Here is a 98,991-nt window from a genome sequence, read left to right as displayed (position 1 = left end):
GCCAGCTCGGTCATGAAGGACTGGCAGAAGCGCATGACCTCCATGTCGGACTTGCCCTTCGGGTCGAAGTCGCAGCCGCCCTTGCCGCCGCCCATGGGCAGCGTGGTCAGGCTGTTCTTGAAGATCTGCTCGAAGCCGAGGAACTTGATGATGCCAAGGTTCACCGACGGGTGCAGGCGGAGTCCCCCTTTGTAGGGGCCGATGGCGCTGTTGAACTGCACGCGGAAGCCGCGGTTGACCTGCACCTTGCCGTTATCGTCCACCCAGGGCACGCGGAACATGACCACGCGCTCGGGCTCCACGATGCGCTCGAGGAGGGAGGCCTGCTCGTATTCCGGATGGGCCTCGATGACCGGCTCCAGGGACTGGAGCACCTCGGTGACGGCCTGGATGAACTCGGGCTGCTCGGCGTTCTTCGCCTTCACCTGCTCGATGACGTTCTCGACGTAACTCAATGCGGACCTCCTTGACGTATCGGGGCGCCGCGGTGCGCGCACGCCCGCTGGCTTCTGGCCGCATTATAGGATGCGCCTTCTGCGAGACGATGAGTTTTTAACTGACAGGAAACAAAGGGGACCGCCGGACGCGGATGGCGGCGGTAAACGGAATCAGAGGGAGGCGTAGACCTTGGAGGAGGGCACGTTCAGGGCCGTCAGCAGCACGACCCCCACCGAGCCCCGCTCGGGGGCGTAGACGATGTGGGCTCCCTCGGCCCCCTCCCCGAGCCCCGGCTCAGCCTGATCGTCGTCGGTGACGATGACCGCCTGGAACCCCTCGATAGTGGCCAGGCACGACAGGCGCGGCACAAGGCAGACGAGGGACTGGGCCCCGGCGTCCGTCAACGTGCGGCGCACCTTCTCCAGCTGCTTCTTGGAGGCGTAGTAGTCGATGGCCACAACGCCGATCTTGCGGTCGCCGGCCATGAGGATGGTGGGCTTCTCGTAGCGGCGCAGATCGGCGGCGTCCAGGGTGATGACGCCGGCCCCCTTCTCCTCGTAGAGCGAGCGCACGTCCGAGGCGTACACGGGCCGCTCGCGCATGGACAGCGGCAGTCGCGAGAGCTCGGAGAGCACCATGGCCCCCAGGCTCGTGGGCTCCTCGGCCCCGATAGCCTCGGGATCCACGGCCGGACGCAGGGCGTCGAGGCTGTCGAAGGTGCCGTCGTAGACGATGGCCGTGTAGCCCTTCATCTGCCCGAAGGCGTCGTCCACCACCGAGGCGGCCACGTTCCAGGAGCGGCCTGTCTCGAAATAGCGCAAGAGCACGCTGCCGCCGAGAACGACGAGCAGCGCGAAAACCAAGAGGGCCACTTTTTCCCGCGTGCGTTTCTTCATAGCCCTTAATTATAGCGAACCCCCGCCGGAGCGAACCCGACGGGGGCCGATGTCCACGAGATGGGCGGGGCAACGTTAAGCCACGGGCGGCCTCTTCGCCTCTTCCAGCATGCGCTTGACAAAGCGGCCCGTATAGGAGCCCTCCACCTCGGCCACCTGCTCGGGAGTGCCGCTCGCGATGATGGTACCGCCCTTGTCGCCGCCCTCGGGACCTAGGTCCACGATGTGGTCGGCGCACTTGATGACGTCCAGGTTATGCTCGATGACGAGCACGGTGTTGCCGGCGTCCACCAGACGCTGGAGCACTTCCAGCAGCTGGCGCACATCCTCGAAGTGCAGGCCCGTGGTGGGCTCGTCCAGGATGTAGAAGGTCTTGCCGCTCTGGCGCTTCTGCAGCTCGCTCGCGAGCTTCACGCGCTGGGCCTCACCGCCCGAGAGCGTGGTGGCCGGCTGGCCGAGGCGGATGTAGCCGAGACCCACGTCGAAGAGCGTCTGCAGCTTGCGGCGGATGCCCGGGATGTTCTCGAAGAAGACGAGCGCGTCCTCCACGGTCATGTCGAGCACTTCCGAGATGTTCTTGCCGCGGTAGGTCACCTGCAGCGTCTCGCGGTTGTAGCGTTCGCCGTTGCACACCTCGCAGGGCACGTACACGTCGGGCAAAAAGTGCATCTCGATCTTGATCTGGCCGTCGCCCTTGCAGGCCTCGCAGCGGCCGCCGCTCACGTTGAACGAGAAGCGCCCCGGGGCGTAGCCGCGGGCCTTGGCCTCCTGCGTGCTGGCGAACAGGGCGCGGATGTCGTCCCACAGGCCGATGTAGGTGGCCGGGTTCGAGCGCGGCGTGCGGCCGATGGGGCTCTGGTCGATGTTGATGACCTTGTCGAGCTTCTCGAGGCCCGTGATCTTGCGGTAGGGCCCGGTGCGGCGATGGGCGTGGTTCAGGCGATTCGCCAGGGCCGGGGCCAGGGTGTCGGTGATCAGGGAGCTCTTGCCGGAGCCGGACACGCCGGTGATGACCGTCAGCGTGCCGATGGGCACCTCCAGCGTGACGTTGTTCAGGTTGTTCTCCGTGGCGCCGGTCATCTTCACCGACCCGCGCTTGGGGCGGCGCCGCTCGGCGGGCACCTCGATGCGACGGCGGCCGGCCAGGTAGTCGGCGGTGATGGAGCCTTCCGTGGCCATAACCTCGGCCGGGGTACCCGCGGCGATGACCACGCCGCCGTGCTCGCCGGCGCCCGGCCCCATGTCCACCACGAAGTCGGCCGCGCGGATAGTGTCCTCGTCGTGCTCCACGACGACCACGGTGTTCCCCAGGTCGCGCAGGCGCTCCAAGGTGGCGATGAGCCGCTCGTTGTCGCGCTGGTGCAGGCCGATGGAGGGCTCGTCCAGGATGTAGAGCACGCCCATGAGCCCGGCGCCGATCTGGGTGGCCAGGCGGATGCGCTGGGCCTCGCCGCCCGAGAGCGTGGCCGTGGCCCGCTCCAGGGTGAGGTAGTCCAGGCCCACGTCCACGAGGAAGCGCAGGCGCTCGCGGATCTCCTTCACGATGGGGACGGCGATGACCGCTGCCTGGCCGGTGAAGTGCAGCCCCTCGAAGAAGGCCAGCGACTCGGCCGCCGACATCTCGGTGACGTCGTGGATGGACCGGTCGTTCACCGTGACGGCCAGAATCTCCGGCTTCAGGCGCTGGCCGCCGCAGGTCTCGCAGGGCACGGTGGCGAAGTAGGCGGCCAGCTTCTCGCGCTGGGCGTCGGACTGAGCCTCGGCGTAGCGGCGCTTCACGGCCCCGATGACGCCCTCCCACTCGATGAACCAGTAGGTGTCACGGCCGTCCACCGTGCGGTAGTCCACGCGCACCTTCTCGTCACCCAGGCCGTGCAGGATGGCCTTCTGGGCCTTCTTGGGCATGTCCTCCCAGGGGGTGTCGGCATCGGTGCCCACGTGCTCGGCCACGGCGCGCAGCACCTGGGGATAATAGTTGCCGCTCTTGAAGGGGGCGATGACCCCCTCGTTCAGGGTAAGGGAGGGGTCGGGCACCACGAGCGAGGCGTCCACCTCGTCGCGGCTGCCGATGCCGAGGCAGTCGGGGCAGGCGCCGTAGGGGGCGTTGAAGGAGAAGTCGCGGGGCTGGAGCTCGTCCATGGAGTGGCCGTGCTCGGGGCAGGCCAGGGCGAGCGAGAACAGGTGCTCCCCTTCTCCGAGGCCGCCCGTGGCCCCGGAGGAGGTGACGCCGGCCTCGCCGAGCGGGTTGCCATCGGGCCCGAGCACCTGCACGAGCACGCGCCCGCTCGCCAGCTTGCAGGCCAGCTCCACGGCCTCGGCGATGCGGCTCGTGGCCGACTCCTTCAGCGTGACGCGATCCACCACGACATCGATGAAGTGCTTGATCTTCTTGTTCAGCGTGATGGGCTCGCCGGTCATCTTCACGATCTCCCCGTCGATGCGCACGCGGGAGAAGCCCTCCTTCTGCAGGTCGGCGAAGAGCTTGGTGAACTCGCCCTTGCGGCCGGTCACCACCGGCGCCATGAGGATGGCCTTGGTGGCCTCGCCCTGGGCATCGTCTCCCAGACGGAGAATGTCGTCGGTCACCTGGTCGGTGGTCTGCTTCTTGATCTCGCGACCGCACTCGGGGCAGTGGGGCACGCCTACCCGCGCGAACAGCAGGCGCAGGTAGTCGTAGATCTCGGTGGTGGTGCCCACGGTGGATCGGGGGTTCTTCGAAGTGGTCTTCTGGTCGATGGACACGGCCGGCGACAGGCCGTCGATGGAGTCCACGTCGGGCTTGGACATCTGGCCCAGGAACATGCGGGCGTAGCTGGAGAGGCTCTCCACGTAGCGGCGCTGGCCCTCGGCGTACATGGTGTCGAAGGCGAGGCTCGACTTGCCCGAGCCGGACAGGCCCGTGATGACCACGAGCTCGTCGCGGGGTATGGTGAGATCGACGTCCTTCAGATTGTGCTCGCGGGCGCCCTTGATCACGATTTCATTTGCCATAGATCGCTTCGTTTCCTTCGCGACGTAGCGCAGCGGGCGCCCTGAGGGGAGGCCCGCTGCGCAGCTTCTAGTTTTCGCTGGTTATTTTAGTGGGCACCGGGCCGTCGCGCCAGCCTTAAAGGGAACTTTTGTTCGCCTCCATGGAATCTTCGCAGGCTCGCACCACGGGCCGTGGCACCGCACTGGGCGGCACGGCCGACACCCTCAGCGGAGGCCGGTGCGGCCGACCGCCCGGCTCGAACGCCCCTAGGCAAGGGCCGGCGCGGCGTCCTCGGCGACTACCTCGGACGGCACCTCATCCAAGGCGGCCAGCTCGGCATTGCGCCTCTTGTGGAAGCGGCGCAGGGTCAGGCGCTTCGACTTCTTCCGCACCCGGGCCGTGCGCACCGTGGCCACGACGAAGGCGCAGGAGGCTGTGAGCACGAGGGTCATCACAGCGAACACGACCACGTAGGAGGTGGCGCCGAGCAGGGCCCCGCACAGAAGCCCGGTCACCGCCGAGCCCGCGTAGGCCACGAGGTTCACCGAGGAGAGAATGGCCGACACCTGGAGCACGTTCACCTCCAGCAGCAGCATGCGCAGGGCCGTGGCCAGAGCCGCCCCCATGGCCAGGCTGAACAGCCCGCAGGCCGCCATGAAGGCCCCTTCGGCGCCCGTGGCCACGAACAGGGCCAGGGCCGCGACCGAGGCCGTGGTCACTCCCATAGAGGCCACGAGTGCCTGCTTGGGCCGAAAGCGCTGCACGAGGGGACCGCCGAGCACCGAGGGGGCCATGGCGAGGGCCAGGATGACCGAGCCGGGCAGGGGCGAGGTGGCGCCGAAGCAGCCGTAGGCGATGGGCGCCGAGAACGACTGGAAGAAGCAGCCCACCATCCACGTGGACAGGTACACCACGGCCACGGCAGCGAACAGGTGCCGGCAATCGTGGGGAATGAAGATGCGCGGTCGGATGGAGGCCCGCAGCGAGACGGTGCGGTCGAGGGGCTCGTGGACGAAGTTCACGAGGAACAGGCACAGAACCAGGATCGCGATCATGACCCCGTAGATGACCGTCAGGTCGGGCACGAGGTCGTACAGGACGCCCACGCCGATGGAGCCGACCATGATGCCGAACATGGCGCCGCAGCTGGCCACCGTTGATCCCCAGATCAGGTGCTTCTCCCCCACGCAATCAATGACGAGGGAGGATACGGCGCTCATGCCGAGGCCGGCGGCCAGCCCCTGCACGAAACGGGCGGCGAGCACGTCGGCGCCGCTGCCTGCCCGCAGGAACATGATGCAGCCGAAGACGGCCAGCATGACGGTGAGGCTGGCCACGGGCACGCGGCCGAGGGAATCGGACACGCGACCGGCCAAAAACAGCGTCAGGCTCACGCCCGTGAGATAGGTGAACATGGTGTTGGAGATGTCGGCCGTCGTGAGCCCGATGGTGACCTGGTAGTCGGCATACAGCGGAATGGGCACCGCCGTCGATGCGAAAATAGCCAGAAAGGCGAAGGTCGCCAGGATAAAACCGCGCAGGGACTGAGCGTCCGTCAAATGCGCCTTGTGCATTGCCATCCTCCATGGGTCCAACGTGCCAGCCTTAGAACCTTTCGGGAGGTCACCCCCGAGAAGGTGCGAGCAGTATGAACCCCCGGAGCGCGGAATTCAAGGGGAAACGCGAAGTTCGCCGCTCAGCGATGAAACGGCCCCATTGGGCGCGAAAACGGCAATCCACCGCAACCGCCTGCCGACGGCGGACGGCGCAGGGCCGGGCAAACACCGATTTATGTTTCTTCTGGCATACGTCAAAAGGGGCATAACCATAAGATGATCCCATGAACAGAGCAGCGACACGGGAACGTATCATGGAATTGGGCGCCGAGATCCGTCGGCAGCGCAAGGACCAAGGTTTGTCCCAAGACAAGCTCGCCAAGATGATCAGCACCGATCAGGCCCATATCCATCGCATCGAGAAGGGCCAGCACAATCCCAGCATCGCCATGTACATAGCCATCGCCGACGCCCTCGATATGGAACTGCGCGACCTCATCACGTTCTAACCGAGATGCTGGACTGAGGCATTCCCCCACTCCCATCCCACATCGGCAATCCCCCGCGCGGGTCGTTTCGCCATAGCCGCCGCATCCCCCACTCGCTTTTCGCACCGGCGATCCTGCGAATCATTCTGCCTTGATCGTTATGGGCAGCGGGGCCATAGGTCTCCCTAGCGGGGTCCTGGAATCAGAAGCCGCGCTACAGGATGGCGTGGCCGGCGGTCTGCATGAGATAGGGAATGTAGGCGAGCACGACGAGGGCCGCCCAAAACAGCATCTTCGCCTTCTTGCGACTCATGGCTCCTCCCTTCAGCGGCGGCCCGGCTCAAGGCCGGGCCCTTGGCAACCTTTGGGAGCATCTTCCCACGGATGCGACACCGGGCGCCTTGCACGGGACAACCGTAGGAAGCGAGCAACCGCATCGAAACATCCGCGCCACGGGGCCGTTTTCGCGCCGTAACGGAAGGGCATATCCCGCGAGCAGGACGCGAGAGGGCCGCGAGAAGACCGTCTCGGTGGAAGATGCCGCCACAGCGGCATCGGCGCAACGGCGCGCACGAATGCGCCAGCCCCTCCCCCACAACTGAGCGCTGAGCGGCCGACCTCAGGTGGGACGCTGATGGAAGCGCGAACTCAGGCGAGGCGCCAACGGGCGGCGGGACTCACGCCCGGGGATGGGCGAGGCCGTGAACGCGCTTGAGGCGGTCGGGGCTCACGTGGGTGTAGATCTGGGTGGTGGACAGGCTCGCGTGGCCGAGCATGTCCTGGACGCTGCGCAGGTCGGCATCACCATCGAGCAGCTCGGTGGCGAAGGAGTGGCGCATGGCATGGGGCGACAGGCTCTCGTCGAGGCCAGCGGCCCGCAGGGCCCGCTTGAACATCTTGCGGATGCTGTCGGCGCTCAAGGGACGGCCGCGGTTCGACACGAAGAAGAACTCGCTGGCCTGCCCCTGGAGCAGGGCCGGCCGCGCCTCGCTCAGATAGCGCTCCATGGCCCGCGCTCCCTTCCGGGACAGGGGCACGATGCGCTCCTTGGACCGCTTGCCGAACACCTTTACCTCGCCGGCCGGGAAATCGACCCAGGCCGCGCGCAACCCCGCCGCCTCGGACACGCGGGCACCGCAGGAGAAGAGGAACTCGAGCAGGGCCGCGTCCCGCATCTCGGCAGGCGTCTGCTCCCGGGGGGCGCCGTCGGCATCCATCTCGCCGTAGACCGCTAGCAGGGCCGCCATATCGTCCCGGGCGATGGTCTTGGGCAGCCGCCGCGCAGCCTTGGGGGCCTGGACGACTCCGGCCGGGTCGTTGGCGGTGACGCCGGCGCGATTCGCCCAGCGGAAGAACGAGCGCAGCGAGGACAGATGGCGCTTGATGGTCGTGCGGGCGTAGCGGGCCTGGTCGAGCTCGGCCAAATAGCGGCGCAGCTGGCGGTAGGACACCTCCCAGGGGGCAACGCCGCTGCGGTGGGCCCACGCCAGGTAGGCCCGCAGATCGTCGCGGTAGGCCCGCACCGTGTGGGCCGAGGCCCCCTGCTCCACGGCCAGGGCGGTGCAGAACCGCTCCACGTCACCGGCACCGGGCAGTTCGGGCTGCTCCTCGGCCGTCATGGCGCCATCAGGCCCGCGGCCTCGAGGGCGGCGCGGTAGCCGTCGAGGGCCGCCGAGGCCCGGCGAGCGTAGGCGCCGTAGCGCTCCCGCTTGTTGCGCACCGGCGGGTCGAGGGGCCGCAGGATGCCGAAGTTCACGTGCATGGGCTGGTAGTCCGCCGTGGCCGGGTCCGTGGCGTAGGCCAGAAGCGCCCCCCATACCGTGTCGGGCGGCAGCGGCGGCAGAGCGCGCCCGCGCAGGCCGGCCGTCACGGCCAGGGCAACATGGAGCCCCGAGCGGATGGCCTCGCAGTACCCCTCGGTGCCGGCCAGCTGACCGGCCACGTAGATCGGCGCGCCCAGGGCCCGGGCCTCATCGGAGACGAGGCGGCCGTGACCGTCCAGCAGGCGCGGCGCGTCGAGGAACGTGTTGCGGTGCATCACGCCGTAGCGGGCGAACTCGGCCTGCTCCAGGCCAGGGATGAGGCGGAATACGCGGCGCTGCTCCGGGAAGGTGAGGTTGGTCTGGAAGCCCACCAGGTTGTAGCTCTGGCCGCAGGCGTCCTCGGCCCGCAGCTGGAGGGCGGCCCAAGGGCGGCGTCCCGTGCGCGGATCGGTGAGGCCGACCGGCTTGAGGGCCCCGAAGCGCGGTGCGTCGCGGCCGGCCCGGGCGATCTCCTCGATGGGCTGGCAGGCCTGGAACAGCTCCCGGCTCTCGAAGTCCTTGGCGATGACCCGCTCGGCGCCGAGCAGCTCGTCGACGAAGCGCTCGTACTCCTCCCGGGAGAACGGGGCGTTCAGGTAGTCGCCGCCGGCGCTGGCATCCTCGTAGCGGCTCTGGCGGAACACGCGCTCCCGATCGATGGAGTCCGCCATCACCACCGGGGCCGCGGCGTCGTAGAAGGCCAGGGCGCCGCGGCCGGTCAGAGCCATGAGCGCCGAGGAGAGCCCGTCGGAGGTGAGCGGGCCGCTCGCCAGGACGACCGCGTCGGCCCCGCGGGCGAGCGCGGCGATGTCCGTCGCCTCCCGCCGCACCACCTCGATGAGGGGATGGGCCTCCACGCGCTCGGTCACCGCCCGGCTGAACAGCGTCCGATCCACGGCCAGGGCACCGCCGGCCGCCACGGCCGTGGCCCGGGCCTCCTCCATGAGCGGCGAGCCGAGGGCCGCCAGTTCCTCTTTCAGCAGTCCCGCCGCACTGTCGGGCTTGGTGCTCTTGAGGGAGTTCGAGCAGACGAGCTCGGCCAGGCCCCCCGTATGGTGCACGGGGGTCCGGCGCTCGGGGCGCATCTCCCACAGGCTCACCGCGATGCCGCGATCCGCCAGGTCGAGAGCCGCCTCGCTGCCGGCCAGACCGCCGCCTACTATGTTCACATGGTACGTCATGGCTCAACAGGATACCAAATAACGGCACGGCCACCCCCGTCAATCCGGCGGCGCTCCCCCAGGACGTCGCGATCGCGCGGCTCATGGGCGGCCTCCTTCCGGCGCGGGCACCCGCGGCCCGTAGCGGCCGTCCGGGTACTGGGCGATAAGGCCGTCCCGCTGGGCCGTGGCGAGCCAGACCATGAGCCACGGAAGCTCCCCTCCCGCCGGACCGTGGGCCCGAGCAAGAGATCGCAGCTCCTCCATACCGAGGGGCTCGGCGGCCAGAGCGGCGAGCAGGGCCTCCTCGCCGCTCTGGCCCGGAGGCGCCCCATCGGAACCCTCCTTCTTTTCTCCTTCCGCCTCTGGCTCCCTCAGGCACCCGTAGGTGAGGAACAGGGCGTCGGCGAAGCTGTCGTCGTCGATGATGGGCAGGGCGCCCTGGTAGAGCAGGCGGTTGGCACCGCGGGAATTCTCAGAGGTGATGGCCCCCGGCACCACCCACACCTCCCGTCCGGCGGCCAGGGCCTCGTCGGCCGTGGAGAAGGTGCCCGAGGGCAGCCCGGCCTCCACGATGAGCGTAGCGCGCGCGAGCCCCGCAATGAGCCGGTTGCGCTCGCGGAAGGTGTAGGGCTGGGGCGGGAAGTCCCAGGGGCGCTCGGACACCACGGCCCCGCCGCCGTCGACGATGCGCTGGAACAGGCCGGCGTTCTCGGCGGGATAGAGCTGGTCGCAGCCGCCCCCGAGGAAGGCCACGGTGGGGCAAGCGGCGGCCAGGGCCGCCTCGTGGGCCACCGCATCGCAGCCCCGGGCGCCCCCGGAGACGATGGGAATGCCCCGGGCGGCAGCGGCCGAGGCGAAGCGCCGAGCCGCCGTACGGCCGTAGGGCGTCGCCCGGCGCGCCCCCACCACGGCGAGCCCCGGGCGCAGAGCCGCAGGATCGCCCACCCCGTAGAGACGCTCGGGGGGCCGGGGACAAGCCTTGAGCAGGGGCGGGAACGCCCCGTCGTCCCTGGCGAGCTCGAAGCGCTCGCCGGAGAGCCTCATGGATAACACGGGCATGTCAGCAACCTCCTATTCCGTCGCGGACGCGGTAGCTCACCGCCTCGGCCAGGTGCTCGCACCCCACCGTCTCCGCCTCGTCCATATCTGCGATGGTGCGCGCCACCGACAGGGTGCGCACGATGGCCCGGCCGCTCATGGAGTGCAGCTCCGCCACGGACACGAGAAACGACCGCGCCCCGTCGTCCAGGGCGCATCCCTCGACGCTGAGCGGCGCCCGACGGCCCGTCGCCCCGCCCGCGCGCCGTGCCGCGAAGGCGCGGCCACGGAGCACCCCCTCCCGCAGGGTGGCCGAATCGAGGCCGCCCTGGGGCGAGAGCACGACGCTCGGCGGCGTGCGCCGCACATCGAGGTGAATGTCGATGCGATCCATGAGCGGACCGCCGATGCGATTCTGGTAGGCCCGTATCTGGGGCACGGTGCAGGTGCACTCGTGACGGTCGTCGCCGAAGTAGCCGCAGGGGCAGGGGTTCGCCGCGCCCACGAGCATGAAGCGGGCCGGGAAGACCACGTTGCCGTCGGCCCGGGTGATGGTGACCGCCCCGCTCTCCAACGGCTGGCGGATGCCCTGGAGCACCGATGACCGGAACTCTGGCAGCTCGTCGAGGAAGAGGACACCATGATGGGCCAGGGAGATCTCCCCGGGGCGGATGGGGCTGCCCCCGCCCACGAGCCCCGCGAGGGAGGCGCTATGATGCGGGCTGCGGAAGGGGCGCTCGCCGGCGATGACGGCGGCGATGGGCTCGCCGGCCACCGAGTGCACCACCGCCGCCTCGAGGGCCTCATCGGGATCGAGGGGCGGCAGGATAGAGGGCATCCGGGAGGCGAGCATGGTCTTGCCGGCGCCGGGCGGCCCCATCATGAGCAGGCCGTGACCGCCGGCGGCTGCGATCTGGAAGGCGCGCTTCGCCCCCTCATGGCCCGACACCTCGCGATAGTCCGCCGCCCCCGACGATTCCGAAGCGCCCCGGCCGCGACGGTGGAGACACAGGCACCGGGCCGCCCCGCCCTCCCCCGCCGCCGCATCGAGACGGTCGATGGCGAGGATGCGCACGCCCTCCAGGGGCACCGGGTCGCTGTCCCGGGCGCAGACGAAATCGAGCTCGCGGGAACGGGCGCAGATGCCGCAGGCCAGGGTTCCGGCCACAGGGCGCACGGTGCCGTCCAACGACAGCTCCCCCACGTAGAGGGTGTCCCGGGCCCAAGCCGGATCGATCTGGCCGGTGGCCACGAGGATGCCCAGGGCGATGGGCAGATCGAAGCCCGAGCCGGTCTTGCGCAGATGGCTCGGCGCCAGGTTCACGACGATCTTCTCCCCCGGCATCTTGAAGCCGGCGGCGCGGATGGCCGCCCGCACCCGTTCCCGGGCCTCCTGGATGGCCGCGTCCGGCATACCGACGATGGCCATGCCCGGCAGGCCCCCGGAGACCACCACCTCCACGGTGACGGGCACCACATCGACTCCGCGCACGGTGGCGCTCATGACCGCGCATTGTCCGAAGGCCATGACTCAGCCCGCCGAGTAGGCGCCGACGTGGTGGCTCACGAAGGCGCGGTCCTCGGGCAGCACGGTGATGGCCACCACGTCGAAGCGCACCACGGCCTCGTCGAAGAAATGGTCGGTCACATAGGCGAGGGCGATTTTCTCGTAGCGCTCGCGCTTGGCCCGGCCCACGGCCTCGGAGGGCAGCCCGTGGGAATCATCGCGGCGCGTCTTCACCTCGATGAAGACGAGGGTCGCCTCGTCGGCGGCGATGATGTCCGCCTCGCCGGCGAAGCAGGTCCAGTTGCGCTCGAGGATATGGTAGCCCCGGGCCTCGAGGAAGCGGACGGCCGCATCCTCCCCCCGAGCCCCGAGGGCCCGGTTGCGCCGCCCGCGCGGCTCCCGGGCCGCGGCGGCCGCCGATCCGCTCGCAGTCGTCTTCCCCTTGGACGACGACCGCCGGGCGGCGGACCCCGCAGCCCCCGGCGATGCCTTCCGCGGGGAGGATTTGCGTCTCCGCGGCTTATTCTCGCCCTCGGCCGGGGCGGCGTGCTTCCCTGCGTCGGCGTGCTTGGCCTGGCGGCGCTTCTTCACGGGCGCCGCAGCGCGGCCGGCGGCCGCTTCCTCTATCGTGACCATGAGGTGTGCTCCTTTCTCGGTAGGAGCACCCTACTCTCCCAAAGTCGCACTTATGTCGCGGGAAAACCGCCGATGACTCCCGCCGCGCACCGCCCCGGCACCGTCGCCGAACCGCCCGCAGGCCGCCGCCGCGTCCCCGAAGGGCCGCTCCCACGCCGCCCGCGAGCCGCCACGACCCCGCCCCGAACACACCTGCGAGCCATCCGCCGGACCGCGCTCTCGCCCCTCGGGGCCGCTAGAAGAGGCTCTCCTGGGTGAAGGAGGTACAGAAGCTGCGCCGGTGGATGGGGGTGAGCCCGCGCTCGCGAATGGCCGCCAAGTGCCCCTCGGACCCATAGCCCTTGTTCCCCGCGAAGCCGTAGCCCGGGTACTCGGCGTCGTAGGCCTCCATGAGGCCGTCGCGGGCCACCTTGGCCACGATGGAGGCCGCGGCGATGGAGGCGCACTTCCCGTCGCCCTTCACCACGTTCACCTCCCGCTCGTCCAAATGGAGCGGATTGCCGTCCAGAAGCACCACGTCCACGGCCACGCCGGCCGCCTCCACGGCGGCGATGGCGGCCCGAAACGCCCGGCGCAGGGAGGCGGTCATACCGTCGCGGTCGATATCGGCCGGCTCCACGTACTGCACCGTCCACGCCCGGGCCCGCTCGCGCACGGCGCCCGCGATGGCCTCGCGGTCCTCCGGCCGCACCTGCTTGGAGTCGTTGAGCCCGGCGATGACCTCCTCCCCCAGGACGACGCCGCCCACGGCCAAGGGACCGGCCAAAGGACCGCGCCCCACCTCATCGAGGCCGAGGACCACCCGCCCGCCCCGCTCGGCGGCCAGCTGCCGCTCGAAGGCGTACATACCCGCCAGCCGCTCCGCCTCGGCGGCCTCAGCCTCGAGGCGACGGCGCGCCACCTCCACGGCCTGGCGCACCCCTTTGCGGGTGTCGGCCACCAGCGAGCGCTCCAACACGGCGAAGGCAGCCGCGTCGGCGTGCTGGAGCTTGGCGCGTATCTCGGGGACGGTCAGGTCGATCACCGGGCTCTCCTCTCATCGTCGGCAGGGCTGCGACCCGCGCCGGCCGCGGGTCCGCCCAAGAAAAAGGGCCCCCGAAGGAGCCCTTGGCAGTACACGGAAGTTGCGCCCTAGCGGAACGACTTCTCCTTGATCTTGGCGGCCTTGCCCACCTTGTTGCGCAGGTAGTACAGCTTGGCGCGACGCACATCGCCGCGACGGGTCACCTCGATCTTCTCGATCTTCGGGGAATGCACCGGGAAGGTACGCTCGACGCCGATGGAGAAGCTGATCTTGCGCACGGTGAAGGTCTCGCGGACCGAAGCGCCCTGGCGGCGGATGACATCGCCCTGGAACACCTGGATGCGCTCGCGGTTGCCCTCCTTGATGCGATAGTGGACCTTGACGTTATCGCCCACGTTGAACTCGGGGAGGTCCTGCTTGATCTGCTGCTGCTCGATAGCGCGAATGATATCCATTGCCTTTTCCTACTCTATACTTCCAGTGGTCTTGCGATTTCATCTTGTTATGGACGCGATTTGACAGTATATCGCCACTAGTGCGCCCGCGCAAGGAAAATTTCCCCGCCATTCCGCGAAAATCCACGGGAACGGTCGAGGGGCGCCGGTCGGACGCGGCGGGCGCGGTCTTAGGCGTGACGGGGAGCCTCTTCCTCCACGATGACGAACTCCTCGTCGCCCTCGCTCTCCTGGGCCACGAGCATCTGCTCGAACATGGACGCGGTCTGGGAGAAGTCGCTCGGCAGCACCACGGTGGACTGGCGGCCGTTGCGGGCGAACTCGCTCATCATGTCGGTCCACTGGGTGAAGATGAACAGCTGGTTGGCCTCGGCCGCCGACACGCCGGAGCTCTTGATGACCGCGAGCGACTCGGAGATGCCGTCGGCGATGGCCTTGCGCTGGGCGGCGATGCCGCGGCCGGCCTGCTCCATGGCCTCGGCGCGGGCCCGGGCCTCGGTGACCACCTTGATGCGCTCGGCCTCGGCGAGGGACTGGGCCGCCTCCTTCTCCCGCTGGGCGGAGTTGATGCGGTTCATGGACTGCTCCACGTCGGCGGGCAGGTCGATGGCGGTGATGAGCGTGCTCACCACGTCGTAGCCGTAGGCGGCCATGAGCTCGGACACCGTCTGGTTCACGTCGGAGGCGATGGCGTCCTTGCGGTCGAACACCTCGTCCAAGGTGTACTGGGGCACGCTGGAGCGCAGGGCGTCGATGAGGTAGGAGCGCATCTGGGCCGTGGGGTTGGCCAGCATGTAGTAGCTGCGCCACACGCCGGAAGGCTGCCCCTGGACCGCCGGCTGGGCGCTCACGCGGTACTGGGCCGCGATGGCCATGGTGACAGTCACGTTGTCGCGGGTCTTCGCGTCGATGGTGAACTGCTCCTGGCGGGTGCGCATGTCCACCTTGGCGGCCACCACCTCGAAGACGGGGATCTTGATGTTCAGGCCCGCGCCCACGGTGCGGTTGAACTTGCCCAGCCGCTCGATGATGTAGACGTTCTGCTGCGGAACGATGAAGAAGATCTGCGGTGCGAGCAGGACGAGCAGGACGATAAGGATGCCAAGGAGGATCATGGGCGGCCTCTCTTTCTCTCAGTTGCGCGATGGGGATATTGGTGGCAGTATACCATTGGAACCCGAGAGAAAGAGGCCCCATGACCGATCCCGCCCGCGCCGCCCTCGTCCTCATCGACATGCAGAGGGGCTTCATCGATGCCGAATCGCCCCTGTGCATCGCCGGGGCCGCGACCACCGTGCCCGCCTGCGCCCGGGCCCTCGAGGCCGCCCGGGCCCACAGCATGCCCGTCTTCCATGTGCGGCGGGAGTATGCCGCCGACGGCAGCGACGTGGAAGCGGTGCGCTACCGCACCTGGGCCGAGGGCGGCCGTCCCCTCTCGACGGCGTGGCCCGACAGCCTCGCCTGCCCGCCGGAACTTGAGCCCGCCCCCGGCGAGCCCGTCGTCACGAAGCCGAGCTGGTCGGCTCTCTTCGGCACCGACCTGGCGACCGAGCTGCGCCGCCGCGGCATCGCCACCCTCGTCCTCGCGGGAACGACGACGCCCAACTGCGTGCGCTCCACGGCCTACGACGGGCTCGCCCTCGGCTTCAATGTGGCGGTCCTGGGCGATGCCACCTCCTCGCGCAGCCCCGAGGCGCAACGGGCCAACCTCGCCGACATGGCAACGGTGGGCATCCAGATCCTCTCGACCGAGGAGTTCGCCGGCGGCGGCCCGGAGTGCCTGGGCGACACCGAGGGGGCGGTGGCCCGAGCCGTGGGACCGAGCCGGACGACGAGCCCGGTACCCGGAAAGAACCCCGCCGGCGACGACCACGGCGCCCCCGCCGGCGCGACGACCCCCGCCTCACCCGACAGCGCCCGGCGCGACGACCGAGCGGGCGCGGAGCTGCCCGTAGCGGCAGACGCCCCGCGGCTCGCCTCCATCGAGACCGTCTCGACCGGCTGGATCAACAAGTACCACCTGCGCTACACGCTGCCCGACGGGCGCCCCTACGCCTACGAGGGCGTCTCCCGCAAAGGACCGGCGGCCTACGCCGCGGCGCTTTCGGCCCTCGGAGCCGGGGCGGCCCCGGTGCCCGACGCCGTGTGCATGGTGCCGATCCTGCCCGACGGCTCGGTGCTGCTCATCCGGGAATTCCGCTATCCGCTGAACTCCTGGTGCATCTCGCTGCCCGCCGGCCTCATCGACGACGGGGAGGATCTGGCCGCGGCCGTGGCCCGGGAGCTCGCCGAGGAGACCGGCTACCGGCTGCGCACCGACGTGGCCGAGCCCCTGCGACCCCTCCCCCAGCCCGGCTTCTCCTCCACGGGCATGGCCGAGGAGAACGTGCAGGTGGTCTTCGCCCAGGTGGAGGCCGCCGGCGAGGCGGCGCCCGAGGCCGGCGAGCTCATCGAGCCCTTCATTCTGGCCCCCGACGAGATCCGCCCCTTCCTGGACGGCAGCACCACCCCCATCGGCACCCGCTGCCAGCTCATCCTGGAAATGCTGGCCTCCTAGGAGGACCCGCACGGCCCGCAGCGGCCGGGCACCCCCCGCGCGCACGAACACGGCCGCCATTTCCCTTCTCGGGAAGCGCTCCCAGCCGTCGGGCGTGCGCGGGCCCTAGCCCCGCGCGAAGCAGTCGCGCTCGAGGAGGTCGAGGAAGTCGTCGGAGATGTAGATCGGCAGCTTCGCGCGGGTCTTGTCGCTCTTGAGCGGCCGGGCCGGGTCGTCGTACTCCACAAGGGCGTTGCAGCTCCAAACGACCCCGAGCAGGGCGTTCACCATCACGTAGGCGGGCAGGCGGCCGTCGAAGGAGCCCCGCGGGAAACGGCCATCCACGGCCTCCCAGTAGTCAGCGACGAAGCGGGCCCGCGTTTGCCCGTCGAAGATGACGTCGGTGTCCCAAATGGTGCTCGTCGGCGAGAGAAAGTAGGCCACATCTTGGGCCGGCTCTCCGATCACGGGCTTCTCCCAGTCCACCATGGTGCCGCGGCCGTCCGGGCCGATGAGGAAGTGGGAGGGCACGGCCTCGGTATTGAGGATGCGGCCGGCGTCCGCTCCGGGCTCCGGTGCCGCCGCCACGGCGGCGCGGGCCCGCTCGACCAGACGCCGCACCCGCGCGACCACAACCGGCGCGGCGCGGTCACTCGCCTCGTAGGCGGCGAAGAGCCCCTCGCAGGCGGCGAGCTGGGCCGCCAGCGGATCCCGGGGTCGCAGGAGCGGGCACGCGGGGGCAACGGGGGTGCTGTGCACGTCGGCGAGCACCCGGGCCGCCTCGCGCACCTGGGCCGGATCGGCGCAGTCGAGCCAGGCCCCCTCGACGAAGGATTCCACGAGCACCCCGTGGCCGGCCGCCGTCCCGGCGCTGTCGACGAACAGGGCCGTCGGCACCCGACCGCTCGGGGCCAGGGCGCGCAGGGCTCCGTACTCGTAGCCGATCTGGTCGGCGAGCCCCAGCTGGCTCGCGTAGTTCAGCCGCAGCACGAAGAGCCGCCCCGCCGCCGTGAGCCGGAAGTTCGCGTTGTGCTCCCCGGCGGCCAAAGGCTCCACGGTCAGCTCCGCGTCGGAAGCGAGCCCGAGAGCGCGGGCCAGGTCGGCGTTGCCCTCCACATAGGCGCGGGCCTCTTCCCCACTCGTCGGCTCCCCCATGGCGGCTCCTCTCCGATTCGTTAGTAGACTATATCTAATAGTTGTTGCATTATACTATACCGAGAAGAGAACCTGCGGAACGCCCGAAACGCGACAAGGCCCCTGGGGGGTGCTCCGGCCCCGCCATCCCGCCGTGCGTTCTCCCACAGAGAAAGGATTCCCCGTGAAGAAGGTCATCATCGATTTCGACAACACCCTGGGCGTGCGCGGCTGCGACGTGGACGACGGGCTCGCCCTCTTGTACCTGCTCGGAAACCCCGAGCGCTGCTCCGTCGAGGCCGCGTGCACCTCCTACGGCAACGCCGATCTGGCCACGGTGGACGGCAACACGCGGCGGCTCTTCGCCGAGCTGGGGCTCGACATCCCCGTTTTCCGGGGCGCTGCGGAGCCGGGGGATACCGTCACCGAGGCCGCCCGCTTCCTCGCCGAGGCCGCTGCCGCGGCCCCTGGAGAACTCTCCATCCTCGTCACCGGTTCCACGACGAATCTGCTCGGGGCGGCCCGGGCCGACAGCAACTTCTTCGACAACGTCGCCGAGATCGTTCTCATGGGCGGGGTGACCGAGAGCCTCGTCATCAACGGCCGTATCATGGACGAGCTGAACCTGTCCTGCGATCCAGAGGCCACCCTCGCCATCCTCGCCTCGGGAGCGCCCGTCGCGGTGACCACGGCCCAGGCCTGCCTGGCGGCCCACGTCACCCGCGCCGCCCTCGCCGGCGCCTTCGCGGCTGACAGCTGGCTTATGCGGGCCATCGACTACTGGTTCGCCGACATGGAGGGACGCTACGCCTGGGACGGCTTCGCCGTATGGGACCAGGTGGCGGCGGCGATGGTCATCAAGCCGGAACTCTTCGAGCAACAGGCCTTCCCCGTGACCCTGAACCGGCGCTTCCTGGCCGCGGGCTACCTGGAACGGGCGACGGCTGCCGCGCCCCAGGCGACCATCGCAACGCCGGTCATCGCCGACCCGGCCGCCTACCTCACCGATGCCGTGGCGGGCTGGTCCCGGGCCTGCGACCGACTGGGCCTGGCCCGCTAGCCCGGAGGGAGCGCCCATGGACCGCCGCTGCACCACCGACGCCAACGCCCCCGCGTCCCGACCGTCGCGCGCCGACCGGCACCCCGAAAGGCCCACAACCGGCATCGAGGCCCTCGCAGGCCCCACCCTCACCTTCCTCGGCACGGGGGCCGGCTGCGGCGTGCCCGCCTTCTTCTGCACCTGCCCCGCCTGCGAGGAGGCCCGGCGCGACCCCCGAGCACGCCGCGGCGACTGCGGCGTGGCCGTGCGCCATCGCGAGACCACCCTCATCGACACGCCGCCGGATCTGCGCCACCAACTGGAGCGCGAGGGCATCCGCGCCGTGGATCGTGTGCTGTGGACCCACGCCCACTTCGACCACCTGGGAGGCCTCGGCGAGCTGGAGTACGCGGTGCGCCTCGGCTCGGGGGCGCCCCTGCCCTGCTTCGCGAGCCCCGGCGCCCGAGAGGGCATCCTCGCCGAGTTCCACTATCTGGAGGACATCCTCGCCTTCCACGAGCTGCTTCCCCGCGCTCAGGTGGCCTTCGACGGAGTGACCTACACGGCTCTGCCCGTGGCCCATGCCCCGGGCACCTACGGCTACCTCATGGAGACGCCCCGCGGCCGCACCTTCTACGCCTCGGACACGGGCCCCTTGCCGCCCGAGACGGCGGAGCGGGTGCGCGGGTGCGATACCCTCATCCTGGACGCCACCTTCTGGGGCCGCAACGGGAGCCCGGCCCACCACCACAGCGTGCAGGAGGCCATTGCCGAGGGGCTCGCCCTGGAGGCGGGCACCGTCTACCTCACGCACCTGGCCATGCACTACGCCGCCCCCGTCACCCTAGCTGCCCTGGAGGATTACCTGGCCCCGTGGGAGGGGCGCATCCGCGTGGCCGCCGACGGCCTGACCATCCCGCTGTAGCCCGCGGCCACCGGAATGGGCACCTCCTTGCCAAGCCTCTCCAGCCGCGCGAAGGGGACGACCCGGAACGACGAGCCGTCCGACGCGCTCGATGCGGAAGCCCGCGGCACCGCCGCAATTTCTTGATATTTGATCTTGTCTAATAGTTGGTATTGACCTATACTATGGCTTGTCTGAAGCACGAAAGCCGGGAGCGTCACGCTCCCGGCTTTTTGTTGTTGAGAAGCCCCAGGGCGATCCGCGGTTGAGCGGCAAGGGCATGGCCCTTGCCCTACGGGGGCCTGCGACCAGAACAAAGCAAGTGCCCCGAGCGATCGGCGGCAAGAGCCCGGGCCGTGGCCCGAACGACCGGCGGCGTTAGGCGGGGAATACGAAGCAGCCGTCCGGGGCCACGGCCACGGGCACCGTCTCGCCGGGGGTGAGCGGCGCGGGCACCGGCACCGTGAGCGTCTGGCCCGCGCAGTCGAGCCGGGCGAGGTAGGTCGCCCCCGCGTACACGTTGCAGCGCACCATGGCCTTGCCCGCGGCCACGAGGGCATCCGCACCCAGCGGGGCGCCCTCGCCGGCAAGCGCGGGCGGTATCGCCCCCGGTCCGGCCTGACACTCCCCCGCCGCATCGACCGAACCGATCCCGACGGCCGCAGCCCCGCCCGCAACGGCCCGACGGGCGTCCTCGGCCGCCGCGCAGCGGCCGTGGCGCACTACGGCCCGCGCCGCGCCGTCGGGCACGCCCGGTGCCGGCAGGCGCACCTCGGCCAAGTGGAAGATTCCCTGCCGCACCTGCCCTTCGAGCACCGAGCAGTCGCCGAAGCAGGCCGCGATCTTCGCCGTGGCCGGACGGGCGAACAGCTCTTCGGGAGGAGCGGCCTGGGCCACGGCGCCCCCATCCAGGGCAACCACCCTATCGGACATCATGAGGGCCTCGCTCGCGTCGTGGGTGACCATGAGGGTCGTGCAGCCCTCCTCCCGCTGCAGCCGCAGCACGAGCGAGCGCATATCGTCGCGCAGGCTCTCGTCGAGGCCCGAGAAGGGCTCGTCCATGAGCAGGGCCGCGGGGCGCGCCGCCAGGGCCCGGGCCAGGGCCACGCGCTGGGCCTGGCCGCCGGAGAGCGTGCGGGGCTCGCGCGGCCCGAAACCGGGAAGCTGCACCCGCTCGAGCAGCTCGGCGGCCCGCGCCGTGCGCTCGCGGCGCCCCACACCGCGCATGCGCAGCGGATAGGCCACGTTCTCCGCGACGGTCATGTGGGGAAACAGCCGCACATCCTGGAACACGAAGCCCAGATCGCGCCTATGGGGAGGCAGGCCGTCCACGCAGCGGCCGTCGAAGAGCACCGCGCCGCTATCCTGCAACAGGATGCCGGCGATCACCTTGAGCACCGTGGACTTCCCCGCCCCCGATTCGCCGAGCAGCGAGACGAAGGCGCCGTCCGGCACCGAGAACGACACCTCCCGCAGCACCGCGCGCCGGTCGCGCTTGCGCTCGCCCAGGGCCAGGGTCAGATCGCGCACTTCCACCTTCACTGCACTCACCCCTCGAAGTAATCGATCTCTTGGGCCGTCCGCTTGCGCAGCAGCACCTCGAACAGGAAGAACACCAGAAGCGTGGCGCCCAGGAACACCACGCCGTAGGCGCTCGCGATGGTTCGGTCGCCGCTCGACAGGTACGGGAACATCACCAAGGCGAGCGTCTTCACCTTCCCCGCCCCGATGAGCAGGGTGATGAAGTACTGGGAAAACGACATGATGTAGGCCATGGAGGCCGCCGAGAGCATGGCCGGCAGCAGCAGGGGAACCGTCACGTGAATCCAGGTGCGCACGGCCCCCGCGCCGCACAGCCGCGCCTGCTCCTCAAGCCGAGTACCCACTGCGTCCAGGGCATCCATCATGATGAGGGCCGCATAGGGCAGCGCCACGATGGCATGGGCGAGCACGACCCCCGCGGCCGTTCCCGCGAGCCCCGCCCGGAGGAAGGCCACCTGCACCCCCATGGCGAACACCGTGGAGGGAATGAGGAAGGGCAGCAGCACCGCGAAGCGGACCGCCTCCCGGCCCCGGAACCGATAGCGGGAGAGCGCCCGGGCGGCCAAGGTGGCCACGACCGTGGTGAGAAGGGCGCAGGCCAGGGCCAGGGCGATGGAGCCGGCGAGCACCGAGCCGGTGTCCCGGCCCGGGCCGAACAGCTCCTCGATGCCCCGGGCCGACCAGCTCTCGGGCAGCAGGGCCGGCCAGGGCCACGAGGCCGTCACCGACCAGAGAACCACCACCGCCAGGGGGGCCAGCACGCACAGCCCCTGCAGGGCCACCAAGGCCCGGGCGGCCCAGCGCGCCCCGCCTCGGCGCCGCGCGCTCATCGGGCCCTCCCCTCCCGCTTGAGCACGGCGAAGTACCCGATGGCGGCCGCGCTCGTCACCACGGCCATCACGCCGTTCAGGGCCATGGCCACGCAGCGGTTCAGAATGTCGGGGTTCTGGAACTCCAGGTAGGCCAGCACGGGCAGGGCCTTGGGCAGGGTGGGCCCCAAGAGGAAGGGCACCTCGTAGGCGCCGAAGGCGAAGGCGAACACCACGAGGAACGCCTTCGCGAGGGCGCCCCGGCACAAGGGCAGCGTCACCGAGAGAAACGCCCGCACCGGGCTCGCCCCCGCCGTGGCGGCCGCCTCGCCGAAGCGGTCGGACACGTGGTCCATGAGCGTCACCGTGCAGAAGGCCACGAACGGTACCTCCTTCCACACGTACACGGCGATGATGCCCCAGCCGGAGGGGGCGCCGACGATGGAGGGGAAGTCGGCGGGGCCCTGCACCAGGCCCAGCCCCGAGAGGATTCGGGGCACCAGGCCCGATCCGGCGAACAGGGACACCATGAACAGCACCACGAGGATATGGGCGCACATGAGGGGAATCTGCACGTCGATGAGGGCGGCGAGGCGCGTCTGGCGCACGGCAACGAGGGCCGCGGCAAGTCCGATGCCGCCGAGCAGCGCCATAAGGGAGGAGACCAGGGCGAGGTAGAGGCTGAAACCCACGGACTCGACCAGATCGGGCCGGGTGAGCACCTGGGCCCAGTAGTCGAGGGTGAAGGTGGTCATCCCCAGAAACGGCATGATGCCGAAGCCCTGCAGCAGGCCGTTGACCACGCCGAACAGGAACACCGCCACCAGCACGAGAGCCGGGGCCAGCAGCAGATAGGGCGCGAGGGCGCGCCGCGCGCGCCGCAGTGCGAGAGCATCGTGCGCCATGGACCGCCTCCTCCTTCCTCTCCGAACCCGTGCGATTCCCGCAACGGAGCGCCCGCCCGGGACGCCCCGCCGCGGGAACCTTGCTAGGCCCCGGCCACCTCGGCGAGCCAGAGCTTCTCCAGCAGGGGGATGACCGGGCCGGCGGCCTCGGCGATGCGGTGGGACAGCAGCTCGTCCAGGGGAATCTGGGTGGATCCCAGGGGCACATCGGCGAAGGCCGCGCGATCCGCTTCGGGAAGCTTGTCCATGGCGAGCACCGAGATGTTCCCGAGCTCCTCGTAGATGGACAGCTGCATCGCCGGCGAGACCACCTCGTTGATGGCCACGAGGGCCGCGGCCTTGTGGGGCGCGTTGGCGGCGATGGCCATGAAGTTCGAGTTGCCCACGGTGCCCGTGTCGAAGATGAACGAGCGGGTGGTCTCGGGCAGCTGACCGGTGTTCACGAGGTCCTGCGGGGCGCCGTAGCCCATGTTCATCACCAGCTCGCCGTCGGCGTACATGGCGGCCATGGTGGCCGAGTCCGCGGGGAAGGTGGCCCCCTCTTTCCACAGGTAGGGGTTCAGGGACTTCAGGTAGTCCAGACCCGGCTGCACGATGGCCCGCACGCTCTCCTCAGTGGGGTCGTCCATGGCGTTCAGCTGCTCGAACGCCTCCTTGCCGATGACACCGGCGATGAGGCAGGAGATGAAGGCCGTGCCGGTGAAGTCGCCCGGCTCGGGATAGGTGACCTGGCCGGCATGGGCCTCGCAGAAGGCCTTGAACGCCTCCATGGTGGTCGGCGGATCGGTCACCTTCGCGCTGTCGTACCACATCTGCATCTGGGCCTTGCCGTAGGGGCACTCGTAGCCCTCGGTGGGGGCGCCGAAGTCGTAGAGCACCTCGGAGCTGTTCCCGTCGATGTAGTCATTGAAGTTCGGGAGGAACTCCGTGAAGGGGCCCCACAGGTAGCCGTTCTCCTTGCAGGAGTAGAAGTTCTCGCCGTTGATCCAGATGAAGTCGATGGTGCCGTCGGTCACGCCGGCCTGCATCTCGCCGGAGAGCTGGGTGAGGATGTCGTTGATGTCCATGCCCACCAGATCGAGGGTGATGTCGTACTTCTCCTTGAGGGCCGGGGCGAGCACCGTGTTGATCCAGGTGTTGCGGGCCTCGTCGCCGCCCCAGCCGTACCAGGAGACGGTCTGGCCCTGGGCCGCCTCGAGCACTGCGTCCCAGTCGGCGTAGTCCACCTCATCGGTGCCCGGCGCCGGGACCCCGTCGCCGCTCGGCGCGCCGCCGCCCGCGCAGCCGGCCAGCGATCCGCCGAGCATCATGAGGGCCGCCGCCGAGGCCGCCACCCCCACGAAGCGCCGCCGCGTCACCGGCACCGCCTGCACCCGGGCGAGCCCCTTCTCGCATTTGTTTTCCATGGTTCCTCCCGTTCCGCTTTCTTGTGTCTATCTCTACTATTTGATTTAGTCTAATAGTAGAGATAGACCTATTCTAGGGAAAAACTGGGGGCCGTCAAGGGGTCGGGCCGTTGCGAATCCGAGCGGTATCGGGAAGCGGGCGCTACAGGAGCTCTTGGATGAGCCAGGGGCCGTACTCGCCGGTCCACATGGCCTCCAGCTGGGCGAAGGTGGCCGGCCAGTCGAAGGAGGCCTCGAAGAGCAGCTCCAGGTACTGGCAAGAGGCGGGAAGGCCGTCGCCTCCCCCGGATGCCGGCGCGCCCTTGAGGGCGCGCGCCGTGGAGGCGAAGGTGTAGGCGCAGGTGGGACAGTTGGCCACCACGAGATCGGCCCCGGCCGCCCGGGGCTCGTCCCTGAGCATGCGCAGGGCCCGCCGCTCGCAGAGGGGCCCGTCCACGAGCGACACGGCTCCGGCAGCCCCGCAGCAGGCTGCCTCGGCGCCGTGGTGGGCGAGCTCCACCATGGGACAGTCGGCGAAGAGGCGCCGCAGCGGGCCGCCGAAGCGCCCGTCGCGGTCGTGGCAGGAGTCCATGAGCGCGAGCACGGGCGCACCCCTCCCCTCCCCCGCCGCTCCGTCCGACGGGAACGGGAGCGGACCGGCGGGGCTTGCCGCGGGCGCCTCTTCCGCGCCCTCCCCCGCCGCGCGGCCGAAGGCTGCGGCGATCTTCTCCGGGCGCGGACGCGCGCCGCCCTCGGCCAGAAGCCGCGGAAGCGCCACCAGCTCGAGCGCCTCGGCGCCGGGAACGGCCTCCCACTCGTCGCGGCAGCCGGGGCAGACGAGCACCACGCGACGGATGCCCGCCTCCACGGCCCGGGCCACGAGCCGGGCGCGGTGGGCGTCCGCCCGGTCGGCCAGGCCGCCGCTGCGCAGGGGGCTCCCGCAGCACTCGGCGCACAGGGCCGCGGCCATGCCCTGGTCTTGCAGCCACCGGAGCACCTCGCGGGTCAGCGCGGGGGCGTAGCTCGCCAGGGTGCACCCGGGGAAGAATAGGGTGTCGCAGCCCTGCTCCCGGGCGGTGTCCAATGACGGCAGGTCGTTGTACCAGATGCCGTGCACGGCCCGATAGGCCGAAAAGATGTGCCACTCCCGATCGACCTGGGTCATGGTGAAGCCGTCCATGGTGGTGACGCCAGCATCGTGGAGGAGCGCCCGCAGGGCCGCGAAGACGGGGCGAGCGTCCACGGCCGTCGGGCACGGGGCGGTGCACAGCGCGTCCATGCAGCAGCGGCGCACGGCGAAGACGAGCGCGGGGCGGCCCTCGGCGAGGGCGGCCACGGCCGCCCGGGCCGCCTCCTCGGTGGGGGCGGCGGCCGCGTCGGCGAACAGCCGGGCGATCTCGCCCACCGACCGCGCGCAGCCCGCCCCCTCGGCGCTCTCCAGCACCTCGCAGCGCGGGATGCACGCGCCGCACTGGATGCAGGCGCTTGCGGCCCCCTCCAGGGTCTCAACAGCGTTCTGCCAGGTCATGGTCGCGTCCTCTCTCAACCGACGGCCGGCCCGGGGCCGTCCGTCCCGTCGTGCACCTTCCCCAGGGGAACCGGGCCGCATTCCCCGCGCAGGTCGCAGCCGTCGCAGTCGGCGGCCACCGTAGGGGCGATGGCGTCCCAGGGAAGCTCCCCGAAGCCGAGCGCCCGGTAGAAGGGCACACTCGACCCGCGGGCCACGAGGCGCAGCTCGCCGGTGCGGGCCAGGGCCTCTTCCACCAGGGCCCGCCCCACCCCGAAACCGCGCCAAGGGGCGCAGGTCACCACAGGGCTCACGTGGGCCGGCCACCCCTCCTCCCGCACCACGCGGAGAAACCCCACGGGCACGTCGTCATCGTTGACGGCCACGGTGACCCCCTCCGCACCGGGCAGGGCGTCCATGCCCTCGGCGGCCGCGTAGCCGCTCAGGTAGGGCAGATCCTCCTTCCGCGCCGGGCGCAGGGAGAACAGCGATGCGGCCATGGCGGCCCTCCTCTCTCGTCGCAGGCCCACCGCCTAGAACGGCGGCAGGTACACCTTGTCCCGGGACTGCGGGATGGCCCGCTTCCCCAATTCGCGCAGGCCCCGCACCACGTCGTCCATGAGGGCGACGGGAATGCCCATCATCATGAGGCTGTCGTCCACGTCCGACGAGGCGCGGCAGCCGTAGCAGCCGAAGGAGATGTTGATCTCGCCGGAGGTGAGCGGGATGAGCGTGGTCTCGACGCACTGGGCATTGTACCCCGAGGCGTGGAAGTCGTGACGGTGGCCGGTGTAGTAGGACGTGGCCATGGACAGCCACATCATCTGCTCGGGCGTCCCGATGACGGCCACGACCTGGGCCTCGCAACGGGCGTCGTCCAAGGGGCAGGTGACCGTGGCCCGCACCGAGCGGGGCGGCAGGCTCGGCCGCTCGGCCACCATGCGCTGGGCCGCCTCCACGGAATCGAGCTTGTGGAACAGGATGTAGAGCTCGCCGGAGGCCAGCTTGGCCGGAATGGGCGAGAGGCCCAGGATGGAGGTGCCGTCGGGACAGGCGTGGCGGTTCACGGGCATCATGAGGGCGCGGCCGCGGCGGGCCGCCATGAGGGCCTGGCAGAAGCGCAGCCGTTCCTCGGGCTGGGGCACCGCGGGCAGGGGCTCGTCGGCCCCGATGAGGGAGACGGCCACGGGATGCCAGCGCAGTCCGAGCACCTCGGTGAGGGTGTCCGCCCAGGCCCGGTACTGCTCGCGCACCACCTCGTCCAAGGGCTCTGCGGGCTCTTCAGCGGCAACCTCGGCCGCTCCGGGCGCGGCCTCGATGCGGATGGCATGGGTCGGGCGCTGGCCCGAGCAGGTCTCGCAGCCCCAGCAGGCCTCCTCGGCCACGGCCACCGGGGCGCCGTCCTCCACGGCGATGACCTCCATGGGGCAGAAGGCGGCGCACAGCCCGCAGCCAGTGCACAGGGCCGCATCGAAGCGCACGCGGTGGCTCACGGCGCTCGTGTCGGCGAAACGGGCCGCCTCCATCACTTCCTGGGCCCCCTCAATGAGGGCGATCTTCTCGCTCATCTTATCTCAGCTCCTCCTTGCACCAGGGGGCGTACACGCGGCGCCCCGCGCCATCGGTCAGGTGGTACGAGCAGAACGGGATGGCCCGCCCGTCGGGCACCGTCACCATCATGGAGCACTCCCGCAGGCGCGCGAGGTCCATGGTGTTGGCGTCCATGTAGTTCATGACGATGACGGACAGCCCGTCGGCCACCGGCACGCCCCGGGCCGCCAGGATATCGGGAATGACCGAGCCCTGGGGGCTGTCCGGCGAGAAGCCGGCGCGGTACTCGTCCCAGGCCAGCACCCGCGAGGCCGGGTAGAAGCCGCTCTCGTGGTAGCGCTCGGCCGGCTCGCGGCGGTCGCGCACGAGGAACAGCCCCGTGTCGCACAGGGGGTTCGAGCAACCGAGCGGCCAGAAGTCCCGCGGCTCGATGAGACCGGCGGACTGCTCGGCCATCTTGAAGATGACGTCGCCGGCCGTGAGCGCGTTCGCGCGGTCGGCCTCGAAGCGGCCCGAGGTGAAGACCGGCTGTAGGGCGAGCCCCGCCACCACGTCGGCGTTCTCCAGGGCGAAGCGCAGCAGGTCGCCGAGCTGGCCGTCGTTGACGCCGGCGAGCACCGCCACCGAGAGCACCACCTGGATGCCCGCCGCCCGGCAGCGCTCGATGGCCCGTAGCTTCACGTCGAGGATGTCCCGGCCGCAGGTAGCCGCGTACACGTCCCCCGTCAGGCCGTCGAAGGACAGGTACACGCCCGTGAGCCCCGCCTCCACGAGCGATTCCACGTAGCCCGCACGGCCCGCGATGACGAGCCCGTTGGTGTTCACCTCGATGCCCCAGAAGCCGCGCTCGCGGCCGAGGCGGATGATCTCGGGCAGATCGGCGCGGCAGGTGGGCTCGCCGCCGGTGAGCTGCACGGCCCCGTCGGTGCCCACGGCCTCGGCGATGACCCCGTACATGGCGTCGATCTCCTCCAGGGTCGGATCCCCCGTGGGATCCTCGGCGCTCATGAAGCACACCGGGCAGTGCAGGTTGCAGGCGCGGGTGACCTCGATTTCCAGCAGGGTGCCCCGCCGCTCGTGGCGGGCGCAGGTGCCGCAGCCCGTCGGACAGGGGCCCGCGCAGGGCCGGGGCGCGGCCGGCGGCGTTTTGGGAAGGGCCCGCGACTGGAGCCAGCGGTAGTGGTCGGCGTCGGGCCAGATGCGCGTGCGCGTGGCCCCGTGCTCGGGACAGGTGCGCTCCATCCACACCGCGCCTTCCCCGTCGGCCGATACCGTCGCCGGCAGCGGCGCCAGGCACACCGGGCACAGCGCCTCGGTCTCCTCGATCAGTGTCATCTCCATTATCATCCTCTCTTCACCTCACTTTCCCTACAAAGTCAGCGAGGTTCCGACCGGCGCCTGGCATCGCCTTGAAGCGCGGCCGAGCAGCCTTCGACTGCAAGGGAAAGCACTGAATGGCAAGGGCAGGCGCCGGTCGGAACCGCAGCGTCGGCTAGTCCGTTTGTCCGTCAGGACGAACGGAATCAATGTACTGCCGGGGGTCGTGGTTCTCGTTGGGAGGCGTGGTCACGCGGAAGTTCATGAAGTCGATCCAGTCGAGCACCCGACGCGGCACGAACAGCCCCTGGTGCGGGGCCGCCTCCTCGATGGCCCGCAGGCACGAGATGGCATGGGCCAGATCGGTGCCCTCGTCGATGTCGGCCACGGGGGCCAGGTAGGCCGAAGGGGCACCGCTGGCCCGCAGCTTCTCCACATAGGCGTCCAGGGCCGCCTTGCCGCCGGTGTTGTAGTAGACCCCCTGGTTGTCCAGGGGCGTGGCGGCGCTCCAGCCCACGAGCGAGGTGCCGCACTCCTGGCAGGGCGCCTGCACAAAGCCCGGCGTGCCGAGGGCATTGAAGTAGTCGAGCCACTGGAACGCCTGGATAATGTGGTCCTTGGGCATGGTGGGGATATCGCCGCCCACCGAGACCACCGACTCGTAGCCCAAGGCGAACAGCTGGGAGAAGGCGTCGTCGAAGTGGTCGTCGAAGGTGGCGCCGGCGTCGGCGAGGTAGTGCACCTCCATGGGCCAGGGCCCGATGGCGTCGAAGGTCTCGCGCATTACCTCCACGTTCTCGGCCGGGGTGGTGGACACGTAGAAGTCGTAGGTGATGCGATCGGCCGCAGGGTCGGCCGCCGCGAGGGCATCGTTTTCCGCCTGTAGCTCCAGCAGGGCGTGCATGCACAGCTCGCTCACGTCGTACAGGCTGCGGCGGAAGAACTCGGCGGCCTGCTCGTCGGTGAGAATGCCGCCGCGGGAGCGCGTCAGGCGCGTCTTCACGAAACCGGGAATGGGGGGCTTGCTGAAAATGAGCACCGCGTGCTTTTTCGTCGCCATGGGAGTTCCTTTCTACGAGATGGCGTCATCGCCACATTCAACAGGGGAAGGAGCGGGGACCTCGCCATCGGCGCCCGAAGCGCGCCCCGCCGGCCAGGTGAGGGCCTCGTCGCTGCGGCGCAGGTCGCAGGGGATGGCGTTGTAGGACCAGCTGCCGATCAGGGGCTCGCCGATCTCGCAGCGGGTCAGGTTGTTGGCATTGGACTCGAAGGCCCCGCCGAGCCGCTCGTCGGCGCCCCACTCGGGATGCCACCAGCCGTAATCGACGCTCACCACATCGTCGCGCATGGGCGCCACGGCCAGCACGAAGCGGGCCGTCCCGGCATCGGTCGCAACCTCCACGCCGTCGCCGACGCACAGCCCCAGCCGCTCCGCGCAACGCGGGCTCACCGTGGCCTGCGGCGCGGGATGCGCCCGGCGCAGGCGCCCGTGCTCGAAGTACATGGAGGCGTTGTAGGGCTGGCGGCGCGCCCCGGTGATGAGGGTGAGGGACCGCGCCGGCGCCTTCGGGCCGCCGATGGCGGGACCGGGCAGGCGCGGGCCGCCGAAGCGCGGCAGCAGCTCGCTGGCCAGCTCGATCTTGCCCGTCGTCGTGGCGAAGCCGGCCGGGTTGCCGGCACCGTCGCGCCGCTCGTGCTTGCCGAACGCGGGCGCGGGCCAGTAGGTGCCCGCCTCGCAGAACGCCTCCCAGGTAAGGCCCGCGGGCGCCAGCTGGGCGGCGAAGGCCTCCTCCAGCGTCGCGTGCGGCCACGCCCCGTCCTGGCCGAGCCGCAGGCCCAGGGCGCGGAATACCTCGTAATCGGTGCGACGCTCGTAATAGGGCGCCACGGCCGCGGGCCCCCCGTAGGCGGCATTGGCCACGCCGCCGTGCACCTGGAGCACTGGGCGCTCCAGGGCGCCGGCCACAGGCAGCACGTAGTCGGCGAGCATGGCCGTCGGCGTGAGCCGGTACTCTAGCACCACGAGCATATCGAGCGCCTCGAGGGCCCGGCGCACGCGGGGGGCGTCCCCGTAGGTGATAAGCGGGTTGGTGGCCTGCACGATAAGGGCGCGCACCGGGTAGGGCCGGCCGTGCTCCATGGCGCGGAGCACCAGGTCGGGATGGGCCGATGCGAGATAGCGCAAGGGCGGCGTGCGGCCGAGCCGCTCGGTGAGGGCGCGCACTGCGTCGTAGCCGGCATAGCTCTGCAACGGCGTGCGATGCGCCCCCAGGGGCGCCCGACGGCAGGCGTCGGGCATCGCGTCGCTCATCTCCATGGCCATCTCGGTGACGAAGTCCGGGGCCTCGGCCAGGACGCAGGCACCGGGCCGATCGACGTTTCCGGTGATGGCCCGCAGACAGCACAGGGCCCGGTGGGTCGGGGCGACGGCCTCGCCCGTCTGATCGATGCCGCGGCCCGACACGAGCGCCGAGGGGCCGGCCGCGAACAGCCGCGCGGCGCGGCGGATGTCCTCGGCGTCCACACCGCACGTCACGGCCACGGCCGCCGGCGCGAAGGGGGCCGCCGCGGCGCGCAGCTCGGCGAAGCCGTGGCACCAGCGCTCTACGAAGGACTCGTCGATCAGGTTCTCGGCGATGATGACGTTCAGCAGCCCCAAGGCCAGCACCCCGTCGGTGCCGGGGCGCACGGGCAGCCACACATCGGCGATCTCGGCCGCCTCGGTGCGCCGCGGGTCCACCACCACGAGCGCCCCCTCGCCGGCGGCGTAGGCGCGGATATGCTGCCAGAAGGCCGAGTTGTCCGACTGGGCCGGGTTCGTCCCCCACAACACGAGGCAGCCGGTCAGCCCGATCACGATGTCGGGCTCCACGGTCCAGCCGAAGGTGACGAGGTCCATCCAGATGCGGGGATTCCAGCAGATCTGGCCGATGCCCATGTTGTTGGGGGATCCGAAGAGGTTCATGAAGCGATGCAGGGGCCAAAACGACGCATGGGGCCCTCCGATGGCGCTCGCAACCGTTTCCGGGCCGCTCTCGGCGGCCAGCTCGGCCAGGCGGGAGGCGATGTCGTCCAGCGCCTCGTCCCAGCCCACGCGCTCCCAGCGCCCGCTTCCCCGCTCTCCCACGCGGCGCAGGGGGTAGTTCACCCGGTCGGGGGCGTCCAAGGCGGCGATGTTCAGGGGCCAGCGGGGGCAGGAGGCCATGACCGCCGCCCCATAGGGGTAGCGGGCCGGGTCGGGGCGCACAGCCGTGACGCGACCATCGGCCACGGTGCACAGCAGAGCGCAGTCGTAGCCGCAGAACTGGCAGTTCGAGGGCACTTCCACCGTCGCCCCCATCAGAGTTGCTCCCCTCGGGGCCCAAGGGCGATGAAGGAGCGCCCCTCCCCCGCCGCCGGGCCGTCGCCGTCTTCCAGCAGGAAACGGACAGCCAGGGGCCGGGCGACGGCGCGCCAATCCAGGGGATATTCGCACAAGAGCTCCAGGTAGTGGACGACGGGCAGCCCGTCCTGGGCCAGAGCCAGGGAGGGGGCGCAGCTCATGCAGGCGCACAGCAAGCCGTCGGCACCGAAGGAGGCGGCCACCTCGGCCCGCCGGGCCCCTTGGGAGAGGGCGGCGTCGAAGCGGCCGGCGGCCCGGGCCGTCGAGCCGCAACAGCGGGAGGCCGGGGCGCGGTTCTCGTCGATGAGCATCGCCGGCGGCAGGAGGGCGCGCACGCCCCGGCCGAAGCCGTAGGCGCCCCGGTCGGGACACGAGTCGTGCACCCACAGGCGGCAGGGGCGCCCCTGCGCTACCCCCTTGGCCGCCAGCACCGCGGCGGCCGCGGCCGGGTCGATGGCGCAGCCGGCCTGTGCCAGGGCCGCGGGCAGCGGCACCACCTCGGCGACGGGGCCGTCCCCGCCGGCCAGGGCGGCAGTCAGGGCCGCGGCGCAGTTGGGGCAGGCCGCGACGATGCGCTCCACCCCGGCGGCGGCAACGGCCGCCCGCAGGCGCCCGTCGGCAGCGGCCCGACGGGCTGTGCCACCCTCCTCGAAGTCGAGTATCTTCCCGCAGCACAGCAGCGAGACGCCCTCGGCGATGCCGGTCTCGGCCAGGTAGTCGCCGAGCACCGCCGCCAGGGCCGGGGCGTAGGTGAGCAGCGAGCAGCCGGGGAAGAAGATCGCCCGGGGCTTTCCGGCGCCCGCTCCCCTTCCGCAGACCCGGGCCCCCGCGCCGTCTGCCCGCAGGGCGATCCGGTGCCCCGTCAGGGCATCGTCGAAGTACAGCTCGTCCACGGCAGACCTCCTCTCTTCTCACGGCTCAACCAGGGGACGCGCGAGAGATGACCCCTCGCGCGTCCCCGCGCCGACCGCGCCCTCCCCGCGCGGCCGGCACCCGCGGGCCCGAGGGCCCGACGGCTTCCTAGTACTTGTTCTCCCCCTGCTTCCACGCGGTCATGAAGCGGGTATCGCTGCTCTTCAGGCGCTCGTAGTAGCGCTCCTCCCCCGGAATGGGGGCGCGCTCGTCGGAGTACACGCACAGGTAGCGCAGCAGCAGACCGCCGCAGAGCACGAGGATGGGGGCGACCACCTCCGAGGCGGCGGTGCCGGCCCCGGCGAGGTAGAGCGCCAGGGGCAGCAGCAGGCCGCCGCCCACCATGCCGCCCCAGAACAGCGGCGCCGTGCGGCCGCGCACCCAGCGGGCAGCCACCTTCTGCGCCGTCACGTTGCCGGCGCCGTAGAAGCTCAGGACCATGACGAGCAGCACCACGATCTCGGCGATGACGAGCACGATGTCCACCTCGTGCACGATCTCGCGGATGAGCTCCTCCACGAGCAAGCCGAGCCCGGCGGCGTCCACCGCCCCGCCCAGGGACAGGGCGATGGCGGCGCAGGCCGTGGAGAGGGCCGACACGGTGAACAGCACCGGCAGCGCCGGGGTGGCCCAGAACGCATGGGCCTTCAGGGTGGACAGCATGACGCCGGTGTAGACCATGATGCCGAAGCCCGCCACGCCGGCCAGGCCGATCATGAGGGAGCGGACGGGAGCCAGCAGGCCGGCCAGGCCGGCCGCCCACTGCCAGCCCAGCAGGGGCAGGTAGCTCGCCCACCACACGAAGCCGCAGATCATGGCCACCGTTAGGAGCACCGCGCCCCACTTGATGATGGCGGTCTTAGTGGTGAACACGCGCCAGAACACCGGGGGCTGCCCCAATTCGAACACGAGGAAGAAGCAGCCGAGGGCCAGGGCGGCCAGGGCGAAGAAGACCGGTGCGAAGAACAGCGGGCCGGCGCCGGGGGCCACGATGAGGTCGAAGACCGAGGCGAGGAAGAAGATGCCGCCGCCCAGGCCGCCGAGGAACAGGTAGATGACAATGGGCGCTTCCCAGTAGTGATGCTTCATCGCGCACCGCCTCCCATCTCAGGAATGTAGTAGATCTGCGGGTCGGTGCCCAGCTCGGTGAACAGGCGCTCGGTGTGGGTGGTGTTGATGAGCTTCGACACCTCGCTGTTCGGGTCGTCGATGTCGCCGAAGACGCGGGCTCGCTGATGGCAGGTGGCCACGCAGTAGGGCTCGGCGGCGGGGTCGGCGGCGCGGCGGTCGCGGCAGAACGTGCACTTGCGGACGTACTGATCGAAGCGGGGCACCACGTGGGACACGTCCCTCATGCCGTAGGGGCAGGCGTTCACGCACACCTTGCAGCCCATGCACTTCGCGTAGTCCACCCACACGGTGCCGTCGTCGTCCTGCTGGCTCGCGCCGGTGGGGCAGCACGGTACGCACTCGGGGTTGGCGCAGTGCATGCACTGGGTGGGGGTCCAGGTGCGGTACACCTCGGGGAAGGTGCCCTTCGTGCCCTCGGAGACCACGGGGTTGTAGATGATGTCCAGGGGAAGGTCGTTCCAGGTGCGGCAGGCGACGGTGCACGACTGGCACCCGATGCAGCGGCTCTGGTCGACGACCATGACATAGCGGGTCATAGCGCTTAGGCTCCTTCCTCGTCGCTGGCGGCGCCGGCCTGGGCGGCCGCGGCCTCCTCGGCGACGATCGGGTTGTACTCCATGTCGTAGCGCGCGCCGGTGGCCTCGTCCACCAGGTTGCCCGTGGCCCCGTCGTAGAGCCAGCCGTAGTAGGCGTCGTGGTAGGCGCCGGTCTCGGGGTCCACGAGCCAGCCGGAGGCCGGGTCGTACACGTAGGGCCGATCGGCCAGCTGCGCGAAGCCGCCCTCGGCGTTCCACGTCAGCTGCTCGGGCACCTCGTAGGGGGCCGCGGGGCCGGGATAGCAGCGCACGCCGCCGCGGAAGACGACCTCCTCGCGGTCCATGGTGTAGCACGTGCCCGTCTCGTCATCCACGAGCAGCTCGCTGTCGGGGTCGTAGCGCCAGCCGGTATAGGCGTCGTGGTAGCCCTTGGTGCGCGGGTTCACGAGCCAGCCGGACTCGTCCAGGCGGAAATGGGTGCCCTCCTGGTACAGCTGGCCGTTCTGCCACACCCGGTAGAAGCCCTCGGGGGCCTCCTCGCAGGCCGGGGCCTCGAAGGGAGCGTGGGGCCGGGCCATCTTCTGGTCGCTCGGCATGACGGTGACGCCGGGCTCGGCGGCCGAGCCGGGGATGGACCACTGGGCGTCGGCGGCCTTGTACTCGTGGTCGAGCTCGGTGCAGCGGTACACCCGGCAGAGCAGGCCGCGGTTGGCCCAGCTGCCGCCCATGGGGTCGCAGTCCTCCACGTCCACCGAGGTGAGCACGTTGGTGTTCGACTCCAGGCAGCCGAAGGGGTTGGACAGGTCGGCCGAGCCGTCGCGCTCGGGGAACCACCAGCCGCGGGGCACGTACACCACGCGCGGGTGAATCTCGGGGCTCACGTTGGCCCGCATCTTGATGCGGCCGCGGCGCGTCTCGATCCAGCACCAGTCGCCCTCGGCGATCCCGAGCTTCTCCGCGAGCTCCGGATTCAGCGTGTAGTAGGGGTCGGGGTACAGGTAGCGGATGGCCGGCATCTGGAAGTGCTCGGAGTGGTGGTAGGGCATGAAGCCGCCGCCCGTGGTGAGCACGATGGGATACCGCTCGGCCACCTCGGGGTCGTCCACTTCGTTCTCGGAACAGCCCATGTAGGTGGGCATGCCGGGGTACCCCAGCTCGCGCAGGATGGTGGAGTCGCACTCCACCTTGCCCGAGGGGGTCCAGAAGCCACCGTTGGCCACGAACTTGTTCTGGTGCAGCGGCGGGTAGTACATGCGGAAGTTGTCCACGAAGTCCTCGTAGCAGCCGATGGGAAGGCCCAGGGGCTCAAGGATATGGTAGTAGGCCTCCTCCTCGGTCTCCCAGGGCCACATCTTCTCCGGCTGGCCGCAGGCCAGGCCCAGCTTGCGCCAGAACACCATGTCGGTGTGGCGGTCGTAGAGGGGCTGGATGGCCCGCTTGCCGCCGAGGAAGGAGTCGGTGGCGCCGTAGTGGGTCACGATGGTGGGGCGCTCCAGGGCGCCGGCGGCCGGGAACACGTAGTCGGACAGAAGCGCCGTCGGCGTCATCCAGTACTCTACGGTCACGAGGAACTCGCAGCGCTTCAGGGCCTCCAGGGTCATTTTCGCGTCGCCGTAGGAGTTCACCGGGTTGGTGGCGTTCACGATGAGGGCGCGCACCGGGTAGGGGTCGCCGGTGATGATGGCCTTGAACACGCTCGGGCCGTGGGCCTCGCAGAACCACTCGGCCGGCAGCGTCTTGCCCCAGGTGCGCCGCGCGTTGTCGGAGATGAGGGTGTAGCCGGGCCAGCTCGTCAGCTTGAACTTGTCGGAGCCGATCTGCTTGGCCTTCTGCTCCTCGGGCAGGCACTCGTTGGCCTCCATCTCCTCGTCGGTGAGGAAGTTCAGCGCCGGGCCCGGCATGCCGTCGCCGCCGGGCACGTCCAGGTTGCCGCAGACGGCGCGCATGAGGGCGAGGGTGAGGCTCGTGGTGGTGGAAGCCGTGCCGAGCTGGTCCCAGGTGCAGCCCCACTGGATGCAGCCGGGGGTGTTGGTGGCGTACATGCGGGCCGCCGTGCGAATCTGGTCGGGGGTCAGCCACGTCAGCGGCGCGGCCCATTCCGGCGTGTAGTCGCGCACGTGCTCGCGCAGGGCATCGAAGTCCTGGCACCAGTCGCGCACGAAGGCGAAGTCGTAGAGGCCCTCCCAGATGATGGTGCGCAGCATGGCCAGAGCCAGGGCGGAATCGGAGCCGGGGCGCAGGGGCAGCCACAGGTCGGCCTTGGAGGCGGTCTCGGAGAAGCGCGGGTCCACCACGATGATCTTCATGCCGGCCTTCTGCAGGTCGGTGTAGCCGCGCATGGCCCCCAGCGACGACGCGCCCGGGTTCATGCCCCACAGCATGACGACCTTGGCCTTGCCCAGGTCGGTCTCGAAGGGGGACCAGCCGGCCACGCAGGTCTCGGCCATGAAGGTGGGAATCCAGCACAACAGCGCGTTATGGAACCCGTTGGGGCTGCCGAACTGGTTCATGAAGCGGCGACGCGCCCAGTCGTCGGTGCGGGTGGTGCCGCCGGCCGTGGCCACGGCCTCAGCGCCGGACTCCGCCTTGATCTGGTTCAGGCGCTCGGCCACCTCGGCGATGGCCTGGTCGTAGGGAATCTTCTCCCATTTTCCCTCGCCCTTCTCCCCCACGCGCTTGAGGGCGTGGTTGATGCGGGCCGGGTGGTTCAGATGCAGAAGGGCGCTGTTGCCGCGGCAGCACAGGCCGCCCTGATTGGCGTAGTTCGGGTCGCCCTCGATCTTGATCACCTCCCCGTCCTTCACGTAGGCGAGGACGCCGCAGTTCGCATGGCAGAAATAGCACAGCGACTTGCGCATCTCGACGCCGGGGGCGTGGATGTCAATCTCGTTCCCCATCGATAACTCTCCTCTTCTCTCATCCGTCACGGGATGGGGCCGGCGCGACGGTCGGCCCGCGAACAGGCCTCGATCCGAGCGCTGACCGCGGCTGCCCGAAAGGGGGCGCCGTTGGAGTTTCGGACATCCGATGCCTAGAACTAATAGTAGGTGCTATCTATATTAGATGCAATCAACTATGTGCAGGTGCCTGTTGAAACTTTTTACTACGGCGGACAACGAATGCGCCAGGTTGGGCCGACCATGGCGAGTCCTATCGACAGGCCGTCACCACGATGGCGCGCCGGCGGCCAGAGCATCTCCTCCCGCCCCAGCCGCCATCGCGCGGAATCAGATCGACCGCCCGCGAGCCCCGCCCCCTTTCCTCCGGGGGCACCGATCGCCATCCCCAGTCAATACTGCACGGAGAAAATGTCTCCCCGACGAAATGATTGACTTGATCTATTATTGTATCTACTAGATTATTCCACTCCGTCGAAAGGCACCTCATGTGGCATGCGTGCAACCCGAAGTCCGATGACGATCTGAAGCAATGCGCCGAGTTGGGCAAGTCCCTCTCCCGCATGTCCCAGCCCACCATTCTGGCCGTGCTCGCCCGCTCCGAAGAGCCGCTGCACGGCTACGTCATCGTGCAGCGGGCGGCCGCCTCCCCTATGTTCGGCGGCAAGAAACCCGATCCGGCCGGCATCTACCGCACCCTGAAGAAGATGGAGGAGGCCGGCTTCGTCACCTCCGCCTGGGACACCCCCTCCTCGGGTGCGGCCAAGCGGCTGTTCTCCCTCACCGATGAGGGACGTTCGGCACTGCGCCGCTGGATCGACGCCCTGGCCTGCTACACGGCCACCATCCAGGAACTGCGCAAGGAGGCCGCCGGCGCCCTCGGCATTCCGGTGCCGGCCCAGCCCGTCTGCCTCGGCCACACGGAATAGCCCCGTGACGACCCGAGCGGAGCCCGTCGCCGATGCGGCCGCACCCCTGGAGGGCCCCGCCGTATCGAGCCCTCGCGGCGCCGAAGCGCCGTGCCCCGATGCTGCGGCAGCTCTGGACGACCTGCGCCCCGTTACCGGCCGCGCCATCGCCGCGGCCCTCGGCCCCCGGCCCATCGTTGTCGTGGGCACCCTGCGCGACGGACGGGCGAACTTCGCACCGGCGGCCTTCTGCACACCACTGTCCTACGACCCGCCCCTCGCGGCCCTGGGGCTGAAGCCGTCATCCTGGAGCTGCCGGACCATCGAGGAGACGGGCCGCTGCACTTTGTCCACCGTGGGCGCCGAGGCGGCCGAGGCCGTCCTCTGGTACGGCTCGCGCTCAGGCCGCGCCGTCGACAAGAGCACGGGATTCCCCTGCGCCTGGACCGACGCACAAGCTGCAACAGACGAGGCGGCTGCATCGGGCACAGCAGGCGCACCACGCACAGCGGGCACTTCCGGCACGCCGGCCGCGGCAAGCGCATCGGGCCCGTCGGCCGGGCCCCTCCCCTATCCCGTCGACGCCCTCACGGTGCTCGAAGCCGAGCTCGTCTCCGCCGCCGACGCCGGCGACCACCGCCTCCTCGTCCTGCGCATCACCGGCGCTGTCACGCGCCTTCCCGCAACGAACGAGGGTCGGCTCGCCACCGAGCCGACCCTCCTCTGCCTCGAGCACAGCGCCTTCGCCCAGGCCCGGCCCCTCGCTCCGCGCGAGCCAGGCCGCTAGACCCCGAAGGCCGTCCTCGGTGTTCCGCCGCACGAGCCGAAGCACCGGCTCCAGCAAGCCGCCCTCACCACGACGATGCCAAAAGCAGCGCCGCTCAGGCCTACTCCCTCTCGAACAGCGCCGTGGAGAAGTAGCGCTCGCCGGTATCGGGGGCCAGAGTCACCACGGTCTTGCCCGGGCCGAGCTTCTTCGCCAGGCGCAGGGCCGCGGCCACGTTGGTGCCCGAGGAGATGCCGGCCAGCAGCCCCTCCTCCCGGGCGAGGCGCCGGGCGGTGTCCAGGGCCTCCCCGTCGGTCACTACCACGATCTCGTCGATAAGCTCGGTATCCATGATGGCCGGCAGGATGCCGTCGCCGATGCCCATCTGCACGTGGGTGCCGATGGCACCGCCCGAGAGCAGCGCCGCGTGCTCGGGCTCGGCGGCCCAAATCTCCACGGCGGGAAAGGCCGCCCGAAGCTCGGCGCCGATGCCGGTGATGGTGCCCCCGGTGCCGAAGCCGGAGCAGAAGCCGTCGGCGCACAGGCCCGCAGCCGACAGATCGGCCAAAATCTCGGCCGCCGTGCCTTCCACATGGGCCGCCAGGTTGTCGCGGTTCACGAACTGCTGGGGCACGAAGACGCGCGGGTCGGCCGCGGCCATCTTCTGGGCCAGGGTGATGCACTCCTCGATGCAGGCCCCAATATCCCCCTCGTCGTGCACGGTGACCACCTCGGCCCCGTAGTGCTCCATGATGCGGCGGCGCTCCACCGAGCAGGAATCGGGCATGATAATGCGGGCGGCGTAGCCCTTCACAGCCGCCACGAGGGCCAGGCCCACGCCCTGGTTGCCGCTCGTGGGCTCCACGATGACGGAATCGGGCCCCAGCTCGCCGCGCTCCTCGGCCGCCTCGATCATCTTCAGGGCCGTGCGCGTCTTCACCGAGCCGCCCACGTTCACGCCCTCGAACTTCACGAGCACCTGGGCGTCCTCGGGGCCGGTCATGCGGGCCAGGCGCACGAGCGGGGTCTTCCCCATCGCCTGCAGCACGTTATCGTAGATCATGGGCCATCCTTTACCAGCGCGGTCATCCTTTGTCGCTGGCCATTCTACCCTATCTCGCCGGAGCGCACCTTGTCGCGCAGGACCCAGCTGACAGCCAGGTACAGCCCCATGGTGAGCGGCGCCACCACGAGGAAGGGCACCGTCACCGCGCCCGTGGCGTACAGCACGCTGCCCACCACGGTAACGAACGCGATGGTGCCCACGCCCCGCCAGTGGACGGCCTTCTCCGGGGCCTCCATGTCGATGCCCACCTGACCGATGCCCATCTTGCCGCGCACCAGATAGTAGTCGGTGATGAGCAGTACGCACCAGGACGAGGTGAGGATGGATCCGTAGCTCATGAAGGCGTTCACCTGGTCGAGGATATTGCCCAGGATGAAGGCGAGGCCGATGGCGTTGGCGCCCACCACGGCGGCGGCCCAGGGCAGCTTATGCCCGGTGAGCGAGTGCACGAGGTTCGACACGGCGTTGGCTCCCCCGATGGAGTTCGACGTCTCCACCTTCATCTGGGACAGGCAGATGATGGCCAGGCCCACCCCGCCGGCGGCCAGCACGAGCGACACGCCCGGATTGGTGACCGCCGCGTTGGCGGCCAAGGTGGGATCCATGCCCTGGGCGCTGAAGTAGGACACGGACTTGTCGAAGCCGTAGTACACCACGAGGGCGCCGCAGATATACGTAATGATGGCGAAGAGGCTGCCCGTGGCGGCAACGGGCGCAATGTCCCGCTCCTTGCGGGCGAACCGGGTGAAATCGGCCGCGAACAGGGCCATGAGCCCACTGGTCATGATGGCGTAGTTCACCGAGTAGGCGAAGCCCTCCACGGGCTGCACCCCGGGGATGAGGATGCCGTGAGTGGCCGCGTCGACAATCTGGCCGTCGGCGGCGATGAGGTAGATGACGTAGCCCATGACGCAGAACAGGGCCACAACGAACACGGCGTTCATGCGGGCGATGATCTTGGTGCCGAACAGGGCCACGACCACCCACACGCAGGAGATGCCGATGAACAGAGACCAGCGGGCGAAATCCCCCTCCCAGCCGAAGGCGAACAGGATGGCGTTGCCCAGCTGCACGGTGCCCACGGCCAGCACGCCCACGAGCACGAAGATCCAGATGAGGGAGCCGGCCGCCGATCCCTTCTTACCGAAGATGTAGAAGCGGGACACCACGTTGTTGGAGAGCCCCTCGCGATAGCAGATCTTGCCCACCAGGTACGTGAGGAAGAAGGACAGAACGAAGGTGATGGCCACGGTCACGCCACCCATCTGGCAACCGGCGTAGAAGGCCACGATGCCGCCGCCCATGAGCTTAGAGAGGCTCGACACCACCCCGGAGAGGATGGCCGCGATGTCAGGCCACGCCAGCCGCGCCGAGGCGGGCACGCGCTCGAACAGCGACACCTGCTCGGTGACCGACCCCTTCTTTCCGCTCCCGTCCGAGCCTTCGGTTCCTCCCTGCGCCCGAAGGCTCGGACGGAAGCCCTTCTCCCCCGCCGACGGCGCCCGGCCCCGCCCGGTCTTCGCCACGTCGGCCGTGGGCTTCCCCTTCGCCTGCTCCTCGTTGCCGTCCATAATCGCCTCATCCCCTTCAGATAGATTGCGGACTTCCCTTCCCGCAGGCGCCCGCCCCTCGCAAGACGGGCGCCTTCGGGAAGGGAGCTGGGCCCCAAGGACCCAGCTCCTCCGCGAAGCGAAAACCGCGCCTAGGCGCTCGGCGGCTTCGGGGCGCCGGGGGCCGCGGGCGGCTTGGGCGCACCGGGAGCCGCAGGCGGCTTCGGGGCGCCGGGGGCACCGGGGGCCTTGGGGGCCGCGGGCGCCGCCGGGGCGCCGGGGGCGGCCTTAGCGCCGCTCAGGTACGGCGTGAAGTCGCAGCCGCAGAACGGGCAGGCCTTCAGCTCGATACCGCCGACCGCTTCGATGGTCTTGCCGCACTCAGGGCACTGAGCGGGGCCGGCCGAGGCCACATCTGCTGGTCTGAAGCACATAGTGGTTCTCCTTCTTCTCGGGTGCGAAGCGCAAAGGGCGCAGCGCACCTGCCAATAGTACTGCTATCCGCGCGAGCCGCTCCCACGGCCGCGGGGTAACCGAATGGGTGGGGCCTGGAGGACGCCCCGGAGCACGGGCCGCCGGGCCGGACGCCTTGCGGCGCGGGCCCGGCGGGCGCAGCGGGCCTTGCGCCTAGTAGATGCCCACGTTCGCCATGATGATCATGACCACGAGGGCGCACATGCCGGCACCGATGGAGATGGCGGCGATGTGCTTGTAGGAGTTCTTGTGGTTCAGGCCCATGGCAGCGAGCATGCCGAACATGGCGCCGGAGTTGGGCAGCGCGCCGCCGATCGTGGCGGAGGTGGCGATGATCTTCGCCAGGGCCGCGGGATCCACGCCGGTGGCCAGGTAGGGCTCCAGGAAGTTCTGGGCGATGATGCCCACGGCACCGGAGCCGGAGCCCATGATGCCGCCGAGGGCCGCGGCCATGGTGGCGGCGGACACGTAGGTGCCGCCGGGCATGTTGAAGATGGCCTCGTAGATAACCGTGAAGCCCACCGAGGCGGCGGCCACCGTGCCCACGCCCACCGCAGCAGAGGTGAACACGGCCGGGCCCACGCCGGCCACGGCACCCTTGCCGAGCGCGTCGCGGATGGAGGGCACGTACTTGAAGAAGCAGGCGATAGAGGCGATGATGCCGGCCAGCATGCCGATGTACACGACGTTCTTCATGCCGGTGGCGGAGAGGCCGATGATGACGGCGATCAGAATGATGAGCGGCAGCAGGGCCAGACCCACGCTCGGGATGTTCTTATCCTCTTCCACGGCCACATCGTCGGCGTCGGCCACGAAGTGCTCGCCTTTGGCCTCAGCGCGCTTCAGGGCGAACTTGATGTAGACGCAGCTCACCGCAATGGCGATGATGGAGCCCACGATGCCCATGATGGGGGCGGCGGTGAGCGACACGCCGCAACCGTTGGCGGCGTTGATCCAGGCCACGGCCGGCACGCCGGGGATCATGGCCATGGTGAACGAGCAGGCGCCCAGGGTCCACGCGGCGCAGAACAGGTGCCACGGGATGTTGCACTCGCGGAACATCGGGCGGGCCAGCGGGATGAGGGCGAACATGGCCACGAACATCGAGATGCCGGCATAGGTGAGCAGAGCGCCCACAGCCGAAATGCCCAGCAGCACGAAGTACGGGCTCTTCGTTCCCACCTTGGCCATGATGGCCTGGGCGATGGCCTTGGCGGCGCCCGACTTGTCCATGAACTCGCCCATGATGGCGCCGCCCATGAAGATCATCAAGTTGCCGCGGATGAAGCCGGCCAAGCCGGTGGCGTAGGATGTTTCGGTGCCCACCATGGTATTCATGATGTCCATGCCGTTGGTGAGCGCGATGACGATGGCCGTGACGATGGACGTGATGAGCACGTTCCAGCCGCGCATGGCCGCGATGACGAAGAAGACGAGACCGGCGACGATGCCGATAACTCCGATCCACTCCATTTCTTTCCCCTTTCAAATTAACGAACGATTTCCCCTAAGTTCACTTGCAGGTCCTCCACACCCGGAAGTAAACGTAGACGACAGCAAAAGGGCGGCGGGGTGCAAGCACGGGCCGCCGCCCGAGTTGGCTTTGTCGCACGAACGACGTCGGTGTCTCCTACGCCATGTCGTTGCGCGTGGCGCGCATGAGCTCGATGACGGAGCCGTGCTTCATCTTCAGCTCGTCGCGGCCGATGGTGCCCTCGTCGAAGACCTTCAGATCCTCTTCGCTTTCGAACATGGTGCCCAAGTCGCCGCGCTGCTGGTTGAGCGCGATGGCCTCGTCCACATCGTAGGGAAGCAGCGGGGTCTTCTCGCGGGGGTTCCAGATGATGAAGGCCGGGTTGGTGGCATCCGGCGCGGGCATGCCCTCGCAGTAGCGCACATCGCCGTACTTCTCGATGAGCGCATCAAGCGGGCCGAAGTCGAAGGCGCGCAGAGGGCAGCTCATGGTGCAGGCCGGCTGCATGCCCTCGGACAGGCGGTCGACGCACATGGTGCACTTGCTCATCTTGGCCGTCGGCTCATCGGTCGCGAACTTCGGCGCGCCATAGGGGCACGCGTCGTAGCACTTACGGCAGCCGGTGCACTTGTCCTGGTCCACCAGAACGGCCCCGAACTCGTCCTCCTTGTACAGGGCGCCGCTCTCGCACACCGCCACGCAGGCGGGGTTCTCGCAATGGGCGCAGGAGAACGCCAGCGAGTGAAGACGGATGGCCGGGAACGTGCCCGACTCCCACTCGTAGACGGTCATCCACTTCTCGGCGCCGGGATCAATATCGTTCCAGTCCTTGCAGGCGATGCTGCAGGCCTGGCAGGCGTAGCAGCGGTTCATATCGAAAAAGAATCCGTACTGGGTCATAGTTCCTCCTCTCGGATGCAATCGGCTAGGCGTTCTCAACGGCGGTCACGGGATCGGCTCCGATGGCGGCAGCCTCTTCGGCCGCCTCGGCCCGGGCGCAAGCCGCCTCCAGGGCCACGGCCGCGGCGTCGCGGTCGCCCTGGGCACGGGCGAGGCGGTCGCGGCATGCCACGGCCACCGACGCACCGCGGGCGCCGCCGCGCTCGGCCTCGCCGCCGAAGCCCTCGGCGTCGCCGTCGGCGATCTTCTCAACCTCGACGAGACCGGCGATGATGAGCGCGCCCAGGATGTGGGGCAGGTGCCCGTCGTCGAGCAGGATGTTGGGGGTACCGCGCATATCCTGGCCGAACACGTTCATCTCGGACGTCTCGCCGTTGGTCTGGTACCAGCCGCCATGGTGCACGGCAGCGGTGCCCGGCATGCAGCGGTTGGTGACGTAGGCGGTCAGCACCGTCTCGCCCCGATCGCTGTACACGCGGCAGATGTCGCCGTCCTTGATGCCGCGGGCCTTGGCGTCCACGCCGGAGATCCACACGGCGTGGCGATAGACGTCCTCGCGCATGAAGGGGTTGTTGTCGTTGCTGGAATGCTGGCGGTACACCGACACCGGGGTCACGAGGGAGAGCGGGTACTTCTTCACCTTCGGGTTGTAGAAGCCGTCGTTGGAGGCAGTGGAGATGTCGCCTTCCACGTAGCTCGGGCTCCACACCGGCATCGGATCGATGCGACCGCGCCAACGGCTCTCGGTCATATCGTGGGTCTTCACGAAGTTCGAGGCGAACTCGATCTTCTTCGTGGGGGTGCCGAACGGGCTCTCGCCCTTGTCGAGCGCCGACTTGAACGGGTAGTAGGGCTCATCGATCTCGGTGCGGATGACCGGTTTGGCGTTGAACTCCTCCCAAGTGGGGCGATGGTCGTAGCCGAGGTAGGCCATGATGGTGGCGTTGTCGGCCCATTTCTCGAAAGCCTCCTTGTAGATGGCCTCCTGGGCGTCGACCCACTGCTCCACCGGCACGTCCTTCATGCGGGGGTTGTAGCCCTCCACCACCTCGTCGCCGAGGCGCTTGGCGATCTCGGTCCACACCCATTCCTTGGAGCGCACCTCGCCCGGGAAGTCCAGGCCGCGGCCGCAGAAGGTGAAGTAGTTGCGCATGCCATTGGGGCCGCTCACGAAGCGCTGGTGGCCGTACATGTACTCGTCCATGCCCTCGAACTGCCACACAGGGGCCGGCAGGATGATGTCGCACAGCTCGGCGGTGGGCTGGTTCATGTGCCACTGGAAGCCCCAGTTGAACTCCGTGCCCGCCATGCCGGCGAAGCGCTTGTTCACATTGGAGTGGTTGTTGCCGTAGTTGTTCTCGAAGATGATCATCTGGATATTCGGCAGCGGGCTCTCGTTGGTGGGGCTTCCGATGAGATGGCGGAACTCCTCCTCGCTGATCTTACCGCTCCAGTAGTCGTCCTGGCGGGCCAGGATCTCGGTGAGGCAGTTGTTGTTGAACAGCACCGGCACCTGGTAATCGCCCGGATTGCGGCCGAAATCGGCGCGCGGGGCGGGCACACGGCCGGGCGTGGGCAGGCAAGCGCCCGACTCGCAGCCGCCGTGGCAGGCGATGTTGCCGGTCATGGCCTGCAAGAGCATCGACGCCGACGCCGAATAGTCGCCCATGTGGCGCTTCGCGCAGGAGTAGAAGTACTGGAGGTGCACCGGCTTCTCGGTGCCGTACAGGCGGGCAAACTCGCGGATGGTGTCGGCGGGCACAGCGGTGATGGGGGCGGCCCACTCCGGCGTCTTCTTGATACCGTCTTCGCCCTCGCCCATCACGTAGGCGCGCCATTCCTCATAGCCTTCCGCGTCGACCCACTCGTCGATGAACTCGTGATCGACCAGATCCTCCTCGAAGAGCACCTGCGCCACGGCCAGCATCATGGCCAGGTCGGTGCCGGGGCGAATCGGAATCCACTGATCGGCCAGAAGCTCGGCCGACTGCGTGTAGCGCGGATCGATGACGATGGTCTTGCAGCCGTACTCGTGGGCCAGGTGCATGTAGTAGGACGTCGGGCCGAACCAGGCGACCACCGGATCCATGCCCCACATGATAAAGAGCTTGGAGTTGAACAGATCGGGCGCCTCGAAGCCGGGCATGGCGTTCTGCAGACCGCGCGTGACCTTCGTCAGGTCGACGCCGAGGTGCAGCATCTCGCCAGCGGCATGACCCGACGTGGAGTGCTCGCCCCAAGCGCCGAAGCCCGCCTCCCACCAGGGAGCCAGCGGGAAGCCGTTCTTCTCGAAGGAGGGGTACTGGGAGTGGAAGATGCCGTAGGGGCCGTACTTCTCCTTGATCTCCTTCATCTTCTCGGCAATGGTGTCGAGCGCCTCTTCCCAGCTGATCTGCACGAAGTAGCCGCGGCCGGGGCCCTTTTCGCCCACGCGCTTCATGGGATGCAGAAGGCGCGTGTCGGCATGGAGCTCCTTCTTCCAGGAATGGCCCATGGCACAGGGGCGCATCTGCACGTTGCCCTTCCAGGTGTTCTCCCAGCCGCAATCCTCGCGGCTGTCGTTGGGGTTGACAGAGTCGTCGGGCTCAACGGCGATGAGCTTCTCGTCCTTCACGTGGCACTTCAGCACGCAGGCCGAGTCCCAACAGCCGTTGGCCGGGCAGGACGTGTAGAAGATGCGCTCACCTTCGCGACGCTTGCGACTGGCCTCGATGATCCCTTGTTTGTCCATCGATTCCTCCTCTTCTTCCTCTCGGATTCCAGGGTCGCCCCGCCCCGCCGTCTCGCGCACACCCTGCGGATAGGGACTTCCCCCTTGTGGTTAGATCATAGGGAGTCGGCCCTTATCGCTACCGCGTCAGTCACCAATTCGCCGCTCCACTTCCTTACAGGAGCTGTAAAGCAAACCGTTCATGGAGCAATTCCTTACAGCAGCAGGTAAAAAGAACTTCACCGATTTGGGCGAATACCCTGGACTAACCCCTGGTGAGCATTGTTTAATCTAGGGCATATGCGTATTCGCCCGCGGTCCGCGAGCGATTCGGCACGCAGCGAACGGGTCCGCGCTGTCCCCGCTTTCGGTAGCTCTGTTCGCCCCGCGCGGCATCGCTCTGGCGGTTCCTTCCATCCAAGAGGGGAGCAGCATGCTATTCAATGACGTTGAGGTCCTGCTCGTTCTCTCCAAGGCCAAGAGCCTCTCCCAGGCGGCGAATCAGCTCTATATGTCCCGCCCGGGACTCTCCCAGAAGATCGCCACCATTGAGAAGCAGTTCGGCACTCAGCTCATCAACCGCACCTCCACGGGCATCTCCCTCACCCAGGCCGGCAAGGTCGTTGTGAAGTTCGCCCAGAACGTGGCCGATATGGAACGGGTGCTCGCCTCCCAGATCGCCGCCATCGACGAGCACTTCCCCGCCAACGTGACCGTGGGCATGAGCTTCGCCGACGGGGTGAGCTTGCTGCCGCAGCTCGTGGCCGCCTATCTGGAAGAGGCGCCCGGCGCCCGGGTGCACCTGGACGCCGGCTACGAGCCCGAGCTCGTGCAGAAGCTGAAGGACGGCGAGCTGGACTTCGCCATTCTGGAGAACCAGCCCATGGAGCCGGGCATCATCAGCGAGGTGCTCGGCTATAAGAAGCTCGTGTTCCTGGCTCCGGACAAGGCCCCCTACAACCAGTTTCTGACCCCGGTGCCGGTGGACACGCTGCTGAAATGGCCCATGATCGTCTACGAGTGGCACTCCGGCCGCCACATGGTGGGAAACCGCCACTTCCGCGAGCGCTACGGCATCTCCCTGCGGGAGCACAACATGGTGGCCTGCTTCGATACCCATGAGGCCATGGTGGAGGGGGTGCGGGCCGGACTCGGCTGGGCCACCCTGCCCGAGTGCATCGCGAACCGCTACCGCCACGAGCCGGGCATCGTCCGCTTCAAGGTGGCCACCGACACCATGTGGTACCCGGTCTCGCTCACCTGGCCCTCCGGCGCCCCGCGCTCCGACGAGGCCCGGGCCTTCGCCGACTTCGTGCGCGAGCGCATCCCCGAGGGCTACTTCACCTACACCGCCGAGGCCGAGCTGAACTCCTGAGCCTCCCGAGGGAAGTTTGCCGCGAAGGGCTCCGTCCCCACCACGGCCACAAACTCCGCAGAGCTCCCTCCCCCTTCTCCGGCCTTCCCCATAGCATCCCCGCATAGGCTGCTACAATGCCCCAGTCGGCGGGGTCGTTACGGACGTAAGCCCAAGGGGGCTGAGAAGCAAGCACGAGGCACCCGGCCTGCCTTCTCCCCCATGGTTTTAGCTGGGCTAATATGCAAAAAACCGCCATCCCGAAGGACGGCGGTTTTACATTCGATGGCGGGATGTACGAGACTCGAACTCGCGACCTCCGACGTGAAGAACAAGGGCCAGGATAAAATAATGTGCGCGCATACACTTGTCTTCGCTTTCATCTACGAAGATCGATAGTTCTGGCAAGGCGCACCGCCTAGTAAAAAGTTGCTAGGGGATAAGCCCCCGGCGCTTGGAGGTAGCTTATCCAGCCGCCGAAGCATTTTTATCATAGGCTTCATAGGGACGCAACGGCTACATCAAAAGAAACGGCTCTTCTGGCATCCATGCCGCCCAAATAGGTGCCGCATTGATCTCGCGTCGAGCGAATCACCCTTTGATACTCATAAAGCCACTATAGCCCCATGATTTGCTTCTTTTTTGCCAGAAACTCTTCGTCAGTGAGAATACCTGCATCACAGAGTTCTTTTAGCTTCTGCAAAGCTTCGATTTGCTCATCTAAAGACGCGAAAGCCCCCAAAACTCGCTCGTTTGTCTCTTCGATTGCAACAACGTCTGGTAGGGTGGATTTAGGAACACCACTGTTTTTGCTTATAGCCGCACTAACTACAGCTCCCAATGCCCCAGTTACCCCAGTCGCAGCTTTCGCCTTCGAACTAATGACAGCATCTGCAATAGGCACAAACGGCTTTGCCACGTCCGCCAAGTCAGAAATAACAGGCGCTGCAGTCCCAGTGGCCCCGCGAAGAGTCTTCGAAATACTTTTTCCTCCAATATCCTCTATCGTCCAATAATCACACATTCCCGTAACGGCTTTGTTGGTCTCGTTAGCAAAGAGCAACATCTTCTTCTTGTCTTTTTGGAGAAAATCAAACTCATATTCCTTATTATTGAGGTATGCGACAAGAGAGACGTACCCCACCTTTTCTTTGCGAACGGTCGGCCTAAACTGAAGTACACCCTCGAAAATTTTAATATCTTCAAGACCGATTTCAATTGTTTCTTCAGTCTTCTTTATTAGCCCCACAGAGTAAGAGAAGACAACTCTCTCTTGTTGGTCAGAGTGAGAGATCCGCTATGGGAGGATACGTCGAATACGCCCTTGCTATCAGAGTGGAAAATCACATCATCCACTTGAAGCAAGACAACCTCGTCATTACCCAATCTGACCATTATTGAACCCCGTTTCCCTACACCACTCGAACCAAAGAAAACTAACATTATTCGAGTTCATTGTATGACACAAAGTACTACGTTGGTGTTGTAATATCTCATTGAGGCTTCGTCTTACCTGCACACGGCAAACTTAACAACAGCCCTATTTTCATGGCTTGGTCGCTTGAAGAAAGAAGCCAGAAACAACGCTTGACGTCATGCACGGGCTGAAGTCGCCAATGAGCGTCACATCACACTTCCATCAGAAGACTGTTGTATGTAAATCGCACCTGAGAGGTTATCGAAATATTCATTGTCATACGGCATACGGCTTTCCCGTCCCCTCCGGCGGAACCCTCCGCTCGGCTAGAATGTCTCGAGCAGCTCGACCGGGTAGAGGCTCTCGAGGTTGGCGAGCAGGTCGTCGAAAGCGACGATGTAGGAGCCGATGATGTCGTCGGCGAGGCGCCGGGCAAGCATCGCGTCGTAAACATGTTCAGCCGCATTGCGATCATCGAGCATGCGCAGCCAGAGACCCTCATCGATAAAATCATACGCATCATAGGCCGCCTTGAGGATACCCCGCGGAGACCCCGTAGCCGCATCCAGTCTGCCTTCATACTCAAGGGTCTTGCGCAACAGCTTCCAGGAGAGCTCGAATTGCATCGCGAACTTATCGATGATACCGCTGAGGACAAACTCGTTTCGCAAGTCCTGCTCAGGAGCTTGCCGCAGCACGTTCAGGTTCGCCTTATAGTTCGCATACTTCATAGAGAACGACCCCTTCTTGCGCGATGCGCTCCCGCAGTCCTTCGCCCACCTCTTGGGACATATCGATGAAATCGAAGGTCAGCAACGTCGGACAGCTCTCCTCCAGAAGCCCGACATAGCAGTCGAAAGATGTGCCGTAGACAGCGAGATCGATATCGCTCTTCTCGGAGAAACGGCCGGATGCGCGAGAGCCGAAGAGGATAACTTTTTCGATCCCGCATTCCCTCGCCTGCTCGGCGATGAATGCGGTTACTTCTTCTCTCAAGCCGTAGGCATCCATGCTGATCCTTAGCAAAAAGGCCAGTATCACTACTGGCCTTTCAATTCAAAATGGCGGGATGTACGAGACTCGAACTCGCGACCTCCGACGTGACAGGCCGGCGCTCTAACCAACTGAGCTAACACCCCGAACGGTGTGCCCTTGAGAAAATGGCGGGATGTACGAGACTCGAACTCGCGACCTCCGACGTGACAGGCCGGCGCTCTAACCAACTGAGCTAACACCCCGTCTCAAGCAGCCCGTATAGTATACGCACAACGCCATTTGAGCGCAAGCCCTATTTCCGAAAAATTTTGGGCAAGCGGCAAAAGGGCTGTTCTCCTAGGCCTCGCGCAGGCTTCCCTCGAAGGTGAAGCGGCCCATCTTGGTGCCGCCGAGCACGTGGATGTGCAGGTGCCCCACCGTGGCGGCGGAATCGGGGCCGGTGTTCACCACGGTGCGGTAGCCGCTCTCGCCGACGCCCTTGAGGCGCGCCACCTCGGGCACGACGCTCATCATGTGGCCGATGACCTCGGCCGGCACGCCGGCGGCCAGGTTGTCGTAGTGCACCTTCGGCACGATGAGGGTGTGCACCGGCGCCTCGGGCTCGATGTCGTCGAAGGCGTAGCAGATATCGTCCTCGTACACCTTGGCCGACGGGATGTCGCCGGCGACGATCTTGCAGAACAGGCAATCGTCCATGGGGGTTCCTTTCTCTCTGACGGGCCTATGATACCCCTATTCGGCCCGCTGTTCCACGCGCAGGAAGCTCGTCGGGTGCAGACCCTCGGCCCCGTGGCCCGCGGCCACGGTGGCGGCCAGGAGCTCGCGGGCGAAGGCGTCGGCCCGCAGGCTGCCCGTGGGCTTCGACACGAGGGTGAAGGTCACCCGCGCGCCCTGGTGGGCCACCGGGCCCACCAGGTAATCGGCCACCGCGAGGGTCTTCTCCTTCTTCTTGCGCACCACGGTCACGGCCTCGGGCACCACGAGGGCCCGCGGCGCCTCGGAGAGCTCCACCTCGTAGGTGCTCACGGGGCAGGCCACGGAGGCCGCCGGGTCCTTGTGCTCGATATAGCGGGCCGCCGTGGGGTACAGATCGGCGGGGCTCGCCTCTTGAAGGGCCGCCAGGGCCTTGTCGGGGGCCACGTAGTCGGTCAGGAACAGGTCGAAGAACTCGGCGGTGCCCCCCACTCCCACGGGCAGGGCCGCGCCGAAGGCGATGCGCATGTGGGGCGAGAAGCCCTGGCTCACGGCATAGGGCAGCCCTGCGCGGCGCACGGCCCGCTCAAGGGCCCGGGCCACTTCCAGATGGGACAGCAGGGCCAGACGGCCCGTCTCGCGGAAGGTCACGCGCAGGCGGAACAAACGGGGATCGGCCATTACGCCATCGCCTCCTCTTCGGAAGATCCTTCGCCTTCGCCCCGCGGCCCGCGCTCGGGGTCGTGCAGAGCCTCGGGCACCTCGGCCGCCGCCTCCGGCTCCGAGGCCGCCCCAGCCACTGCCTCTGGCGCGGAGGGCGCCCCAACGGCCACCGGACCCGTGGCCCTCACGGTACGGTAGGGGTTCGCGGCGACGCCGCTCTCCCCCGCCGTTGCCGGGCGCTCCTCCTGAAGCTGGATGTCGGCGCCCAAGGTGGGGCAGGCGCCGCAGGCCGAGCACTGCTCGAAGGTGCAGTCCGGCGTGGTGACGCCCTCGGCGGCCCGGGCGCGCTCGCGGGCCAGGAAGCGGGGCGACACGGCGGCGGTGATGTGGTTCCAGGGCAGCACGTAGTCGGTGGCGAAGTCGGCTTGGGCCACGGCCGCCGGGTCGATGCCCAGCGCCTCGGCCGCGCCCGTCCACGCCTCGCCGTTGAAGTGCTCGGTCCAGGCGTCGAAGCGGGCGCCGCGGCGCCACGCCTCCTCCACCCAGGCGGCCACCTCGCGGCCGCCGCGGCTCATGACCGCCTCCACGAAGGAGGTGGCCGGATCGTGGTAGTGCACGTCCACGGCCTTGTACTTCACCGAGCGCTTCAAAAGCCCCACGCGGCGCAGGGTCTCCTCCGGGGAGATCTGGCCGTCCCACTGGAAGGGGGTCTGGGCCTTGGGCACGAACACAGCGCACGACACGCTCATGCGCACGCTGCCCCGCTGCTCGGGGGGCACGGCGGCCTTGGCGCGGTCGTAGGCCCGTTGGGCCAGGCTCGCGATGCCCTTGATGTCGTCGTCGGTCTCCGTGGGCAGGCCCACCATGAAGTACAGCTTGCAGCGGCGCCAACCGGCGGCGAAGGCCGCGTCAATGGCACTGAACAGGTCGTCCTCAGTCACGTTCTTGTTGATGACGTCGCGCAGCCGCTGGGTGCCGGCCTCGGGCGCGAAGGTGAGGCCGCCCTTCTTCTGGCCCGCCACCAGCTCGGCCATCTCCACCCCGAAGGCGTCCAGGCGCTGGGAGGGCACGCTCACGCGCACGCCGGTGCCGGCGCAGGCCCCGTTCACCCGGGTGAGGATCTCGGCGATCTGGGAGTGGTCCGTGGAGGACAGCGAGGTGAGGCTCACCTCGTCGTAGCCGGTGTCGGCCAGGCCCCGCACCACGGCGCTCACGATGTTGTCGGCCGACCGCTCGCGCACGGGACGGTACATCATGCCGGCCTGGCAGAAGCGGCAGCCCCGGGCGCACCCGCGCAGCACCTCCACGTTCAGACGGTCGTGCACCACCTCGGTGTAGGGCACCACCATGGGCTCGTAGGCGTCGGAGGTGGCGAAACCCTCGAACACCCGCTTGTCCACCACGGGCGGCACGTCGTCGAACAGGGGCTCCACCCAGCTGCCGGCCGCTTGGGCCTCGGCCTCGTCGCGCCAGCGGTACAGGCTCGGCACGTAGGCGCCGCCCACCTCCCGGGCCAGGGCCCGCAGAATATCAGCCCGCGGGGCGCCCTCGGCCCGCAACGTCCGGATGAGGGACAGCGCCTCGGGCAGCTGCTCCTCCCCCTCGCCCACCAGGATCACGTCGAAGAAGGGGGCGTAGGGCTCGGGGTTGTAGGCACAGGGACCGCCGGCCAGCACGATGGGGTCCTCTTCGGCTCGCTCGTCGCTGTGCAACGGGATGCCGGCCAGGTCCAGCGTCTCCAGGATGTTGGTGGCCGCCAGCTCGTGGGGCAGGGTGATGCCCACCGCGTCGAACTCGGCCACCGGGGCGCAGCTCTCCAGGGAGAACAGCGGCACGCCCGCATCGCGCATGAGGTCGGCCATGTCCACGGCCGGCAGGAAGGCCCGCTCGGCCCCCATGCCCTCGGTGGCGTTCACGGCGTTCACCAGGATGCGCACGGCCTGGTTCGCCTGGCCCAGCTCGTAGGTGTCCGGGTAGATCATGCAGAATTGGAAGGGGGCGTCGTCCTTCACGACGCAGCCCCACTCGTGGTTCAGATAGCGGGCCGGCCGCTCGATGGAGGCGAGCAGCGGCTCCACCCGGGGCCAGAGGTTAGTTCTTGCCATGGGCTCCCTTTCCGTTCTTCCCGCGCAGGGCGCGAAACGCCGTGGCGCCAGCCCCCTTGGCCACGTCCACCACCTTGCGGCCGGCCGGGGTGGCCGCCGCCTTGCCCGTGGCCTCCACGGCCTCGTCGCAGGCCTTCTGCACCACGTTGGCCACGCCCACGATATCGCCGCCGGCCTCGAAGTACTCGATGGCGGCCCGGCCCATGGCCTCGGTGCCGGCGAATCCCACGGCCCCCTTGATGGCCCAGCCGAGCACCGGCACCACACCCACAGCGGTGCGCGCGATGTTGCGGAACAGGAAGGCCCCGCCCACCACGGCGGCCAGCTCCTTGATGCGCTCGGCCGACAGGGGCTGGCCGTAGGCCGCGGCGATCTGCAGGAGCATCTTCGCCTGGTTCAGGGTCATGATGGGCATGTCGGCCCCGGGAATGAACACCACCACGCCCACGCCGGCGTTCTGAATGGCCGTGGCCCGCACCGCGTCCAGGGACAGCGGCCGGCGCACGAAGGGGAAGGCCAGGGCGAAGGCGAGCTTCTTGTCGCGGCAGGCGGCGATGATCCACTCCCCCATGCGCCGGTCCAGCGTCGCGGCGGCCTCCTCGTCCAGGTCGATGGGCTCCGCGCCCGCCGGCTCCTCCTCCACGGGCACCGCGTGCTCCAAGGCCTCGAGGGCAGCCGGCGCCTCGGCGGCGCGAGCCTCGGTGCCCCCGGCGGTCAGGCGCCGCGACAGCGTGGCAGCGGCATCGCCCAAGGGAGTGGGATCGGTCATGTAGGGGGCCACCAGATCCCCCTCGGGAATGGGGAACCCGGCCGCCTCGGCGGCGCGGGCCACCGCGGCCGGGGCCGTGGCCACCACCATGACCGGAATGCCCGCAGCGCGGATATGGGCGGCGGCCGCGCCGATGGAGGGGCTCGCCCCCGCCACGATCACGGCCATGTCGTCGGCCCCGTAGGGCTCGGGGGCGACGCCCTCCTCCAGGTAGCCCAGGGTGACCCGGGTGCGGGCGCCGGCGCTCGCGAAGGCGCTGCGCACGTGGCCCACCACGTCTCCGGGGGCCGTCTCGTCCAGACAGACGGACACGGCCAGGGGCGTGTTGCGGGCGGCGTCGATGTCGGTGGCGGCGCTGATGAGCGCGGGAATGTCGAGGGGCAGGTTCATTTACGCGGCCTTCCTTCCTTGAATCGAGCGATGGGACCACACCGAGCCGATGAGCCCGATGAGCGCGAAATTGACGACCATGAACGACGAGCCGTAGCTCACGAACGGCAGCGGGATGCCCGTGATGGGCATGAGCCCCACGTCCATGCCGATGTTCTCGAGAATCTGGAACAGCCACATGCCGACCACGCCCATGACGATGAGCATGCCGAAGAGGTCGTCGGCGGCCCGGGCGATGGATAGGCAGATGGCGATGAGGGCGGCGTACAGGGCGATGAGGAGCACCACGCCCATGAAGCCGAGCTCCTCGGCCAGCACGCAGAAGATGAAGTCCGTGGGGGCCTCGGGCAGAAAGCCGTGGGTCGACTGGGTGGCGTTCAAGAGGCCCTTGCCGAACAGGCCCCCGGATCCGATGGCGATCTTGGCCTGGGCCAGGTTGTAGCCGTCGCCGGACAGGTCGGCCTCGGGGTTCAGGAAGACGAGCAGGCGGCCGCGCTGGTAGTTCTTCAGCAGGCGGTACTCCCAGGTGCCGTCGTCCAACTGGTACTTCAGCAGCTCGTCCACGGCGAACACCGCCGCGATGGCGGCCACGCCGGCCACCACGGTGAGCAGCAGGTAGCGGGCCTTGGCGCCGCCCATGACGAGCACCACCGCCGAGATGGCCATATACACCAGGCCCGTGCCCAGGTCGGGCTGGGTCATGATGCAGGCGAAGGGCACGAGCAGCAGGCCCAAGACCTTGCAGTACTCGCGCCAATCGTCCAGGGTGCCCTGGTAGCGGGCCAAAAGGCTCGCGGCGAACAGCACCACGGTCACCTTCGCGAACTCGCCGGGCTGCACCTGCATGCCGATCTTGATCCAGGAGCGGGCGCCCATGCCCGCCGTGGTGCCGAGGCCCGGCACGTGGGGCAGCAGGATGAGCACCACGTTGATGACGAGTAGGGCCGTGGTCATGTTGGCCAAACGGCGGTAGTCGAAGCGCCACAGCACGGTCATGATGACGAGGCCTGCCCCCACGCCGGCCAGCTGCCGGTTGAAGCTGTAGTCGGCATCGCCCTGCACCGCCGACCAGCACACCAAAAGGCCGTAGCTGACCACGAGCGCGACGACCAGCAAGAAGGGCCAGTTCACGAGCGCGACCAACGGCGGCCGCTCGGGACGGCCGGGGGAACGATGGGAGCCGCGGGAATCTAGGGCCCGCTGGCTCTTGTGCACGGAATGTATCTGGGGAAGCTCTGCCACGAACCCTCCTAGTCCTCGCGGCCGCCGGAGTCCACGGCGATCTCCACAGACTCGCCCGGCGAACCGGCCACGCGCTCGATGGTCACCGTGGAGGTGCCGGCGGCATCGGCCATGAGCTCGGCCATGACCTCGGCCACCACCGGGGCGGCCGTGTCCGAGCCGCCGCCGCCCTGCTCCACGACGCAGGCCACCACGTACTTGGGATCGTCGAAGGGGGCGTAGGCCACGAACCAGGCCGTATCGTTCTGATCCTGCTTCTCGCCGGTACCCGACTTGCCCGCCGCGTCGATGCCCGCCTCCTCGAACAGAGGGGCCACGGAGTGGGACTCGCGCACCATATCGTGGAGGGCGTTGCGCACGTAGGTCAGGTGCGCCTCGGTCACCTGAGGCGTGCGGCTCACTTCCGGCTCGAAGGTGACGACGGTCTCCCCGGCGCTGTTGCGCACCTCCTTCAGCAGGTGCGGGCGCATGATGGTGCCCGTGGCCACGCCGGCGTAGGCGCAGGCGATCTGCAGCGGCGTGACGAGCACGTCGCCCTGGCCGATGATCATGTTGGTGTAGTCGCCGCCGCGCCAGACGGCCTCGGAGGGCACGTTGCGCCAGTGCTCGGCCTTCCAGGCCGGCGTCGGGATGAGGCCCACGGCCTCGCCCCCCAGATCGACCCCCGTGCGCTCGCCGAAGCCGAACTGCTCGATGTACTCCTGGAGCGCCGTGTCGGGCAGATCGCCGGATCCCTCGGGCCCGTGGTCGTAGAAGGCCTTGCCGATCTCGTAGAAGACGGTGTCGCAGGAGTTCACGATGCCGCCGTAGAGGTCCAGGGTGCCGTGGCCGGCGTGGTTCCAGCATTTCTGCACCACACCGGTGTCGAAGCCGTCCCACTCGCCGGTGCAGTTCCAGGAGCTGCTCTCCGAGGCGAACCCGTACTCCAGACCCGCCAGGGACGTGAAGGCCTTGAAGGTGGAGGCGGCCATGAACTGGCCCGACACCACGTTGTTATTGAGCGGCGCGTAGGCCTCCTCGCTGTTGTACTTGTCCATGAGGTCCTGGGAGAAGGCGCCAGTGAAGTTCGTGGGATCGAAGGTGGGGAAGCTCGACATCACCACCACCGAGCCGTCGGTCACGTCGAGGGCCACCACGGCCCCCTTGCAGCCCTTGCCGGTGCCGATGACGCCCTCGCGCGGGGCGATGAGGTCGGCGAGGGCCCGATCGGCCACGTACTGGGCCCGGGCATCGATGGTGAGGTACACGTCGCTGCCCTTGGAGTCGTCGATGTTGCTCATGACCGAGATGCGCCGGCCGTTGGCGTCCACCATCACCTTGCTCTCGCCGTGCTCGCCGGCCAGGTAGGAGTCGTAGGTGGCCTCCACGCCGGCCGTGCCCACGGTGTCGATGGAGAGGATCTCGCGACCCTCGGTCTTGTTCTCCATGATCTCGGGGGTCACGTTGCTCGTGTAGCCGAGCACGTGGGCCGCCAGGGCCCCGTAGGGGTACTCGCGCAGGGAGCGCTCCTCCACGGTGACGCCGGGGAAGGCGTCGGCATGCTCGGCGATGAAGGCCACGTCGCGCAGGCGCACGTCCTGGCCGAGCACGCGCAGGCTCTGGGCTCCCCCGCTCGCGTCCTTGATGCGCTGGAACAGCACGTTCACCGGCACCCCGAGCACCGTGGACAGGCGGCGCACCACATCGCGGTTGTCCGCCACCTCCGGATCGGCCAGCACGGCCTGGGCGGGGCGGTTCACGGCCAGGGGCACCCCGTTGGCGTCGTAGATGCAGCCGCGGGGGGCCGGGGTCTTCACCGTGGTGTAGAGGTTCTGCTCGGCGGCGTTGGCGTACTCGGAGTTGCCGAGGATCTGCATGGTCCACAGCTTCGAGGCCAGCACGGCGAAGATGCCCGCTGCCAGGGCCCCCACGGCCGCGAACCGGGTGCCGAGGCCGTCGGAGGGCTTCTTGGCGGCCGCGGGATCCTCCGAGGAGCCCACGGTCACCTCCCCGTCCCGGGCGGCCCGGGCCGAGGTGCGCCGCTCGAAGGGCGAGGTGCCCACGCCGACGGTGTCCAGCTGGCTGACCCCCTTGGTGGCGCCCACCGAAGGGGTGGAGCGATTCGCCTTCACGGCGAGGGCGGCGGCGATGACCACAATGGCGATAACGGCCGCGAGCACGGCCACGATAATGGCAAGGAGCACGGGCGCCCCCTTTCTAGCGCAGAACCGGCGTCCCCGGTTGACCCAAGGGCTTGCCGACCATCACGCGGATGGCGATCGGGTACAGCAGAAGGCCGATGACGCAATCGTAGAGCATGCAGGGCAGCGTGCGGTACAGGAAGGCCTCGCCGAGGGAGACGCCCCCGCCGCTCGCCACGACGGCGATGCCGTAGAGCACCTCCGCGAGAACCGTGGAGGCCAAAAGAATCGCCACCGGCATGAACAGGGTATCGTTGTCCAGGGCGAGATAGAGCCGGGAAGCGAGAAATGTTACCAGCACGAGCACGAAGGCCATGGCCCCCACCGGGCCCCCGCCCACCAGATCGAAGATGAGGCCGCAGACGAAGGGAACGACGGGACCCGCGTGGCCGGGGGTGGCCACGGAGCGCACGAGGCAGAAGGCCACGATGAAATTGGGCACGGCGGCGAACAGGGCGATGGCCGGGGCCACGATGATCTGCAGCAGCACGGCCAGGACGGCGCCGATGAGGGCCGTCACGGTCTCGCGGGTCAGCTCCATCAGGCATCCCCCTCCCCGCCCGCGGCATCGTCGGGGCCGCTGTCGCCGGAGCCGCCCTCGGCGCCATCACCAGTGCTGCCGGAGCCGCCCTCGGTGCCGTCGCCGGCGTCCTGGCCGCCCTCGCCCGCGCTGTCGGCGCCGTCGGCCGGAGCCTGGTCGCTCGGGGCGGGAATGGAGCGGTCGGAAGCGTCCTCGGCGGCGCTGAACACCACGATGGCCTCCTCCATGAGGGAGACCGAGCCGTTGGGGGCCACGACGATCTTGCGGGTGTCCTTGCCGGCGCTGCCCTCCACGCGGGCCACGGTGCCGATGACCAGGCCGCGGGTGTAGCTGCCCCCCAGACCGCTCGTCAGCACCACGTCGCCCACCTGGATGTTCACGTCGGCGCCGATGTTCTCCAGGTACAGCAGGCCGTCCAAGGACCCGCGCACGATGCCCTCGGCGCGGCTCGACTGGATCATGGCCGCGGCCCCCGACTGGGGGTCGGTGAGCAGGCGCACGCGGCAGGAGCCCGCCGACACGGAGATGACCTGGCCGACCACGCCGGTCGGCCCCATGACGGTCAGCCCCGTCTCCACGCCCGAGGAGGAGCCCACGTCCAGGGTGATGTCCTGGTTCCAGGCATCGGTGGAGCGGCCGATGACGCGACCGGCCACGCCCCGGATGTCGTAGATGTCGCGGAGGTTCAAAAGACCGCGCAAGCGCTCGTTCTCCAGGCGGATCTCCTCGGAGGAGGTCAGCTGGGCCACCAGCTGCTCGTTCTGCTCCCGCAGGGCCGTCAGAGTACCCTCGGAGGCAGCGTTGTCGCTGCTGGACTCCTCGGCCGCCTCCACCGCCTCGCCCAGGGGCACGCCGGCCATCTGGAGCGGGGCGGCGGCCCCCTCAACGAAGGACTGTACCCGGTGGATCGGGCCGTCCGGGCCCTCGGCGCTATAGACACCCACGAGCCCCAAGGCCAGCACGAGGGTGAGAATGAGCGGCACCCGTCCGACGGGCGCGGGACTGTTATTCTGGAAATTGAGAGCCATGAGCGGTGCGCGTCGCCCTTACTTGGAGCGCATGAGCGTCTGCTTGAGGGCCGTCGGCGTCTCGAGCACCTTCAGGCAGCCGGACACCACGTTGGTGAGCGCCGTCTCGGACACCCACACGGGAATCTCCAGCTTGTCGGTGAGGTAGCGGTCTAGGCCCGACAGAAGGCCGCCGCCGCCCGTGAGCAGGATACCGTTCTGGATGATATCGCTGGCCAGGTCGGGATTGGTCTTCTTGAAGGTGTCCTTGATGTGCAGCACCATCTCCTCGATGGGGGCCTGCAGGGCCGCGCGCACGTCCTCGGACTGGATGGTCACTTCCTTGGGCTGCTCGGTGTAGACGTCCTGGCCCGAGATGATCATGTCGCGCTCGCGGCCGTCCTCGAAGGGCAGGATGGAGCCGATCTTGATCTTGATGACCTCGGCCGTGCGCTCGCCGATCTTGATGCCCAAAAGGTCGCGCAGGTGCATGGCGATGGCCTCGTCGAGGCGGTTGCCGGCCAAGCGCAGACTGGAGGAGGTCACGATGCCGCCGAGCGAGATGACGGCCACCTCGGTGGTGCCGCCGCCGATGTCCACCACCATGCTTCCGGTGGGCTCGGTCACGGGCAGATCGGCGCCCATAGCGGCGGCCATGGGCTCCTCGATGAGGTAGGCCTGGCGGGCGCCGGCCTGGATGGCGGCCTCGAACACGGCGCGCTTCTCCACGGAGGTGGCGCCGCAGGGGATGCAGATGACGATGCGGGGCTTGGGCTGCCAGGGGTACTTCCGCTCGGAGGCCTTGTTGATGAAGGCCGACAGCATGGCCTCGGTCACGTCGTAGTCGGCGATGACGCCGTCCTTCAGGGGATGCTCCGCCGAGAAGGCGTCCGGCGTGTGGTTGATCATGTTCTTGGCCTCATGACCGACGGCGAGCACGCGGTGGGTGGACTTCTCTATGGCGACGACGGAGGGCTCGTTGATGACGATGCCCTCCCCGGTAATGGCAACGAGGGTATTGGCAGTCCCCAGGTCGATGGCCATGTCAGCGGACATCTGGCCGGTCAGACTGGAGAACATATCAAGGAATGACATACAGGCAAACCCTTCGGAAAACGTATAGGTTACAGTCAGCCTTAGATTTTAGCACAGGCCCCCCAGAGGCGCGGAAACTCCACAGGTAGAGGGCAATTTTCGCGGTCCTTAGTGCACGCTGCAGGAGAGGCACGGGTCGTAGGCGCGAACGAGTTTCTCGATCTCCAGGCGAATGAGGGCGCCGTCGTAGCCCTCCCCTACCATCTTCTCGGCAAGCTGGCGCATATCCCCCTCCAGGTTCGCGATGTTCTGGGCCGTGGGGGTCAGGATGGAGGCGCGGCGCACCCGGCCGTCGCCATCGAGCTCCAGCCGGTGGAAGAGGGCCCCGCGGGGTGCCTCGGTGAAGCCCGTGCCCACACCGGCCCGCACCGCGAAGGGCACCGGCGCGCTTGCGCCCGCGAACTCGTCGGCGGCCAGGCGGCGGCACAGGGCTGCGCAGCGGTCGAGCACGTCCACCAGTTCCACCGCCTGGGCGATGTTGTTGGCGAAGGGGTTGTACTCCGGCGGCCGCAGCCCCGCCTTGGCGGCAGCGTAGCGGGCGTCCTTGCACAGGGCACCCCAACTGGCGTTCACCCGGGCCAGCGCGGCGGTCATATAGGGCGCGCCCGTGCGCCGGGCCCGCGCGAGGAAGGCGGCCGAGGAGCCCTGGGGGTACTCCTCGATCTCCTCTTCCACCGCAGCGGCCGCAAACTCGTAGCCGGCCCTCACGAAGCGGGCCGTATCGGAGGTGCACACCGGGTAGGCGCCCGGGGCCACCATGGCGAGCATATCGCCGGCGGTCTCAAGGGCGATGGTATCGAAGTCGCGGAACAGATCGACACTGGCCAGGGCGAAGGCGCGGGAGGCGTCCATGGCCTCGGCCAGGCGACGGTACTCGGCCGCCTCGATCTCGTGGGTGAAGCCGCCCACCACCGCCGTGATGGGATGGATGGACCGGCCGCCCACCAGCGTGCAGAGCTCGTTGCCCAGGGCCTTCAGCCCCAGGGCCCGCTCCAGAAGGTCCGGGTTCGTATCGGCCAGGGGGAACACCGACTTGTGGCCGAGGAAGTCCGGGGCGGCGAACACGAACAGGTGCGTGGCGTGGTTCTGGAGGTAGGAGCCGTAGACCAACAGCTCCCGCAGGGCCTCGGTGCGGTCGGTCACCGCGACGCCGAATACGGCCTCGATGGCGCGGATATCGGTGACCACGTGGCTCGCCGAGCAGATGCCGCAGACCCGGGAGGCGATGTAGGGCACCTCCTCGAAGGAGCGGCCCACCACCATGGACTCGAAGAGCCGGGCCGGCTCCACCACGGCCATCTCGCAGGTGGTCACTTCCCCGTTCTCGATGACGACGTGGATGTCGCCGTGGCCCTCCACGCGGGCCACGTGATCGACGCTGATGCGGGTGGCGGTCATGGCTTACTCCTCCCCTGCCGGGGCCAGAGCCACGGCGTTGAACATCTCCAGGGCCTCGTCGAAGCGCCCGGGCGCGAAGCCGCGGCTGGCCGCGAAGGCGCGGGCCGCGGTCACGTTGGCGTCGGGCGAGAGACCGGCGCAGCCGTTGCAGGCCCGGCCGAGACCGGGGCACTTCGCCCCGCAGCCGGCGCGGGTCACGAGCCCCAGGCACATCTGGCCGCGCTTGTAGAGGCAGCCGCCCTCGCCCTGGGCGCACTGGCCGCAGAGGGTGGCGGTAACGTCCAGCCGGTTGCTGCCGTAGAGGGCCGCGTCCAGCACGCGCACGAACTCGAAGGGGTCGATGGGGCAGCAGCTCACCGTGAAGTCCACATCGATGACGGCCGACACCGGGGCCGGGGCCCGCAGAACGCCGCAGGCCTTAGGCAGCCCGTCCCCGTAGACCGCTTCCACGTGGGACGCCAAATCGCCCGCGGCCATGGCGGGAATGCCGCCGGTGGCCGCGCAGGACCCGATGGCGATGACGCAGGCCGCGCGCTCTCGCAGGGCGCGCACGGTCTCGGCCGCCTCCTCGGTGGTGACGGCGCCCTCGATGACGGCCACGTCGAAGGCCTCGGGCATGGGCTCCGACGAGGTGAGCTGCCAATAGCCCAGCTCGATCTGACCGAGCACCGCCAGAAGGTGGCGCTCGATGTTGGTGATGTTGATCTGGCAGCCGAAGCAGCTGGCCAGGCCGACGAGCACGACGCGCGGGGCGCGGGCCTCGCCGACGGTGGCGGTGTTCTCGCTCATTTACATCGACCCCTGGATGTTCTTGGCTTCCCAATAGTTGAAGACCGGCCCGTCGATACAGCAGTACTGGTGGCCCACCTGGCAGTGGCCGCACTTCCCCACGCCGCACTTCATGTGGCGCTCGAAGCTCATGTAGATGCGGTCGTAGGGAATGTTCTTCTTCCGCATCTCGGCCACGACGAAGCGGTACATCACCGGCGGGCCGCACAGGGCCCCGAAGGTGTTGGCCGCGTCGATCTGGAGGTGCTCGAAGGGCTTGGTGACGAGCCCCTCTTCCCCGTCCCAGGTCTCATCGGCGTGGTCGACGGTGAGGTACAGATCGAAGTCCTTGCGGTGGCGCCACATCTCGAACTGGTGGCGGAACATGACTTCTTGGGGGTTGCGCGAGCCGTAGATGATGGTGACCTTCCCGAACTCGCTGCGCTCGTCGTGGATGTTGTTGATGAGCGAGCGCAAGGGCGCGATGCCCAAGCCCCCGGCCACCAGCAGCACATCGTGGCCGCGCATGGCCTCGATGGGAAAGCCGCGGCCGAAGGGGCCGCGGATGCCCACGATCTCGCCGCACTGCATCTGGTGGAGCCGTTCGGTGAAGCGGCCGGCGCGGCGCACGCATAGCTCGATGAAGCCGCGCTTCGTGGGCGACGAGGAGATGGAGATGGGCGCCTCCCCCACCCCGAACAGGGACAGCTCCACGAACTGGCCCGGAGCGTGGCAGAAGGCCTCGCGGATCTTCTCGTCCACGAGTCGGAACTCGAAGAGCTTCTCGGTGGCCGTGAGCTCGGTGATGGAGGTGATGCGGGCCGGCCAGGGCCGATAGGGGTTGGCGGCCATGAGCTCGGCGCCGGTCATCTCGGGGCCCTCGTCGCGGTAGGGATGGACGGCCACAGTGGCGCGGGAGGCGCTACTCGCCATCGTCGGCCCCCTTTCTCTCGAAGAACTTCAGCACCTCGATGGGGCTGATGCCCACCTTGCAGGCGGCGGCGCACCGTCCGCAGCCCACGCACAGGCTGCGGTCGTGGGTGGCCAGAAAGCCGTTGAGCTTGTGGTACATGCGGTGGCGCACCCGCTCGGCGGCCGTGGAGCGGAAGTTGTGGCCGCCGGCCACCATGGCGAACTGGGGCGAGGTGCAGGCATCCCACACCCGCTCGCGCCGGCCGGTCTCCGCGCCGGGATCCAGGGTGTCACGGATATCGAAGCAGTAGCAGGTGGGGCACACGCTCGCGCAGGCGTTGCAGGACAGGCAGCGGCCGCCCAGCTCGTCCCAGAAGCCGTCCTCGTGGAAGGCGTCCATGAGCATGGGAATCTCCTGCACGTCGGGAATGGCCCCGTTGAAGGCCTCCTGGCGGGCCCGGGTGGCGGCGCGGAAGGCGGCGCGGTCGGCGTCGGTGGCCTCGCGCACGTCGCAGGCCCCCTCCAGGATGTTCGCCGCCGTGACCGACCCGATGGACACGAGGAACGCCTCACCGATGGCGTTCAGGAACAGATCGTAGCCGGGCCGGGCCTCTTCGGAATCCATGAGGTGGCAGAAGCAGGTGTCGCCCGGGGTGCAGCTGACCCCCACGATGAGGGTGGCGTCCTGGTGGGCCCGGTAGTAGGGATCGGGATAGCGCGGGTCGTTGAACACGCTGTTCAGGTTCATGATGCCGTTGATGTCGCAGGCGTGCACCCCGAACAGCACCCGCGGGCGCACCTCGTCCACGTAATCGGTGACGGCGTTCTCCCGGGCGTCGAACTCGAAGAGGGTCTCGGTCGCCGGTAGGAAGTACTTCTTGGGCGAGGCGATGGTGGTGGGATAGTCCAGCGCAATCTCGCTGAAATCGCCGATGGCCTCGAAGGCGTAGAACGATCCGCGACGCACCGGCGCCACCACTTCGTAGCGCTCCATGAAGGCCGCGACGAGCGAGGGCAGATCCGCGCGATCGATGACACGGTACAGCATAGGTGGCATTCCTTTTTCGCTGATGGCTTCTCCGTTGTCCTCCATGGTAACGGGTCGGCAACCGCCAGGGACACCCCCGCTTCGACTGACGGCCGAAAAACCAGATGAAAAAAGAGAAAAGGGACCCGCAGGCCCCTTTTCGCAGCTTTCGCCGTATCGGTGTCACCTTCCCTAGTTGAAGAAGATCGCGATCTCGCGCTCGGCGGACTCGGGAGAGTCGGAACCGTGGATGACGTTCTCGTCCATGATGAGGCCGAAATCGCCGCGGATGGTGCCCGGAGCGGCCTCGGCCGGGTTGGTGGCACCCATGAGGGAGCGGCACTTGGCCACGGCGCCCTCGCCGGAGATGACCATCTTGACCACGGGGCCGGAGGTGATGTAGGCGATGAGGCCCTCGTAGAAGGGCTTGCCCTCGTGCTCCTTGTAGTTGGCAGCGGCCTGCTCGGGGGTGACCATGCCGAGCTCCATGCGCTCGACGACAAGGCCGGCGCGCTCGAAGCGGTTGATGATCTCGCCGATGTGGCCGTTGCGCACGCCATCGGGCTTGATCATGGAGTAGGTCTTCTGAATAGCCATGGGTATCCTTTCGCAATGGGTTTCAGGTCATGCAAACGGCCCGCACGAAGGGCGGGCCGGAAATGCCGTCAGGGGGCGAGCCTAGCTCTGGCTCGGGAAGTACAGCTCGATGTTGGTGACCTTCCAGCCGATGCCGTCGCGGGCGAGCGACACCTGGTAGGTGACCGTTCCGCCCTCGCCAGTGGCGGCGGTGGCATAGACCACCGAGTCGCTCATGGAGCGGTTCACGCCGTCGATGGTCACGTTCGGGTCGGTCACCACCGGATCCAGCATGGCGGCCACCTTGGACTCCTCCACGCTGCTGGCGAGCACGGTGCCCGGAGCGGCGGCCGGATCGGCGAACAGCTTCTTCACCACCTCGTCCTGGGTCGGCCAGCCGTAGCCCTGGACGTAGGCGAACACGCCGGCCGCGGCGGCCAGCACGATGACGACAACGAAGAACAGCAGCACCTTCAGACCGACGTTGCGGCGCTTGCGGTCCTGCTTGGCTAAACCACGCGACCACTGCTCCAGCTCCGCGTCGGTAGCGGTGAAGAAGCGGTCGTTGTCCACGTTGTCGTAGGCGCCCACGTAGCCGGGGAAGTTGGCCGGATCCACCTCGTAGGGCTCGTCATAGTAGAAGGGCTCGGCCGCGGCCTCGTCGTAGGTCTCCATATCGTAGACGCTCGAGCCGTCGGCGGCCACATCGAGGCCGGACATGTCGGCCAGCTGGAGCACCTGGGTGGCCTGGTTCTGCTCGGAGGTGCCCTGGGCCACGGCGCCCACGGCCCGCTGGTAGTCCACACTCGCCGAATCGGACAGGAAGTAGGTCTTGTCGGCGATGGCCTCCTCGAAGGCGTGAACCGCCTTCTCCATCTGGCCGCAGGCCACGTAGGCCTGGCCGAGGGAGGCCTGGAGCTTGTTGCGGGTAGCCGGCAGCATGTCGAACTGCATGGCGCTCTCGTAGGAGGCCACGGCGTCGGCCGGGCGGTTCAGGGCCATGAAGCACACGCCCAGGTTCAGCAGGGCCTTGGTCGGATCGGGGTTCGCCTCGTCGAGGGCCGCCTCGCGGAAGGCCACGCCGGCCTCGGCGGACTTGCCGAGCTTCATGAGGGCGTTGCCCATGCCCATGTAGGACTTGTAGGGCGTGGGGTTGGTGTCGTCGGTGACCGACTTCTCGAAGTAGCGGATGGCGTTGTCGTAGTCGCGCAGGGAGGCGTAGGCCATGCCGAGGTTGCACTCCACAGTGCCGAGCGCCCCGTAGGCCGGGTCGGCCGTGGCCTGGCTGTAGGCCTGGATGGCCTCCCGCGGGTTCTTCAGCTTCACCAGGCAGTTGCCAATCTGGTGGTAGAGCAGGCCCATCTCGCCGGGGGCCAGGGGGTAGTTCGTATCCTGCAAGCATTCCGTGAACGTCATCAGCGCACCGCGGAAATCCCGCAGGCGGTAGCGCTCATTCGCTCGATCGAATAACTCGTTGTTCATAGACTTCCTTCGCTCGGTCTTCCTTGCAGGTCGGGCCCCAGGGCCCCGCGCGGCCACCGGGACCGCAGGCGCCCCCGCGGGGCGCCGGATGATCGCCCCTAGGCGTTCTCGATGGTGATGGACTCGATGACGTCGCCGGCACGGAGCTGGCCGATGACGTCCTTGCCCTCGATGGTCTGGCCGAACACCGTGTAGCCGGAGTCCAGGTTGTGCTGGGGGCCCAGGCACAGGTAGAACTGGGAGCCGGCGGAGTTCGGGTCCATGGAGCGGGCCATGGCCAGGGCGCCGTCCTCATGGGAGTTGTTGGGGTTGGTGGTGTACTCCTCCTTGATGGAGTAGCCGGGATTGCCGGTGCCGAAGGGGGCGAAACCGGCGGCGCGGCCGGCGGCCACCTGCTCGGGCGTGGCCTCGCGGGTGTTGGGGCAGCCGCCCTGGATCACGAAGCCGGGCACGTAGCGGTGGAACTTGAGGCCGTCGTAGAAGCCCTTCTGGGCCAGTTCCACGAAATTGCCCACGTGAATGGGGGCGTCGTTGCCGGCCAGCTGCACGCGCACGGTGCCCTTGGAGGTGTTGATGACGGCGATCTCCTCGCCGGTGGGCTGATATTCGGGAGTGTACAGAGCCATGGGCCCTCCTTTTCCTCGCTGCGCGCCGCCGCGGGTCGGGGCCGGGGGCGGCACGGATCGTATCTTTACATACGGGGAATGATTCTAACAGGTTAGCGGCCGGAACGCTCGAAAATGCTAACCACTTCCACATGGTAGGTCTGGGGAAAGAGGTCGACGGGCGTTGCCCGCGCCAAACGGTAGCCCGCGGCCTCGAAGCGGGCGACGTCCCGGGCCCAGGTGGCCGGATCGCAGCTCACGTAGGCCACCCGGCGCGGGGCCGCCGCGGCGATGGAGTCCACCACCCCGTCGGCCAGGCCGGCCCGGGGCGGATCCACCACAAGGGCGTCCAAATCCCCCAGCTCTGGCAGCTCCCGGGCCGTGTCGCCGCCGATGACCTCGATGTCCACCCCGGCCCGCTCGGCGTTGCGCCGCAGGTCGCGCACGGAGGAGCCGGCCGATTCCACGGCCACCACATCGGCCCCGGCCGCGGCCAGCGGCACCGAGAAGGTGCCCCCGCCGGCGTAGAGATCGGCCACGTAGTCGCCCTCTTCCAGTTCCAGGCCCTCCTGCACGAGGGCCACGAGCCGCTCGGCCTGGGCGGTGTTCACCTGGAAGAACGACGGGGCGCTCGTGAGGAAGCGCGCGCCGGCCAGCTCCTCCTCCCAGCAGCCCTTGCCGGAGATGGCCTCCACCTTCTTCACCTTGCGGGCGCGGCCCGGCTCGGCCAGCACCCGCACCAGCGAGGTGTTCTTGCAGGCCTGGGCCAGCGTCTTGGCCGCAGCGGCCCGGGGGAAGGGGCCCGGCGCCGTCCACAGAGCCACTTCCACGTCCTTGGTGCGCAGGCTGCCGCGCACCCCCACGCGGAAGATGCCCAGGTCCTCGTTGCCCGAGAGGAACCGCAGGGCGCCGCGCAGGGCCTTCGGAGCCCGTTCGATGAGGCGGTTGGCCAAGGGGCACGCCTCGAGGGGAACCACCTCGGCGCTGCCCTCGGGGCGCATGCCGAGCACGAGGCGGCCGGCGCCATCGGTGCCGCAGGCCAGCTCCAGCTTGTTGCGGTAGCCCCATTCCCGCTTCGAGGGGACGCACGGCGCCACGATCTCCTCGGCCCGGGCCGGGTCCATGTGACCCGTGCGCACGAGGGCGTCCACGACGTTGGCCCGCTTGGCCGCCAGCTGGGCCGGGTAGGCCAGATGGGCCCAGGAGCAGCCCCCACAGCCGGCCGCGCAGGGCGGCGCCACGCGGTCGGGCGAGGGTTCCACGAGCCGCGCCACGGTGGCCCGAGCGAAGCGGGGCTTGGCCTCCACCACCTCCACCTCGGCCACATCCCCCGGCGCGGCCCCTTCCACGAAGACGGTCTTGCCGTCGGCCAGGCGCCCCACGGCGGCCGAGCCGTAGCTCATGCGGTCGATGGAAACGGTCTCGGTCATGGGGGCTCCTTCGGTCAGGCGGCCCGCGGCGCGGGGCTGCGCGGCGCGGCGAAAACGAGAAAGGGCGGACCTGCCGGCCCGCCCTGGACAATCATGGTGCCCTCGACAGGATTCGAACCTGCGGCACCTTGCTCCGGAGGCAAGTGCTCTATCCCCTGAGCTACGAGGGCGCATAGGGGTGCCCCGCATCGGGGCGCAGGCTATTATAGTGCAAAACTCACGCCCGCGCCGCAAAACTCCAAAATCCCCCACGGACGGCCCCGCCCGGCGGCCGCGGCCCTAGCCGAAGATCACCGTGAGAGCGCCCGGGATGCAGTCGATGATGAAGTGGTCACCTTCGATCTTCTCGCCGTCGATCTGGGCGGGCGGCTCGCAGCCGAAGGACAGTTCCAGCGCCTCGGCCCGCTCGAAATGAATGTGGCGGTTGCCGGTGTGGCGCCCGAAGCGGGCGGCCAGCAGCACCGCGAGGGCCCGCTTCGCCGTGAGGGTAGGCGTGGCCCAGCACAGGTCGAGCAGCCCGTCATCCAAAGACGCCTCGGGCGTGATGCGGAAATGGCCGCCGTAGGTGGGGCCCATCTGCACGGCGAAGAGATAGCAGCTGCCCTTCAGGTAGATGGGGGCGAGCCCTGGCGCCGCCCGCAGGACGTTCAGCGCGAAGTCGTAGATCTCGAGGTGATGAAACAGCTGGTCCACGGCGCTTTCAAGGTACAGCCGCGTGCCGGCCCGGCCCGTGCGCACCCGCCGCTCCATGGTGTCCAGGGCAATGGCGGCGTCCAGGCCGAAGGAGAGCGTCTCCACGAAGTAGCGGCCGTTCACGCGCCCGATGTCGGCGGGACCGGTGCGGAAGGCGAGGATCTGGTCGATGGCCCGCGGGATGGAAGAGGCCATGCCGAGGGTGGCCGCGTAGTCGTTGCCGGAGCCGGCCGGGATGACCCCGAGGGCCGGCCGGGCCGCGGCGGGGCGCTCCATGAGCCCGGAGGCCACCTCGTTCACGATACCGTCGCCGCCCAGGGCGATGACGGCGCCCACCTCCTCCCCCAGCCCCGCTGCCAGGGCCATGGCGTGGCCGGGCCGTTCGGTGAGCAGAAGGCGGAAGCCGTCGTCGCCCACCCGGGCACGCAGGTGGCTGGCCGCCTCCACGGCGGCCCAGGAGCCGCGGCCGTTCTGGGCCGCCGGATTGGCAATGAGCGCGATCTTTCCGATAGCCATCGGTCTCTCCCCTCAGATCCGCGCCGGGCTCACAGCAGCTCCAGCGGCTCGGTGGCCGCCGTGTCTCCGGCGTCGAGGAATTTCTTGCGCGTGACGAAGTTGTAGACCATCACCACGGCCGTGGCCGCGATCTTGGTGATGAGGTAGCTGATGCCCAGAAGCGACGTGCCGAGGAACATGAGGGCGTCGTTGATGCCGAGGCCGATGACCGACAGCACGACGAAGATGACGAACTCCCGACGGCGCGAGAGCCCCTCCTTATGGGTGAACACATAGCGCATGGAGGCCAGGTAGTTGAACACCACCGACACGGTGAACGAGATGGTGGCCGACAGCAGGTACTCCACACCGGCAAGCTCGGTGAGGGCCACCATGAGGCCGTAGTCGATGACGAAGGCCACCGCGCCCACGACGCCGAACTTCATGAACTGCTGGACGAGCTTTCCCATGGTCCCTTCCGCTGCGCAGAGCCGTGCCCGATCGCCCGGGCCCCGGTGCCGGCAGCCCCCGCCCGGGGCGCCGGCGATCCGACAAAAAAGGGAGAACCGAAGTTCTCCCTGCTCATTCATGGTGCCCCCAACGGGAATCGAACCCGTGTCTCAGCCTTGAAAGGGCCGCGTCCTGACCTCTAGACTATGGGGACGTGCAAAATAGCTTGAACAGTATGGCAGAGAAGGCCGCCCATTGCAAGGCCCTCGCCGAGAATTTCCCGCAGCGGGCCCTAGCAGTGCCGATCGGCCTCCATGACCCGGTAGACGCTCATCTCCCATTGGCGGCGGTGGGACTTCGCCACCGTGTCCAGGATGAGGCCGGCCGTGAGCGAGAGGGCCGCCGTGAGCATGAAGGCCACGGCCAGCACCGCCGAGGGCAGGCGCGACACGTAGCCGGAGTCCAGGTACTCCCCGATCACCGGCACGCCGGCGGCCAGACCGCACAGGCCGAGCACCACGGCCAGCCAGCCGAAGAAGGCCATGGGGCGGTAGTCGCGGAACAGGCTCGCGATGGCGGCGATGACGAGCATGCCGTCGGTGAAGGTGGACAGCTTGCTCTCGGAGCCCTCGGGCCGGTCGCGGTAGTCGATGGGCACGTCGGCCACGCGCCAGCGGCGGTCCACGGCCCAGATGGACACCTCGGTCTCGATCTGGAAGCCCTCGCTCATGACGGGCATGGTCTTCACGAAGGCGCGGGAGAAGGCCCGGTAGCCGGTCATGACGTCCTCGAAGGCGTAGCCGTAGATGAGCCGGATGAGCCGGCGCACGAGGTTGTTGCCGAAGCCGTGGAAGGGCCGCTCGTTCTCGGCGCCGTAGGAGCCGTTGGAGATGCGGTCGCCCACGGTCATGTCCGCCTCGTCGGCGGCGATGGGGGCCAGAAGGTCGCCGGCGGCCTCGGCCGGGTAGGTGTCGTCGCCGTCCACCATGAGGTAGTAGTCGGCGTCGATGTCGCGGAACATGGAGCGCACCACGTTGCCCTTGCCCTGGCGGCTCTCGCGGCGCACCACCGCGCCGTGGGCCGCGGCGATCTCGGCGGTGCCGTCGGTGGAGTTGTTGTCGTAGACGTACACGGTGGCCGCGGGCAGGACGGCCCGGAAGTCGTCCACCACCTTGGCGATGGTGACGGCCTCGTTGTAGCAGGGAACGAGGACGGCCACCCCCTCGCCGCGCCGCGCGGCGGCAACGGCCTCGGCGGTGGCCGCGGGGTTCGATGTCGTAGCGATGTCGGTCATAGGCGGATGCTCCTCATCGGGCCGCCGCAGCCCCAGCGACTGCGGCCCGCGGCCCCAAGATCGGCGGTTCTCTGATGGGAAAGATTATCGTACCGTAAAACCGCGCCCGCGGCCACGAGTTCAAAATCTTTGCGAATACCCCGTTACCCTGAACACCCTCCAGCGCCGCCAAGGGCACCGCCCCAGGGCGCAAGCGCTATGTCCCGGAGAAGGCCCCTTCCCACACGACGGCGCCGGTGGCGAAACCGCTTCTCCGAGAAGTTCGTTTTTAGTTGCGAGATCGGCCCATAAGAGGTATATTCGAAAGCGGCTCATCATTAATGAGAGAAGGAGAAGCCATGCCAACGAAGCGAAGGGGTTCGCTTCTGCGTCTCGGCCTGGCCGCGGCACTGGCCTGCGGGATGATGCCCGCGGCAGCGCTCGCCAGCCCAGAGGGCCCAAGCACAGAGACCCCCCCCCGTCGAGTTTTCTGAACCGGTAGGCGACGTTTCCCGTCACGGAAACGATCCCCAGGCCGAAGGCAGCATTGTCGCAACGACGGCCGAAACGACGGCTCTTCCAACCGCGACGGCCGCACGCACCGCGCCAACCCCGGGGCCCGGCGCCTTCAAATTAGGTGGCTTCACCATCTGGGGAACCGACGGCGACACCGTGACAGCCGCCGACTTCTCCTACGATAGCGGGGCCAAGACCCTCACGGTGAACACCGACGAGCACTTCGCTCTGCAAACGGACGACCAGACCCTCTCCGACAAAGAGGACGAGAGTGTGCACACCATTGTGGGCGCGCACACCAACCCCGTGAGCACCCGCCTCCTTATTCCCGCTGGCCGCGAGGCGCATATCACGCTTGCAGGCGTGGGCATCCGAGCGGAATCCGCCATCGATACCAACAGCGCCATCGATATTGCCAAGGGGGCCTCCTGCCATCTCGTCCTGGCCGACGGAACGCACAACTCACTTGTCTCCTTCGCAGCGAATGGCTCCGGCATCCACAACCCCACCGGGGCCTCTCTCACTATCGACGATTCAGTAGCCAACAAGGACCAGAGGGGCAATGCCATCGTTCCCGAAGACGGCTTCGTTCCCGCCGACGCCGTTCTGGCCAACGGAACGCGCATCAAGAAGGGCGACCCCCTCACGGTGATGGACAGCGAAGACCCGGGAGAGCTCCTCGTTTGGTGCACGGCGGGCTCCGGTGCGGCCATCGGGGGCCGCGGCGATCTCGGATTCTCTACCACTATGCAGGGAGAGGCCGGGGGGACCTTCACCATGAATGGGGGCGTCGTCACCGCCCGCAGCTCCTATAATTACGATGCGGGCGGATGGCATTGCTCGGCCGGAGTGGGCGGGGGCAGCTGGGGAGGCGACGGAACCGGCGCCGACGAGTGGATCACCATCAACGGAGGGCGCCTCACCGCCATCGGCGGCAATCACGGCGCCGGCGTGGGCAGCGGCAACCAGGGTGCCTGCGGCAACATTCGCATCAACGGCGGCTACGTCATCTCCAAGGGCGGCGACCACGGCAGCGGGTTCGGTGCCGCCTGCATCCCCGCCGACAGCTCTGCGTTCAAAATGATCTTCACCGGGGGTACCCTCATCCCCTCAACCGTCTACCCACCCGCTTATGCTGGCACGGGTGATATCGGCGCGCCCAATGCTGACATTACCATCACCGGCGGCTCTATCGGCAACGGCCGCGACCCCGAGCAGTTCACCTTCTCGGGCAACGTCCACAACGCCCAGGGCGAGCCCATTAAGATGGTTCAGGTAGACCTCACCTCCGACGTAGGGGAAAACACCTTCGCTCTCACCGAGTGGGAGCTCAAGGTGGATGGCGAGCCCTACGAATACGGTGCGCCGGCGGAGTTCGACAAGGGACACCTGTACCTGTGGCTCCCCGAGCGCATTATCGACGAGAGCGAGGTGACGGTGGATTTCACCTATCTGGACACCGATCATCTCGATAAGAACGGCAACCCCACGCCCGTGACGCCCTTGCCCCTGTTCCGTCCGCCCGACAGCCAGCGGCCCCCCGGCGCCCCCGATGACGGGAAGCTGCGCCGCTACGTCGACTTCACGCTGCCCGGCTCCTACACCGACCAGCTGACCAAGTACTACGACGGCAAGCCCTTCCCCTCCCTGCCGCTGCCCTTCGAGGCCCCCGACGGCCGCAACCTGACCGACAGCGGCGCCATCACCTACAAGTACCAGAGGCTCGACGCCAGCGGCAACCCCATCGGCCCCGAATTGGAGAGCCACGACCCGAGCGGCGCAAGCCAAATGCCCTCCGACGTGGGCACCATGAAGTTCACCGCCATCTCGACCCAGTACTCCGACGACACCGAGGGCAAGTTCTCCGAGAGCTACTGGGGGCACCGTGCCACGGGCCAATGCACCATCAAGCCCATCCCCTCCCAGGTGCGCGACATTAAAGCCGAGTGGGACGACGAGGCCGACGCCGCCCAGAAGCCCGGCGACGTCGCGCACCCTTCCGACCAGGTGCTGCGCGTGAGCGCGGTCATCGACCGCGGGCCCACGGTGGACGGCGCCCCGCTGGCCGCCGACAGATCGAACGCCACGGCCCCCACCTGCAAGGCGCCCCAAGGGCAGATACAGATCTACGTCGACGGCGAGCCCGTGGGAGAGCCCGTCGATATTATGTTCGAGGACAAGAAAGACGAGACGGGCGCGGTCATCGAGCCGCGCAACGCCTGGGTCGAGGACAACGGCGAGGGCGGCACGGTCACGCGCTTCTCCCTGGCCCGGGCCGCCGCCACCTCCGACTTCCTCGTGCCCAGCCAGGGCAAGGAGGGGCGCCACGAGATCGCGCTTCAGTTCCTGCCTCCCTCCGAGGCGCAGCAGAAGGCCGGGTCGCCGGCCAACTACCTGGCTAGCCAGGATCCCACGGAAGACCCCTCGGTGCCCCGGGCCGAGGTGACCATCGAGCCCATCGACCCGAACCCGAAGGTGGAGCTGCCCGCGACTCCCGGCCTCGATCCGGCCGATGCGCCCGCCTTGGAGACCGACTACGACCACCCCACCAGCGACGATCCCGCCGACAAGTACAGCGACAAGACCTACCAGGGCACCCTGGAGCTGGTCTACCAGGAGACCGCCGCCGACGGGACGAACCCCGGCCGCATCGAGCTTAAGCTCGACACGCCCTCATCGGGCGCGATCACCGTAACCACCGCCGACGGGACCGTCGTGAAGGCTGAGGTGGTCACCGACGACGAGGGGAATCCCGTGCGCGACAAGGACGGCAAGATCACCGTGCGCGTGGACCCCGAGGGCGTGGGAAAGACCGAGCTGATCATCCGGCAGGAGCCCAACGGCGCCTACACGGGCACCACGTTCGACTACGCCGTGACGGTGCGCCCCCAGCCCAAGATAGCCCCCGTCCCGGCGCTGGCCAAGAAGGCGCAGAACCTGACGCACCCGGACGGCCCCACCCAGCCGGGCGACCGCATCCGCTACACGATCACGGCTTCAAACACGGCCAAGGGCTCGCTGTGGACCCAGGTGGTGCTGACCGACCCGCTGCCGCCGAGCCTCGCGCTCAACGAGAACACCGTGCGCCTCGACAACCCGCGCAGTGGCATCGCCGCCAAGGAGCTCTCCCGGGCCGATTCCGTGGGGGCGGCCGATGTGGGCTCGTTCGCGCTCTCGGCCCCCGGCGCGGGCGGGCGCACGACTCTGGCCGTTCCCGCGGGCGATGTGGCCGGCGGGGCCACGGCCACGGTCACCTTCGAGTGCACCGTGAGGGCCGGCCTCGACTTCTCCGATCCGTCGTCGCTCGACCTGGAGAACATCGCCTCGGCCGAGGGCAAGCGCCCGAACCCCGACGACCCCGACGGCCCCGATACGGGCCCGGTAGCGCCGGCCCCCACCGACCCGGCCACGCCGCCCGGCGGCGGCACCGTCGCCCCCGCCGATCCGGTCATCGAGATGACCAAGGCCGTCGAGAATCTCACGGCCCCCGACGCCCCCGTCACCCACCTGGGCGACCGGCTGCGCTACACCATAGAGCTGCGCAACACGGGCATGGGCGACAGCTGCCTCGTGGGCGCCGTCGTCTCCGACCCGCTGCCGGCGGGCATCGAGCCGGTGGCGGGCACCTTCGCCCTGGCGGTGGACGGCGGCGAGGCCATCGCGGTGAGCGACGCGGCCTATGACGGGGAAACGCGCACCGTCGCCGTCACCGGCGGCGATCTGTGGGGCGGCCACTCCGTCGTGCTCACCTTCGAGGCCACCGTCGGCGAGGCGGCCCTGGGAACCGACGGGGCCAACATCGCCGAGGCCCACGGCACGGTTCCCTCCAAGGACCCCGGCGCGCGGCCCGAAAGCCCCGATGCCGGCCGACCCGCGACGCCCCCGACGGACACACCGGCGGCCACGACCCCTCCGGCCGAGCCGCCGGCCATCATCCCCGACGACCCGCAAGACGGCGACGTGGCCATCGCCAAGAGCGCCGAGAACCTCTCCCGCGGCGACGGCACCACCCGCGTGGGCGACACGGTGCGCTACCGCATCACCCTGCGCAACGACGGGCCGGCCACCGGCTGGATGGACGCCGTCATCCGCGACGACGTGCCCGCCGGCATCGAGCCCGTGAGCGAGACCATCCGCCTCGCCCTGCCCGACGGGAGCGCGGCGGCCGTGGACGATCAGGCCTACGACCCGGCAAGCCGCATCCTCGCGGTCGCCTGCGGCCAGCTCTACGGCGGCCAGGAGATCGTCCTCACCTTCGACGGGCTCGTGACCGCGGAGGCCCTGGACAGCGATATCGGCAACGTGGCCGTCGGCTACGGCACGCTGCCCTCGGAGTGGGATCCCGCCGGCTACCACCCCGCGCCCGGCGAACCCTTCTCCCCCGACGAGGGATGGGACGCATGGGAGCAGGGCCGTCAGAAGGTGACGACCGGAGCCGCCTACCCGCCCGGCGTCTCCGCCGCGGGCGGCGTGCTGCCCGAGGAGACGCCCGGCGATGCCGACCGCAAGAAGGGAACCACCATCCGCCACAAGCTCGCCCAGACCGGCGACGCCCTGGCCGCGGCGGCGCTGCTGCCCGTGGCCGCAGCCTTGGCCGCCGGCGCGGGGCTGCTCACCAGCCGGCGCCGAATGAGACGGGCCCGGTAGCAGCCCGCGCACTTCTGCGACAATCGCACCGCTTTGCCTTGGCGGGGCGCCCTCAGGCGCCCCGTTTCGCTGCAAGCCCTTCTGCGCGGGTCCCTCCCCCCTCGCCGCGGTGGCGGCGGGGTTGCCGTTTGCGGGTAATGCGTCGAGTCCCGGGCGCGCTCGGGCAAATGCGCTATGATGTTCCCATGAACATATCTGAAACGAAAGCAGCGGGCCCCGCCGAGCCGCCCGCGTCAACGGAGTCCGGCGCCCTCGCCCCGGCATCGCCGGCCGAACTGGCCGCTCCCTCCGCCATTGAATCGGCCGAGACGGCCCTGGCCGCGGCCACCGACGAGGGGGATCCGGTCATCCTCGTCGTTCACGCCTCGGTGGGCAGCGGCCACCGCAGCGCCGCCTACGCCATCGCCGAGGCCATTCAGAACGCCGGCGAGCGCGCCCGCGCCGCAACGGCCGGCACGGCCAGCGACACCGCGGCCGCCGACGCGGCCGAGCCCGCCCTGGCCGCGGGCCTCGACCCCGCCCTTGTGGCCCGGGCTCGGGTGGAGGTGCTCGACATCCTTGACTTCGGCCGCATCGTCTTCGACGGCGACGCCACCGCATCCATGTTCACGGGCTGGACGCGGCCCTTCTACGACATCACCTGGCGCTACGTGCTCACGGGGCGCCTCTTGTGGGGCGGCGGCACCATCTGGGCCCACCTCATGTACCCCCGTTTCGTGGAATTCGTGCGCCGCGTGCGCCCGGCGGCCATCGTGGCCACCCACATCACGGCGGCCAACGTGGCCGTGAGCGCCCGCATGCTCACGGCGCAGTCCTTCCCCATCCTGTGCGTGCCCACCGACTACGAGGCCGAGGGGCTGTGGCCCCACCTGCACACCGACCTGTTCTGCGTGGCCAACGAGGCCATGGCCGAGACCCTGCGGCCGCGCCGGGTGCCCGAGGACCGCATCCTCATCACCGGCATCCCCGCCAGCCCCGCCTTCTCCCGCGACTACGACAAAGCTGCCGCCCGGGAGAGCTTCGGCCTGCCCGCGGACAAGATCATGGTGCTGGCCCTGGCCGGGGCGAAGCTGCCGCGGCCCTATGTGCACTTCCGCGAGGCCCTCGACGAGCTGCTCCCCTTCATGCACCGGCTCCCCAACATGGAGCTGGTCATCGTGGCCGGCGCCGACGAGGAGTACGAGCGGCGGGTGCGCCGGGAAGTGGCCGACTTCGGTCTGGACAACGCCCGGGTGCTCGGCTACGTCACCCGTATGGCCGAGCTCATGGAAGCCGCCGACGTGGTCATCTGCAAGCCCGGCGGCCTCACGGTGACCGAGTGCCTGTGCGCCCGGGCCCCCATGATCCTGCTCGGGCGGGCCTACGGCCAGGAGAAGGCGAACGTGCGCATGCTCACCGCCGCCGGCGCCGCCATGGCCGCCACCACGCCCCGCGAGCTGCTGGACACCCTGCGCCACGTGAGCGAGCACCCGGCCTCGGCCGACGCCATGCTCATCAACGCGTCGCTTCTGCGCCGGCCCCACGCCGCCGATGCCATCGCGGCGGCCACCTTCGACCTCATCGCGAAGGAGCCGCCCCGGGACGGCAAGCTGCGGAGCCGTCACTTCGCCCACTTCTACTGGGGACGCAAGCCGGCCCATACCCGCTAGCCCCGCTGTCCCGACCCTTTGAACGTCTGCGCGGAAGAGCCGCGCTGCCGATACCAAGCCCTTGAAAGGAACCCCATGACCACCTTTGCCGATCTCGGCCTGTCCGATTCCGTCCTGGCCGCCGTGGAGGCGCTCGGCTACACCGAGCCCACCCCCGTGCAGGCCCAATCCATTCCCCTGGCCCTGGAGGGCCGCGACATGATCGCCGCCGCCAAGACCGGCACCGGCAAGACCGCCGCCTTCTCCCTGCCCTCGCTGGACCGCCTCGAGCGCGCCGACCGCAAGAAGGCGCCCACCATGCTCGTCATCACCCCCACCCGCGAGCTGGCCATGCAGATCCAGGAGGTCTGCGGCACCATCGCGAAGGCCCGCGGCCTGCGGGTGGCCAACGTCGTGGGCGGCGTGAAGATCGAGCCCCAGATCAACCGCCTCGCCCGCGGTGTGGACGTGCTCATCGCCACGCCGGGGCGCCTCATCGACCTCATGAACCAGAAGGCCGTGGACCTCTCCCAGGTGCAGATCCTCGTGCTGGACGAGGCCGACCGCATGCTGGACATGGGATTTCTGCCCTCGGTGCGCCGCATCGTGGAGGCCACGCCGACCAGCCGCCAGACCCTGCTGTTCTCGGCCACCATCGACAAGGGCGTGCTCTCCCAGGTGGATACCATGCTGAACGACCCGGCCATCGTGCAGATCGCCGCCAAGGGCGAGACCGCCGATACCGTGGAGCAGTACATCGCCCGGGTGCCCCATACCCTGAAACCGGACCTGCTGGCGGCCCTCTTGCAAGAGCGCGGCGCCGAGCGCGTCATCGTGTTCGCCCGCACCCGCCATCGGGCCGACGCGGCCTGCCGCAAGCTGAAGCGGGCCGGCTACCGCGCCGAGGCCATCCACTCGGACCGCTCCCAGAACCAGCGCAAGCGGGCCCTGGACAACTTCGCCTCCGGCGCCACCGACATCCTCGTGGCCACCGACGTGCTGGCCCGCGGCATCGACGTGGACGAGGTGGCCTATGTGGTGAACTACGACGTGCCGGTCCAGGCCGAGGACTACGTGCACCGCATCGGGCGGACGGGCCGCGCCGGGGCCGAGGGCTTCGCCGTTACCTTCGTGGCCCCCGAGAACAAGCCGGAGCTGGCGGCCATTGAGAAGCTCATCAAGCGTCCCATCCCCGAGATCGAGGTGCGCGGCTTCAACCTGGAGGAGGCCGCCGAGGCCGCAGCCGCCCGGGCCACCCGCGCCAACGCCAAGCACGACCCGGAGCTGGCCGCCGCCGCACGGGAGCAGGCCAAGAAGGACAAGCGCAAGGCCCGCGCCCGGGCCCGGGCCGAGGAGGAGGCCGCCAGCACGGCCGAGGAAGCGTCCCGCAGCCCCCGCAAGCGCAAGCCGGCCGCCAACCGCACGGGTCAGGGCAGCAACCGCCCCCGCAGCGGCAACGCCCCCAAGAGCGCCAAGGCCAAGGCCGGCTCCTCGGGAAAGAACGGCGCGCCGGCCCGCAAGGGCGGTGCCGACCTGCGCCCCGGCCGCGCTCAGCGGGCCGCGGCGGCTGCCCGGCGCGGCGGCAAGGCCGGCGGCCGCCAGCGCCGCCACGGCTAGGGCGTTCGCGCGCCGGCGCGTCCATCGCGCCTCACATCCACCCATCGGGGCGGCCTGCGGGCCGCCCTTTTTCACGCTCCCCTCTCCCCCCGCTGCGCCCCGAGCGAGGATCGTTCCCTCGTCTGGCCAATTCCCTCCGCTTGCCGTACTCCACAGGATGCAGGGCAAACTTCAGGTATCGTAAAGACGTTAAACGGGGAAGGGAATATTGGATGAGAATCGCTGTTGCATGCGATGGTCTGAATGTGGCTGCCCAGGCGAGCGGCTGCGCGAGCTTTACCTGCTATGCGGTGAACCACGGCATCATCTCAGGATGCTGCAACGTGCCCAACATGGGCATCACCATCTTCGAGAGCGTCGAGACGCTCTGCCAGATCGATACCGACGTGCTGATCGCCGGCTCCTTCGATGAGGACATCCGCGCGGCCCTGGCCGCCGCCGGCATCGAGCCCGCCGTTACGGCCCTGGCCGCCCCGAAGGAGGCAGCGGATGCCTATCTGCACGCCACCCTCATGGGCGAGACGGGCCTGGAAGACGCCTGTGCCTCCGCAGAGCCCCTCGACGAGCTGGACGATGCCTTCGCCCGCATTGAGTACAAGCTCGTGGCCCAAAGCGTCTAGAGCGCCTTGGGCCGACAGGGCCGCCGCCCCCAACCGATTCAGCCCGCAAAAAAGGGACCCTCTCGGGTCCCTTTCTCGTCACACAATGGAAGGCAACTTAGGCAACGGCCTTCTTGGCGATCTCGGCCAGGGCGGCGAAGGCGGTGGCGTCGTTGACGGCCATGTCGGCGAGCACCTTGCGGTCCAGGGTCACGCCGGCCTTCTTCAGGCCGTTCATGAACACCGAGTAGGACAGGCCGTTGATGCGGGCCGCGGCGTTGATGCGGGTGATCCACAGGCGACGGATCTCGCGCTTCTTGTTGCGGCGGTCGCGGTACATGTACTGAAGCGAGTGCTGCACCTGCTCCTTCGCGGCACGGTAGGAACGGGACTTCGCACCATAGTAGCCCTTCGCGCGGGCGAGGACGGTACGACGCTTCTTACGGGCATGAACGGAACGCTTTACACGAGGCATATCTTAATCACTCCTAAAGAATCGGAAGAACTAGCGGAGGCCGAGCTGGCGCTTGACGACCTTGGTATCGGCTTCGGCGATCTCCGTCTCGTGACGGAAGTTGCGCTTGCGCTTCTGGCTCTTCTTGGTGAGAATGTGGCTCTTGTAGGCCTTGGCGCGCATGAGCTTGCCGGAACCGGTCACGCGGACGCGCTTGGCCATACCGCGATGGGTCTTCATCTTAGGCATTAGTTGTCCTTTCCTTCGTCGTTCTTAGCTTCCTTTTTCTTCTTGGCCGTTGCAGGCAGAGGGGCGATGAGCATGTGCATGTTGCGGCCCTCCATCTTCGGCTGGTTTTCGATGACCGCTACGTCCTTCAGGTCATCGGCCAGACGCTCCAGAATGGAGAGACCCTGCTCAGGATGGGCCATCTCGCGGCCGCGGAACATGATGGTGATCTTCACCTTGTTGCCGCCGTCGAGGAAGCGCAGCACGTGCTTCTTCTTGGTGGTGTAGTCCCCCACGTCGATCTTCGGGCGGAACTTCATCTCCTTGATTTCGATCTTGTTCTGGTTCTTACGCGCCTGCTTGGCCTTGATGGCCTGGTCGTACTTGAACTTCCCGTAGTCCATGATGCGGCAAACGGGCGGATCGGCATTCGGAGCGATCTCCACCAGATCGAGATTCATGTCGTCAGCGATGCGCTGGGCCTGGGCCGTGGGATACACGCCCATCTGGTTCCCATCGAAATCGATCAGACGGCATTCGCGCGTGGTGATCTCGTCGTTGAGCCGCGGCTCTTGAGCAGCTATCGCGCTCACCTCCCTTTCGTGTTCTCACACATAAAAACCCGCCGGCTCCATCGAGCGCGGCGGGTTCCATTCGCAAAAGACGTTCTGCGGAAAACCCATCAGCAACCCGAAGGCGCCGAACCAGGTGGAGAGCTTGCGCCCTCGCTTGATTAACAGCTCGCCTATTCTATACCCTTTCCCCGGAAAGGGCAAGAACTATTTTCTCGGTTCGCCCGAGGAAGTCAGCGACAACGGAATACGCTAGGCATTCACATAAATGAAGATGGTGCGCACGGTGTCGGCGAGATTGCCCGAGGCGTTAGCCATGGAATAGTCGTAGGACAGCACCGCCGACCAGGTGTGGGGCGCCCCTTCCACATCGGCCTCGCCGCTGAAGGAGCAGTACTCCTTGGTGACCGTCTTGCCGTCGGAGTCCACGGTGGTGTAGGCGGTGGAATCCTCGGGCAGCTCCACGGCCCCCTCGGGCACCGCTACGCCGGCCTCGGCCAGGGTCTTCTGGATGATGTCCTCGTTGCGCACCGCGTCGGCGAAGGAAAGCGAGCCGTAGCCGAGGGCCGTGGTAGAGGCGGAGTAGCCGGCCTGGATGATCTTGCCTGCCTCGTCCAGCCCCAGATACACCGTGGGCGTGCCCGTGCGGCTGTCAGCGGGCTCAGCCGTGAGCGCCACGCGGGCCTCGGTCTTGATGGGGTTGCCCTCCTCGTTCACCGCCCGGGTGCTGGACACCTGGGCGCCGTGCTGGAGCACGGTCACGGCCTCCTCCTGGGTGAGCCCCAGCAGGCTCACCAGATCGGGCACCGTGGTGACCTTCGCCGTGGACGTGGAGGCGTCCTGGGCCTCGTCGGGCTTGATCTCGGCGGTCTGCTGCTCGGTGCTGAGGGCCTGCTGGATACCGAGGGAGTTCCCCTCCTTGAACAGCTGCACACCGAAGTAGATGAGCCCCGCCACCACCAGCGCCAGCAGGATGATGGCCACGATGAGGATGCGGCGCATGCGGCGGGACTTGCGCATGTACTCGGGGATGTCGTCCTTGGAGGCGGCCGTGTCCAGCTGCTCGCTGGGCCGGGCGTGACGGCCGACGCCCTTGGCGCCCCGGGAACGGCCGGACTGCGGGCCGCGGGAAGCGGCCTTGGAAGCCGGGCGCGTGGGAGCGCCGGAGATGACGCCGAGATTGGCCGGACGGGCGGCCTCGGCGGGGGGAACGGGGCGGCCGGCGTAGAAGTCCTCGAAGGCGCCCTCGTCGGCGAAGGCCTCGCCCGCGGGCAGACCATCCCCGTCCACGGGCTCGCCGTCGGCCAGGTCGATCTCCTCCATGGCGCCGCCCGGGCCCACCGTTACCTCCTCGGAAGCGACGGAGGAAGCCGGGTCGGAGCTCTCCCCCACCGGCGTCATGGCCGTGGTGAAGCCGTCGGATCCCACGGGATGGAAGGCCTCGGTCAGGCCCATGGCCCCTTTCTCGGCCGGGGCCGGACGGCGGTTGCTCTTGCTGTTCTTCACCATGTTCGCTTCCTTCTTCGTTCGTTGGGGCTGCGCTCAAAGGGGGCGGTTGCGCTAGCGCGCGAAGTTGTACCAGAGGACGAAGGCGACGATGGCGAGCACCGCCACGACGATGACCGCCTTCTGGGTCCTCGACATGGACGAGCCCTCGACGTCGGCGAGGGTGGTGGCCCGGTAGCCGTCATCGGCCGCCGGACGGGCCGGCTCCGGCGCCGCGGGGGCGGCCTGCGGCTCGGGCTCGTCGACCGGTTCGAGGTCCGGCCCGGGCTCTATCGCGGGTTCGGCGGCCGGCTCGGGCCGGGGACCCGGTTCGCCGTCGGGCTCGTCGGCCACTTCGGCGCCGTCCTCGACGATACCGGCCTGGATGACCACGTCGTCATCGTCGTCGGCATTCACCGTGATATGGGAGAAGCCCGCGGGTTCGGCCATGGGTCGCGTCCTTTCTGTGAGAAGGCTCAATTATAACGGATCGCCTCACCGGTTGAGGAGGTCGATCACCGTAAGTCCACCGGAAGCGGCCTCGATGAGGTCGCGGTTGCCGAAGACGCAGACGCAGTCGGCCCCGGCGATGGCGTCCACCGCAGGGCCCAAGGCCCGCACCTCCTCGGCCGTGGCCGCAGCCACCTCGCGGCGCACGGCGGCGCGCTCGGCGATGTTGTAGCCGGCGAAGTACATGCCGTCCTGGCGCCGCAGGAGCGCCCGGGCCTTCTCCGGAGCGTCCAGGGAGGCCACGACCGACACCACGTAGCCGTCCATCTCGGCCTCGGTGGGGTCGAAGGCGCCGGAGAGCCACGAGCCGGCCTCGGCGAAGCGGGCCCGGGTCTCGTCGATGCGCGGGTCGCGGTAGGAGTAGAAGCGGCAGGAGCCGGCGCGGTTGCAGCGGAAACCGACGCCGTAGGCGCCCCCCTTCACGCGCACCTCGCCCCACAGGTAGTCGTAGGTGAGGACGCGCGAGGCCAGAAGCCACGGGCCCGTATAGGGCAGCCCCGTCAGGCGGCGGTCCCAGCCGCAGGCCGTGTAGGTGATGTCGGTGGGCACGACGAAGGCCTCGCGGCGGTTGACCGGGGCGGGCACCACGAGGGCCGCCTCCGGCCGGGGGCCGGTCACGGCGGTGCGGGCGGCCCAGAAGCCCTCGAGATCGGCCTCGGCGCCGGCCACGGACACCGTGCAGTTCCCGTCCACCACGAGGCGGCGGGCCAGATCGGCCAGCTTCGCGACCAAATCGTCGGCCCGCTCGTCGAAGGAGTCCAGCAGTTCCTTCAGGAAGCGGTAGTAGTCCACCCCGGCCAGGGCCTCGCGCACCACGGCCGCCGGCAGGTAGTAGGAGGCGGCCCGGGCCATGGCCGCGGAATGGCCGTTGGCGGCGAAGGACTGCTCCATGGCGATGCGCCACTGGGCCAGGATGTCGCGGATGCGCTCGGTGTCGGAGAAGTCGGTCTCGGTGAGCACCTCGTCCACGAGGGTCGCCATCCAGGCGGCGTTCTCCCCCAAAGCCGAGGCCCCGGCCACGAGCACCGGGCGGATGCGGTCGCGGTCATCGACGTCCTCGTGGACCTCGCAGGCGAAGCCCATGTTGCCGAGGTGGGCCTGGGAGAGGGTGTCGATCTCGGCGGCGCTGTGGCGGGCGGTGTCCAGCTTGCCGAGCACGCTGGCCAGCACGGCGGCGTAGGGCAGCTCCTCGAAGGCGAGGGAGGCCAGGTCGAAGTAGCGGTAGGCGTAGACGAGGCCGTGGGTGGGAATATGGTGGCGCAGGAGGGCCACGCCGTCGCGGCTGCCCTCCTCCCAGGGCTCCTCGGCCGGGGCCGGGCCGATATCACCACGAGTGAGCTGCGGGAGCTTCGCCACCGCAGCCGGATCGTCCGGGGCCTCCTGGGCCGCCCGCAGATCGGCGCAGGCCCGCCGGATGGCCGCAGCCTCCTGGGGGCTGAGGGCCGCGGCGCGGCGCCGGGCGGCTGCCTCGTCGGCCGCCTCCCCGTCGGCGCTCTCGGGCACCACCTCGGCCCGGGCCCAGTGGCCGCTCTCGCAGAACAGCTCGCGCAGGAGCTGCTCGAAGTAGCCCTCTTCCACCCGATCGGTCAGAGCGGCGAACAGATCGTCGAAGCGCAGGTAGGCCATGGGGTCGTCGTCGGAGTACAGCCAGCCGCCCAAAGCCGCCATGGCCAACACCACGCCGTCGGCATAGCCGAAGTTGCGCTCCCGCATGACGAACTGCCCGTGGGCCAGGGCCGCCCGCACCAATGCGCGGTCGAGCCCGCCGTCGGCTAGGCGCGCCGCCTCGGTGCGCACGATCTCCTCCAGGCGCTCGGCGGCCCCGGGGCGCGCCCCGCGCAGGGACACCACGGCGAAGGGCTGGGCCACGGAATCCACCACGTAGCCCAGGGCGTCGTCGGCGATGCCGGCATCCAGCAGGGCCCGCTTCAGGGGCGCCTCGTTGGAGCCCATGACGGCATCGATGAGGATGTCGGCGGCCAGGACGCGCTCCCGCTCAGCGGCGGTGCCGATGACCGATCCCACGGCGGCGCAGGCGTTCTCCGGCGCCGTGTCCATGGCCACGGCCACGGGCTCGGCCACCACGGGCGCCTGCAGCTCGAGGGGGTTGGCCGCCAGAGGCCCGCGCTCCTCGGCGGCCAGCGGCGCCAGATAGCCCTCGTTGATGAAGGCGAGGAAGCGGTCCAGATCAAGGTCGCCGTACAGGATGATGTAGCTGTTGTCGGGACGGTAGTGGCGGCGGTGGTTCTCCAGGAAGGCCTCGTAGGTCAGCGTGGGGATGGCCGCCGGCGTGCCGCCCGATTCAAAGCGGTAGGTGGTGTCGGGGAACAGGGCCGCCGACAGGCCGTTGAACAGCACCGCGTCCGGCTCGGAGAGGGCCCCCCGCATCTCGTTGTACACCACGCCGTTGTAGACGAGGCGCTCATCGTCGCCCTCCCCTTCCAGCTCCCAGTGCCAGCCCTCCTGCTCGAAGATGGCCGGGCGCTTATATATGTTGGGGCGAAAGACCGCGTCCAGGTACACGTCCATGAGGTTCAACAGATCGCGCTCGTTGGTGGAGGCCACCGGGTACATGGTCTTGTCCGGGAAGGTCATGGCGTTCAGGAACGTCTGCATGGAGGTCTTCAGCAGGTTGACGAAGGGCTCCTTCACGGGGAACTTCTCCGACCCGCACAGCACCGAGTGCTCCAGGATGTGGAAGACGCCCGTGTCGTCGGCGGCCGGGGTCTTGAAACTGATGGAGAAGGCCTTGTTGGCATCGTCGTTGGCCAGGTACATGAGCCGCGCCCCCGAGGCCTCGTGGGTCATGAGGTGCGCGGCGCCCTCGATCTCCGGCAGATCCTCGCTGCGCTCCCAGGCGAACCCGTGACGGGCGGCGATAGCGTTCACAGTGGTCATGGCGTTCCTTCCCGATGGTGCGGCGCCCGGGGCGGGCGCCCGTATGTTCGCCTCTCATTCTACCCAACCGAGGCCCGTTCGCCCCTTCTATCATGGTGTCGTTATTATTTCTCCGCGAGGAGAAAATATTCGCTATAATCGGCGACAGAAAAGACAGCCCGATTCCGAGACGAGAGACGGAGCGATCCATGCTTGAACTGAAGAACCTGGTGTTCGAGGTGCCGGCCGACGACGGCGGCACCAAGCGCATCATCGACGACCTGTCGCTGACCATTCCCGACGACCGTTTCACGGTCATCACCGGCCCCAACGGCGGCGGCAAGTCCACCCTGGCCAAGCTCATCATGGGCATCGAGGAGCCAACGAGCGGCGCCATCCTCTTCGACGGCCAGGACATCACGGGGATGTCCATCACCGACCGCGCCAAGCTGGGCATCGGCTACGGCTTCCAGCAGCCGGCCCGCTTCCGCGGCATGAAGGTGAAGAAGCTGCTGGACATCGCCGCCGGCAAGAAGCTACCCATGCTGGCCTGCAACGAGTACCTCTCGAAGGTGGGCCTGTGCTCGGCGAGCTACCTCACCCGCGAGGTGGACAAGTCGCTGTCGGGCGGCGAGGTGAAGCGCATCGAGATCGCCACCATCCTGGCCCGCGACCCGAAGCTGGCCATCTACGACGAGCCCGAGGCCGGCATCGACCTGTGGAGCTTCGACCGTCTCACCGAGACCTTCCGCGACATCCACGAGGCCCGCGACGGCCGCTCCATCGTCATCATCTCGCACCAGGAGCGCATCATCTCCCTGGCCGACGAGATCGTGCTTTTGCAGGCCGGCCGCGTGGCCGCCACGGGCACCCCGGCCGAGCTCATGCCGAAGCTGGGATTCGCCGCCCGCAGCCTGGACGACCACGGCTGCCCCCTGTCGGTGCCCACCGAGCTGCACCTCACCGAGATCCCCACTACCTGCTAGCCCGCCAGAACCTACCAGCGATCGAGTACCGGCGTAGAGGGAGCGGCGGGTGTTCCGACCGAGCGAGTTCCGCAGCGACTTGAACAGGACTAAACGTCCTGTTCAACCAAGCGAGGACTGTCTGAGCGAATCGGAATACCCGGCGATCCCGACCCCGAGGGGTCGCTGCGACACGAAGGAGAACGAACATGGCCGTTGACCTTTCCCCCATCGACGAGAACCTGCTCGCCGAGATCGCCAATATGCACGGCATGCCCAAGGGCGCCTTCAACGTGCGCAAGGACGGCGAGCTCGTGGAGCGCCATTCTTCCGCCTACATCGACATCGAGACCAAGACCGACAACCCCGGCATCGACATCCGCATCGCGCCGGGCACCAAGGGCGAGACGGTGTACATCCCCGTCATCGTGACGAAGTCGGGCCTGAAGGACGTCGTGTACAACACGTTCTACGTGGGCGACGACTGCGACGTCACCATCATCGCCGGCTGCGGCATCCACAACGATTCCCACGACGTCTCCGAGCACGACGGCATCCACAGCTTCTATATCGGCAAGAACGCCCGTATCCGCTACGTCGAGAAGCACTACGGCGAGGGCGAGGGCTCAGGCGAGCGCATTCTGAACCCCACCACCAACGTGTACATGGAGGAGGGCTCGTCCTGCGAGATGGAGATGGTGCAGCTGCGCGGGGTGACCAGCACCGAGCGCGACACCAATGCCGAGCTGGGGGCGAACGCGAAGCTGGTGCTCATCGAGAAGCTGCTCACCCACGGCAACCAGACCGCCATCTCCAACATGAAGGTGGAATTGAAGGGCGAGGGCTCCTCGGTGCAGGTGATCTCCCGCTCGGTGGCCCAGGACGATTCCGTGCAGGTGTTCAACCCGCTCGTCATCGGCGAGTGCGCCTGCCGCGGACATGTGCAGTGCGACGCCATCATCATGGGCAACGCCAAGGTGAAGGCCATCCCCGGCATCGAGGCCGCCAGCGAGGACGCCATGCTCGTGCACGAGGCCGCCATCGGCAAGATCGCCGGCGACCAGATCGTGAAGCTCATGACGTTGGGCCTCACCGAGGAAGAGGCCGAGGCCGAGATCTTGGACGACTTCCTGAGCTAGAACGTCTCAACCAGCGCTGAAAGCGGTCCTTCGGGCCGCTTTTTTTGTGGCCGGCGACAAAATAAGGAAGGGCGGCCGCCCACGATGCGGTCGCCCTTCCCGGTACCTGTCTTCCCTATGGGGGAGTTGTCGGCTATTCGGTGTCCTCGTCGCCGGTGTCGGCGTCGTCACCGGACCCGTCGCCGCTGGCGTCGCCCGAGCCGTCGCCCTCACCGGACCCGTCATCGCCCGAGCCATCGCCCTCGCCGCCATCGTCGGCGCCCTCCTCGCCCGAGCCGTCGCTCCCGTCACCGGAGCCGTCATCGGAAGAGGAGACGGGCGTGGCCTCGTCGATGACCGTCAGGTCGTCGAGGGCCACCGCGGTGCCGAGCCACTTGCGCTCGATGACGCTGATGGTGCCGTTGCCGGCCAGGTTCGCCAGCACATCGCCGGCAGCGGTCTGCAGATCGGTGTTGGCACTGGCCACCGCCATGCAGTAGCCGCTCGGCTTCATGAGCATGGCCACGATGGACACGTCGAGCCCGTCGTCCACCCCGTGGGCGGCGTACAGGCCGATGATGGCATCGGCGGCCACGTACTGCACCGTGCCGGCCTTGAGGGCCTGGAAGGCCTCGCTCAGGCTGTCGGTGGAGGTGAGGGCCCCCTCGCCGAACTCGTTTGTCACGGCCCAGGCGCTCTTCGAGGACACCTGAGCAGCGAAGGTGGCATCGCCGCCGGGTTGGGGAACGCCGGCATCGGGACTCAAAGCGAACAGGGCGATGCCCGTGGGCAGGTAGGACGGGGACATCCAGAAGTCGCCCTCGGCGCTGGCGTTATCGATGCCGAGAATGACGTCGGCCTCGTTGTTGGCCAGGGCCGCCGCCGGATCGGAGCCGGTCTCCACGATGGAGAGCTTCAGGCCCAGCTCGTCGGCGAGCGCGGCGGCGATGTCCACGTCGATGCCGATGATCTTGCCGTTGCCCATGCCGGCCAAAGGCGGGTTCTCCGTGTTGACGCCCACGCGCAGGGTGCCCTCCTCGCCGATGACCGGCGTCTGCACCGCAGCCTCCTTCAGCTGGGGGCGATAGTCGTTCGAGCCGTTGCAGCCGGCCAGCATGAGGGTCATGCAGGCGAGCGCCGCCCCGAGGGCGACCATAACGAACTGGCGTCTTCTCACAATGTCCTCCGTCTAGTACGTCGCGTCACAATGCCTCTTCCGACTGACCTAGTCTTTGACCCCACACTCGCGCACCGGGGCGTTCGCTTGCGCTACTGGCCCTCTCGTCCGTCGCAGGATCTTGACTGCGAAATGGGTGCGGACGGTGCGACTTACCTCTAGGATACGCCATGCTCACGCCGGGCAGGCCCGGCCGCTTACGTGGATCCTTTCGACCGCATCTGCCATGGACTTGGAAGCGCCCGCAGGCCCTTCCGCAACTACAGACCCGAAAGAAGCACCGATAAGTGTAGCAGAAGCCGACCCCCATGGGGAAAAGCCCAGAGAACCTACGGGTGACAAACGGCAAACATGGGCCGGCGGACGCAGCGACGGCCCGGCAGCGAACGGAGCGGGGCGTGAGGGCGGGGCGCGGGCGATCGGAGCGGCATGACGCGAAGATGCCGAAGGGCCGCCGGGGCGGCGCGGCGGCGATAAGGGCGGGGCATTGCCAGGACGCGCAGGGGTCGGCGAAAGGACTCGGGAGCGGCGCGCGGTAGGCGCGCGGCGGGACTCATCTGCGGCTCAGCGGCGAACTTTTCACGGTTTGCGCCCGCTACACTGCTCCCATGGAAACCAAGGCCGAACAACTCCCCCTCTTCACCCTTGCCGCCGACGGACCCGCGGGCCCGGCAATGCCGTGCCGCACCGGACGACCCACGCCCCGGGGGCGGCAGAAGCGGCCGGGCGTACAACAGCCGAGCAAAGGATGCGAGACACCGCGCCATCGGCGCCGACGGCACCCGGAACCGCAGCGCCACCGGGAACGGCCGCCATCCGCCACGGCCGGGCAGCACCACCTGCGCCAGCGGGCCTTCGAGGTATTCGCCGAGACCCTCTTCCCCACCCGCTGCGCCCTCTGCGACGCACCGGGCACCGTCCTGTGCGATCGCTGCGCGCGACACCTCCCCTACATCGACGCGACCCTCGCCTGCCCCCGTTGCGGCGCCCCCTACGGACGGGTGCAGTGCACCGAGTGCAACCCCGTGCTCATGACCCCCTTCGGCTACGAGGAGCCGCCCTGGGACGGGGCCGTGAGCGCGCTCGTCCTCACCGAGGCCGCCCGGCGCGTCGTCACCGTGTACAAGGATCAGGGAGAACGGGGGCTCGCCCGGCCCATGGCGGCCATCATGGGCCGCTATCTGCCGCCGGCGTGGCTTGCCGAGGAGACGGCCGTGGCCTTCGTGCCCGCCACGCCCGGCGCCCGGCGCCGCCGCGGGTTCGATCACGCCGAACTGCTGGCCCGCGAACTGTCCTGGATCATCGGAGCCGAATGGGCGCCGCTGCTGGCCGCCCCGCGCCGCCTCGATCAGCGGCGCCTGTCGCGCACGGCCCGCATCCAGAACATGCGGGCGTCCATGCGGGCACTCCCCGGGGCCACGATGCCCCCGACCGTCATCCTCGTGGACGACGTGTGCACTACCGGTTCCACCCTCATGGCCGCCGTCGAGGCCCTGCGGAAAGGAGGTGCCCGCACCGTCTACTGCGCCACCTTCGCCCGCGCCTGAAGGCAGCTCGCGCCCAGGGCACAAGCGTGTCCTGGCCGCGGGGCTGGCCACCCCGTCCGTTTCGCTACCTTGGGAAACGATTTTGAAAGGCAGGCAAATGGACCCAAACGATTGGGTGCGCTTGGCGGCAACCCTGCTGAGCCTCTTGCTACGGATCCGTGAGATAGCGGAAACGGAGCGAAAGGTAAAGCGGGCGCGCCATAGAAGACGCGCCTAAACAAAACGGTTCAGGGGAGACCCACTGGCCAGTGACTCCCCTCGAGCCTGCCTTGTACTATAGCACGGCGAAGGGAGTTGAGAAAGACCCTACTTGGAAGAGAGGCGGGCGCCCTCGGCCTCGGAGAACTCGGCCACATCCACGGAGATGGAGTGCTTGATGGGCTTCCAGGCCGCCTTCTTCACGAGAGCGATGAGGGCGATGGGAATGTAGGTGAGCATGAAGATGGGAAAGGAGAACATATAGCGGATCTTCTTCGCCGTGGTCGTGCGGATGGAGTCCCATTCCACGAAGGTGGTCAGCACGCCGAAGACGAACATGAACACGACGTAGTTGCACAGGCAGAAGACGACCGACGTCACCGAGCTGGCAATGGCCACGCCGCCCGACATGACGCCCGTGGCGGCCAGCACGATGATGATGGAATTGAACAGGATGGAGATGATGGACAGCAGCATGCCCGGGGCGATGGTCATGAGCATGTCGTAGCAGGCGAAGCGGTAGCCCTTGGGATTGGTCACCGCGCCCTTCGCCAGGCCGCCGGCATAGTGGGCGAACACCTGGTAGAAGCCCTTGGCCCAACGGAAGCGCTGGTTCCAGGAATCGCGGAAGGTGATGGGCTGCTCGTCGTAGAGCACTGCCGTGGGGCAATAGGAGATGCGCACCCCGTCGATGATGGAGGAGGCGGAGAACTCGATGTCCTCGGTCAGCAGGTGCCACTTCCAGCCGCCGGCCGCCTTCAAGATGTCGGCGGCAATGAAGAAGCCCGTGCCCGACACGGCGCAGGAGGTGTTCAGGGTCAGGCGCGCCTGGTTGAGGAACTTGGCCTCGCGCAGGAACCACACGCCGTAGCCGGCCGAGATCCAGTTGCTGCCGAAGTTCTTGGAGTTGCGATAGGAGGTGGAGGCCTGGGCGCCGTTGTCGAAGGTAGCGTTCATCTCGCGGAAGTAGTTCACGTCCAGCACGTTGTCGGCATCGAAGACGAAGTAGGCCTCGTAGTCTTTGTCGGCGTACTGCTCCCAGATGGCCTTCAGGCCGTAGTCGAGGGCGTAGCCCTTCCCCACCTGCTTGTCGTTATGGCGCGGGAACACGATGGCGCCGGCCTCGCGGGCCACGTCGGCCGTGCGGTCGGTGCAGTTGTCGGCGATGACGAACACATCGATGAGCTCGGCAGGGTAATTCTGCACCTTGATGGAGTGGATGAGGTCGGCGATGACCGCCTCCTCGTTGCGGGCGGCCACCATGACGGCGTAGCGGTGATTGCGCGCGGCCGTCTTCTTCGGGGCGCGGCGGGTGAGCACGACCAGCACGTAGTAGAGCTGGTAGGTATAGCACAGGGTAAAGGTCAGGAACACGCAGAAGTTGAAGATGTCAACGAAGGACAACGCCGACACTTGCGATGCTACGGTATCGAACACCAAATTGCTCCTCGAACGTGCGCCGGTGGGGCGCGACTGCACAAACGCCTGAATTATAGCCGCCGTCACCACCCCGCGCACGACGTTTATGCCCCAGAGGGCCATTTGATGCCATTTGCCCACAAAGCGGCCCCGCCTCTCCGCATTTGCCCCACACCCCCTCCATATATGTAAGGGAAGCGTAAGGTTTTCCACCGGCCTACGAACCCCGATGCCCCCGCCCTCGCCTGAACGATCGGTGGTTTCGGGGCGAGGGCAGGACGCGGGTACGGGCCCTGTGCTACCCTGTTCCCTAGGCAATGGCACCCTGGCGAAACCGCGCGCCGACGACCGAGCCGAAACCGCGGCCGCCTTCAGGAAAGGAAGCAATTCGTGAGCAAAGCCTGCGACATCAAGGACATCAACCTGGCCGACGAGGGCCGCGCCCGCATCGAATGGGCCGACCGCGACATGCCGGTGCTCGCCCGCATCCGCGAGCGCTTCGCCGAGGAGCGCCCGCTCGAGGGCGTGCGCATCGGTGCCTGCATGCACGTGACCACCGAGACGGCCAACCTCATGCGCACGCTGGTGGCCTCCGGCGCCGAGGTGACCCTCTGCGCCTCGAACCCGCTGTCCACCCAGGACGACACCGCCGCCTCCCTCGTGCGCGACTACGGCGTGTCCGTGTACGCCATCGCCGGCGAGGACGGCGAGACCTACGAGCGCCACATCGCTGCCGTCATCGCCACCGACCCGCAGATCGTCATGGACGACGGCGCCGATCTGGATACGGCCCTGCACACCAAGTTCCCCGAGAAGCTCGACCATGTCATCGGCGGCACCGAGGAGACCACCACGGGCGTGGTGCGCCTCATCGCCATGGCCGCCGAAGGGGCCCTGCGCTACCCGGTGTTCAATATCAACGACGCCAACACCAAGCACTGCTTCGACAACCACTACGGCACGGGCCAGTCCACCCTCGACGGCATCGTGCGCGCCACGAACCGCCTCCTGTGCGGCCGCACCATGGTGGTGTCCGGCTTCGGCTACTGCGGCAGCGGCCTGGCCCAGCGCGCCAAGGGCATGGGCATGGACGTCATCGTCTGCGAGGTGGATCCCCTGAAGGCCCTGGAGGCCCATATGGAGGGCTACCGCGTCATGAAGGCCGAAGACGCCGCCCGCTTCGCCGACGTGTGGGTCACCGTCACCGGCAACTGCAAGGTCATCGACGGGCCGGCCTTCGAGACCATGAAGGACGGGGCCATCATCTGCAACTCCGGCCATTTCGATTCCGAGATCAACATGAAGTGGCTGCGCGAGCACGCTGTTAAGGTGGAGGAGCTCAAGCCCCTCGTAGAGGAGTACACCCTGCCCGACGGCCGCACCGTCACCGTGCTGGCCGAGGGGCGCCTCGTGAACCTGGCTTGCGCCGAGGGGCACCCCGCCTCGGTCATGGACATGAGCTTCGCCAACCAGGCCCTGGCCGCCGAGTACCTGTTCAAGCATGCCAGCGAGCTGGAGAACAAGGTGTACAACGTGCCCGCTGCCATCGACGACGACGTGGCCCGCGTGAAGCTGGAGACCCTCGGCATCGAGATCGATACCCTCACCGAGGAGCAGATCGCCTACATGAACAGCTGGAACTTCTAAACGAGCCGTTATCGGCACAACACAGTCGAGGAGGGGCGGTCGCTTGGCCGCTTCCTTCTTTCAGCGGGGCCTGCGGGACAGATCGCATGAATCGGGGCGTTCCCTTACGGGGCGCCCCTTCTCGTAGGCGCGGGCCGCTAGCGAGGCTTGCGGGCCTCGAAGGCTATGAGACGGTAGGTCGCGTCGTCGCCGGGCACCGTGGGCACGCTCTCGCGGGCCGCCCGACCGGCATCGGGCGACACAGAGCAGCCCTCGGCAATCATGATGTCATCGAAGCCCGCCGCCGCGAGCAGCCCATCGAAGGCAGGGCGCGTCGGTGCGGCCTGAACGGCATTGCCAAGGGCGCGGGCCGCCTCCACCACCGCGGTGCGGGCCGACGAGCGCGAAGTGCCCGGCACGGCGACAACGCCCTCCCCGACCAGCACGCCTTCCGGCACCAAGGCGCGGAGGCACTCGGCAAGAGCCCGCGGCGGATCGGCGAACAGGGAGAGCGAGGCGTTAAGGTACGCGATATCGACCGAACACGATCCGATTCCCGCGGCGGCCAAGTCTTCGGGAAATCCCTCGCAAAACGTCATGTTGCATGCGGTCAGGCCGCTGCGCCCCAAAGCCCCGGGGATACCCGCGCAGGCCGCCTCCACCGCATCGGCATCCCAATCGAGACCGATGACAAACCCCGACGGCCCTACCAGCTCGCTCAGCTTGTAGACGCCCTTGCCCCGGCGGCATCCCACGTCCAAAACACGCTTGCCCGCCAGCTGCCGATGCGGCAACTCCATATGGCATCGGGACGGAAAACCGCCCTCCCACGAATGTGATCCGTAGTATTCCCGCAGCTCCCGCTGTGATTGCACTGCACTCTCCGATGATTCCATGACGCCAGCCTTTCTTGCACGACCCCATTATACCCACAGCGCTCCATCCGGAACCCCAAGCAGTTTCTGGCTTGAAAATGACGGTTGAGGGCCAAAAATGCCACACAGGGGCCACAACCGTCAATTTCCAGCCAGGAGCGTCATACCATCGCGCCGTTTTCCCTGGTCGCGTATTACCATGCCCGCGAAAACGGGCACCGCCGGTTCCAAAACCGTTATTTTCAAGCCAGAAACCGCCCGAAACACCGCAGACGCGTATACTGGTTGCAGCAAAGCGCGACCTTGAAGAGAAAGGACCGTCATGATTGTCACCACCACGCCCGCCATCGAGAGATACCGCATCACCGGCTACTACGGCATCGTATTCGGCGAGGTCATCACCGGCATCAACTTCCTGAAGGACTTCGGCGCCGGCATCCGCAACCTCGTGGGCGGCCGCTCGGCCGGCTACGAGGAGGAACTCATGCAGGCCCGCAACGAGGCGGTGGCCGAGATGCAACAGCGGGCAGCGGCCCTGGGCGCTCATGCCATCGTCGGCGTGGATATGGACTACGAGGTGCTGGGCCAGGGCAATATGCTCATGGTGACCGCCTCGGGCACCGCCGTCACCGCAGAGGCGGCGTAGCGGGCAGGCACTGCTGGCGTTACAGCCGAAGACACCGCTCGTTCAAGGGGGCGCCCGATCAGAAGACCGGGCGCCCCCTTCTCATAGCACCACGGCCCCCGGGCGTCAGCGGGTGCGAGCAGCGCCGGGGCCTCGGTTATCAGGCGTAGAGGGTGAGGCGCGAGGAGTTCACGTAGCCGGCAAGGGCGATGCCGCGTCTGCGGGCCTCGCGCACAGCCGCATCGGTGGGACCCGACAGCGACGCCACCGTTCCCACACCGAGGCGCGCGGCCTTGCGCAGCATCTCGCTGCTCACGCGCCCGGTCGTGGCCAGCAGCATGCCCGCCGTGTCGATGCCGGCCATCAGGCAGTGACCGGCCAGTTTGTCGAAGGTGTTGTGGCGGCCGATGTCCTCGTAGAGGGCTACCATCTCGCCCGCGCCGTCGAACAGGGCCGAGCAATGGGTACCGCGGGTGGCCGCGTATTCACGGGCCCCCACGCGCATGGCCATAACCGCACTGCAAATGCGGTCGGCATCCCCCAGAGCCGGGGCCGGCACCGTTACAGGGAGGGAAGGGGCGCCGGCCCCGGTCGAGGGGGAGGAGCAAAGATGGCCCGAGGGGGCGGCGAGCGCCGTTCCCCCGAACCCGGAGGTAATCACGGGTGCGACAGGGCGCCGCACCGGATGGGAAAGCGAGAGCCGCACGGTGCGTCGCGCCGCATCCATATTAAAAGCGAGAATCTCATGCGCGTCGCCGATAACGCCCTCGCTGAACAGAAAGCCGTACACGAGCTCGGAAAGATTTGCATCCGAGCACATGAGCGTGGCAAGCTCGCAGCCATTCGCCACGATGGCCAGCTCGTGCTCGCAGATGACCTCGATGGCCTCGGCGACGGCAACCCCTTTGTCGCAGCAGATCACGGAAAAAGAGCTCCGAGGGAAGGCCTCGCGCTCCCCCGCCGCCCGCACCGGGCGGGACTGCACCATACTTTTCACGACTCCCCCTCTCGAGGGGCGGCCCGGCCGGCAGGGCCGCTCCGCCCCTCGGTTCCAATCGGGGCGGCCCCAAGGAGCCGCCCTCGTCCACGCCCGTCAGCGATCGCGGCGGTTAGGCCGGCAGCTTCACCTTGTACTCGTTCACCAGGCGATCGGCGATCTCGGGCACGCCGGCAGCCTCGAAGGTGGAGATCTTCGGCATACCGCTGGCCACATCGAAGCCCATGACCTCGTACCAGGCGTCGAGCATCTTCTCGTAGTGCTCCTTGGTAAGCCCCGTCTCGGTCTGGTAGAAGCTGTTCTCCAGGTTCTCGGCGGAGTACTCCTGGTACACCTCGTCGAACAGCTCGTCGTCGGAGCGGTCGCAGCCCTGGCGCGTCAGGATGGCGCGCTCGAGCAGGAACATGCGGTCGCCGAAGGCGGCTTCGTCCTCATCGGTGA

Annotated in this window: 83 protein-coding genes and 4 tRNA genes (1 of these 87 cut by a window edge); 16 read left to right on the top strand and 71 right to left on the bottom strand. The window is 68.4% G+C overall.

What is annotated here, in order from left to right; genetic code table 11:
• The 4 genes from ACTOXK_RS05095 to ACTOXK_RS05080 all read right to left on the bottom strand — a co-directional run.
• On the bottom strand, nt 1-455 hold a 455-nt coding region (locus tag ACTOXK_RS05095; protein ID WP_482279865.1), incomplete at its 3' end, for a Glu/Leu/Phe/Val dehydrogenase dimerization domain-containing protein.
• Between the two features lie 153 nt (nt 456-608).
• Nucleotides 609-1,334, bottom strand: coding sequence for a hypothetical protein (locus ACTOXK_RS05090; protein ID WP_482278162.1), 726 nt, complete (start codon nt 1,332-1,334; stop codon nt 609-611).
• 75 nt (nt 1,335-1,409) lie between these two features.
• The gene (uvrA, locus tag ACTOXK_RS05085) at nt 1,410-4,325 is read right to left on the bottom strand and encodes an excinuclease ABC subunit UvrA (RefSeq protein WP_482278161.1); all 2,916 of its coding nucleotides are present in this window, start codon (nt 4,323-4,325) and stop codon (nt 1,410-1,412) included.
• Nucleotides 4,326-4,571: 246 nt separating this feature from the next.
• Complete coding sequence (locus tag ACTOXK_RS05080; RefSeq protein ID WP_482278160.1) at nt 4,572-5,879, bottom strand: MFS transporter; 1,308 nt, start codon at nt 5,877-5,879, stop codon at nt 4,572-4,574.
• A 266-nt stretch (nt 5,880-6,145) separates the two neighbouring features.
• Here ACTOXK_RS05080 and ACTOXK_RS05075 point away from each other — a divergent pair, with 266 nt between their 5' ends.
• Nucleotides 6,146-6,370: a helix-turn-helix domain-containing protein gene (locus ACTOXK_RS05075; protein ID WP_135971300.1), complete on the top strand. Its 225-nt coding sequence runs from the start codon at nt 6,146-6,148 to the stop codon at nt 6,368-6,370.
• A 656-nt stretch (nt 6,371-7,026) separates the two neighbouring features.
• Here the strand turns inward: ACTOXK_RS05075 and ACTOXK_RS05070 are convergent.
• The 8 genes from ACTOXK_RS05070 to ACTOXK_RS05035 form a co-directional block, all read right to left on the bottom strand.
• Entirely contained in the window at nt 7,027-7,968 is a 942-nt protein-coding gene (locus tag ACTOXK_RS05070) for a tyrosine recombinase (RefSeq protein WP_482278159.1), read from the bottom strand.
• Nucleotides 7,965-9,320, bottom strand: a complete 1,356-nt coding sequence (gene trmFO / locus ACTOXK_RS05065) for a methylenetetrahydrofolate--tRNA-(uracil(54)-C(5))-methyltransferase (FADH(2)-oxidizing) TrmFO (RefSeq protein WP_482278158.1) — start codon at nt 9,318-9,320, stop codon at nt 7,965-7,967. The genes ACTOXK_RS05070 and trmFO overlap by 4 nt, the downstream gene beginning before the upstream one ends.
• Nucleotides 9,321-9,413: 93 nt before the next feature.
• Nucleotides 9,414-10,373 carry a DNA-processing protein DprA gene (gene dprA, locus ACTOXK_RS05060; RefSeq protein WP_482278157.1) on the bottom strand — a complete coding sequence of 320 codons (960 nt, stop codon included), beginning with the start codon at nt 10,371-10,373 and terminating at the stop codon, nt 9,414-9,416.
• Between the two features lies 1 nt (nt 10,374).
• Complete coding sequence (locus ACTOXK_RS05055) at nt 10,375-11,856, bottom strand: YifB family Mg chelatase-like AAA ATPase (RefSeq protein ID WP_482278156.1); 1,482 nt, start codon at nt 11,854-11,856, stop codon at nt 10,375-10,377.
• 27 nt (nt 11,857-11,883) lie between these two features.
• On the bottom strand, nt 11,884-12,495 hold the full coding sequence (locus tag ACTOXK_RS05050; protein ID WP_482278155.1) for a YraN family protein: 612 nt from the start codon (nt 12,493-12,495) through the stop codon (nt 11,884-11,886).
• Nucleotides 12,496-12,730: 235 nt separating this feature from the next.
• Complete coding sequence (gene rnhB / locus ACTOXK_RS05045) at nt 12,731-13,516, bottom strand: ribonuclease HII (protein WP_482278177.1); 786 nt, start codon at nt 13,514-13,516, stop codon at nt 12,731-12,733.
• Nucleotides 13,517-13,626: 110 nt separating this feature from the next.
• A complete protein-coding gene (rplS, locus tag ACTOXK_RS05040; protein ID WP_135971576.1) occupies nt 13,627-13,974 on the bottom strand; it encodes a 50S ribosomal protein L19 in 348 nt (115 codons plus the stop codon).
• 170 nt (nt 13,975-14,144) lie between these two features.
• On the bottom strand, nt 14,145-15,089 hold the full coding sequence (locus ACTOXK_RS05035) for an SPFH domain-containing protein (RefSeq protein ID WP_482278154.1): 945 nt from the start codon (nt 15,087-15,089) through the stop codon (nt 14,145-14,147).
• An 80-nt stretch (nt 15,090-15,169) separates the two neighbouring features.
• Here ACTOXK_RS05035 and ACTOXK_RS05030 point away from each other — a divergent pair, with 80 nt between their 5' ends.
• Nucleotides 15,170-16,531: an isochorismatase family protein gene (locus ACTOXK_RS05030; protein WP_482278153.1), complete on the top strand. Its 1,362-nt coding sequence runs from the start codon at nt 15,170-15,172 to the stop codon at nt 16,529-16,531.
• Nucleotides 16,532-16,636: 105 nt separating this feature from the next.
• Here ACTOXK_RS05030 and ACTOXK_RS05025 read toward each other — a convergent pair whose 3' ends face one another.
• On the bottom strand, nt 16,637-17,665 hold the full coding sequence (locus ACTOXK_RS05025; protein WP_482278152.1) for an aminoglycoside phosphotransferase family protein: 1,029 nt from the start codon (nt 17,663-17,665) through the stop codon (nt 16,637-16,639).
• Between the two features lie 163 nt (nt 17,666-17,828).
• Between ACTOXK_RS05025 and ACTOXK_RS05020 the strand changes: the two genes are divergently transcribed.
• Nucleotides 17,829-18,704 (top strand): nucleoside hydrolase, encoded by an 876-nt coding sequence (locus ACTOXK_RS05020; protein WP_482278151.1) that lies wholly within the window; start codon nt 17,829-17,831, stop codon nt 18,702-18,704.
• Nucleotides 18,705-18,720: 16 nt separating this feature from the next.
• Nucleotides 18,721-19,608: an MBL fold metallo-hydrolase gene (locus ACTOXK_RS05015; protein ID WP_482278150.1), complete on the top strand. Its 888-nt coding sequence runs from the start codon at nt 18,721-18,723 to the stop codon at nt 19,606-19,608.
• A 357-nt stretch (nt 19,609-19,965) separates the two neighbouring features.
• On the opposite strand, the gene ACTOXK_RS05010 is transcribed toward ACTOXK_RS05015, so the two are convergent.
• The 14 genes from ACTOXK_RS05010 to ACTOXK_RS04945 form a co-directional block, all read right to left on the bottom strand.
• Entirely contained in the window at nt 19,966-21,129 is a 1,164-nt protein-coding gene (locus tag ACTOXK_RS05010; RefSeq protein ID WP_482279864.1) for an ABC transporter ATP-binding protein, read from the bottom strand.
• Between the two features lie 5 nt (nt 21,130-21,134).
• Nucleotides 21,135-21,959, bottom strand: coding sequence for an ABC transporter permease (locus ACTOXK_RS05005; protein WP_482278148.1), 825 nt, complete (start codon nt 21,957-21,959; stop codon nt 21,135-21,137).
• Nucleotides 21,956-22,843, bottom strand: a complete 888-nt coding sequence (locus ACTOXK_RS05000; protein ID WP_482278147.1) for an ABC transporter permease — start codon at nt 22,841-22,843, stop codon at nt 21,956-21,958. Before ACTOXK_RS05000 ends, ACTOXK_RS05005 begins: the two co-directional genes overlap by 4 nt.
• Nucleotides 22,844-22,926: 83 nt before the next feature.
• Nucleotides 22,927-24,249, bottom strand: coding sequence for an ABC transporter substrate-binding protein (locus tag ACTOXK_RS04995; RefSeq protein ID WP_482278146.1), 1,323 nt, complete (start codon nt 24,247-24,249; stop codon nt 22,927-22,929).
• 142 nt (nt 24,250-24,391) lie between these two features.
• Nucleotides 24,392-25,756, bottom strand: coding sequence for a heterodisulfide reductase-related iron-sulfur binding cluster (locus tag ACTOXK_RS04990; protein WP_482278145.1), 1,365 nt, complete (start codon nt 25,754-25,756; stop codon nt 24,392-24,394).
• Nucleotides 25,757-25,770: 14 nt separating this feature from the next.
• Nucleotides 25,771-26,235, bottom strand: a complete 465-nt coding sequence (locus tag ACTOXK_RS04985) for a GNAT family N-acetyltransferase (RefSeq protein WP_482278144.1) — start codon at nt 26,233-26,235, stop codon at nt 25,771-25,773.
• 33 nt (nt 26,236-26,268) lie between these two features.
• A complete protein-coding gene (locus ACTOXK_RS04980; protein WP_482279863.1) occupies nt 26,269-27,303 on the bottom strand; it encodes a DUF169 domain-containing protein in 1,035 nt (344 codons plus the stop codon).
• Between the two features lies 1 nt (nt 27,304).
• Entirely contained in the window at nt 27,305-28,627 is a 1,323-nt protein-coding gene (locus ACTOXK_RS04975; RefSeq protein WP_482279520.1) for a radical SAM protein, read from the bottom strand.
• Nucleotides 28,628-28,778: 151 nt separating this feature from the next.
• Nucleotides 28,779-29,663 (bottom strand): TIGR04282 family arsenosugar biosynthesis glycosyltransferase, encoded by an 885-nt coding sequence (locus ACTOXK_RS04970; protein ID WP_482278141.1) that lies wholly within the window; start codon nt 29,661-29,663, stop codon nt 28,779-28,781.
• Between the two features lie 12 nt (nt 29,664-29,675).
• Nucleotides 29,676-31,943, bottom strand: coding sequence for a molybdopterin-containing oxidoreductase family protein (locus ACTOXK_RS04965; RefSeq protein ID WP_482278140.1), 2,268 nt, complete (start codon nt 31,941-31,943; stop codon nt 29,676-29,678).
• Nucleotides 31,943-32,878: a heterodisulfide reductase-related iron-sulfur binding cluster gene (locus ACTOXK_RS04960; protein WP_482278139.1), complete on the bottom strand. Its 936-nt coding sequence runs from the start codon at nt 32,876-32,878 to the stop codon at nt 31,943-31,945. The genes ACTOXK_RS04965 and ACTOXK_RS04960 overlap by 1 nt, the downstream gene beginning before the upstream one ends.
• Nucleotides 32,879-33,005: 127 nt before the next feature.
• Nucleotides 33,006-33,986 (bottom strand): NrfD/PsrC family molybdoenzyme membrane anchor subunit, encoded by a 981-nt coding sequence (nrfD, locus tag ACTOXK_RS04955; RefSeq protein WP_482278138.1) that lies wholly within the window; start codon nt 33,984-33,986, stop codon nt 33,006-33,008.
• Nucleotides 33,983-34,564 (bottom strand): 4Fe-4S dicluster domain-containing protein, encoded by a 582-nt coding sequence (locus ACTOXK_RS04950; protein WP_482278137.1) that lies wholly within the window; start codon nt 34,562-34,564, stop codon nt 33,983-33,985. The genes nrfD and ACTOXK_RS04950 overlap by 4 nt, the downstream gene beginning before the upstream one ends.
• A 5-nt stretch (nt 34,565-34,569) precedes the next feature.
• Nucleotides 34,570-37,461, bottom strand: coding sequence for a molybdopterin-dependent oxidoreductase (locus ACTOXK_RS04945; RefSeq protein WP_482278136.1), 2,892 nt, complete (start codon nt 37,459-37,461; stop codon nt 34,570-34,572).
• A 488-nt stretch (nt 37,462-37,949) separates the two neighbouring features.
• On the opposite strand from ACTOXK_RS04945, the gene ACTOXK_RS04940 reads away from it, so the two are divergent.
• Together ACTOXK_RS04940 and ACTOXK_RS04935 are read left to right on the top strand one after the other, a co-directional pair.
• On the top strand, nt 37,950-38,390 hold the full coding sequence (locus ACTOXK_RS04940) for a PadR family transcriptional regulator (protein ID WP_482278135.1): 441 nt from the start codon (nt 37,950-37,952) through the stop codon (nt 38,388-38,390).
• A 4-nt stretch (nt 38,391-38,394) separates the two neighbouring features.
• Entirely contained in the window at nt 38,395-39,156 is a 762-nt protein-coding gene (locus tag ACTOXK_RS04935; protein WP_482278134.1) for a flavin reductase family protein, read from the top strand.
• A 100-nt stretch (nt 39,157-39,256) separates the two neighbouring features.
• Here the strand turns inward: ACTOXK_RS04935 and ACTOXK_RS04930 are convergent, their stop codons facing one another.
• From ACTOXK_RS04930 to ACTOXK_RS04905, 6 genes are all read right to left on the bottom strand, one after another.
• Nucleotides 39,257-40,198 carry a PLP-dependent cysteine synthase family protein gene (locus ACTOXK_RS04930; protein WP_482278133.1) on the bottom strand — a complete coding sequence of 314 codons (942 nt, stop codon included), beginning with the start codon at nt 40,196-40,198 and terminating at the stop codon, nt 39,257-39,259.
• A gap of 44 nt (nt 40,199-40,242) precedes the next feature.
• Nucleotides 40,243-41,772: a purine-cytosine permease family protein gene (locus tag ACTOXK_RS04925; protein WP_482278132.1), complete on the bottom strand. Its 1,530-nt coding sequence runs from the start codon at nt 41,770-41,772 to the stop codon at nt 40,243-40,245.
• A 131-nt stretch (nt 41,773-41,903) separates the two neighbouring features.
• The gene (locus tag ACTOXK_RS04920) at nt 41,904-42,185 is read right to left on the bottom strand and encodes a hypothetical protein (RefSeq protein ID WP_482278131.1); all 282 of its coding nucleotides are present in this window, start codon (nt 42,183-42,185) and stop codon (nt 41,904-41,906) included.
• Nucleotides 42,186-42,378: 193 nt separating this feature from the next.
• Nucleotides 42,379-43,698 carry a GntP family permease gene (locus ACTOXK_RS04915; RefSeq protein WP_482278130.1) on the bottom strand — a complete coding sequence of 440 codons (1,320 nt, stop codon included), beginning with the start codon at nt 43,696-43,698 and terminating at the stop codon, nt 42,379-42,381.
• A gap of 157 nt (nt 43,699-43,855) precedes the next feature.
• Nucleotides 43,856-44,599 carry a 4Fe-4S dicluster domain-containing protein gene (locus ACTOXK_RS04910; protein WP_482278129.1) on the bottom strand — a complete coding sequence of 248 codons (744 nt, stop codon included), beginning with the start codon at nt 44,597-44,599 and terminating at the stop codon, nt 43,856-43,858.
• A gap of 25 nt (nt 44,600-44,624) precedes the next feature.
• Entirely contained in the window at nt 44,625-47,330 is a 2,706-nt protein-coding gene (locus ACTOXK_RS04905; protein ID WP_482278128.1) for a molybdopterin-containing oxidoreductase family protein, read from the bottom strand.
• A gap of 412 nt (nt 47,331-47,742) precedes the next feature.
• On the opposite strand from ACTOXK_RS04905, the gene ACTOXK_RS04900 reads away from it, so the two are divergent.
• Nucleotides 47,743-48,684, top strand: a complete 942-nt coding sequence (locus ACTOXK_RS04900) for a LysR family transcriptional regulator (protein WP_482278127.1) — start codon at nt 47,743-47,745, stop codon at nt 48,682-48,684.
• A 595-nt stretch (nt 48,685-49,279) separates the two neighbouring features.
• Here ACTOXK_RS04900 and ACTOXK_RS04895 read toward each other — a convergent pair.
• The 27 genes from ACTOXK_RS04895 to ACTOXK_RS04765 all read right to left on the bottom strand — a co-directional run bounded on the left by ACTOXK_RS04895 (nt 49,280) and on the right by ACTOXK_RS04765 (nt 72,891).
• Nucleotides 49,280-49,912, bottom strand: a complete 633-nt coding sequence (locus ACTOXK_RS04895) for an SHOCT domain-containing protein (RefSeq protein WP_482278126.1) — start codon at nt 49,910-49,912, stop codon at nt 49,280-49,282.
• Between the two features lie 494 nt (nt 49,913-50,406).
• Nucleotides 50,407-50,811, bottom strand: coding sequence for an HI0074 family nucleotidyltransferase substrate-binding subunit (locus ACTOXK_RS04890; RefSeq protein ID WP_482278125.1), 405 nt, complete (start codon nt 50,809-50,811; stop codon nt 50,407-50,409).
• Nucleotides 50,792-51,091: a nucleotidyltransferase family protein gene (locus tag ACTOXK_RS04885; RefSeq protein WP_482278124.1), complete on the bottom strand. Its 300-nt coding sequence runs from the start codon at nt 51,089-51,091 to the stop codon at nt 50,792-50,794. Before ACTOXK_RS04885 ends, ACTOXK_RS04890 begins: the two co-directional genes overlap by 20 nt.
• Nucleotides 51,092-51,142: 51 nt before the next feature.
• A tRNA-Asp gene (locus ACTOXK_RS04880) sits at nt 51,143-51,219 on the bottom strand.
• 22 nt (nt 51,220-51,241) lie between these two features.
• Nucleotides 51,242-51,318, bottom strand: a tRNA-Asp gene (locus ACTOXK_RS04875).
• Between the two features lie 94 nt (nt 51,319-51,412).
• A complete protein-coding gene (locus tag ACTOXK_RS04870; protein WP_482279445.1) occupies nt 51,413-51,772 on the bottom strand; it encodes a histidine triad nucleotide-binding protein in 360 nt (119 codons plus the stop codon).
• 36 nt (nt 51,773-51,808) lie between these two features.
• Nucleotides 51,809-52,450 (bottom strand): TIGR03936 family radical SAM-associated protein, encoded by a 642-nt coding sequence (locus ACTOXK_RS04865; RefSeq protein WP_482279446.1) that lies wholly within the window; start codon nt 52,448-52,450, stop codon nt 51,809-51,811.
• Nucleotides 52,450-54,537, bottom strand: a complete 2,088-nt coding sequence (locus tag ACTOXK_RS04860) for a TIGR03960 family B12-binding radical SAM protein (RefSeq protein ID WP_482279862.1) — start codon at nt 54,535-54,537, stop codon at nt 52,450-52,452. The genes ACTOXK_RS04865 and ACTOXK_RS04860 overlap by 1 nt, the downstream gene beginning before the upstream one ends.
• A complete protein-coding gene (locus ACTOXK_RS04855; protein WP_482279861.1) occupies nt 54,524-55,696 on the bottom strand; it encodes a YcjF family protein in 1,173 nt (390 codons plus the stop codon). Before ACTOXK_RS04855 ends, ACTOXK_RS04860 begins: the two co-directional genes overlap by 14 nt.
• A complete protein-coding gene (rodA, locus tag ACTOXK_RS04850; protein ID WP_482278258.1) occupies nt 55,697-56,839 on the bottom strand; it encodes a rod shape-determining protein RodA in 1,143 nt (380 codons plus the stop codon).
• A gap of 107 nt (nt 56,840-56,946) precedes the next feature.
• A complete protein-coding gene (gene mrdA / locus ACTOXK_RS04845; RefSeq protein WP_482278222.1) occupies nt 56,947-59,121 on the bottom strand; it encodes a penicillin-binding protein 2 in 2,175 nt (724 codons plus the stop codon).
• A 13-nt stretch (nt 59,122-59,134) separates the two neighbouring features.
• Nucleotides 59,135-59,659, bottom strand: a complete 525-nt coding sequence (mreD, locus tag ACTOXK_RS04840; RefSeq protein ID WP_482278223.1) for a rod shape-determining protein MreD — start codon at nt 59,657-59,659, stop codon at nt 59,135-59,137.
• Nucleotides 59,659-60,687: a rod shape-determining protein MreC gene (mreC, locus tag ACTOXK_RS04835; protein WP_482278224.1), complete on the bottom strand. Its 1,029-nt coding sequence runs from the start codon at nt 60,685-60,687 to the stop codon at nt 59,659-59,661. The genes mreD and mreC overlap by 1 nt, the downstream gene beginning before the upstream one ends.
• A gap of 18 nt (nt 60,688-60,705) precedes the next feature.
• Nucleotides 60,706-61,761, bottom strand: a complete 1,056-nt coding sequence (locus ACTOXK_RS04830; protein WP_016308611.1) for a rod shape-determining protein — start codon at nt 61,759-61,761, stop codon at nt 60,706-60,708.
• Between the two features lie 108 nt (nt 61,762-61,869).
• Nucleotides 61,870-63,159 carry a Ni/Fe hydrogenase subunit alpha gene (locus ACTOXK_RS04825; protein WP_482278225.1) on the bottom strand — a complete coding sequence of 430 codons (1,290 nt, stop codon included), beginning with the start codon at nt 63,157-63,159 and terminating at the stop codon, nt 61,870-61,872.
• Between the two features lie 3 nt (nt 63,160-63,162).
• Nucleotides 63,163-63,948: an NADH-quinone oxidoreductase subunit B family protein gene (locus ACTOXK_RS04820; protein WP_482278226.1), complete on the bottom strand. Its 786-nt coding sequence runs from the start codon at nt 63,946-63,948 to the stop codon at nt 63,163-63,165.
• The gene (locus ACTOXK_RS04815; protein WP_482278227.1) at nt 63,949-64,860 is read right to left on the bottom strand and encodes an FAD/NAD(P)-binding protein; all 912 of its coding nucleotides are present in this window, start codon (nt 64,858-64,860) and stop codon (nt 63,949-63,951) included.
• On the bottom strand, nt 64,850-65,887 hold the full coding sequence (locus ACTOXK_RS04810) for a 4Fe-4S dicluster domain-containing protein (RefSeq protein WP_482278228.1): 1,038 nt from the start codon (nt 65,885-65,887) through the stop codon (nt 64,850-64,852). Before ACTOXK_RS04810 ends, ACTOXK_RS04815 begins: the two co-directional genes overlap by 11 nt.
• Before the next feature lie 171 nt (nt 65,888-66,058).
• Nucleotides 66,059-66,463, bottom strand: a complete 405-nt coding sequence (gene ndk / locus ACTOXK_RS04805) for a nucleoside-diphosphate kinase (RefSeq protein ID WP_028027118.1) — start codon at nt 66,461-66,463, stop codon at nt 66,059-66,061.
• A gap of 81 nt (nt 66,464-66,544) precedes the next feature.
• Nucleotides 66,545-67,924 carry a tetratricopeptide repeat protein gene (locus tag ACTOXK_RS04800; RefSeq protein WP_482278229.1) on the bottom strand — a complete coding sequence of 460 codons (1,380 nt, stop codon included), beginning with the start codon at nt 67,922-67,924 and terminating at the stop codon, nt 66,545-66,547.
• Between the two features lie 98 nt (nt 67,925-68,022).
• Nucleotides 68,023-68,550, bottom strand: coding sequence for a peptidylprolyl isomerase (locus ACTOXK_RS04795; protein ID WP_482278230.1), 528 nt, complete (start codon nt 68,548-68,550; stop codon nt 68,023-68,025).
• 92 nt (nt 68,551-68,642) lie between these two features.
• Nucleotides 68,643-69,959 (bottom strand): 23S rRNA (uracil(1939)-C(5))-methyltransferase RlmD, encoded by a 1,317-nt coding sequence (gene rlmD, locus ACTOXK_RS04790; RefSeq protein ID WP_482278231.1) that lies wholly within the window; start codon nt 69,957-69,959, stop codon nt 68,643-68,645.
• Between the two features lie 94 nt (nt 69,960-70,053).
• A tRNA-Arg gene (locus ACTOXK_RS04785) sits at nt 70,054-70,129 on the bottom strand.
• 109 nt (nt 70,130-70,238) lie between these two features.
• Nucleotides 70,239-71,168, bottom strand: coding sequence for a diacylglycerol/lipid kinase family protein (locus ACTOXK_RS04780; RefSeq protein WP_482278232.1), 930 nt, complete (start codon nt 71,166-71,168; stop codon nt 70,239-70,241).
• Between the two features lie 29 nt (nt 71,169-71,197).
• Entirely contained in the window at nt 71,198-71,617 is a 420-nt protein-coding gene (locus tag ACTOXK_RS04775; RefSeq protein ID WP_482278233.1) for a GtrA family protein, read from the bottom strand.
• A 119-nt stretch (nt 71,618-71,736) separates the two neighbouring features.
• Nucleotides 71,737-71,811, bottom strand: a tRNA-Glu gene (locus tag ACTOXK_RS04770).
• A 78-nt stretch (nt 71,812-71,889) separates the two neighbouring features.
• Complete coding sequence (locus ACTOXK_RS04765) at nt 71,890-72,891, bottom strand: glycosyltransferase family 2 protein (protein ID WP_482278234.1); 1,002 nt, start codon at nt 72,889-72,891, stop codon at nt 71,890-71,892.
• Nucleotides 72,892-73,542: 651 nt separating this feature from the next.
• Between ACTOXK_RS04765 and ACTOXK_RS04760 the strand changes: the two genes are divergently transcribed.
• The 4 genes from ACTOXK_RS04760 (at nt 73,543) to ACTOXK_RS04745 (ending at nt 81,898) form a co-directional block, all read left to right on the top strand.
• Nucleotides 73,543-78,033, top strand: coding sequence for a hypothetical protein (locus tag ACTOXK_RS04760; RefSeq protein WP_482278235.1), 4,491 nt, complete (start codon nt 73,543-73,545; stop codon nt 78,031-78,033).
• 185 nt (nt 78,034-78,218) lie between these two features.
• Nucleotides 78,219-79,682, top strand: a complete 1,464-nt coding sequence (locus ACTOXK_RS04755) for a glycosyltransferase (RefSeq protein WP_482278236.1) — start codon at nt 78,219-78,221, stop codon at nt 79,680-79,682.
• A 75-nt stretch (nt 79,683-79,757) separates the two neighbouring features.
• Nucleotides 79,758-81,278 carry a DEAD/DEAH box helicase gene (locus ACTOXK_RS04750; RefSeq protein WP_482278237.1) on the top strand — a complete coding sequence of 507 codons (1,521 nt, stop codon included), beginning with the start codon at nt 79,758-79,760 and terminating at the stop codon, nt 81,276-81,278.
• A gap of 212 nt (nt 81,279-81,490) precedes the next feature.
• Nucleotides 81,491-81,898 (top strand): NifB/NifX family molybdenum-iron cluster-binding protein, encoded by a 408-nt coding sequence (locus tag ACTOXK_RS04745; protein ID WP_482278238.1) that lies wholly within the window; start codon nt 81,491-81,493, stop codon nt 81,896-81,898.
• A 97-nt stretch (nt 81,899-81,995) separates the two neighbouring features.
• Here ACTOXK_RS04745 and rplT read toward each other — a convergent pair whose 3' ends face one another.
• The 6 genes from rplT to ACTOXK_RS04715 all read right to left on the bottom strand — a co-directional run bounded on the left by rplT (nt 81,996) and on the right by ACTOXK_RS04715 (nt 88,024).
• On the bottom strand, nt 81,996-82,352 hold the full coding sequence (gene rplT, locus ACTOXK_RS04740; protein WP_135971087.1) for a 50S ribosomal protein L20: 357 nt from the start codon (nt 82,350-82,352) through the stop codon (nt 81,996-81,998).
• Nucleotides 82,353-82,382: 30 nt separating this feature from the next.
• Nucleotides 82,383-82,580: a 50S ribosomal protein L35 gene (rpmI, locus tag ACTOXK_RS04735; RefSeq protein ID WP_135971086.1), complete on the bottom strand. Its 198-nt coding sequence runs from the start codon at nt 82,578-82,580 to the stop codon at nt 82,383-82,385.
• Nucleotides 82,580-83,152 carry a translation initiation factor IF-3 gene (gene infC, locus ACTOXK_RS04730; RefSeq protein WP_135971085.1) on the bottom strand — a complete coding sequence of 191 codons (573 nt, stop codon included), beginning with the start codon at nt 83,150-83,152 and terminating at the stop codon, nt 82,580-82,582. Before infC ends, rpmI begins: the two co-directional genes overlap by 1 nt.
• 231 nt (nt 83,153-83,383) lie before the next feature.
• Entirely contained in the window at nt 83,384-84,640 is a 1,257-nt protein-coding gene (locus ACTOXK_RS04725) for a histone-lysine N-methyltransferase (protein WP_482278239.1), read from the bottom strand.
• A 51-nt stretch (nt 84,641-84,691) separates the two neighbouring features.
• Nucleotides 84,692-85,096: an SURF2 Surfeit locus protein 2 gene (locus tag ACTOXK_RS04720; RefSeq protein WP_482278240.1), complete on the bottom strand. Its 405-nt coding sequence runs from the start codon at nt 85,094-85,096 to the stop codon at nt 84,692-84,694.
• 15 nt (nt 85,097-85,111) lie between these two features.
• Nucleotides 85,112-88,024, bottom strand: coding sequence for an insulinase family protein (locus ACTOXK_RS04715; protein ID WP_482278241.1), 2,913 nt, complete (start codon nt 88,022-88,024; stop codon nt 85,112-85,114).
• A 188-nt stretch (nt 88,025-88,212) separates the two neighbouring features.
• On the opposite strand from ACTOXK_RS04715, the gene ACTOXK_RS04710 reads away from it, so the two are divergent.
• Both ACTOXK_RS04710 and ACTOXK_RS04705 read left to right on the top strand, forming a co-directional pair.
• Entirely contained in the window at nt 88,213-88,989 is a 777-nt protein-coding gene (locus tag ACTOXK_RS04710) for an ABC transporter ATP-binding protein (RefSeq protein ID WP_482278242.1), read from the top strand.
• Nucleotides 88,990-89,177: 188 nt separating this feature from the next.
• Complete coding sequence (locus tag ACTOXK_RS04705; RefSeq protein ID WP_482278243.1) at nt 89,178-90,107, top strand: SufB/SufD family protein; 930 nt, start codon at nt 89,178-89,180, stop codon at nt 90,105-90,107.
• A 133-nt stretch (nt 90,108-90,240) separates the two neighbouring features.
• Here the strand turns inward: ACTOXK_RS04705 and ACTOXK_RS04700 are convergent, their stop codons facing one another.
• Nucleotides 90,241-91,263, bottom strand: a complete 1,023-nt coding sequence (locus tag ACTOXK_RS04700) for a substrate-binding periplasmic protein (RefSeq protein WP_482278244.1) — start codon at nt 91,261-91,263, stop codon at nt 90,241-90,243.
• A 674-nt stretch (nt 91,264-91,937) separates the two neighbouring features.
• On the opposite strand from ACTOXK_RS04700, the gene ACTOXK_RS04695 reads away from it, so the two are divergent.
• The gene (locus ACTOXK_RS04695) at nt 91,938-92,810 is read left to right on the top strand and encodes a ComF family protein (RefSeq protein WP_482279860.1); all 873 of its coding nucleotides are present in this window, start codon (nt 91,938-91,940) and stop codon (nt 92,808-92,810) included.
• A 306-nt stretch (nt 92,811-93,116) separates the two neighbouring features.
• On the opposite strand, the gene ACTOXK_RS04690 is transcribed toward ACTOXK_RS04695, so the two are convergent.
• The gene (locus ACTOXK_RS04690) at nt 93,117-94,445 is read right to left on the bottom strand and encodes a glycosyltransferase family 2 protein (RefSeq protein ID WP_482278246.1); all 1,329 of its coding nucleotides are present in this window, start codon (nt 94,443-94,445) and stop codon (nt 93,117-93,119) included.
• A gap of 372 nt (nt 94,446-94,817) precedes the next feature.
• On the opposite strand from ACTOXK_RS04690, the gene ahcY reads away from it, so the two are divergent.
• Nucleotides 94,818-96,074 (top strand): adenosylhomocysteinase, encoded by a 1,257-nt coding sequence (gene ahcY, locus ACTOXK_RS04685; protein ID WP_482278247.1) that lies wholly within the window; start codon nt 94,818-94,820, stop codon nt 96,072-96,074.
• Nucleotides 96,075-96,211: 137 nt separating this feature from the next.
• Here the strand turns inward: ahcY and ACTOXK_RS04680 are convergent, their stop codons facing one another.
• Nucleotides 96,212-96,949: a class I SAM-dependent methyltransferase gene (locus ACTOXK_RS04680; protein ID WP_482279441.1), complete on the bottom strand. Its 738-nt coding sequence runs from the start codon at nt 96,947-96,949 to the stop codon at nt 96,212-96,214.
• 301 nt (nt 96,950-97,250) lie between these two features.
• Between ACTOXK_RS04680 and ACTOXK_RS04675 the strand changes: the two genes are divergently transcribed.
• A complete protein-coding gene (locus tag ACTOXK_RS04675; RefSeq protein ID WP_482278249.1) occupies nt 97,251-97,574 on the top strand; it encodes a heavy metal-binding domain-containing protein in 324 nt (107 codons plus the stop codon).
• A 139-nt stretch (nt 97,575-97,713) separates the two neighbouring features.
• On the opposite strand, the gene ACTOXK_RS04670 is transcribed toward ACTOXK_RS04675, so the two are convergent.
• On the bottom strand, nt 97,714-98,541 hold the full coding sequence (locus tag ACTOXK_RS04670; RefSeq protein ID WP_482278259.1) for a formate dehydrogenase accessory sulfurtransferase FdhD: 828 nt from the start codon (nt 98,539-98,541) through the stop codon (nt 97,714-97,716).
• Nucleotides 98,542-98,662: 121 nt separating this feature from the next.
• Nucleotides 98,663-98,991, bottom strand: partial view of an aldehyde ferredoxin oxidoreductase N-terminal domain-containing protein gene (locus ACTOXK_RS04665; RefSeq protein WP_482278250.1) — the 3' portion only. The gene runs 1,726 nt beyond the window's last position; only the last 329 of its 2,055 coding nucleotides appear in the window; its start codon lies off the right edge, out of view — the gene reads right to left on this strand; its stop codon occupies nt 98,663-98,665.

This window comes from Adlercreutzia sp. (assembly GCF_056795635.1).
This window is presented reverse-complemented; position numbering and strand designations above follow the sequence as displayed.

Coding starts and splice junctions, on each gene's coding strand:
- ACTOXK_RS04795 (WP_482278230.1), bottom strand. CDS start 68,550: ATGGCTCTGTACACTCCCGAATATCAGCCCACCGGCGAGGAGATCGCC.
- ACTOXK_RS04995 (WP_482278146.1), bottom strand. CDS start 24,249: ATGGAAAACAAATGCGAGAAGGGGCTCGCCCGGGTGCAGGCGGTGCCG.
- ACTOXK_RS04925 (WP_482278132.1), bottom strand. CDS start 41,772: ATGGACGGCAACGAGGAGCAGGCGAAGGGGAAGCCCACGGCCGACGTG.
- ACTOXK_RS04680 (WP_482279441.1), bottom strand. CDS start 96,949: ATGGAATCATCGGAGAGTGCAGTGCAATCACAGCGGGAGCTGCGGGAA.
- ACTOXK_RS04985 (WP_482278144.1), bottom strand. CDS start 26,235: ATGGCCGCATCGCTGTTCTCCCTGCGCCCGGCGCGGAAGGAGGATCTG.
- ACTOXK_RS05030 (WP_482278153.1), top strand. CDS start 15,170: ATGACCGATCCCGCCCGCGCCGCCCTCGTCCTCATCGACATGCAGAGG.
- ACTOXK_RS04810 (WP_482278228.1), bottom strand. CDS start 65,887: ATGCTGTACCGTGTCATCGATCGCGCGGATCTGCCCTCGCTCGTCGCG.
- rplT (WP_135971087.1), bottom strand. CDS start 82,352: ATGCCTCGTGTAAAGCGTTCCGTTCATGCCCGTAAGAAGCGTCGTACC.
- ACTOXK_RS04990 (WP_482278145.1), bottom strand. CDS start 25,756: ATGACCTGGCAGAACGCTGTTGAGACCCTGGAGGGGGCCGCAAGCGCC.
- ACTOXK_RS04890 (WP_482278125.1), bottom strand. CDS start 50,811: ATGAAGTATGCGAACTATAAGGCGAACCTGAACGTGCTGCGGCAAGCT.
- ACTOXK_RS04830 (WP_016308611.1), bottom strand. CDS start 61,761: ATGTCATTCCTTGATATGTTCTCCAGTCTGACCGGCCAGATGTCCGCT.
- ACTOXK_RS04675 (WP_482278249.1), top strand. CDS start 97,251: ATGATTGTCACCACCACGCCCGCCATCGAGAGATACCGCATCACCGGC.
- ACTOXK_RS04970 (WP_482278141.1), bottom strand. CDS start 29,663: ATGGCGACGAAAAAGCACGCGGTGCTCATTTTCAGCAAGCCCCCCATT.
- dprA (WP_482278157.1), bottom strand. CDS start 10,373: ATGCCCGTGTTATCCATGAGGCTCTCCGGCGAGCGCTTCGAGCTCGCC.
- ACTOXK_RS04905 (WP_482278128.1), bottom strand. CDS start 47,330: ATGGACAAACAAGGGATCATCGAGGCCAGTCGCAAGCGTCGCGAAGGT.
- ACTOXK_RS04965 (WP_482278140.1), bottom strand. CDS start 31,943: ATGGGGGCGACGGTGGAAGTGCCCTCGAACTGCCAGTTCTGCGGCTAC.
- ACTOXK_RS04710 (WP_482278242.1), top strand. CDS start 88,213: ATGCTTGAACTGAAGAACCTGGTGTTCGAGGTGCCGGCCGACGACGGC.
- ACTOXK_RS04865 (WP_482279446.1), bottom strand. CDS start 52,450: ATGGCCGATCCCCGTTTGTTCCGCCTGCGCGTGACCTTCCGCGAGACG.
- ACTOXK_RS04900 (WP_482278127.1), top strand. CDS start 47,743: ATGCTATTCAATGACGTTGAGGTCCTGCTCGTTCTCTCCAAGGCCAAG.
- ACTOXK_RS04780 (WP_482278232.1), bottom strand. CDS start 71,168: ATGGCTATCGGAAAGATCGCGCTCATTGCCAATCCGGCGGCCCAGAAC.
- ACTOXK_RS04765 (WP_482278234.1), bottom strand. CDS start 72,891: ATGACCGACATCGCTACGACATCGAACCCCGCGGCCACCGCCGAGGCC.
- ACTOXK_RS04715 (WP_482278241.1), bottom strand. CDS start 88,024: ATGACCACTGTGAACGCTATCGCCGCCCGTCACGGGTTCGCCTGGGAG.
- ACTOXK_RS04920 (WP_482278131.1), bottom strand. CDS start 42,185: ATGTGCTTCAGACCAGCAGATGTGGCCTCGGCCGGCCCCGCTCAGTGC.
- uvrA (WP_482278161.1), bottom strand. CDS start 4,325: ATGGCAAATGAAATCGTGATCAAGGGCGCCCGCGAGCACAATCTGAAG.
- ACTOXK_RS05070 (WP_482278159.1), bottom strand. CDS start 7,968: ATGACGGCCGAGGAGCAGCCCGAACTGCCCGGTGCCGGTGACGTGGAG.
- ACTOXK_RS05050 (WP_482278155.1), bottom strand. CDS start 12,495: ATGGTCACGATAGAGGAAGCGGCCGCCGGCCGCGCTGCGGCGCCCGTG.
- ACTOXK_RS04940 (WP_482278135.1), top strand. CDS start 37,950: ATGTGGCATGCGTGCAACCCGAAGTCCGATGACGATCTGAAGCAATGC.
- ACTOXK_RS04825 (WP_482278225.1), bottom strand. CDS start 63,159: ATGACCGCCACCCGCATCAGCGTCGATCACGTGGCCCGCGTGGAGGGC.
- ACTOXK_RS04870 (WP_482279445.1), bottom strand. CDS start 51,772: ATGGACGATTGCCTGTTCTGCAAGATCGTCGCCGGCGACATCCCGTCG.
- ACTOXK_RS04860 (WP_482279862.1), bottom strand. CDS start 54,537: ATGGCAAGAACTAACCTCTGGCCCCGGGTGGAGCCGCTGCTCGCCTCC.
- ACTOXK_RS05055 (WP_482278156.1), bottom strand. CDS start 11,856: ATGAGCGCCACCGTGCGCGGAGTCGATGTGGTGCCCGTCACCGTGGAG.
- ACTOXK_RS04855 (WP_482279861.1), bottom strand. CDS start 55,696: ATGAACCTGCCCCTCGACATTCCCGCGCTCATCAGCGCCGCCACCGAC.
- ACTOXK_RS05015 (WP_482278150.1), top strand. CDS start 18,721: ATGGACCGCCGCTGCACCACCGACGCCAACGCCCCCGCGTCCCGACCG.
- ACTOXK_RS04885 (WP_482278124.1), bottom strand. CDS start 51,091: ATGGATGCCTACGGCTTGAGAGAAGAAGTAACCGCATTCATCGCCGAG.
- ACTOXK_RS04950 (WP_482278137.1), bottom strand. CDS start 34,564: ATGACCCGCTATGTCATGGTCGTCGACCAGAGCCGCTGCATCGGGTGC.
- ndk (WP_028027118.1), bottom strand. CDS start 66,463: ATGGCTATTCAGAAGACCTACTCCATGATCAAGCCCGATGGCGTGCGC.
- ACTOXK_RS04975 (WP_482279520.1), bottom strand. CDS start 28,627: ATGGAGATGACACTGATCGAGGAGACCGAGGCGCTGTGCCCGGTGTGC.
- ACTOXK_RS04915 (WP_482278130.1), bottom strand. CDS start 43,698: ATGGAGTGGATCGGAGTTATCGGCATCGTCGCCGGTCTCGTCTTCTTC.
- ACTOXK_RS04750 (WP_482278237.1), top strand. CDS start 79,758: ATGACCACCTTTGCCGATCTCGGCCTGTCCGATTCCGTCCTGGCCGCC.
- ACTOXK_RS04670 (WP_482278259.1), bottom strand. CDS start 98,541: ATGGTGCAGTCCCGCCCGGTGCGGGCGGCGGGGGAGCGCGAGGCCTTC.
- ACTOXK_RS04705 (WP_482278243.1), top strand. CDS start 89,178: ATGGCCGTTGACCTTTCCCCCATCGACGAGAACCTGCTCGCCGAGATC.
- rlmD (WP_482278231.1), bottom strand. CDS start 69,959: ATGACCGAGACCGTTTCCATCGACCGCATGAGCTACGGCTCGGCCGCC.
- nrfD (WP_482278138.1), bottom strand. CDS start 33,986: ATGAAGCATCACTACTGGGAAGCGCCCATTGTCATCTACCTGTTCCTC.
- ACTOXK_RS04695 (WP_482279860.1), top strand. CDS start 91,938: ATGCCGTGCCGCACCGGACGACCCACGCCCCGGGGGCGGCAGAAGCGG.
- ACTOXK_RS04945 (WP_482278136.1), bottom strand. CDS start 37,461: ATGGGGAACGAGATTGACATCCACGCCCCCGGCGTCGAGATGCGCAAG.
- mreC (WP_482278224.1), bottom strand. CDS start 60,687: ATGGCTCTCAATTTCCAGAATAACAGTCCCGCGCCCGTCGGACGGGTG.
- ACTOXK_RS05005 (WP_482278148.1), bottom strand. CDS start 21,959: ATGAGCGCGCGGCGCCGAGGCGGGGCGCGCTGGGCCGCCCGGGCCTTG.
- ACTOXK_RS05035 (WP_482278154.1), bottom strand. CDS start 15,089: ATGATCCTCCTTGGCATCCTTATCGTCCTGCTCGTCCTGCTCGCACCG.
- ACTOXK_RS04725 (WP_482278239.1), bottom strand. CDS start 84,640: ATGGTGAAGAACAGCAAGAGCAACCGCCGTCCGGCCCCGGCCGAGAAA.
- ACTOXK_RS04755 (WP_482278236.1), top strand. CDS start 78,219: ATGAACATATCTGAAACGAAAGCAGCGGGCCCCGCCGAGCCGCCCGCG.
- ACTOXK_RS04820 (WP_482278226.1), bottom strand. CDS start 63,948: ATGAGCGAGAACACCGCCACCGTCGGCGAGGCCCGCGCCCCGCGCGTC.
- rpmI (WP_135971086.1), bottom strand. CDS start 82,580: ATGCCTAAGATGAAGACCCATCGCGGTATGGCCAAGCGCGTCCGCGTG.
- ACTOXK_RS05000 (WP_482278147.1), bottom strand. CDS start 22,843: ATGGCGCACGATGCTCTCGCACTGCGGCGCGCGCGGCGCGCCCTCGCG.
- mreD (WP_482278223.1), bottom strand. CDS start 59,659: ATGGAGCTGACCCGCGAGACCGTGACGGCCCTCATCGGCGCCGTCCTG.
- ACTOXK_RS04980 (WP_482279863.1), bottom strand. CDS start 27,303: ATGAGCGAGAAGATCGCCCTCATTGAGGGGGCCCAGGAAGTGATGGAG.
- ACTOXK_RS04815 (WP_482278227.1), bottom strand. CDS start 64,860: ATGGCGAGTAGCGCCTCCCGCGCCACTGTGGCCGTCCATCCCTACCGC.
- ACTOXK_RS04910 (WP_482278129.1), bottom strand. CDS start 44,599: ATGACCCAGTACGGATTCTTTTTCGATATGAACCGCTGCTACGCCTGC.
- ACTOXK_RS04800 (WP_482278229.1), bottom strand. CDS start 67,924: ATGAACAACGAGTTATTCGATCGAGCGAATGAGCGCTACCGCCTGCGG.
- rplS (WP_135971576.1), bottom strand. CDS start 13,974: ATGGATATCATTCGCGCTATCGAGCAGCAGCAGATCAAGCAGGACCTC.
- ACTOXK_RS05090 (WP_482278162.1), bottom strand. CDS start 1,334: ATGAAGAAACGCACGCGGGAAAAAGTGGCCCTCTTGGTTTTCGCGCTG.
- ACTOXK_RS05075 (WP_135971300.1), top strand. CDS start 6,146: ATGAACAGAGCAGCGACACGGGAACGTATCATGGAATTGGGCGCCGAG.
- ACTOXK_RS04775 (WP_482278233.1), bottom strand. CDS start 71,617: ATGGGAAAGCTCGTCCAGCAGTTCATGAAGTTCGGCGTCGTGGGCGCG.
- ACTOXK_RS05025 (WP_482278152.1), bottom strand. CDS start 17,665: ATGGGGGAGCCGACGAGTGGGGAAGAGGCCCGCGCCTATGTGGAGGGC.
- ACTOXK_RS04930 (WP_482278133.1), bottom strand. CDS start 40,198: ATGATCTACGATAACGTGCTGCAGGCGATGGGGAAGACCCCGCTCGTG.
- ACTOXK_RS04745 (WP_482278238.1), top strand. CDS start 81,491: ATGAGAATCGCTGTTGCATGCGATGGTCTGAATGTGGCTGCCCAGGCG.
- ACTOXK_RS05080 (WP_482278160.1), bottom strand. CDS start 5,879: ATGCACAAGGCGCATTTGACGGACGCTCAGTCCCTGCGCGGTTTTATC.